General features: G+C 59.7%; 101 protein-coding genes and 1 pseudogene (1 of these 102 running past the window's edge). 51 read left to right on the top strand and 51 right to left on the bottom strand.

Translation table 11 applies throughout. The features are described from left to right. Positions 1–225: 225 nt before the first annotated feature. From pdxJ to lptF, 8 genes are all read right to left on the bottom strand, one after another. On the bottom strand, positions 226–969 hold the full coding sequence (gene pdxJ, locus ACGSLL_RS18025; RefSeq protein WP_394507387.1) for a pyridoxine 5'-phosphate synthase: 744 nt from the start codon (positions 967–969) through the stop codon (positions 226–228). Positions 970–1,008: 39 nt separating this feature from the next. Further along, complete coding sequence (recO, locus tag ACGSLL_RS18030) at positions 1,009–1,698, bottom strand: DNA repair protein RecO (protein WP_394507388.1); 690 nt, start codon at positions 1,696–1,698, stop codon at positions 1,009–1,011. Positions 1,699–1,864: 166 nt separating this feature from the next. Further along, positions 1,865–2,767 carry a GTPase Era gene (era, locus tag ACGSLL_RS18035; protein ID WP_064586098.1) on the bottom strand — a complete coding sequence of 301 codons (903 nt, stop codon included), beginning with the start codon at positions 2,765–2,767 and terminating at the stop codon, positions 1,865–1,867. Next, a complete protein-coding gene (gene rnc, locus ACGSLL_RS18040) occupies positions 2,760–3,449 on the bottom strand; it encodes a ribonuclease III (protein ID WP_024011703.1) in 690 nt (229 codons plus the stop codon). The genes era and rnc overlap by 8 nt, the downstream gene beginning before the upstream one ends. A 169-nt stretch (positions 3,450–3,618) precedes the next feature. After that, complete coding sequence (lepB, locus tag ACGSLL_RS18045; protein ID WP_394507389.1) at positions 3,619–4,473, bottom strand: signal peptidase I; 855 nt, start codon at positions 4,471–4,473, stop codon at positions 3,619–3,621. A gap of 9 nt (positions 4,474–4,482) precedes the next feature. Next, positions 4,483–6,279, bottom strand: a complete 1,797-nt coding sequence (gene lepA / locus ACGSLL_RS18050) for a translation elongation factor 4 (protein ID WP_090281894.1) — start codon at positions 6,277–6,279, stop codon at positions 4,483–4,485. A 173-nt stretch (positions 6,280–6,452) separates the two neighbouring features. After that, the gene (gene lptG / locus ACGSLL_RS18055) at positions 6,453–7,514 is read right to left on the bottom strand and encodes an LPS export ABC transporter permease LptG (protein ID WP_394507390.1); all 1,062 of its coding nucleotides are present in this window, start codon (positions 7,512–7,514) and stop codon (positions 6,453–6,455) included. Continuing rightward, complete coding sequence (gene lptF / locus ACGSLL_RS18060) at positions 7,507–8,628, bottom strand: LPS export ABC transporter permease LptF (RefSeq protein ID WP_332762795.1); 1,122 nt, start codon at positions 8,626–8,628, stop codon at positions 7,507–7,509. Before lptF ends, lptG begins: the two co-directional genes overlap by 8 nt. Before the next feature lie 576 nt (positions 8,629–9,204). On the opposite strand from lptF, the gene ACGSLL_RS18065 reads away from it, so the two are divergent. From ACGSLL_RS18065 to rlmF, 5 genes are all read left to right on the top strand, one after another. Then, a complete protein-coding gene (locus tag ACGSLL_RS18065; protein WP_394507391.1) occupies positions 9,205–10,695 on the top strand; it encodes a leucyl aminopeptidase in 1,491 nt (496 codons plus the stop codon). Between the two features lie 57 nt (positions 10,696–10,752). Then, a complete protein-coding gene (locus tag ACGSLL_RS18070) occupies positions 10,753–11,181 on the top strand; it encodes a DNA polymerase III subunit chi (protein WP_394507392.1) in 429 nt (142 codons plus the stop codon). A gap of 8 nt (positions 11,182–11,189) precedes the next feature. Then, positions 11,190–11,585: a DNA polymerase III subunit chi gene (locus ACGSLL_RS18075; RefSeq protein ID WP_394507393.1), complete on the top strand. Its 396-nt coding sequence runs from the start codon at positions 11,190–11,192 to the stop codon at positions 11,583–11,585. 197 nt (positions 11,586–11,782) lie between these two features. Further along, positions 11,783–14,629: a valine--tRNA ligase gene (locus ACGSLL_RS18080; protein ID WP_394507394.1), complete on the top strand. Its 2,847-nt coding sequence runs from the start codon at positions 11,783–11,785 to the stop codon at positions 14,627–14,629. Positions 14,630–14,861: 232 nt separating this feature from the next. Beyond that, positions 14,862–15,881 carry a 23S rRNA (adenine(1618)-N(6))-methyltransferase RlmF gene (gene rlmF / locus ACGSLL_RS18085; protein ID WP_394507395.1) on the top strand — a complete coding sequence of 340 codons (1,020 nt, stop codon included), beginning with the start codon at positions 14,862–14,864 and terminating at the stop codon, positions 15,879–15,881. A gap of 200 nt (positions 15,882–16,081) precedes the next feature. Here rlmF and ACGSLL_RS18090 read toward each other — a convergent pair whose 3' ends face one another. Further along, positions 16,082–16,363 carry an HU family DNA-binding protein gene (locus ACGSLL_RS18090; RefSeq protein WP_003221909.1) on the bottom strand — a complete coding sequence of 94 codons (282 nt, stop codon included), beginning with the start codon at positions 16,361–16,363 and terminating at the stop codon, positions 16,082–16,084. A gap of 395 nt (positions 16,364–16,758) precedes the next feature. On the opposite strand from ACGSLL_RS18090, the gene yejK reads away from it, so the two are divergent. Continuing rightward, positions 16,759–17,763, top strand: a complete 1,005-nt coding sequence (gene yejK / locus ACGSLL_RS18095; protein ID WP_093104504.1) for a nucleoid-associated protein YejK — start codon at positions 16,759–16,761, stop codon at positions 17,761–17,763. Continuing rightward, entirely contained in the window at positions 17,763–18,113 is a 351-nt protein-coding gene (locus tag ACGSLL_RS18100; protein ID WP_394507396.1) for a glutaredoxin family protein, read from the top strand. Before yejK ends, ACGSLL_RS18100 begins: the two co-directional genes overlap by 1 nt. Before the next feature lie 118 nt (positions 18,114–18,231). On the opposite strand, the gene ACGSLL_RS18105 is transcribed toward ACGSLL_RS18100, so the two are convergent. The 5 genes from ACGSLL_RS18105 to ACGSLL_RS18125 form a co-directional block, all read right to left on the bottom strand. Further along, positions 18,232–19,167, bottom strand: coding sequence for a glutathione S-transferase family protein (locus ACGSLL_RS18105; RefSeq protein ID WP_394507397.1), 936 nt, complete (start codon positions 19,165–19,167; stop codon positions 18,232–18,234). A gap of 84 nt (positions 19,168–19,251) precedes the next feature. After that, the gene (locus ACGSLL_RS18110; protein ID WP_394507398.1) at positions 19,252–19,554 is read right to left on the bottom strand and encodes a GIY-YIG nuclease family protein; all 303 of its coding nucleotides are present in this window, start codon (positions 19,552–19,554) and stop codon (positions 19,252–19,254) included. Positions 19,555–19,593: 39 nt separating this feature from the next. Continuing rightward, on the bottom strand, positions 19,594–20,064 hold the full coding sequence (locus tag ACGSLL_RS18115; protein WP_394507399.1) for a nuclear transport factor 2 family protein: 471 nt from the start codon (positions 20,062–20,064) through the stop codon (positions 19,594–19,596). Between the two features lie 212 nt (positions 20,065–20,276). Further along, positions 20,277–21,581 carry a CynX/NimT family MFS transporter gene (locus tag ACGSLL_RS18120; protein ID WP_394507400.1) on the bottom strand — a complete coding sequence of 435 codons (1,305 nt, stop codon included), beginning with the start codon at positions 21,579–21,581 and terminating at the stop codon, positions 20,277–20,279. Beyond that, on the bottom strand, positions 21,571–22,230 hold the full coding sequence (locus ACGSLL_RS18125) for a FadR/GntR family transcriptional regulator (protein ID WP_258450434.1): 660 nt from the start codon (positions 22,228–22,230) through the stop codon (positions 21,571–21,573). The genes ACGSLL_RS18120 and ACGSLL_RS18125 overlap by 11 nt, the downstream gene beginning before the upstream one ends. A 165-nt stretch (positions 22,231–22,395) precedes the next feature. Here ACGSLL_RS18125 and ACGSLL_RS18130 point away from each other — a divergent pair, with 165 nt between their 5' ends. Next, positions 22,396–22,707 (top strand): type II toxin-antitoxin system MqsR family toxin, encoded by a 312-nt coding sequence (locus ACGSLL_RS18130; protein WP_329515927.1) that lies wholly within the window; start codon positions 22,396–22,398, stop codon positions 22,705–22,707. Beyond that, entirely contained in the window at positions 22,704–23,192 is a 489-nt protein-coding gene (locus ACGSLL_RS18135) for a type II toxin-antitoxin system MqsA family antitoxin (RefSeq protein ID WP_394507401.1), read from the top strand. Before ACGSLL_RS18130 ends, ACGSLL_RS18135 begins: the two co-directional genes overlap by 4 nt. 51 nt (positions 23,193–23,243) lie before the next feature. Here ACGSLL_RS18135 and ACGSLL_RS18140 read toward each other — a convergent pair whose 3' ends face one another. The 4 genes from ACGSLL_RS18140 to ACGSLL_RS18155 all read right to left on the bottom strand — a co-directional run bounded on the left by ACGSLL_RS18140 (position 23,244) and on the right by ACGSLL_RS18155 (position 27,406). Further along, entirely contained in the window at positions 23,244–24,008 is a 765-nt protein-coding gene (locus tag ACGSLL_RS18140) for an amino acid ABC transporter ATP-binding protein (protein ID WP_016771581.1), read from the bottom strand. Between the two features lie 13 nt (positions 24,009–24,021). Then, complete coding sequence (locus tag ACGSLL_RS18145) at positions 24,022–25,116, bottom strand: amino acid ABC transporter permease (protein WP_394507402.1); 1,095 nt, start codon at positions 25,114–25,116, stop codon at positions 24,022–24,024. Positions 25,117–25,126: 10 nt separating this feature from the next. Next, positions 25,127–26,308, bottom strand: coding sequence for an amino acid ABC transporter permease (locus tag ACGSLL_RS18150; RefSeq protein ID WP_394507403.1), 1,182 nt, complete (start codon positions 26,306–26,308; stop codon positions 25,127–25,129). 66 nt (positions 26,309–26,374) lie between these two features. Beyond that, entirely contained in the window at positions 26,375–27,406 is a 1,032-nt protein-coding gene (locus ACGSLL_RS18155) for an amino acid ABC transporter substrate-binding protein (RefSeq protein ID WP_016771583.1), read from the bottom strand. A gap of 468 nt (positions 27,407–27,874) precedes the next feature. Here ACGSLL_RS18155 and ACGSLL_RS18160 point away from each other — a divergent pair, with 468 nt between their 5' ends. The 5 genes from ACGSLL_RS18160 (at position 27,875) to ACGSLL_RS18180 (ending at position 33,159) form a co-directional block, all read left to right on the top strand. Continuing rightward, positions 27,875–28,531, top strand: a complete 657-nt coding sequence (locus ACGSLL_RS18160; protein WP_394507404.1) for an alpha/beta hydrolase — start codon at positions 27,875–27,877, stop codon at positions 28,529–28,531. Between the two features lie 96 nt (positions 28,532–28,627). After that, positions 28,628–30,118 carry an ATP-dependent RNA helicase RhlB gene (gene rhlB / locus ACGSLL_RS18165; RefSeq protein WP_394507405.1) on the top strand — a complete coding sequence of 497 codons (1,491 nt, stop codon included), beginning with the start codon at positions 28,628–28,630 and terminating at the stop codon, positions 30,116–30,118. A gap of 117 nt (positions 30,119–30,235) precedes the next feature. Next, positions 30,236–31,189 carry an ornithine cyclodeaminase family protein gene (locus tag ACGSLL_RS18170; RefSeq protein ID WP_394507406.1) on the top strand — a complete coding sequence of 318 codons (954 nt, stop codon included), beginning with the start codon at positions 30,236–30,238 and terminating at the stop codon, positions 31,187–31,189. 125 nt (positions 31,190–31,314) lie between these two features. Further along, a complete protein-coding gene (locus ACGSLL_RS18175) occupies positions 31,315–32,442 on the top strand; it encodes an NAD(P)/FAD-dependent oxidoreductase (protein ID WP_394507407.1) in 1,128 nt (375 codons plus the stop codon). Positions 32,443–32,532: 90 nt separating this feature from the next. Next, the gene (locus ACGSLL_RS18180; protein WP_394507408.1) at positions 32,533–33,159 is read left to right on the top strand and encodes a helix-turn-helix transcriptional regulator; all 627 of its coding nucleotides are present in this window, start codon (positions 32,533–32,535) and stop codon (positions 33,157–33,159) included. 110 nt (positions 33,160–33,269) lie between these two features. On the opposite strand, the gene ACGSLL_RS18185 is transcribed toward ACGSLL_RS18180, so the two are convergent. The 6 genes from ACGSLL_RS18185 to ACGSLL_RS18210 all read right to left on the bottom strand — a co-directional run bounded on the left by ACGSLL_RS18185 (position 33,270) and on the right by ACGSLL_RS18210 (position 38,580). After that, positions 33,270–34,046: an ABC transporter substrate-binding protein gene (locus tag ACGSLL_RS18185; RefSeq protein WP_394507409.1), complete on the bottom strand. Its 777-nt coding sequence runs from the start codon at positions 34,044–34,046 to the stop codon at positions 33,270–33,272. 263 nt (positions 34,047–34,309) lie between these two features. Next, positions 34,310–34,762: a molybdopterin synthase catalytic subunit MoaE gene (moaE, locus tag ACGSLL_RS18190; RefSeq protein WP_016771590.1), complete on the bottom strand. Its 453-nt coding sequence runs from the start codon at positions 34,760–34,762 to the stop codon at positions 34,310–34,312. Between the two features lie 3 nt (positions 34,763–34,765). Beyond that, entirely contained in the window at positions 34,766–35,008 is a 243-nt protein-coding gene (locus tag ACGSLL_RS18195) for a MoaD/ThiS family protein (RefSeq protein ID WP_394507572.1), read from the bottom strand. Positions 35,009–35,010: 2 nt separating this feature from the next. Further along, complete coding sequence (gene moaC / locus ACGSLL_RS18200) at positions 35,011–35,484, bottom strand: cyclic pyranopterin monophosphate synthase MoaC (RefSeq protein ID WP_394507410.1); 474 nt, start codon at positions 35,482–35,484, stop codon at positions 35,011–35,013. 238 nt (positions 35,485–35,722) lie between these two features. Continuing rightward, complete coding sequence (locus tag ACGSLL_RS18205; RefSeq protein ID WP_394507411.1) at positions 35,723–37,117, bottom strand: PhoH family protein; 1,395 nt, start codon at positions 37,115–37,117, stop codon at positions 35,723–35,725. A gap of 338 nt (positions 37,118–37,455) precedes the next feature. Then, positions 37,456–38,580: a polysaccharide deacetylase family protein gene (locus ACGSLL_RS18210; protein ID WP_394507412.1), complete on the bottom strand. Its 1,125-nt coding sequence runs from the start codon at positions 38,578–38,580 to the stop codon at positions 37,456–37,458. Between the two features lie 272 nt (positions 38,581–38,852). On the opposite strand from ACGSLL_RS18210, the gene yaaA reads away from it, so the two are divergent. From yaaA to ACGSLL_RS18275, 13 genes are all read left to right on the top strand, one after another. Continuing rightward, positions 38,853–39,632: a peroxide stress protein YaaA gene (gene yaaA, locus ACGSLL_RS18215; protein ID WP_394507413.1), complete on the top strand. Its 780-nt coding sequence runs from the start codon at positions 38,853–38,855 to the stop codon at positions 39,630–39,632. An 809-nt stretch (positions 39,633–40,441) separates the two neighbouring features. Continuing rightward, a complete protein-coding gene (locus ACGSLL_RS18220; RefSeq protein ID WP_394507414.1) occupies positions 40,442–41,758 on the top strand; it encodes a nucleotide sugar dehydrogenase in 1,317 nt (438 codons plus the stop codon). A gap of 99 nt (positions 41,759–41,857) precedes the next feature. Next, positions 41,858–43,339 (top strand): glycosyltransferase family 2 protein, encoded by a 1,482-nt coding sequence (gene alg8, locus ACGSLL_RS18225; RefSeq protein WP_208938653.1) that lies wholly within the window; start codon positions 41,858–41,860, stop codon positions 43,337–43,339. Between the two features lie 35 nt (positions 43,340–43,374). Next, positions 43,375–44,544 carry a PilZ domain-containing protein gene (locus ACGSLL_RS18230; protein WP_394507415.1) on the top strand — a complete coding sequence of 390 codons (1,170 nt, stop codon included), beginning with the start codon at positions 43,375–43,377 and terminating at the stop codon, positions 44,542–44,544. Positions 44,545–44,553: 9 nt separating this feature from the next. Next, the gene (gene algK / locus ACGSLL_RS18235; RefSeq protein WP_394507416.1) at positions 44,554–46,065 is read left to right on the top strand and encodes an alginate biosynthesis TPR repeat lipoprotein AlgK; all 1,512 of its coding nucleotides are present in this window, start codon (positions 44,554–44,556) and stop codon (positions 46,063–46,065) included. Beyond that, positions 46,062–47,543: an alginate export family protein gene (locus ACGSLL_RS18240; RefSeq protein WP_394507417.1), complete on the top strand. Its 1,482-nt coding sequence runs from the start codon at positions 46,062–46,064 to the stop codon at positions 47,541–47,543. The genes algK and ACGSLL_RS18240 overlap by 4 nt, the downstream gene beginning before the upstream one ends. A 26-nt stretch (positions 47,544–47,569) precedes the next feature. Beyond that, positions 47,570–49,156 carry a mannuronan 5-epimerase AlgG gene (algG, locus tag ACGSLL_RS18245; RefSeq protein ID WP_394507418.1) on the top strand — a complete coding sequence of 529 codons (1,587 nt, stop codon included), beginning with the start codon at positions 47,570–47,572 and terminating at the stop codon, positions 49,154–49,156. 11 nt (positions 49,157–49,167) lie between these two features. Continuing rightward, on the top strand, positions 49,168–50,634 hold the full coding sequence (locus tag ACGSLL_RS18250) for an alginate O-acetyltransferase (RefSeq protein ID WP_258450447.1): 1,467 nt from the start codon (positions 49,168–49,170) through the stop codon (positions 50,632–50,634). 8 nt (positions 50,635–50,642) lie between these two features. After that, a complete protein-coding gene (locus tag ACGSLL_RS18255; protein ID WP_093104574.1) occupies positions 50,643–51,767 on the top strand; it encodes a mannuronate-specific alginate lyase in 1,125 nt (374 codons plus the stop codon). Between the two features lie 336 nt (positions 51,768–52,103). After that, the gene (locus ACGSLL_RS18260) at positions 52,104–53,669 is read left to right on the top strand and encodes an MBOAT family O-acyltransferase (protein WP_101159309.1); all 1,566 of its coding nucleotides are present in this window, start codon (positions 52,104–52,106) and stop codon (positions 53,667–53,669) included. Positions 53,670–53,679: 10 nt separating this feature from the next. Further along, positions 53,680–54,852 carry an alginate O-acetyltransferase gene (locus tag ACGSLL_RS18265; protein ID WP_394507419.1) on the top strand — a complete coding sequence of 391 codons (1,173 nt, stop codon included), beginning with the start codon at positions 53,680–53,682 and terminating at the stop codon, positions 54,850–54,852. Between the two features lie 14 nt (positions 54,853–54,866). Next, the gene (locus ACGSLL_RS18270) at positions 54,867–55,523 is read left to right on the top strand and encodes an alginate O-acetyltransferase AlgF (RefSeq protein WP_016771605.1); all 657 of its coding nucleotides are present in this window, start codon (positions 54,867–54,869) and stop codon (positions 55,521–55,523) included. Between the two features lie 102 nt (positions 55,524–55,625). Beyond that, entirely contained in the window at positions 55,626–57,077 is a 1,452-nt protein-coding gene (locus ACGSLL_RS18275; RefSeq protein ID WP_394507420.1) for a mannose-1-phosphate guanylyltransferase/mannose-6-phosphate isomerase, read from the top strand. A gap of 78 nt (positions 57,078–57,155) precedes the next feature. On the opposite strand, the gene ACGSLL_RS18280 is transcribed toward ACGSLL_RS18275, so the two are convergent. Next, positions 57,156–59,990, bottom strand: a complete 2,835-nt coding sequence (locus ACGSLL_RS18280; protein ID WP_394507421.1) for an RHS repeat domain-containing protein — start codon at positions 59,988–59,990, stop codon at positions 57,156–57,158. A 168-nt stretch (positions 59,991–60,158) separates the two neighbouring features. Between ACGSLL_RS18280 and ACGSLL_RS18285 the strand changes: the two genes are divergently transcribed. From ACGSLL_RS18285 to ACGSLL_RS18295, 3 genes are all read left to right on the top strand, one after another. Further along, complete coding sequence (locus tag ACGSLL_RS18285; protein WP_394507422.1) at positions 60,159–60,623, top strand: multidrug transporter; 465 nt, start codon at positions 60,159–60,161, stop codon at positions 60,621–60,623. Between the two features lie 34 nt (positions 60,624–60,657). Then, positions 60,658–61,482 (top strand): SDR family oxidoreductase, encoded by an 825-nt coding sequence (locus tag ACGSLL_RS18290; protein WP_394507423.1) that lies wholly within the window; start codon positions 60,658–60,660, stop codon positions 61,480–61,482. Between the two features lie 149 nt (positions 61,483–61,631). Then, the gene (locus ACGSLL_RS18295) at positions 61,632–62,942 is read left to right on the top strand and encodes an NHL repeat-containing protein (RefSeq protein WP_394507424.1); all 1,311 of its coding nucleotides are present in this window, start codon (positions 61,632–61,634) and stop codon (positions 62,940–62,942) included. A gap of 119 nt (positions 62,943–63,061) precedes the next feature. Here ACGSLL_RS18295 and ACGSLL_RS18300 read toward each other — a convergent pair whose 3' ends face one another. The 4 genes from ACGSLL_RS18300 to ACGSLL_RS18315 all read right to left on the bottom strand — a co-directional run bounded on the left by ACGSLL_RS18300 (position 63,062) and on the right by ACGSLL_RS18315 (position 67,974). Further along, positions 63,062–63,928 carry an efflux RND transporter periplasmic adaptor subunit gene (locus ACGSLL_RS18300; RefSeq protein ID WP_394507425.1) on the bottom strand — a complete coding sequence of 289 codons (867 nt, stop codon included), beginning with the start codon at positions 63,926–63,928 and terminating at the stop codon, positions 63,062–63,064. 22 nt (positions 63,929–63,950) lie between these two features. Continuing rightward, positions 63,951–64,151 (bottom strand): DUF1656 domain-containing protein, encoded by a 201-nt coding sequence (locus tag ACGSLL_RS18305; protein ID WP_394507426.1) that lies wholly within the window; start codon positions 64,149–64,151, stop codon positions 63,951–63,953. Beyond that, on the bottom strand, positions 64,141–66,333 hold the full coding sequence (locus ACGSLL_RS18310) for an FUSC family protein (protein ID WP_394507427.1): 2,193 nt from the start codon (positions 66,331–66,333) through the stop codon (positions 64,141–64,143). The genes ACGSLL_RS18305 and ACGSLL_RS18310 overlap by 11 nt, the downstream gene beginning before the upstream one ends. A gap of 141 nt (positions 66,334–66,474) precedes the next feature. Beyond that, entirely contained in the window at positions 66,475–67,974 is a 1,500-nt protein-coding gene (locus ACGSLL_RS18315) for an efflux transporter outer membrane subunit (protein WP_394507428.1), read from the bottom strand. Between the two features lie 261 nt (positions 67,975–68,235). Here ACGSLL_RS18315 and ACGSLL_RS18320 point away from each other — a divergent pair, with 261 nt between their 5' ends. The 3 genes from ACGSLL_RS18320 to ACGSLL_RS18330 all read left to right on the top strand — a co-directional run bounded on the left by ACGSLL_RS18320 (position 68,236) and on the right by ACGSLL_RS18330 (position 71,453). Then, entirely contained in the window at positions 68,236–69,204 is a 969-nt protein-coding gene (locus ACGSLL_RS18320) for a LysR family transcriptional regulator (RefSeq protein ID WP_208938670.1), read from the top strand. A gap of 619 nt (positions 69,205–69,823) precedes the next feature. Then, positions 69,824–70,798, top strand: a complete 975-nt coding sequence (locus tag ACGSLL_RS18325; protein ID WP_394507429.1) for a 2-hydroxyacid dehydrogenase — start codon at positions 69,824–69,826, stop codon at positions 70,796–70,798. A gap of 145 nt (positions 70,799–70,943) precedes the next feature. Further along, positions 70,944–71,453, top strand: coding sequence for a DUF2165 family protein (locus tag ACGSLL_RS18330; protein WP_394507430.1), 510 nt, complete (start codon positions 70,944–70,946; stop codon positions 71,451–71,453). 18 nt (positions 71,454–71,471) lie between these two features. Here the strand turns inward: ACGSLL_RS18330 and ACGSLL_RS18335 are convergent, their stop codons facing one another. Further along, positions 71,472–72,374: a DMT family transporter gene (locus ACGSLL_RS18335; protein ID WP_394507431.1), complete on the bottom strand. Its 903-nt coding sequence runs from the start codon at positions 72,372–72,374 to the stop codon at positions 71,472–71,474. A 139-nt stretch (positions 72,375–72,513) separates the two neighbouring features. Between ACGSLL_RS18335 and ACGSLL_RS18340 the strand changes: the two genes are divergently transcribed. Continuing rightward, positions 72,514–73,389 carry an AraC family transcriptional regulator gene (locus ACGSLL_RS18340; RefSeq protein ID WP_394507432.1) on the top strand — a complete coding sequence of 292 codons (876 nt, stop codon included), beginning with the start codon at positions 72,514–72,516 and terminating at the stop codon, positions 73,387–73,389. A gap of 115 nt (positions 73,390–73,504) precedes the next feature. Here ACGSLL_RS18340 and ACGSLL_RS18345 read toward each other — a convergent pair whose 3' ends face one another. The 4 genes from ACGSLL_RS18345 to ACGSLL_RS18360 form a co-directional block, all read right to left on the bottom strand. Then, positions 73,505–75,934 carry a TonB-dependent siderophore receptor gene (locus ACGSLL_RS18345; protein ID WP_394507433.1) on the bottom strand — a complete coding sequence of 810 codons (2,430 nt, stop codon included), beginning with the start codon at positions 75,932–75,934 and terminating at the stop codon, positions 73,505–73,507. A gap of 194 nt (positions 75,935–76,128) precedes the next feature. Next, positions 76,129–77,118, bottom strand: a complete 990-nt coding sequence (locus ACGSLL_RS18350) for a FecR family protein (RefSeq protein WP_394507434.1) — start codon at positions 77,116–77,118, stop codon at positions 76,129–76,131. After that, on the bottom strand, positions 77,115–77,681 hold the full coding sequence (locus ACGSLL_RS18355) for an RNA polymerase sigma factor (protein ID WP_394507435.1): 567 nt from the start codon (positions 77,679–77,681) through the stop codon (positions 77,115–77,117). Before ACGSLL_RS18355 ends, ACGSLL_RS18350 begins: the two co-directional genes overlap by 4 nt. Positions 77,682–77,735: 54 nt before the next feature. After that, positions 77,736–78,041, bottom strand: a complete 306-nt coding sequence (locus ACGSLL_RS18360; RefSeq protein ID WP_394507436.1) for a DUF3649 domain-containing protein — start codon at positions 78,039–78,041, stop codon at positions 77,736–77,738. 185 nt (positions 78,042–78,226) lie between these two features. Here ACGSLL_RS18360 and ACGSLL_RS18365 point away from each other — a divergent pair, with 185 nt between their 5' ends. The 4 genes from ACGSLL_RS18365 to ACGSLL_RS18380 all read left to right on the top strand — a co-directional run bounded on the left by ACGSLL_RS18365 (position 78,227) and on the right by ACGSLL_RS18380 (position 82,687). Then, positions 78,227–78,715 (top strand): sigma-70 family RNA polymerase sigma factor, encoded by a 489-nt coding sequence (locus ACGSLL_RS18365; protein ID WP_394507437.1) that lies wholly within the window; start codon positions 78,227–78,229, stop codon positions 78,713–78,715. Then, positions 78,712–79,644, top strand: a complete 933-nt coding sequence (locus ACGSLL_RS18370; RefSeq protein WP_394507438.1) for a DUF4880 domain-containing protein — start codon at positions 78,712–78,714, stop codon at positions 79,642–79,644. The genes ACGSLL_RS18365 and ACGSLL_RS18370 overlap by 4 nt, the downstream gene beginning before the upstream one ends. An 89-nt stretch (positions 79,645–79,733) precedes the next feature. After that, complete coding sequence (gene fecA, locus ACGSLL_RS18375) at positions 79,734–82,067, top strand: TonB-dependent Fe(3+) dicitrate receptor FecA (RefSeq protein WP_394507439.1); 2,334 nt, start codon at positions 79,734–79,736, stop codon at positions 82,065–82,067. A 251-nt stretch (positions 82,068–82,318) separates the two neighbouring features. Next, a complete protein-coding gene (locus tag ACGSLL_RS18380) occupies positions 82,319–82,687 on the top strand; it encodes an endonuclease domain-containing protein (protein ID WP_394507440.1) in 369 nt (122 codons plus the stop codon). Positions 82,688–83,065: 378 nt separating this feature from the next. On the opposite strand, the gene ACGSLL_RS18385 is transcribed toward ACGSLL_RS18380, so the two are convergent. Together ACGSLL_RS18385 and ACGSLL_RS18390 are read right to left on the bottom strand one after the other, a co-directional pair. Further along, positions 83,066–83,473, bottom strand: coding sequence for an HPF/RaiA family ribosome-associated protein (locus ACGSLL_RS18385; protein WP_016771629.1), 408 nt, complete (start codon positions 83,471–83,473; stop codon positions 83,066–83,068). Between the two features lie 200 nt (positions 83,474–83,673). Next, positions 83,674–84,621, bottom strand: coding sequence for a LysR substrate-binding domain-containing protein (locus tag ACGSLL_RS18390; protein ID WP_394507441.1), 948 nt, complete (start codon positions 84,619–84,621; stop codon positions 83,674–83,676). 135 nt (positions 84,622–84,756) lie between these two features. Between ACGSLL_RS18390 and ACGSLL_RS18395 the strand changes: the two genes are divergently transcribed. Both ACGSLL_RS18395 and ACGSLL_RS18400 read left to right on the top strand, forming a co-directional pair. Further along, a complete protein-coding gene (locus tag ACGSLL_RS18395; protein WP_394507442.1) occupies positions 84,757–86,133 on the top strand; it encodes an L-serine ammonia-lyase in 1,377 nt (458 codons plus the stop codon). Positions 86,134–86,395: 262 nt separating this feature from the next. Continuing rightward, positions 86,396–86,710, top strand: a complete 315-nt coding sequence (locus ACGSLL_RS18400) for a DUF3509 domain-containing protein (RefSeq protein ID WP_208938684.1) — start codon at positions 86,396–86,398, stop codon at positions 86,708–86,710. On the opposite strand, the gene ACGSLL_RS18405 is transcribed toward ACGSLL_RS18400, so the two are convergent. Next, a complete protein-coding gene (locus ACGSLL_RS18405; protein WP_090281834.1) occupies positions 86,707–87,207 on the bottom strand; it encodes a phosphate-starvation-inducible protein PsiE in 501 nt (166 codons plus the stop codon). The genes ACGSLL_RS18400 and ACGSLL_RS18405 overlap by 4 nt on opposite strands. A gap of 329 nt (positions 87,208–87,536) precedes the next feature. On the opposite strand from ACGSLL_RS18405, the pseudogene ACGSLL_RS18410 reads away from it, so the two are divergent. Continuing rightward, positions 87,537–87,791: pseudogene (locus tag ACGSLL_RS18410) on the top strand (YebG family protein); the annotation flags it as partial. A gap of 154 nt (positions 87,792–87,945) precedes the next feature. Here the strand turns inward: ACGSLL_RS18410 and ACGSLL_RS18415 are convergent. Further along, complete coding sequence (locus ACGSLL_RS18415) at positions 87,946–88,965, bottom strand: Glu/Leu/Phe/Val dehydrogenase family protein (protein ID WP_394507443.1); 1,020 nt, start codon at positions 88,963–88,965, stop codon at positions 87,946–87,948. 186 nt (positions 88,966–89,151) lie between these two features. Here ACGSLL_RS18415 and ACGSLL_RS18420 point away from each other — a divergent pair, with 186 nt between their 5' ends. Next, on the top strand, positions 89,152–89,955 hold the full coding sequence (locus ACGSLL_RS18420) for a SirB1 family protein (RefSeq protein ID WP_394507444.1): 804 nt from the start codon (positions 89,152–89,154) through the stop codon (positions 89,953–89,955). Positions 89,956–90,626: 671 nt separating this feature from the next. Here ACGSLL_RS18420 and ACGSLL_RS18425 read toward each other — a convergent pair. The 4 genes from ACGSLL_RS18425 to hmgA all read right to left on the bottom strand — a co-directional run bounded on the left by ACGSLL_RS18425 (position 90,627) and on the right by hmgA (position 95,407). Continuing rightward, entirely contained in the window at positions 90,627–91,997 is a 1,371-nt protein-coding gene (locus ACGSLL_RS18425) for an MFS transporter (RefSeq protein ID WP_394507445.1), read from the bottom strand. Positions 91,998–92,146: 149 nt separating this feature from the next. After that, positions 92,147–92,782 (bottom strand): maleylacetoacetate isomerase, encoded by a 636-nt coding sequence (maiA, locus tag ACGSLL_RS18430; protein ID WP_394507446.1) that lies wholly within the window; start codon positions 92,780–92,782, stop codon positions 92,147–92,149. A gap of 12 nt (positions 92,783–92,794) precedes the next feature. After that, complete coding sequence (gene fahA, locus ACGSLL_RS18435; RefSeq protein ID WP_394507447.1) at positions 92,795–94,099, bottom strand: fumarylacetoacetase; 1,305 nt, start codon at positions 94,097–94,099, stop codon at positions 92,795–92,797. A 3-nt stretch (positions 94,100–94,102) separates the two neighbouring features. Then, positions 94,103–95,407 carry a homogentisate 1,2-dioxygenase gene (gene hmgA / locus ACGSLL_RS18440; RefSeq protein WP_394507448.1) on the bottom strand — a complete coding sequence of 435 codons (1,305 nt, stop codon included), beginning with the start codon at positions 95,405–95,407 and terminating at the stop codon, positions 94,103–94,105. A 163-nt stretch (positions 95,408–95,570) separates the two neighbouring features. Here hmgA and ACGSLL_RS18445 point away from each other — a divergent pair, with 163 nt between their 5' ends. Further along, positions 95,571–96,362 (top strand): IclR family transcriptional regulator, encoded by a 792-nt coding sequence (locus ACGSLL_RS18445; protein WP_394507449.1) that lies wholly within the window; start codon positions 95,571–95,573, stop codon positions 96,360–96,362. A 40-nt stretch (positions 96,363–96,402) separates the two neighbouring features. On the opposite strand, the gene ACGSLL_RS18450 is transcribed toward ACGSLL_RS18445, so the two are convergent. From ACGSLL_RS18450 to ACGSLL_RS18485, 8 genes are all read right to left on the bottom strand, one after another. Further along, entirely contained in the window at positions 96,403–99,798 is a 3,396-nt protein-coding gene (locus tag ACGSLL_RS18450; RefSeq protein ID WP_394507450.1) for a hypothetical protein, read from the bottom strand. A 136-nt stretch (positions 99,799–99,934) separates the two neighbouring features. Beyond that, complete coding sequence (locus tag ACGSLL_RS18455; RefSeq protein ID WP_394507451.1) at positions 99,935–102,478, bottom strand: LuxR C-terminal-related transcriptional regulator; 2,544 nt, start codon at positions 102,476–102,478, stop codon at positions 99,935–99,937. A gap of 139 nt (positions 102,479–102,617) precedes the next feature. After that, complete coding sequence (locus tag ACGSLL_RS18460) at positions 102,618–103,985, bottom strand: DUF1329 domain-containing protein (protein WP_394507452.1); 1,368 nt, start codon at positions 103,983–103,985, stop codon at positions 102,618–102,620. A 23-nt stretch (positions 103,986–104,008) separates the two neighbouring features. After that, the gene (locus ACGSLL_RS18465) at positions 104,009–105,802 is read right to left on the bottom strand and encodes a DUF1302 domain-containing protein (RefSeq protein ID WP_394507453.1); all 1,794 of its coding nucleotides are present in this window, start codon (positions 105,800–105,802) and stop codon (positions 104,009–104,011) included. Positions 105,803–106,436: 634 nt separating this feature from the next. Beyond that, on the bottom strand, positions 106,437–107,348 hold the full coding sequence (locus ACGSLL_RS18470; protein ID WP_394507454.1) for an SDR family oxidoreductase: 912 nt from the start codon (positions 107,346–107,348) through the stop codon (positions 106,437–106,439). A gap of 156 nt (positions 107,349–107,504) precedes the next feature. Then, positions 107,505–108,407 carry an alpha/beta fold hydrolase gene (locus tag ACGSLL_RS18475; RefSeq protein ID WP_394507455.1) on the bottom strand — a complete coding sequence of 301 codons (903 nt, stop codon included), beginning with the start codon at positions 108,405–108,407 and terminating at the stop codon, positions 107,505–107,507. Next, entirely contained in the window at positions 108,407–109,189 is a 783-nt protein-coding gene (locus ACGSLL_RS18480; RefSeq protein ID WP_394507456.1) for a class II aldolase/adducin family protein, read from the bottom strand. Before ACGSLL_RS18480 ends, ACGSLL_RS18475 begins: the two co-directional genes overlap by 1 nt. Before the next feature lie 130 nt (positions 109,190–109,319). Then, the gene (locus ACGSLL_RS18485) at positions 109,320–109,775 is read right to left on the bottom strand and encodes a flavodoxin (RefSeq protein ID WP_394507457.1); all 456 of its coding nucleotides are present in this window, start codon (positions 109,773–109,775) and stop codon (positions 109,320–109,322) included. 154 nt (positions 109,776–109,929) lie between these two features. Here ACGSLL_RS18485 and ACGSLL_RS18490 point away from each other — a divergent pair, with 154 nt between their 5' ends. Beyond that, positions 109,930–110,388 (top strand): PAS domain-containing protein, encoded by a 459-nt coding sequence (locus ACGSLL_RS18490; RefSeq protein ID WP_394507458.1) that lies wholly within the window; start codon positions 109,930–109,932, stop codon positions 110,386–110,388. Between the two features lie 72 nt (positions 110,389–110,460). Continuing rightward, positions 110,461–111,066, top strand: coding sequence for a hypothetical protein (locus tag ACGSLL_RS18495; RefSeq protein ID WP_394507459.1), 606 nt, complete (start codon positions 110,461–110,463; stop codon positions 111,064–111,066). 1 nt (position 111,067) lies between these two features. On the opposite strand, the gene ACGSLL_RS18500 is transcribed toward ACGSLL_RS18495, so the two are convergent. Further along, a complete protein-coding gene (locus ACGSLL_RS18500) occupies positions 111,068–112,027 on the bottom strand; it encodes a MerR family transcriptional regulator (RefSeq protein WP_394507460.1) in 960 nt (319 codons plus the stop codon). Positions 112,028–112,239: 212 nt separating this feature from the next. Between ACGSLL_RS18500 and ACGSLL_RS18505 the strand changes: the two genes are divergently transcribed. The 6 genes from ACGSLL_RS18505 to ACGSLL_RS18530 all read left to right on the top strand — a co-directional run. After that, positions 112,240–112,809, top strand: coding sequence for an antibiotic biosynthesis monooxygenase (locus ACGSLL_RS18505; RefSeq protein WP_394507461.1), 570 nt, complete (start codon positions 112,240–112,242; stop codon positions 112,807–112,809). Between the two features lie 174 nt (positions 112,810–112,983). Then, positions 112,984–113,694, top strand: a complete 711-nt coding sequence (folM, locus tag ACGSLL_RS18510) for a dihydromonapterin reductase (RefSeq protein WP_394507462.1) — start codon at positions 112,984–112,986, stop codon at positions 113,692–113,694. Between the two features lie 19 nt (positions 113,695–113,713). Continuing rightward, the gene (gene folE / locus ACGSLL_RS18515; protein WP_394507463.1) at positions 113,714–114,274 is read left to right on the top strand and encodes a GTP cyclohydrolase I FolE; all 561 of its coding nucleotides are present in this window, start codon (positions 113,714–113,716) and stop codon (positions 114,272–114,274) included. Beyond that, on the top strand, positions 114,275–114,646 hold the full coding sequence (folX, locus tag ACGSLL_RS18520) for a dihydroneopterin triphosphate 2'-epimerase (protein ID WP_394507464.1): 372 nt from the start codon (positions 114,275–114,277) through the stop codon (positions 114,644–114,646). A gap of 106 nt (positions 114,647–114,752) precedes the next feature. Continuing rightward, on the top strand, positions 114,753–115,049 hold the full coding sequence (locus ACGSLL_RS18525; RefSeq protein WP_394507465.1) for a DUF1244 domain-containing protein: 297 nt from the start codon (positions 114,753–114,755) through the stop codon (positions 115,047–115,049). Then, positions 115,042–115,343: the 5' portion of a HopJ type III effector protein gene (locus ACGSLL_RS18530; RefSeq protein ID WP_394507466.1), read on the top strand. It continues 37 nt past the right edge of the window; the window shows 302 of its 339 coding nt (coding positions 1–302); its start codon is at positions 115,042–115,044; the stop codon falls past the right edge of the window. Before ACGSLL_RS18525 ends, ACGSLL_RS18530 begins: the two co-directional genes overlap by 8 nt.

Below are 115,343 nucleotides of genomic sequence, written 5' to 3' on the forward strand. Positions count from 1 at the left end.
ACGAAGCATTCTTTATCGGCGCTTTGGTGGAAGGGGTGGGGCGATGTCTCCCACGGTCTGTACTGCGGCTAACAGTCAGAAGCCAGCTTGAGGTCCCACCCACCCCTTCGAGTCCTACCATACAAGCGAGCCTGCTCGCGAAAGCGTCGTGTCAGTCGACATTATCTTTGACTGATACATCGTTTTCGCGAGCAGGCTCGCTCCCACAGGGGCTTTGTTAGCTGCTCAGTATTTGGCCGCAGCCAGGATCAGCGCCTTCATCTCGGCAACAGCGGACTTGAACCCGACGAACAACGCATGCGCCACCAGCGCATGGCCGATGTTCAGTTCGTTGATGCCTTTGATCGCCGCCACGGCCTCGACGTTGTGATAATGCAGGCCATGCCCGGCGTTAACGATCAGGCCTTGCGCCAGACCGAACGCCACGCCATCGGCAACACGCTTGAGCTCTTCAGCCACTTCAGTCGGGGTTTCGGCATCGGCATAACGCCCGGTGTGCAACTCGATCGCGGGGGCACCGACGCGTTTGGAGGCTGCAATCTGCCGCTCATCGGCATCGATGAACAGCGAGACTTCGCTGCCGATCTTCGACAGCCGCTCAACCGCTGCCCTGATGCGCTCTTCCTGCCCCGCTACATCCAGGCCACCCTCGGTGGTCAGTTCCTGGCGGGTTTCCGGCACCAGACAGATGTGCGCCGGGCGAATGCGCTCGGCGAACGCCATCATTTCTTCGGTGACACCCATTTCGAAGTTCATCCGCGTCTGCAGTACATCCTTGAGCAGCAGGACGTCGCGCTCCTGAATGTGGCGGCGGTCTTCACGCAGGTGCACGGTGATGCCATCGGCACCCGCCTCTTCCGCGTCCAGCGCTGCCTTGACCGGATCCGGATATCGGGTGCCACGGGCCTGACGCAGGGTGGCCACGTGGTCGATGTTCACGCCGAGAAGAATGCGATTGCTGCTGGTCACGAGTGCGCTCCTGAAGGGAAGAATTCGGCGCACAGCATATCAGGGCTTGCGAAACAGCTCGCGGCTTACCAACGGTCGACCGCCCAGATGCACCGCCAGCGCCTGACGCATCAGGCGTTTGGCTGCTGATAGCGCGCCGGCGGCCGACCAGTCGGCTTCGGCCATCGCCAGCAGTTCAATGCCGTTGAACAGGCCCGGTTGCAACAGGAAAACCCGCTCAAGCCCCGCATCCACTTGCAGACGATAGAGACCGTCTTCGGCGATGGGTTCGCCGTTCACATCGGTATTGAGCGAGAAACCATAGCCAAGATCGTCGAGCAGGCGCCATTCGAAAGATCGCAACAACGGCTCCAGCGGCCGCCCCTCAGCCAGCGCAAGCAATGTCGCGGCGTAGTGATCGAAAACCGCAGGGTGCGGATCTTCGGCCGGCAGCAGACGAATCAACAGCTCGTTCAGGTAGAGGCCGCTGAACAACGCTTCACCGTTGAGCCACGCCGACGTACCGGAGCTTTCCATGCGCCCGACATTCTTCAACTCGCCCTTGCCACGAAACTCGACGTCCAGCGCCACGAACGGCCGCGCCAGCGTGCCGGCCTTGCCGCGCGCACTGCGCAACACCGCCCGCAGCCGACCTTGCGGCGTGAGGAAATCGACCAGCGCACTGGTTTCGCGATAGGCGCGCGAATGCAGGACGTAGGCGGGCTGGGCAGGAGGCGGGTTTTGCGACATTGAGTTCTCGATGAACAAACGCAGTTTTATACACAACCCAAAACTACTGTGGGAGCGAGCCTGCTCGCGAAAGCGGAGTGACAGTCAACATTAATGCTGAATGTCACATCCCCTTCGCAAGCAGGCTCGCTCCCACAGTGGGTATCGGTGTTCTCAGGTTCGGCGCTTACAGATCGCCATAACCCAGCGAACGCAGCGCACGCTCGTCGTCGGACCAGCCGCCCTTCACCTTGACCCACAGGTTGAGCATGATCTTGGAGTCGAACAGCAGCTCCATGTCCTTGCGCGCTTCGGTGCCGATGCGCTTGATGCGCTCGCCCTTGTCGCCAATGATGATTTTCTTCTGGCCGTCACGCTCGACGAGAATCAAGGCATGGATGTGCAGGGTCTTGCCCTGCTGCTTGAATTCTTCGATCTCGACGGTGATCTGGTACGGCAGCTCGGCGCCCATCTGGCGCATGATTTTCTCGCGCACCAGTTCGGCGGCGAGGAAGCGGCTGCTGCGGTCGGTAATCTGGTCTTCCGGGAAGAAGTGATCGTTTTCCGGCAGGTGGTCGGCGATGACCTTTTCCAGCGCTTCGAGGTTGTGTCCGTGCTGTGCGGAAATCGGGATGATCTGCGCGTTCGGCAACTGCTCCTGCAACCAGCTCAGGTGCGGCATCAGCTCGGCCTTGTCTTCGATGCGATCGGTCTTGTTCAGCGCGACGATCAGCGGGCCGGTGACGTATTGCACACGCTCGAGGACCATCTGGTCTTCTTCTGTCCACTTGGTGCGGTCGACCACGAAGATCACCACGTCGACGTCTTTCAACGCCGCCGAAGCGGTTTTGTTCATGTAACGATTGAGGGCCTTTTCGCCACCCTTGTGCATGCCGGGGGTGTCGACGTAGATCGCCTGCACATCGCCTTCGGTCTTGATCCCGAGCATGTTGTGCCGCGTGGTCTGCGGCTTGCGCGAGGTGATCGCGAGCTTTTGGCCGAGGATGTGATTGAGCAGCGTCGACTTGCCGACGTTGGGACGGCCGACGATGGCAACGTAGCCACAGCGAGTTGCGTTTGTATCAGTCATTGCCATTCTCCACGCCCAGGGCAATCAGTGCTGCGGCGGCCGCTACCTGTTCGGCAATACGACGGCTCACACCCTGACCTCGGCTTTTTTCATTCAATAAGACCACTTCGCACTCGACGAAGAAGGTTCGGCAGTGCGGCTCGCCCTGGATATCCACCACTTCGTAGCGCGGCAGTTCGCAACCGCGCGACTGCAGATGTTCCTGCAGACGGGTTTTCGGATCCTTGTTGGTGTCGACCAGCGTCAACCCTTCGAACTCGCCGGCCAGCCAGGCCAGAACACGTTCGCGGGCGACGTCCATGCCGGCATCGAGATAGATCGCACCGATCAACGCTTCGAGGGCATCGGCCAGGATCGACTCGCGACGGAAGCCACCGCTTTTCAACTCACCGGAACCCAGTCGCAGGTAATCGCCAAGGTCGAAACCGCGCGCCAGTACGGCCAGCGTCTCACCTTTTACCAGGCGTGCGCGTAAACGCGACAACTGGCCTTCGCGGGCCAGCGGAAAGCGATCGAACAATGCCTCGCCGGCGACGAAATTGAGGATGGCATCACCGAGGAATTCCAGGCGTTCGTTGTTGCGCCCGGCAAAACTGCGGTGCGTGAGGGCCAGCAGCATCAGCTCCTGATCCTTGAAGGTGTAACCGAGCTGGCGCTCGAGACGGCTTAGAGAAACGCTCACGGTTTACCCACGCTGAGTTCGTGGCTGGATTCCACTGCCATCGCCGGGGTGCGGCGCAGGCCTGGGACAATTAACGCTGTGTTCAAAAATTAAATCCTGGCGATTGTGAAGCCGATTGTGCCGGCTCCAGAAATGCATTCGGCGCTGTGGTCAACAGCGCCGTGTGTGATTACTTGATCAGGCCAACCCGCGACAAATTCGGCAGGTGACTGAGTTTTGGCTCCGGCCAGCTCATCCAGACCGCAAAGGCCTTGCCGACGATATTCTGGTCGGGAACCATGCCCAGCAGGTTCTTGGGAATGTTCGGATCATCCCAGTAACGGCTGTCATTGGAGTTGTCGCGGTTGTCGCCCATCATGAAGTAGTGCCCGGCAGGCACGGTCCACGAGCGGTCCGGCGTGGCGCGATAGCGGCTCATCTCCTTGCGGATCAGGTGCTCGGCGGCGCCCAGTTTCTCTTTGTAGAGTTCAGCGCTGCCCAGCGTGCCCGGCTCGGAGCCGACCATCTGCTCGGCAATCGATTCGCCGTTGACGAAAAGACGCTTGTCAGCGGTGTAGCGCACCGTGTCGCCCGGCAGGCCGACTACACGCTTGATGTAGTTGACGTTCGGGTCGCTCGGGTAACGGAACACCATCACATCGCCGCGCTGCGGGTCACCGACTTCGATGATCTTCTTGTCGATCACCGGCAGGCGGATCCCATAGGAAAACTTGTTCACCAGAATGAAGTCGCCGACGTCCAGGGTCGGTTTCATCGAGCCGGAAGGAATCTGGAACGGCTCCACCAGGAACGAACGCAGCACCAGCACGATGAACAACACCGGGAAGAACGACTTGCCGTATTCAACCAGCAGCGGTTCCTTGTTGAGCTTTTCGACCACCACGACATCTGGCTGGCTGACGCTGCCCTGATAGGACGCGATGGCCGCCCGGCGACGCGGCGCCAGAATCAACAGATCAAGCAACGCCAACAGGCCGCAGACGAACACGGCGATGACCAGCAACAGCGGGAAATTTAGTGACATAGGACCTGACTATTCCAACCTGAGCACGGCAAGGAAGGCTTCTTGTGGAATTTCCACGTTGCCGACCTGCTTCATGCGTTTCTTACCGGCCTTCTGCTTCTCCAGCAGTTTCTTCTTACGGCTGACGTCACCACCGTAGCATTTGGCCAATACGTTCTTTCTGAGCGCCTTGACGGTTGTCCGCGCAACGATCTGCCCGCCAATGGCGGCCTGAATGGCTACGTCGAACATCTGCCGCGGGATCAGCTCTTTCATCTTCTCGGTCAACTGGCGACCTTTGTAGTGCGAGTTGTCACGGTGCACGATCAATGCCAGAGCATCGACCTTGTCGCCGTTGATCAGCACGTCCAGTTTCACCAGATTAGCCGATTGGTAACGATCGAAATGGTAATCCAGCGAAGCATAGCCGCGACTGGTGGACTTGAGACGGTCGAAGAAGTCCAGGACCACTTCGTTCATCGGCAGGTCGTAGGTCACTTGCACCTGATTGCCGAGGAACAGCATGTCGACCTGCACACCCCGTTTCTCGATGCACAGGGTGATGACGTTGCCCAGGTGTTCCTGCGGGACCAGGATGTTGGCCCGCACGATCGGCTCGCGCATGTCTTCGATCGACGACACATCCGGAAGCTTGGAGGGGTTGTCGACGTAAATCGTTTCACCGGTTTTCAGCACCAGCTCGAAGATTACCGTCGGCGCGGTGGTGATCAGGTCCAGGTCGTATTCGCGCTCGAGGCGCTCCTGGATGATTTCCATGTGCAGCATGCCGAGGAAGCCGCAACGGAAGCCGAAGCCCAGGGCGTCGGAGCTTTCCGGGGTGTACTGCAGCGACGAGTCGTTGAGGGTCAGCTTCTGCAGCGCTTCGCGGAAATCCTCGAAGTCGTCGGAGCTGACCGGGAACAGACCGGCGTAAACCTGTGGCTGGATGCGTTTGAAGCCGGGCAGCACTTCAACGTCCGGGGTCGAGGCCAGGGTCAGGGTGTCACCGACCGGGGCACCGTGAATGTCCTTGATGCTGGCGATGATGAAGCCCACTTCGCCGGCTTTCAGGTCGGTGGTGGCGGTGTGTTTCGGGTTGAACACGCCGACGCTGTCGACCAGGTGGATCTTGCCGGTGGACTTGACCAGAATCTTGTCGCCCTTCTTCACCCGGCCGTGACGCACACGTACCAGGGAGACAACGCCCAGGTAGTTGTCGAACCACGAGTCGATGATCAACGCTTGCAGCGGATCTTCGATATTGCCGGTTGGGGCAGGAATGGTGTGGACCAGACGTTCGAGGACTTCATCGACACCCAGGCCGGTCTTGGCGCTACAGGTCACGGCGTCGGTGGCGTCGATGCCGATGATCTTCTCGATCTCGTCCTTGACGCGATCGGGATCGGCCTGCGGCAGGTCGATCTTGTTCAGCACCGGCATGACTTCCAGGCCTTGCTCGATGGCGGTGTAGCAGTTGGCCACGGACTGGGCTTCAACGCCTTGACCGGCATCGACCACCAGCAGCGCACCTTCACACGCGGCCAGGGAGCGGCTGACTTCGTAGGTGAAGTCGACGTGACCCGGGGTGTCAATGAAGTTCAGCTGGTATTTGATGCCGTCTTTGGCGGTGTAATAAAGGGTGACGCTGTGGGCTTTGATGGTGATCCCGCGTTCACGCTCAAGGTCCATGGAATCGAGGACCTGCGCCTCCATTTCACGCTCGGCCAGGCCGCCGCACATCTGGATGAAGCGATCGGCCAGCGTCGACTTGCCATGGTCAATGTGGGCGATGATGGAGAAATTGCGGATATGACTCAAATCACTCACGGATCAACACTCAAAAAGGCTGCAGGCATGGCCCGCCGAAAAATAGCCGGGAATTGTACCTGATAGTCCGCGCAAGCGTCACGTTCGCCTGTCATCCGGTTTGCATGCAAAAACGCCCCGTTCTTGCGAGCGGGGCGTTTTCAGGCTTCAAGCGCTGAATGAAAGCTTGTTCATCAGCCCGCTCGTCTGAGCAACCAGACGCCCGCCAGCGCGCAGACAGCGGCCGGTACCAGCACCGCAAACAGCGGCGAGAAACCGAACACCAGGCTCGACGGACCGAGCAAATCTTGGACGATACGGAAGGTAAAGCCCACCAGCACGCCGGTAAAAACCCGTTGACCCAGGGTCACCGATCGCAGCGGACCGAAGATGAAGGAAATAGCCATCAGCACCAGCGCGGCGGTGACCAGCGGCTGCAACACCTTGACCCAAAATGCCAGCCAGTAACGGCCGTTGCTCAGGCCCTGCTCGGCCAGATAGTGGATGTAGCCCCACAGACCGCTGATCGACAGCGATTCCGGCGCCATGACCACGGTACTGAGCAATTGCGGGCTCAACGCCACGTCCCACTGCTCGCTCGGCGTATTGACGACTTCAGTACTGCGTTCGTGAAACAGCGTGGTGGCAACGTCCGTGAGCTGCCACTTGGTGCCGTCGAACTCGGCCTTTTTGGCGAAGCTGGAGCTAAGCAGGTGGCGCTCTTTGTCGAAGTGATAGCGGGTCACGCCATACAGCAGGCCATTCGGTTGCACGGCGTTGATGTGGATAAATTCCTCACCCTGACGGTGCCACATGCCGTGCTTGGCGCTTTGCGCATCGCCACTGCCCTGAGCCAGCGAACGATTGGCCTGTGCCATGCTTTCGGTGGCCGGGGCGACGTATTCGCCAATCAGCACGCCGGCCAGCATCAGCACCAGCATCGGCTTCATCACCGCCCAGACGATGCGGCCGATCGACACGCCAGCGGCGCGCATCACCGTCAGCTCACTGCTGCTGGCCAGACTGCCGAGACCGATCAGGCAACCGATCAGCGCGGCCATTGGCAGCATTTCATAGAGACGGCGCGGCGCGGTCAGGAGCACGAAGCTCAGCACGTCGACCAGTGTGTAGGTATCGCTGACGTCGCCCATTTCATCGATGAAGGCGAACAGCGTCGCCAGACCGAGAATGATTGCCAGCACGGCAATGATCGCCATGAATACGCTGCTGCCGATGTAGCGGTCGAGTTTAACCACGGGCCACCTCCAGCGCAGCGGAGCGACGGCTGGCCATTTTCAGGCGCAGCGGCTCCCAGTAAAGCAGGCCGAGGCCAATCAGCAGGAAGATCGCGTGCACCCACCACAAACCGAGCGCCGGCGGGATCTTGCCCTTCTCCAGCGCACCGCGGGCGGCAATCAGGATGGTCAGGTAAGCCATATAAAGAAGAATCGCCGGCAGCAGCTTGAGGAAACGCCCCTGACGCGGGTTGACGCGCGACAGCGGCACCGCCATCAGGGTCACGATGAACACCAGCAGCGGCAGCGACAAACGCCATTGCAGTTCGGTTCGGGAACGGATGTCATCGCTGCCCAGCAGCGATGAAGTCGGCATGGCGTCACGGTCGGTGACTTCCTCGCTGACGTCCGGCTTGGGCAGCAGCACGCCGTAGGTTTCGTAGTGAATGGCGCGGTAATCGGCCTGACCCGGACTGCCGTCATAGCGATAGCCGTTGTCGAGAATCAGATAGCGATTGCCGTCAGGGCGGATTTCCTGACGGCCCGATTCGGCCACCAGCACGGAAATGCCGCGATCCTTTTGATCGGCGCCGAGGTTTTTCTGCGAAATGAACACGCTGCCCAGATTGACCCGGTCGTCGCTGAGGGTTTCGGTGTAGGTCACTCGCGTACCGTCGCGCAGCGCCTGAAAACGCCCTGGCTCAAGGGTGTCGAATTCGGTCAACGCATCCTGCTTGTTCAGCAGCAACTGGAACTGGTTGGCACCCTGCGGGGCCAGCCCCAGACTGAGCCACGCCACCACCAGCGCCACCAGGGTCGCCGGGAACAGGGTCATGCGAAACAGCTTCTGCTGACTCATGCCGGTGGCCGAGAGCACGGTCATTTCGCTTTCCAGGTACAGCCGACCGTAGGCCAGCAGGATCCCCAGGAACAGGCCCAGCGGCAGAATCAGTTGCAGGAAACCCGGCAGGCGAAAGCCCATGATCAGGAACAGCGAGCCCGGATCGAGCTGGCCGGCAGCGGCCTGAGCCAGATATTTGATGAAGCGACCGCTCATGATGATGACCAGCAGCACGGCACTTACGGCGCTGAGGGTCAACAAGACTTCGCGGGACAGATAACGGAAGACGATCAAACCAGACACTCCAGGGTTGTCAGGCTAAGGCGGCCAAACAAGCAAGCACATCGACCGGCCCGCAACGCAGAGCGGTCGAAAAAAGATGCGGCATTATCCTGTGATTGGGGGCGCCTGTCACTGCGCACACTCATCCATCTCTGTAATCCTTTGCTGATCGTACAACCCAGGGGGCGTTCTCAATTAGTTTTCACACCGCGCCGAGTCTGCTGTTGTGCAGGGCAAGGCGCGAGAAGCGTGGTTTGGTCATTCCAAATAAGCTTCGAGCAACGCAGCCCTGCACAACAGCAGGCCCGGCCCTTCGGGTTGTGCCTTAAAGCCGGCCAGTCTGCGTTGCAGGCCTTGGAAAGGGAACAACCATTCCCAGCGGCCTGCGCCTTGCCTGGCTGGCTTTAAGGCGACAACGCGGTGTGAAAACTAATTGAGAACGCCCCCTAGGGTTGTCAGGCGCGGGGAGCGAGGTTCAAACTGCGGCCCTTGTCGCAGGCTTTGGCCTGCGCCTCTTCTATCTATAAGCAGGCGACTGCGGACAACGTCGAACGCCTGCATGTTGACCATTCATTCAGGGATCCGGACATGGAACTGGTTGTAAAAAGCGTTAGCCCAGAAACGTTGAAAACCGCCACCCTGGTGGTTGCCGTCGGCGAAGGCCGCAAACTCGGCGTGGCCGCCACCCAGGTCGACGAACTGAGCGGCGGCGCGATCAGCGCAGTCCTCAAGCGTGGCGATATCGTCGGCAAGGTCGGTCAGAGCCTGCTGCTGCACAGCCTGCCGAACCTGAAAGCCGAGCGCGTGCTGCTGGTCGGCGTGGGCAAGGACGAAGAACTGGGCGACCGTCCGTTGCGCAAAATCGTTGCCGGCATCCTCACCACTTTGAAAGGCCTGGGCGGCAGCGACGCCGTGCTGGCGCTCGATGAAGTTATCGTTAAAAACCGTGACAGCTACGGCAAGACCCGTCTGCTCGCGGAAACCCTGATCGACGGCGGCTACATTTTTGACCAGTTCAAAAGCCAGAAAGCCGAACCGCGCGCCCTGAAGAAAATCACCCTGCTGACCATCAAGGCTGCGCAGGCCGAAGTGCAACGTGCCGTGAACCACGCCACCGCAATCGCCAACGGCATGGCCTTCACCCGCGATCTGGGCAATCTGCCGCCGAACATCTGCCACCCGACCTTCATGGGCGAACAGGCCAAGAACCTCGGCAAAGAGTTCAAGGATCTGAAAGTCGAAGTGCTCGACGAGAAGAAGATCAAAGCCCTCGGCATGGGTTCGTTCTACGCCGTTGGCCAGGGCAGCGCCCAGCCGCCGCGTCTGATCGTCATGCAATACAACGGCGGCAAGAAGTCCGAGAAGCCTTACGCACTGGTCGGTAAAGGCATCACCTTCGACACCGGCGGCATCAGCCTGAAGCCGGGCGCCGGCATGGACGAAATGAAATACGACATGGGCGGCGCTGCCAGCGTGTTCGGCACCCTGCGCGCCGTGCTTGAGCTGAAACTGCCGATCAACCTGGTATGCATCCTCGCCTGTGCGGAAAACATGCCGAGCGGCAACGCTTCGCGCCCGGGCGACATCGTTACCACCATGAGCGGCCAGACTGTGGAAATCCTCAACACCGACGCCGAAGGCCGTCTGGTGCTGTGCGATGCGCTGACCTACGCCGAGCGTTTCAAGCCACAAGCGGTCATCGATATCGCCACCCTGACCGGCGCTTGCGTCGTCGCCTTGGGTGCGCACACCTCGGGCTTGCTGGGCAACAACGACGAACTGATCGGCCAACTGCTCAGCGCTGGTCAGGCCGCCGACGACCGCGCCTGGCAACTGCCGCTGTTCGATGAATATCAGGAACAGCTGGACAGCCCGTTCGCCGACATCGCCAACATTGGCGGGCCGAAGGCCGGCACCATCACCGCCGCGTGCTTCCTGTCGCGCTTCACCAAGAACCTCAATTGGGCGCACCTCGACATCGCTGGCACCGCGTGGACCAGCGGCGGCAAGGACAAGGGCGCCACTGGCCGTCCGGTGCCATTGCTGACCCAATACCTGCTGGATCGTGCCAAAGCCTGAACCCGCTGAAAAGTGGCGTCACTCTCGGGTGACGTCGCTTGCTGCCCTGGACCCGAAATGACCAAAGTCGATTTCTATATCCTGCCCAGCGCCGATCCTTCGGCTCGCCTGGACTTCGCCTGCAAACTCACCGAGAAAGCCTGGCGCATGGGCCATCGCATCTACCTGCATTGCAGCGATGCCGCCCAGCGTGACGATCTCGATGCACGCCTGTGGGCGTTCAAGGGTGAAAGTTTCGTTCCGCACGGCCCCGCGGACAGCGAACCGGAAGGTTTGATCGTACTGGGCCTGGGTGACGATTGCGGTCAGCATCAGGATTTGCTGGTCAATCTCGACCTCAAAGTCCCGGCCTTCGCCAACAAATTCGCCCGTGTGGCGGAAATGGTGGTCGAAGACCCGACGATTCGAGCGGCCGCGCGGGAGAGTTTCCGCTTCTACCGCGAACAGGGCTATTCTCTGCAAGACCACCGTTTACAGCGACTCTGAGCACTCCAATGGACACTCCGAAACCGCAACAGAAGTCCGCACACCTGCTGGACGATCTCGAATCGATCCGCCAGTTGCTCGGCGATGACAACCTGCAACCGCCCTTGCTGACCGACACGGTCGACGATGGCGAACAGGAACAGATTCCGATGCTGTTCGACCCGGTCGGCAACGAGCCGCCCGCCGTCGAGCCGCCTGCCGCGCCAGCGCCGACCGCCGCCGCGCAACCGGCTGCACCGGCCGACAAAGGCCCGGACGCCCTGCTGCACCTGGACAGCGAACTGCGCGCCGCCGCGCAATTGATCATGCAAGACGTGATCGACGACTTCGCCCCGCACATCGAAACCGAGATCAAACGCCGTCTCGATGCGCGGATGGAACGGCTGCTGAGCCAGTACGAATAAGCCCCAATCCCCTAAGGGAGCCGGCCTGCTGGCGACAGCATCACTGCGGTAATTTTGAAAAACCGCAGCGCCAGCATGCCAGCAGGCTGGATCCCACATTTAGGTCTTCGCCCGCCCCTCCCCGCTCGCCCTGCGCCCCTTGCCCAGCTATACTTGCCGGCTTTTCCTGAATAAATGCCAATAGGGTCCCGCCGCGCATGGATAAGACCTACCAGCCGCACGCCATTGAAACTTCCTGGTACAAGACCTGGGAGTCCGAGAACTACTTCGCCCCGCAAGGCGCGGGCGAGTCCTACACCATCATGATCCCGCCGCCGAACGTCACCGGTAGCCTGCACATGGGTCACGGTTTCAACAACGCGATCATGGACGCGCTGATCCGTTTCCGCCGCATGCAGGGTCGCGACACTCTGTGGCAGCCGGGCACAGACCACGCCGGTATCGCCACGCAGATGCTGGTGGAACGCCAACTGGAAGCCCAGGGCCAGAATCGCCACGACCTGGGTCGCGAGAAATTCCTCGAGAAGGTCTGGGAGTGGAAGGAGCAGTCCGGCGGCAACATCAGCCGGCAGATCCGCCGCCTCGGTTCGTCCGTCGACTGGAGCCGCGAGCGCTTCACCATGGACGACGGCCTCTCGGAAGCGGTCAAGGAAGCCTTTGTACGCCTGCACGAAGACGGCCTGATCTACCGCGGCAAGCGCTTGGTCAACTGGGACACCAAGCTGCACACGGCGATTTCCGACCTCGAAGTGGAAAACCACGAAGAGAAGGGTTTCCTGTGGAATCTGAAATATCCATTGGCCGACGGCGTAAAAACCGCCGAGGGCAATGACTACCTGATCGTCGCGACCACGCGTCCGGAAACCATGCTTGGCGACTCCGCCGTCGCGGTCAACCCGAACGATGAGCGCTACAAAGCCCTGATCGGCAAATTCGTCGAGCTGCCGTTGGTTGGCCGCCGCATCCCGATCATTGCCGACGATTATTGCGACCCTGAATTCGGCACCGGTTGCGTAAAAATCACCCCGGCCCACGATTTCAACGACTACGAAGTCGGCAAGCGCCACAACCTGCCGCTGCTGAACATCTTCGACAAGAACGCCAACGTGCTGCCCGCCGCACAGGTGTTCAACCTTGATGGCACGCTGAACGAGAGCATCGACGGCAAGATTCCCGCTGAGTTCGCTGGCCTGGAGCGCTTCGAAGCGCGCAAGCAGATCGTCGCCGCGTTCGACGCCGCCGGCCTGCTGGTGAGCATCAACGATCACAATCTGAAGACGCCGAAGGGCGATCGCTCCGGCACCGTCATCGAGCCGTGGCTGACCGACCAGTGGTACGTATCGACCAAGCCGTTGGCCGAACCTGCCATCGCTGCCGTTGAAGACGGGCGCATCCAGTTCGTGCCCAAGCAGTACGAAAACATGTACTTCTCGTGGATGCGCGACATCCAGGACTGGTGCATCAGCCGTCAGCTGTGGTGGGGCCACCGGATTCCGGCCTGGTACGACGAGTCGGGCAAGGTCTACGTCGGTCGCGACGAAGCCGAAGTGCGCGCCAAGCACAACCTCGGCCCGGACGTTGCGCTGCAACAGGACAACGACGTTCTCGATACCTGGTTCAGTTCCGGGCTGTGGACCTTCTCCACCCTGGGCTGGCCTGAGCAGACCGAGTTCCTGAAGAAATTCCACTCCACCGACGTGCTGGTCACCGGTTTCGACATCATCTTCTTCTGGGTTGCCCGGATGATCATGATGACCATGCACCTGATGAAGAACGAAGACGGCACGCCGCAGGTTCCGTTCAAGACCGTTTACGTACACGGTCTGGTGCGCGACGGCCAGGGCCAGAAGATGTCCAAGTCCAAGGGCAACGTTCTGGACCCGCTGGACATCATCGACGGCATTGACCTGGAAACTCTGGTGCAAAAACGCACCTCGGGCCTGATGCAGCCGAAGCTGGCGAAGAAGATCGAGAAAGCCACCCGCGAAGAATTCGCCGACGGCATCGCCAGTTATGGCACCGACGCCCTGCGCTTCACGTTCTGCTCGCTGGCCTCCACCGGTCGCGACATCAAGTTCGACATGGGCCGCGTCGAAGGCTATCGCAACTTCTGCAACAAGATCTGGAACGCCGCACGTTACGTGCTCGACAAGGGCGAAGACTGCGGCCAGAACGGCGAAGCCTACGAATTGTCGCTGGCGGATCGCTGGATCATCTCGCAACTGCAACGCACCGAAGCCGAAGTGACCCGTCAGCTCGATCAGTTCCGTTTCGACCTCGCGGCGCAGGCGTTGTACGAGTTCATCTGGAACCAGTATTGCGACTGGTATCTGGAACTGTCCAAGCCCGTGCTGTGGGACGAGAACGCGCCGGTCGAGCGTCAGCGCGGTACTCGCCGTACGCTGGTTCGCGTGCTGGAAGTTGCGCTGCGTCTGGCGCATCCGTTCATGCCGTTCATCACTGAAGAAATCTGGCAGCGCATCGCGCCGCTGGCCGGTATTCAGGGCAAGACGATCATGCTGCAGCCTTGGCCAGTGGCCAATGAAGAGCGCATCGATCCAGCCGCCGAAGACGACATCGAATGGCTCAAGGAACTGATGCTCGGCACGCGCAACATCCGTGGCGAAATGAACATCGGCCCGGGCAAGCCGCTGCCGATCTTCCTGAAGAACGTCAGCGCTGAAGATCAGCGCCGTCTGAGCGAGAACGAAGCGCTGCTGAAAAAGCTGGCGCGTCTGGAATCGATCACCGTACTCGCCGCTGGCGAAGAAGCGCCGCTGTCCGCCACCGCACTGGTCGGCGAGATGGAAGTGCTGGTGCCGATGGCCGGTCTGATCGACAAGGCTGCAGAACTGGCGCGTCTGGACAAGGAAATCCTGCGTCTGCAGGGCGAAGTCCAGCGTGTCGGCGGCAAACTGGCCAACGCCGGCTTCGTCGACAAGGCCCCGGCCGAAGTCATCGACAAGGAACGCGCCAAACTGGCCGAGGCCGAACAGGCCCTGGGCAAACTGGCCGAGCAACATGCGCGGATTGCCAGTCTGTAACGGCAGATCGCAATGAAAAGGGAGGCCGCAATGGCCTCCCTTTTTTTATTCCCAAACACCACAAATCCCCTGTAGGAGCGAGCCTGCTCGCGAAAGCGGTGTGTCAGTCGACAACTCTGCCGGATGTGAAAGCGCGTTCGCGAGCAGGCTCGCTCCCACAGTTTGAACGGTGTGGCCTTTAGATGTGGGACAATACCCGCCACTTTCAGCCATACCCGAATCGACCAAGCCCATGACCGCCCCCCGCACACCCAAACCTGCGCGCAAGAAGCCCGATGCCGCGACCCCGAGCAATGCCGTCGAGCCGCGCGAGAAGGCCAGCCTGCACCCGCGCAATCGCCATCAGGGTCGTTATGACTTCTCGGCGCTGATCAAAACCACGCCGGAACTGGCGAAGTTTGTGATCATCAACCCGTACGGCAAGGAAAGCATCGACTTCGCCAGCCCGGACGCGGTGCGCGTGTTCAACCGGGCGCTGCTCAAGTCGTTCTATGGCATCCAGCATTGGGACATCCCGGCCGACTACCTCTGCCCGCCCGTGCCGGGCCGCGCCGATTACGTGCACTTTCTCGCCGATTTGCTGGCAAGCATGAACGACGGCAAAGTGCCGCGCGGCGCAATCGTCAACGTGCTGGACATCGGTATGGGCGCCAACTGCGTGTACCCGCTGATCGGCAACAGTGAATACCGCTGGCATTTCCTCGGCTCGGAAATCGACCCGACCGCCGTGGCGGCCGCCCACGCCATCGTGCAGTCCAACGACCTGAGCAAAGTCATCAAGCTGCGTCAGCAGGAAAACCGCAAGCACATCCTCATCGGCTTGCTGGAACCTGGCGAGCGTTTCGACCTGACCATGTGCAACCCGCCATTCCACGCCTCGATGGACGAAGCGACCAAGGGCAGCGAGCGCAAATGGCGCGCATTGGGCAAGGCTGATCCGAAACGCAAACTGCCCGTGCTGAACTTCGGCGGCCAGTCGGCGGAGCTGTGGTGTGAAGGTGGTGAAGCGCGCTTTGTGACGCAACTGATTGCCGAGAGCGCCCACTTCCAGCACAAGGTGCTGTGGTTCAGCACGCTGGTCTCGAAGGCGTCGAACCTGCCAGCCATCGAAACCGCGCTGAAGAAGGCGGGAGTGCTGGAAAGCCAGGTTGTGGAAATGTCCCAGGGGCAGAAGCAGAGCCGCTTCGTGGCCTGGACGTTCCAGACCAAGTCCGAGCAGCAGATCTGGCGGCGTGAGCGCTGGGTTCGCTGACAGACCGCAAAACCCTGCGTTCCCTGTGGGAGCGAGCCTGCTCGCGAATGCGGCCTGTCAGTCGACATCTAAGGTGACTGCCCCACCGCATTCGCGAGCAGGCTCGCTCCCACAAAGATGCTCAGCGCAGCATCAAATTACAGACACAAAAAAACCGTGCCCGGATCGCTCCGGAGCACGGTTTTTTTTATCGCTGCGTCTTACTTGTTCACAGCGTCGGTCAGGCCTTTGGCCACAACCAGCTTGATCACTTTCTTTGCAGGGATTTCGATGGCAGCGCCAGTCGATGGGTTACGGCCGGTGCGGGCAGGACGCTCGGTCACTTTCAGCTTGCCGATACCTGGCAAGGTGATTTCGCCGCCATTTTCCAGCTGATCGGCAACGATTTGGCCCAGTTGGTCCAGAGCGTTACGCGCGGTGGTTTTCGGCGCGTCGATAGCTTCAGCAATGTCGGCGATCAGTTGGTCTTTAGTAAGAGCCATGTAGTGTTCCTTCCCTATCAAATTCATATGGATTGCAGAGTGCAGTGTCAGCCATCGAGCCCGATCTTCTGGATCTGGCACCCTCGGCGATAACCACGACGAGTCGGGTTATAGATGCCGAAATCAGGGTTTGGTTCGACCTGACAAATGCTGAATGCACGCTTAACGCAGTGACTTCGCGTAAGACCGGGCAAAACTAGCACAGCGACAAGGAAATATCCGCCTCTAGCTACCCATTTGGTCAGCTTTATTGCTCTAAATCGGTAAAAAACCGCATAAGGCCGGGCGCACCCCTCGGTTTTGCCCTGCAACCCGCGCCAAAACCAGTGGTTGCGGTACACTGGGCGCTTTTTCGGGGGAGCCCGCCCTCCTCCCTTCCAACAGCCGAGAAGCCCATGCCGATCCGTCATTGCATCGTCCACCTGATCGACAAGAAACCCGACGGCACGCCCGCAGTTCTGCACGCCCGTGACACCGAACTGGCCGAGTCCGCAGCCATCGAAAACATGCTCGCCGACCTCAACGAGAGCTATAACGCCAAACAGGGCAAAGCCTGGGGCCTGTTCCATCCGGAGTCCGGTGCGTTCCCTTTCAGCGGCTGGTTGAAGGAGTACATGGACGGCGGCAAGGACTTCACCGCCTTCAGCAAAGTTGCGGTCGAGCATCTGCAAAAACTGATGGAAGAATCCAACCTGTCGGTCGGCGGCCACGTACTGTTTGCCCACTATCAGCAAGGTATGACCGACTACCTGGCAATCGCCCTGTTGCACCACAGCGAAGGCGTGGCGGTGACCGACGAGCTGGACGTCACCCCGTCGCGCCACCTCGACCTCGGCCAGTTGCACCTGGCGGCGCGGATCAACGTCTCCGAGTGGCAGAACAACAAGCAATCCAAGCAGTACATCTCGTTCATCAAGGGCAAGAACGGCAAGAAGGTCTCGGAATACTTCCGCGACTTCATCGGCTGCCAGGAAGGCGTCGACGGCCCCGGCGAAACCCGCACGCTGCTCAAGGCCTTTAGCGACTTCGTCGAGAGCGAAGACCTGCCGGAAGACTCCGCCCGCGAGAAAACCAAGACGTTGGTGGATTACGCCAGCAGCCAGGCCAAACTCGGCGAACCTATGGGTCTGGAAGAACTCTCGGAGCTGATCGATGAAGAACGCCCGAAAGCCTTCTACGATCACATCCGCAACAAGGACTACGGCCTGTCTCCGGAGATCCCGGCGGACAAGCGCACCCTCAACCAATTCCGCCGTTTCACTGGCCGTGCCGAAGGTCTGTCGATCAGCTTCGAAGCGCATCTGCTGGGCTCGAAGATCGAATACGACGAAGAGAACGGCACCCTAATCATCAAAGGCCTGCCGACTTCGTTGACTGATCAGTTGAAGCGGCGCAACTGATGCTCGGCAATGTGCTGAAGAAGGTTGCCCTGGTTCTACTGGTGGTTGTGGTCTATCAGAACTGGGGCAAGATCGAGCGGGTCTTCAACCCGGCGCAAATGGTCCCCGAGCAGACGCGAGCGCAGGCCCATGTCGTGCTCTACACCACCGACTGGTGCGGCTACTGCAAGCAGACCAAACGCTTTCTCGACAGCAAGGGCATCCCGTTCAAGGAATTCGATATAGAGAAGGATGCCGAGGCGCGCCAGGCGTACGAGGCATTGGGTGGACGCGGGATTCCGCTAATCGATGTGAATGGCACGTTGATTCGCGGGTTTGACCCCGACGAAATCCTCGCCGCCCTGAAATGATCCATTGTGGGAGCGAGCCTGCTCGCGAAGGCGTCTGTTCAGACGAAATCTTCGTTGACTGACACACCGCCTTCGCGAGCTGGCTCGCTCCCACAGGTTCAGCTGGCGATTCCAGAGATCAGCGTGCTTCGATGCGGAAACCAAAGCGCGGGAAGTGCACATGCACCACGCCGCCGCGCTCGTCCTCGCGGCGGATGATCAGTTCCTCGCGACCGGCAAACAGTAACTCACCCACCACTGGGTCGACGCCATAGTCGATTGCCGCGATCGCAACTTGCTGCCCGGCCGTAAAGCCATTCGGATCAACAAACTGCTCATCCGGTAATGGCGCAGGCGTGGCGTTACGCGAGACTTCCAGCGCCTCGGCGGAGGACATCTCGCTCGCCGCACCATGACCAAAGCCCAGCACACGCCCCAGCCACGCGACGACCGCCGGGTACTCATCGACTAGGGGTGCGGTCACGTGAGTGGCCTTGAGGAACCACAGCGGATGCGCAAGGGCAAAGTCGGCAATCGATGGCTCACCGAACAGGAAGTCGCCCTGCTCGCGCTGCAACTGCTGCTCCAGACGCGCCATGATCGTCGGCCATTGATGCTTGGCCAGCTCGGCGCTCAGGCGCGTCGCGCTACCACCGCTGAACAACCCGGCGCGGTCGGCGATAAACGCTTTGATCGCTTCCGGCGGCAACTTGCCGAAGCGCACTGCTACCGATTCCGGCTGGAACACCAGACTCACGGCATGTTGAAACACCACCGAATCGGCCCACGCGGCAAAACTGGCGCTGACCATTTCCTGGCCTTCAGGAAAGAACGCGGGCAGGGCTTTCTCTTGTTCCAGGCGACGGGCGATCAGCGCGGTGTCGCAATAAATATCCGCGCCGATCTGCAGCACCGGGGTTTTGCGATAGCCACCGGTCAGAGCCGTCAGATCCGGTTTCGGCATCACCGGCGAAATGTGCACCGAGCGCCACGACAAGCCTTTGAAACCCAGCAGCAGGCGGGCCTTCTCGGCAAATGGGGAAGTCGGGTAATGATGCAGAATCAACTCGGACATGCTCGGCTCCGCCGCTCAGATAATGAGCCCGCAGCTTAGCGCGCATTTGATTAGCAGCCTACAGATCCGCCTGATGGAAACCTATCAGTCAGATTGATGAGACGCGACCAGACATTCCTTGGCGCTCTTGCGCAGCTTTTTTATCAGCCGTTCCTGACGCAACGCATCGCTTTTGTCGCGACACCGTTCGGTATAGACCAGCGCCATCGCCGGGCTGGAAAGGAAGAACCGCGCGCCTTTGCCACTTTGGTGCTTGGCAAAACGGCGCACGGGATCGTCGCTGATCCCGCAATACAACGAACCGTTGGCGGCGCGAACGAGATAGACGAACCAGGATTTGCACACCGGTTCGGCAACAGCGACAGAATTTTCGCTAAGGCTGGTCACTTCGGGATCAAGGCGTGTAGGAAACAGGCGGCGATTTTATCAGCGACCGGCCTGAAATGCCTTCAATCCCTTGCGCGCCTGCGCGCGGACGGCGTTGCGCACCAGCGGCGTCCAGCCCAGCAGCAAGCCTTTGAAACCCAGCGCCTGTCGCGACCAGCGCCACAGGTCGAAATGATCGTGGTGTTCGCAGATTTTGCCGTCGCGGAAGACAAAACGAGCCTGGATATCGTTGATAACGATATTGCCAGTCTGGCTGAACAGGTAGGTTGCAACCCAGTGCGCACCACCGGTGCGCTCGTCGGCGCGAACGTTGTTGAAGGTCAGCGAGAAATCCTTGGCGCGGGTGGTGAGCATGCGCCACATGTCGCCGGCATCGCGACCGTGCAATTCACCGAAGGCCGGATCGCTGAAGACCACGTCATCGGTGTAGCAGGCGGCCATGGCTTCGGCGTCGAGGCGCTGGAAGGCCTGGTAGAAGCGGGTGATCAGGGCGCTGTGGGCTTCGCTCAAGACAATCTCCAAAGAAAGAGGTACAGATTGCCAGCACCTTAATCCGCAATGCCCATAAACACTATCGGCATTTATCTACCGAATACCAACAACACACAAAACCAATGTGGGAGCGAGCCTGCTCGCGAAAGCGGCTGATCATTCAACACTGTTGTTGACTGATACACCGCCTTCGCGAGCAGGCTCGCTCCCCCACGTTGTCATCAGTGCATTCAGATTATTTCACTTTGCGCCTGCACATACAGCGCACGCCCGGCCCCCAGGCCGGCAATGATCGCTCCGGTGCCAATGATGCCGAAAATCCAGCCCACGGCATTCCAGCCACCGGTCCAGTCATGCACCACGCCCACCGCGAACGGCCCCATTGAGGCCAGTGTGTAGCCAAAGCCCTGAGACATGCTCGACAGGTTCGCCGCGACATGGGAATCGCGCGAGCGCAGCACGATCAGCGTCAGCGCCAGACTGAACGTACCGCCCTGCCCCAGACCGAGCAGGATCGCCCAGCCCCACAGGCCTTCGATCGGTGCGTACAGGCAGCCGAACAGGCCGCCAAGGGTCAGCGCCATGACGACGACGATGGCCAGACGCTGATCCTTGCCGCGAGTGGCCAGCCATGGCGCGGCCAGCGAGCTGGCCAGTTGAATGATTACCGAGCCGGACAGCACCAGACCGGCCTGGGTTGGCGTCAGCCCACGACCGATAAGGATCGACGGCAACCAGCCGAACACGATATAGGCCAGCGACGATTGCAGGCCCATGTACAACGTCACTTGCCAGGCCAGCGGATCACGCAGCAAACCACGCACCCGATAAGCGACGTTGTGCGCGCCGTGTTTCGAGCCGACTTGCGGCAGCCAGAACACCGCGGCCAGCAGCGCCGGAATGACCCAGAAACCCAGCCCCATCGCCCAGCTGTTGCCGAAGTGTTCACTCAACGGCACAGTCGAACCCGCCGCCATCGCCGCGCCCAGACACAGGGCCATGGTGTAGACGCCGGTCATGGTTCCGGCATGTTTGGCAAAGTCGCGCTTGACGATGCCAGGCAGCAAAACGCCGACAATACCAATGCTCGCGCCACCGAGGACGCTGCCGGCGAACAGGCCGATCTCACCGAAGTTGCTGCGCAGGATAATCCCGCCAGCCAGCGTCAGCAGAATCCCCAACACCACCCGCTCAGCACCGAAACGCCGCGCCAGAATCGGTGCCAGCGGGGCGAACAAGCCCAGGCACAGCACCGGCAACGTCGTCAGCAAACCCGCCTGCGCCGCCGACAATCCAAGGCTTCTGGAGACCTCGCTGAGCAGCGGCGCCATGCTCGACAGCGCCGGGCGCAGGTTCAGCGCTACCAGAATCAGCCCAAGCAGCAACAGCCACGGACGCTTCACCAGCGGATGGCTTTGCTGCACTTGCTCGTCATCCGCCTCGGCATCGATCAGCAACTCTTCAAGCTCTGTCGAGCGCTTATTCGCTGTGGCTATCTCGCTGCGGGACATGGTTTTCTCGGTTTCAAGGTTCATTGATCAACTGCCTCGACAAGGCTTTGGCCCGCTCCGGGTCGCGTTGTTCGACCGCATCGAGCAAGTCGATGTGCAGATCGAACACTTCCTGACGGCGCGGGACGATATTCAGGGTCTGGCGCAATTGCGCGCCGACGATGCTGGAGAAATAGCGATACAGCTCGCTGAGGGTCGGATTGTGCGCAGCGTCGACAAGACGCCGGTGAAACACCAGATCGCAGGCGATGTAGGTGTCGAGGTCACCGTGGTAATGGCTGCCGCTGGTGCCGAGCGCTTCGCGCAGTGCCGCCAGATCCTCGTCGGTACGGCGCAACGCGGCCAGGCCGATCGCCTCGACTTCGAGGATGTGCCGGGTTTCCCGCGCCTGATCCAGCGAACACCGCGATAACGCCTTCAGCGTGTCCAGCGGATCGACCACTGCGCGCAGATAACTGCCGTCGCCCTGACGGATTTCGATCAGCCCGGAAAACGCCAGCACACGCATGGCCTCGCGCACCGTGTTGCGGCTGATGCCCAGCTCGGCGCACAGCTCCGGTTCGGTCGGCAGGCGTTCGCCGACCTGCCACGCGCCGCTGTTGATGCGTTGGCGCAACTGATCCAGCGCCTGATCGACCAGTGACCGTTTGATAAGTGGAGAAATGTCTGACATGAACCTCGCCCTTTCATCCAATCATAGGATGAATTTTCCGACATGTTAGTCAGACCCATGTAGGACAGCAACCACCTAGGGTCAATCGAGACACATGGAGCGGCATTTTCGATTGGTCAAAATTACCCTTTAAGGGTAATTTCAGGGACAGGGTTTTGGCTTCTTATGGAAAAGAACACACCCCATTACGACTTGGCGGTGATCAAGTCTGAAGTGAGGCGATTGGGTCAAAATGCTTTCACCAAAACTTCAGTAAGGTCTGCTGAGAAGCTCGGCTTCAATATCAGCGAAATGCAGGAGATTGTTTTCGAGCTACAAACCAGGATGTTGTACAAATCGATGACTACCTATGACGATCATCGAATCTGGCAAGACGTGTATCACATCAATTCACGAGATCAGGAGATTTACATCAAGGTGACATACCGCCCTGGCGGCAGCCCACCGGTAATCTCCTTCAAGGAGAAGAACCCATGACAACCCAGCAATGTGTGAGCTGCGGTGCACGTGAGGGAATGAGGCATTTTCAGGGGCGCGGCGAAACCTTGAGAGTCAAAGGCATGGAGCGTCGTGTCGATGATCTTTCTGGCTGGGAATGCCAGAAGTGCGGCGAGATCGAATGGGACCCCGACACCGATAGTGCGCAACGGTATTGCGACGCGGGTGATGAACTGGTCATCGCCTCCAGGCAAATGATTGGTAACGAGATGAAGCGGATCCGTCGCAAATTGCATCTGACGCAAAAAGAGACGGTGCAACTGCTATCCGGGGGTGGGCATAACGCATTCTCTCGCTATGAGCGCGGCGATGTATTGCCGCCCAAGGCGCTCATTTTGTTGATGCGTTTATTGGATCGCTACCCGTACTTGCTTACCGATGTAAAGACTCTCGGCGAAGGTGCAGATTTGAGAGGTTTCGAGCACATCGTTCACAAAGAACATGAATCCCTTTCGGTTTCCTGACCCCAAAAAAACAACCCGGCACTTGGCCGGGTTGGTTTCACACATCAACCATCAATGCAGAATCTGACTCAGGAACAACTTCGTCCGGTCATTCTGCGGATTGTCAAAGAAGTCGTTCGGCGCGGCCTGCTCAACGATCTCGCCCTTGTCCATGAAGATCACGCGGTTCGCCACGGTGCGGGCGAAGCCCATTTCGTGGGTCACGCAGAGCATGGTCATGCCGTCTTCCGCGAGACCGATCATGGTGTCGAGCACTTCCTTCACCATCTCTGGATCGAGCGCTGAAGTCGGCTCATCGAACAGCATGATTTTCGGCTTCATGCACAGTGCGCGGGCGATCGCCACACGTTGTTGCTGACCGCCGGACAACTGCCCCGGGTATTTATGCGCCTGCTCTGGAATCCGTACGCGTTCCAGGTAGTGCATGGCGATTTCCTCGGCCTTGCGCTTGGGCATCTTGCGTACCCACATTGGCGCCAGGGTGCAGTTCTGCAGAATGGTCAGGTGCGGGAACAGGTTGAAATGCTGGAACACCATGCCGACTTCGCGGCGGATCGCTTCGATCTGCTTGAGGTCGTTGGTCAGTTCCACTCCATCGACAACGATACGGCCCTGCTGGTGTTCTTCAAGACGATTAAGGCAACGAATCGTCGTCGATTTGCCCGAGCCCGACGGCCCGCACAGGACAATACGCTCGCCCTGCTTGACGTTGAGATTGATGTCTTTCAGTACGTGGAACTGGCCGTACCACTTGTTGACGCCCTGCATCTGGATGATGCCTTCAGGGCCCACAGGCTTTTTGATTGCTTCGCTCATTTACAGAGAACTCCTAACGCTTGTGGCCAGTGTCGAGCTTGCGTTCCAGATGCATGGAATAGCGCGACATACCAAAACAGAAAATCCAGAACACCAGGGCGGCGAACACGTAGCCTTCGGTGGCCATGCCCAGCCATTTCGGATCGGCAGCGGCTTGCTTGACGCTGTTGAGCAGGTCGAAGAGGCCGATGATGATCACAAGGCTGGTGTCCTTGAACAGCGCAATGAACGTGTTGACGATGCCGGGAATTACCAGCTTCAGGGCTTGCGGCAGAATCACCAGGCCCATTGAACGCCAGTAACCGAGGCCCATCGCCGCTGCGGCTTCGTATTGGCCTTTAGGGATCGCTTGCAGACCACCGCGCACCACTTCGGCGACATAGGCCGACTGGAACAGGATCACCCCGATCAGTGCCCGCAGCAGCTTGTCGAAGTTCATGCCTTCAGGCAGGAACAGCGGCAGCATCACCGAGGACATGAACAGCACGGTGATCAACGGTACGCCGCGCCAGAACTCGATGAAGGTCACGCAGACCACGCGAATTGCCGGCATGTTCGAGCGCCGCCCCAGCGCCAGTACGATGCCCAACGGCAAAGCCCCGGCGATACCAACCGTGGCAATCACCAGGGTCAGCATCAGGCCGCCCCACTGGCTGGTCGGCACGGTGGTCATGCCAAAACCGCCATGCAGCAAGGTAAAGGCAATGATCGGGTACAGCACCAGGAAACCCAGCCCGTAGACCGCTTTGCGCGGCACCCGCGAGATGAACAGCGGCGCTGCGCCGATGACCGCCAGCCACACGGTCAGGTCCACACGCCAGCGCAGTTCGGTCGGGTAGTAGCCGTACATGAACTGGCCGAAACGCTGCTGAATGAACACCCAGCAGGCGCCGTCCTTGGTGCAGTCCGCGCGCGTTGTGCCAACCCAGTTGGCATCGACGATCGCCCAACTCAGGATCGGTGGCACCACGAGGTAGATCAGGTAAAACGCAAACAGCGTCAGCAGGGTGTTTAGCCAGCTGGAAAACATGTTCGCGCGCATCCATGCGACCACACCAATGCTGCTGTTCGGTGGTGGCATGTCGGGTTTGAAAGTATGAGTACTCATGCGCTTTTCCTTACCGCTCGATCAGCGCAATGCGCTTGTTGTACCAGTTCATCAGCAGGGAAATGCTGATACTGATCGCCAGGTAGACGCTCATGGTGATGGCAATCACTTCGATCGCCTGGCCGGTCTGGTTGAGCACAGTGCCGGCGAACAGCGAAACCATTTCCGGGTAACCGATACCGGCCGCCAGCGAAGAGTTTTTCGCCAGGTTCAGGTATTGGCTGGTCAGCGGCGGGATGATCACGCGAAGGGCTTGCGGGATGATCACCTTGCGCAGGGTCGGGCCATTGCGCAGGCCGAGCGAACGCGCCGCTTCGGTCTGGCCATGGCTGACCGACTTGATCCCGGAACGCACGATTTCGGCGATAAACGCCGCGGTATACACGGTCAGGGCCAGGGTCAACGCCAGCAGTTCCGGGATCAACACCCAGCCGCCGACAAAGTTGAAGCCCTTGAGCTCAGGCATTTCCCAATGCAGCGGAGCGCCGAAAATCAGTGCGCACAAGGTCGGGATCACCAGCAGGATCGCCAGGCCGGCCCAGAACTTGTGGAACGGCACGCCGGTGTCTTCGAAGCGCTTGTTGGCCCAGCGGGTCATCAGCACGATGCCGATGATCGCAACCACGATGCTGATCACGAAGGCCCAGAAGCCATCGGCAGCCAGTGCGGCCGGCATGTTCAGGCCACGGCTGCTGACGAAGAAGGTGTCGCCGAAGTTGTGGCTGTTGCGCGGCCCCGGCATGGTCAGGAACACCGCGAAGTACCAGAACAGGATTTGCAGCAGCGGTGGAATGTTGCGGAACACTTCCACATACACCGTCGCCAGTTTGGCAATGATCCAGTTCTGCGACAGCCGCGCCACGCCGATGATGAAACCGAGGATGGTTGCCAGAACCACACCGATCACGGTCACCAGCAAGGTATTGAGAAGACCGATGACAAAGACGCGGGCATAGCTGTCCGCTTCGGTGTAGTCGATCAGGTGTTGAGCGATGCCGAACCCGGCACTGCGCTCCAGAAAGCTGAAGCCGGAGGTGATGCCCCGGTGCTGAAGGTTGGTTTGCGTATTGTCGAACAGGTACCAGCCAAGCGAGACCACCGCCACAACGGTGATGATCTGGAATAGCCACGCACGCACTCGTGGATCGCTGAGGCTGAGCCTCTGCTTTGGTGCGCCGATTGAATTTTGCATGAAGTGCCCCGCAAGAAATGGAACAAGAACATCACCCGGCGGTTGGCCCGCCGGGCGATAGAACCATTAGCGCACTGGTGGTGCGTACTGAATGCCGCCGTTGTTCCACAGGGCGTTCAAGCCGCGGTCGATTTCCAGCGGCGTGCTCTTGCCGAGGTTTTTCTCGAAGATTTCGCCGTAGTTGCCGACTTGTTTGACGATCTGTACTACCCAGTCCTTAGGCAGTTTCAAGTCTTTGCCGTACTCGCCGTCAGCGCCGAGCATACGGGCCACGTCCGGGTTCTTGGTCGACTTGGCTTCTGCTTCGACGTTCTTCGACGTGATGCCGGCTTCTTCAGCGTTGAGCAGCGCGTAGCCAACCCAACGGACGATGGCCAGCCACTCGTCGTCGCCGTTACGCACGACCGGGCCCAGTGGTTCTTTGGAAATGGTTTCCGGCAGAACCACGTAGTCCTTCGGCGAGGCCAGCTTGCTGCGCTGGGCGAACAGCTGCGACTTGTCGGAGGTCAGCACGTCGCAACGACCGGATTCCAGCGACTTGGCGCTTTCATCGGAGGTGTCGAAAGTGATCGGGGTGTATTTCAGACCGTTGCCGCGGAAGTAGTCGGAAACGTTCAGCTCGGTGGTGGTACCGGCCTGGATGCAGATGGTCGCGCCGTCCAGCTCTTTGGCACTCTTCACGCCCAGCTTGTTGTTAACCAGGAAGCCGATACCGTCGTAGTAGGTAATGAAGCCCGGGAATTTCAGGCCCATGCCCGCATCGCGAGAGCTGGTCATGGTGGTGTTGCGCGAGAGGATGTCGATCTCGCCCGATTGCAGCGCGGTGAAGCGCTCCTTGGCGTTCAACTGACTGAACTTGACCTTGTTCGCGTCACCGAAAACAGCGGCGGCCACAGCCCGGCAGACGTCAGCGTCGATGCCGAGGATCTTGCCGGTTGCATCCGGTACCGAGAAGCCTGGCAGACCGTCGCTCACGCCACACTGCACGAAACCTTTCTTTTGTACCGCATCCAGGGTTGCACCCGCCTGAGCGAACCCGCTGACGCCGAGTACTGCTGCAGCAGTCACGACCGCCAGAGTGGATTTCAACATCTTCATTCAAACCTCCAGTTTTGCTCTTGTTGTGTCGGAGCTTGAGTCCCGTCGCACCCTTTTGAGGCGTTGTTGACCCGTGTTGGCTTTTTTTGGGGTCAACCGACGTAAGACCTTCGCCATGAGTCTAGTAGGAGAAAATCCACATCATGGATCACTCACTTCTCACCAATCGGCCGAACGGGCTGTAGCCCTTTCACGTTCGCTAAGCCCGTAGCGGCCATTGGCGAACATCCATCACCGGATTCGTTGCTGTCCCATCGCGCGACGTAGACTGATAGTGTTACCGCCGCGCGTAGGACGCTTCGTACAGAAACCTCCATAGCAAACGCCGTACCACACCGCTTGCCAAAGTGATTGCGCGACACGTCAATAGCAAAACTTGTAACCTTGCGACATCTTCTTAACGGATCAACCGGGCGCGCACTTCAATCACGCACTCAATGAGAGCGCCCGCACATTTTTGGAGCAGCCATGACCGAGCCCTTGATTCTTCAGCCTGTTAAGCCCGCAGATGCCTGCGTGATCTGGCTGCACGGCCTCGGCGCCGACCGCTACGACTTCCTGCCGGTAGCCGAGGCGTTGCAGGAAAGTCTGCTGAGCACACGTTTTGTGCTGCCACAGGCACCGACCCTTCCAGTGACGATAAATGGCGGATATGCCATGCCCAGCTGGTACGACATCAAAGCCATGAGCCCGGCCCGGGCGATTGACCGTGACCAGCTGGAAGCCTCGGCGGATCGCATCATTGAATTGATCGAAACCGAGCGCGCCAGCGGAATAGACGCCTCGCGGATTTTTCTCGCCGGTTTTTCCCAGGGCGGCGCCGTGGTGCTGCACACCGCTTTTGTGAAATGGCAGGGACCCTTGGGTGGGGTTCTGGCGCTGTCGACCTACGCGCCGACTTTCAGCGATGAACTGGAGTTATCCGCCAGCCAACAACGGATTCCCGCATTGTGCCTGCACGGCCAGTACGATGGCGTGGTGCAGAGTTCGATGGGCCGCAGCGCTTACGAGCATTTGAAGAAGCATGGTGTCACCGTGACATGGCAGGAATACCCAATGGAGCACGAAGTGTTACCCGAAGAAATTCGCGACATCGGTGTCTGGTTGAGCGAACGCCTGCGCTAGGCGTCGGCTTTATTGGCAGCCTTCGCGCCTCCCACTACGCCGCGCCCGTTTCTTGCATTACACTGGCCGGCGTACATTCCTTAACCAATTGATGAGATGACCGTGCTCAAAGCACTCAAGAAGATGTTCGGTAAAAGCGAGGCTGAGCAGCTCGCGCCAGTTCCCAGTGCGCCGTCGCACGCCGCCGGTCATCGCAACGATGCCCCGCAGGCCGACCGCCCCGCTCCCGTAGCGGCACCGAAGCCAGAACCGAAGCAACCGCCGCAACCCGCCACGGCCGCACCAGTCGCCGCCGAGCCCGCACGCAGCGAAGCGCCGAAACCGGCCAGACCACGTCGCGAACCGAAGCCCAAGGCCCCGGTGTTTCCATGGAAACTCGAAGACTTCGTCGTCGAGCCCCAGGAAGGCAAAACCCGCTTCCACGATTTCAAGCTTTCGCCAGAACTGATGCACGCCATCCAGGATCTGGGCTTTCCGTATTGCACGCCGATCCAGGCGCAAGTTCTCGGTTACACCCTCGCCGGCAAAGATGCCATCGGCCGCGCGCAGACCGGTACCGGCAAGACCGCCGCGTTCCTGATCTCAATCATCACTCAGCTGTTGCAGACGCCACCGCCGAAAGAACGCTACATGGGTGAACCCCGTGCGCTGATCATCGCGCCGACCCGTGAGCTGGTGGTGCAGATCGCCAAGGACGCCGCTGACCTGACCAAGTACACCGGTCTCAATGTGATGACCTTTGTCGGCGGCATGGATTTCGACAAGCAGCTCAAGCACCTCGAAGCGCGCCACTGCGACATTCTCGTGGCGACCCCGGGCCGCCTGCTCGATTTCAACCAGCGTGGCGACGTGCACCTGGACATGGTCGAAGTGATGGTGCTGGACGAAGCCGACCGCATGCTCGACATGGGTTTCATCCCGCAAGTCCGGCAGATCATTCGCCAGACCCCGCCGAAGTCCGAGCGCCAGACCCTGCTGTTCTCCGCGACCTTCACCGAAGACGTGATGAACCTCGCCAAGCAATGGACCACCGATCCGGCGATTGTCGAAATCGAAATCACCAACGTCGCCAACGAGAACGTCGAACAGCATATCTACGCCGTGGCCGCTGCCGACAAATACAAACTGCTCTACAACCTGGTCAACGATAACGGCTGGGAGCGGGTCATCGTGTTTGCCAACCGCAAGGACGAAGTGCGCCGTATCGAAGAGCGTCTGGTGCGCGACGGCATCAATGCCGCGCAACTGTCCGGCGATGTGCCGCAGCACAAGCGCATCAAGACCCTGGAAGGTTTCCGCGAAGGCAAGATTCGCGTACTGGTCGCCACCGATGTGGCCGGTCGCGGCATTCACATTGACGGCATCAGCCACGTGATCAACTTCACCCTGCCGGAAGTTCCGGACGATTACGTGCATCGCATCGGCCGTACCGGTCGTGCTGGCGCCGATGGCGTGTCGATCAGCTTTGCTGGCGAGGATGACTCCTACCAGTTGCCGTCCATCGAAGAGAAGCTGGGTCGCAAGATCAGCTGTGAAACGCCGCCGACGCATCTATTGCGCCCGGTTGAGCGCAAGCGTCCGCAGTAAGCGGCGCTCGACAGAAAAGCGCAGCCGGCAACGGACTGCGCTTTTTTTTCGCCCACGTATTGCTCGAAAGAACTAAAAGTCCATAATGGAAAAATAAGTTTAATTTCGGAGCGCAGTATGTCCAGCATGCCGTACGTGATCGACCAGGCCCAGGCCCGCCAACTGCTAGCCCAGATCGATGTGCCGCAGATTTTGCGCAAGCTGTTTCGCGATCTTGCGGCCGGCAGCGCGGTGCAGCCGGCGCAGCAATGCGTTGAGTTCCCGCAAGGCGCAGGCGATTTCATCAACTATCTGGGCGTGCTGGCCGAAGACGGCGTGTACGGCGTGAAGACTTCGCCGTACATCGTCCGCGAGCAGGGTGCGCTGGTGACGGCGTGGACACTGCTGATGTCGATGAAAACCGGCCAGCCACTGCTGCTGTGCGATGCCGGCGAACTGACCACCGTGCGGACTGCAGCGACCACCGCTGTGGCGATCGATGCCCTTGCCCCCGTAAACGCTACGCGGTTGGCGATAATCGGCAGCGGCAAGGTTGCCCGAGCGCATCTGCACTATGTGAAACCGTTGCGCGACTGGCAAACCATCAGCGTGTATTCGCCCTCCTTGCTGGAAGATGCTGAAACTCAGGCCGCATTGAAAGCCATCGCGCCGGGGCTGAAAATCGCCGCCAGCCGCGAAACCGCTGTCGTCGATGCTGATGTCATCATGCTGTGTACGTCGTCCGCCGGGCCGGTGATCGACCCGGTCAAGTTGAGCAAACCGGCACTGATTACCTCGATCAGCACCAACGCCCCGCGCGCTCACGAAGTGCCGCCGCAAAGCCTCAACAACATGCAGGTGCTCTGCGACTATCGTCTGACCACGCCGGGCTCGGCGGGGGAAATGCTGATTGCGGCTGAGCAGCATGGCTGGAGCGAGGATTCAGTTGTGGGTGACCTGGCGGATCTGCTCAGCGAGAAAGTGCAGCGTCCCGACTACCAGCGTCATGTGTTTTTCCGTTCGATCGGCTTGGGGCTGGAGGACATTGCCCTGGCCAACGCCATTTATCACCTGATCAACCAACACCACTAGTCCCTGTGGGAGCGAGCCTGCTCGCGAAGACGGTCTGATATCCAGCGAATGCGTTGACTGACAGACCGCATTCGCGAGCAGGCTCGCTCCCACAAAGGCCAAGTTATGTACAACCGGAGCCCCTTATGAGCCAGGCAGATTTCATCATCATCGGCGGCGGAATTGCCGGCGCTTCCACCGGTTTCTGGCTGTCGCCACACGCCAAAGTGATTGTGCTCGAACGCGAATCCCACCCGGCTTATCACTCCACCGGCCGTTCCGCCGCGCTGTTCACCGCGGCTTACGGCACGCCGCAGGTGCGCGCGCTGACCCAGGCCAGCCGAGCGTTTTTCGACCATCCACCGGCCGGTTTCTGTGAACACCCGCTACTGACGCCACGCGGCGAAATGACTGTGGATTTCACCGGTGACGCCGCCGAATTGAACAACCAATACCTCAGCGCCAAAGCCACGGTGCCAGAGATGCAACTGCTCAGCGCCGACGAAGCCTGCGCACGCCTGCCGATTCTGCGCCGGGAAAAAGTCCACGGCGCGATCTACGATCCGAGCGCCAGCGATATCGATACCGATGCTCTGCATCAGGGTTACCTGCGCGGCATCCGCCGCCACAACGGCGAAGTACACACTGACTGCGAAGTGCTCGGCCTGAGCCGCGACGCCGACGGTTTGTGGCACGTTCAAACCAACGGCCAGACGTACAGCGCGCCGGTGATCATCAACGCCGCTGGCGCCTGGGCCGACAAGATCGGCACTATGGCCGGCGCAACTGCCTTGGGCCTGCAACCGAAACGCCGTGCCGCGTTCATCTTCGCCGGGCCTGAAGGCGTGGATATTCATCGCTGGCCGATGCTGGTCAGCCTCGACGAATCCTTTTACATGAAACCCGATGCCGGGATGTTCCTCGGCTCGCCGGCCAATGCCGATCCGGTCGAGCCTCACGATGTGCAGCCAGAAGAGCTGGACATCGCCATGGGCATCTATCAGATCGAAGAAGCCACCACCCTGACCATTCGCCGCCCGACCCGGACCTGGGCCGGCCTGCGCAGCTTCGTCGCCGACGGCGATTTGCTCAGTGGTTTCGATCCACAGGTACCGGGGTTGTTCTGGGTGGCGGCGCAGGGTGGCTACGGCATTCAGACGTCGCCGGCGATGGGCCAGGCCAGTGCGGCACTGGTGCGTGGCCAGCCACTGCCCGAACACTTGCAGCAATTCGGGCTGAACAGCGCCATGCTCTCCCCTGCTCGCCTGCGCTGAATCCGTGCGGTGACGCGCGCCACGGATTGCGGCACACTCCCTGCGCCTCCTGATCACGGGGGCGTTGACGCTGCCTGGAGCTCCACTGTCATGACCGCCCCCGAATTCGACCCGGCGCTGGATAATTTCCGCGCCATCGCCGATGCCATCGCCACCCTGTTCTTCCCGCACGCCGAAGTGGTGCTGCATGACCTGCGCACGCAAAAGGTCGACTACATCGCCAATAACCTGTCCAAACGCGTGATCGGCGACGATTCGTCACTGGAAGACATGCTCAGCGAGGATGTCAGCGATCGCAACATCGGCCCGTACGAAAAGCTCAACTGGGACGGTCAGAAAATTCGCAGCCTGAGCAGCGTTCTGCGCGACAGCGAAGGCGCGCCGCTCGCGGTGCTGTGCATCAACCTGAATATTTCATTGTTCGAAAATGCCAAGGCAGCGCTCGACCTGTTCCTCTCGCCGAGCAAACTGATCCCGCAACCGGACGCCCTGTTTCGCGATGACTGGCAGGAACGCATCAATACCTTCCTGCATGCCTGGCTGCGCGAACGCCAGTTGAGCCTGAATGTGCTGACCCGCGATCACAAGCGTGAACTGGTGCTGGCGCTGCACGCCGAGGGCGCGTTCAAGGGCAAGAGTGCCTCGAACTATGTGGCCAATGTGCTGAATATGGGGCGGGCGACGGTGTACAAGCATTTGAAGGAAGTGAAGGGCTGAAAATTTGCTTCGAGAGCGCTGGCCTCTTCGTGAGCAGGCTCGCTCCCACAGGGGATCTATGAACGCCACAGATGCAATGTGGGAGCGAGCCTGCTCGCGAAAGCGGTTGATCAATCGCCGTAGATATCGGTGTTGAAATATTTCTCGGAAATCTTCTGATACTCGCCACTCGCACGAATGCCATCGATGGCCCCGTTCAACTGACTGACCAGCTCCGAATTGCCCTTGCGCACCGCAATGCCCGCGCCTTCACCAACATACTTGGGGTCCTTAAGCTCCGGCCCGACAAACGCATAGCCCTTGCCGCGCGGCATCGACAGAAAGTCATTCAGCGGAATGGTATCGGCAAAGATCGCATCGAGCCGCCCTGCCGCGAGATCCATGTAGATCTCTTCGTTGTTGCTGTAACGCTTGACGTTAACGCCCTTGGGCTCGAATACCTCGGTGGCAAACCGGTCAGTAGTGGTCGCGCGCTGGACGCCGACGTTCTTGCCCTTGAGGCTGGCGTACTGATCATCAACGCTGGCGCCTTCCTTCATCACCAGACGCGAGGAAGTGAAGTAATACTTGTGGGTGAAATCCACCGACTTCTTGCGATCTTCGTTGATGGTCATCGACGACAGGGCCATGTCGATTTTCTTCACTTTCAGCGATGGAATCAGCCCGTCGAATTCACCCTCGACCCATACACACTTGACCTTCATCTGCGCGCACAAAGCATTGCCGATGTCGTAGTCGAAACCGACGATTTCACCTTTGTCGGTTTTCGAGGCGAATGGCGGGTAGGCGGCTTCGATGCCGATGCGCAGGGTTTTCTCGGCGGCGAAGGTACTGGCGCAGGCCAGCAGACTGAAGGCCAGGCCGGTGATAAGGGGGAGTTTCTTCATGTTCGTTCTCTCGCGGGGTTGTTGTTGGTTTGGCAAGAAACAGCAGCTACAAGCGGCAAGCTGATAGCTGCAAGACAGAAGCTTTTTTGTACTTGGAAATCCATACTGGACTCCCGGGTACAAATCGTCAACCAGGTAAAGAGGGAAGGATTTTCGGTGTCGCTGATGACGCCTTCGCGAGCAGGCTCGCTCCCACAGGGGAACGCATTTCAACGGTGGGAGCGAGCCTGCTCGCGAAGACTGACTGGAGGGCGATACAGGAACTACTTCTTCCAGCGATCCGCAGCCGCATGATCACTGTCGCGCCCTTCCACCCAGCGCGGGCCATCGCTGGTGTTTTCTTTCTTCCAGAACGGTGCGCGGGTCTTCAGGTAATCCATGACAAAGGCGCAGGCATCGAATGCGGCCTGGCGATGGGCGCTGGCGGCACCGACGAAGACGATGGGCTCGCCCGGTTCCAGCGCGCCGATGCGATGCAACACTTCCAGCTTCAGCAGCGGCCAGCGCTGTTCGGCTTCGACGGCGATCTTGCCCAGGGCTTTTTCAGTCATGCCCGGATAGTGCTCGAGAAACATCCCCGCCACGTCGAGGCCGTCGTTGAAGTCGCGTACATAGCCGACAAAACTCACCACCGCGCCGACACCGACATTGGCCGCGTGCATCGCATTGACTTCAGCACCCGGATCGAACGGCGTGGCCTGCACGCGAATCGCCATGGTTCAGCCTCCGGTCACGGTGGGGAAAAACGCCACTTCGTCGCCGTCGGCTACCGGCTCGTCGAGCTGGCAGAGATCTTCGTTGCGGGCGCACATCAGATTCTGTTCGCGCAACACCTCGGCGCCGTCACGCTGCGCCAACAATGCGCGCACATCGTCAACGGTGATGAAATCGCCTTCAACCTTTACCGAATCGACGCCCAGCGCTTCACGGTAACGAGCGAAAAACTTCACGGTCACGGTCACGTTCATGGCTGCTCCGCCTGAAAGTGGCCGCTCTTGCCACCGACCTTCTCCAGCAGACGCACGCTTTCGATGGTCATGCCACGGTCCACGGCTTTGCACATGTCATAGATGGTCAGGGCGGCGACGCTGGCGGCGGTCAGCGCTTCCATCTCGACGCCAGTCTGTCCGGAGAGTTTGCAGCGGGCGACGATGCGCACGCTATCGTCGTCTTCGGCGCTCAGCTCGACCTTGACGCCGGTGAGCAGCAGCGGATGGCACAGCGGAATCAAATCGCTTGTCTTCTTCGCCGCCTGGATCCCGGCGATGCGCGCCACGGCAAACACATCACCCTTGGGATGGCCGCCGCTGACGATCATCTGCAGCGTTTCAGGAAGCATGCGCACCAGCGCTTGGGCCGTCGCTTCACGGAACGTCACGGCTTTTTCGGTGACGTCGACCATGTTGGCGCGACCTTGGGAATCGAGATGAGTCAGCACGGAATTACTCCTGATCAGGAGCGTGGATTGTAAACCCGTGGGTCAGATATCCGCATCATTGATTATGAAATCACCACTGCACCCTGTGGGAGCGAGCCTGCTCGCGAACGCGATGCATCAAGCAACATTGTTGGCGACTGACACACCGTATTCGCGAGCAGGCTCGCTCCCACAATGGTTCTGCATTCATTCATAAAAAACCGGGCGGCTTGAGGGCCGCCCGGTTTCGTTTGAGGCGTTACAGATGCGATTCGGCGTATTCAGCCAGAATCGAGCGCGGCACCCCTTGCAGGGTGATGTGTACACCGTTGGGGAAATCCTTGAAGCGTTCGGTCAGGTAGGTCAGCCCGGAACTGGTCGCGGACAGGTAAGGGGTGTCGATCTGTGCGAGGTTGCCCAGGCACACCACTTTGGAACCGGCGCCGGCACGGGTGATGATGGTTTTCATCTGGTGCGGCGTGAGGTTCTGGCATTCGTCGATCAGGATCAGGCTCTGCTGGAAGCTGCGACCGCGAATGTAGTTGAGCGATTTGAACTGCAACGGCACTTTGCTGAGGATGTAATCGACACTGCCATGGGTGTTTTCGTCATCCATGTGCAAGGCTTCGAGGTTGTCGGTGATGGCGCCCAGCCAAGGCTCCATTTTTTCCGCTTCGGTGCCGGGCAGGAAGCCGATTTCCTGGTCCAGGCCTTGTACGCTGCGGGTGGCGATGATGCGCCGGTAGCGCTTGCTGACCATGGTCTGCTCGATCGCCGCGGCCAGCGCCAGAATGGTTTTACCGGAACCGGCGGCGCCGGACAGGTTAACCAGGTGAATATCCGGGTCGAGCAGCGCATACAGCGCCAGGCTTTGGTAAATGTCGCGTGGTTTGAGTCCCCAGGCCTCCTGATGCAGCAGCGGTTCCTGATGCAGATCGAGGATCAACAACTTGGCTTCATCGATCTCTTTGATCCAGCCGACGAAACCCTGTTCGTCGATGATGAACTCGTTTATGTGCACCGCCGGCAGGTTGTCGATCAGTTGCACTTGATGCCAGGTGCGGCCGTGATCCTGGCGGGTCTCGACCTTGCTCACGCGGTCCCAGAACGAGCCGGTCATGGTGTGATAGCCGTTGGGTAGCAGGGACACGTCATCGACCAGTTGGTCGGTGCTGTAATCCTCGGCATCGATGCCGCAGGCGCGCGCCTTGAGGCGCATGTTGATGTCTTTGGTGACCAGCACCACCGGCTTTTGCGGGTCGCGGGTGTGCAGGTCGATCAGTTGGTTGATGATTTTGTTGTCGTTCAAGTGCTCTGGCAGAATCAGGTTCGATTCGGCCTGCTTGCTCATCAGAATTGACAGCAAGCCCTTCGGCCCGCCCTTGCCGCGCTGGATCGGCACGCCCAGTTCGACGTCTTCGGGGGACGCATCGCCGAGGGTCTTGTCAATCAGCCGGATCGCCTGACGGCATTCGGCGGCAACGCTGTGGTGCCCGCTCTTGAGCTTGTCCAGTTCTTCGAGCACGGTCATCGGGATGGCGACGTGGTGTTCTTCGAAATTCAGCAGGGCGTTTGGATCGTGAATCAATACGTTGGTATCGAGTACATACAGGATTGGCTGGTTGGAGGAAGGGCTACGTCCGTGATCATCCATACTCGGTCACCTATGTCAGAGCCAGTAGACGCAATACCTGAGCGGTGCTGCGCCTCGAAGTGACTGCCGAAATCTCACCTGCGGAGATTCAAGTGACTGCAAACAAACGGGTCTTGGAAGACGCCACCTGTGTTGCAGGTTTCGGCGGTCTGTCTTCGTAATACTCCAAAACCGATGACATAAAAAAGTACTTTGACGGTTTTTTTAAGTTTATTTTGCAGAGTGACGAAAAGCCCTTGGCGGACTCACCAGACACCGCTAAAGTCGGAAGTCCGCCTGCATCGAACCCCTTCGAAAAATCACCCAAGGCCCAATGTTTACGGGGCTTTTGGCGCTAGTCAGCGAAACGCATCCTGACAGTCTTCCCAGCCGATACCGCTTTGCGCGGTTTGCGTGATCAGCCACGGCAACGAGGTCTTCACCGCATCCTGCTTCATGTTGAAATTGATCACTCCGTGGCGCCATAACAGCATCAGGGTCAGTACTCGCTGTGCGCTCGCCGGGCCCTTGAGCTTGCCGGCACCGTCCTGAGCGTCGATGTCCCACAAGGCAACTTGCAGGCCCTGGGTATTGAAGAAACCTTGCGCATCGCTGCGGCGCTGGCCTTCCGGCGGACGAAACAGCGGCACGTAGTTTTCTGGCAACTTGTTCTTCACCAGATCGGCACTGCGCCGCACCGAATCCTGCCAGTCCTGCCAGTGGCTGTGGGAGCGGAACTCCCAGCCTTGCACGCCGACGCACTGCGTGGAAAAACTCGCTTGCAGACTGCTGACCGAGCGATCGGCCAACCGCGCCTGAATATCCTTGCCCAATACGAAGAACGTGCCTCTCATGTTTGATTTGCGCAGATACTCGGTGAGCCAGTCGGTGTTGTCCGGCTGCACGTTGGCGGCGCTGTCGAAGGTCAGCAGAAACAGGCGATCATGCATGTCGTCGCCGTTGCGCTCGTAATCGCCGAAACGATCGACTTCGCTACTTGTCTGCGGGAACAACGCGGCCTTGCGCAGCAGCTCATCCAGATACTGCAGATGGAAGATCCGGCTCGGCTCGGCCCACTTGGTGTAATAGCTGTCGTCGCTGACCACGAACTTCGCCGCTTGCTCACGCAGGGTCGTCAGGTCTTCGACGAGAAAGCAGAACGAGGCGTCCTGATCGCAGCTTTGCTGGGCGTAGTTGTAATTGGCGAGCAGGCGCTGCCAGAGACGCTGGCGCAATTGATTGACCGCATCGATGTTGATCGTGCGCAGGCCCAGACGCTGAGCCAGCGCGGCCTCGTCGATCGATTCGGTGCCGAGCAGGCCACGGGCGAACATCAGGATTTCTGCGCGTGAAGCGACGTCGAACAGGGTCGGACTGCTGAGCTGCTCCGGCCAGGTCGTGCGATCCAGCGTTGCCGGATCACCTGGCGCCGCGACGGCAGCGACACTCAACAGCCAGGCGGTGAATAAAAGAACAATGCGCAAGGGGACGTCTCCATAACAAAACCCGCGCGGCACTATAGCTGATCCTGCCCCATTCCCCGCAGATGTGGATGATCGTTCCCACGCTCCGCGTGGTAACGCCTCCCCGGGCGCTCTGCGCCCGATCGCTGTGACGCAGAGCGTCACGGGCTGCATTCCCACGCGGAGCGTGGGAACGATCTGGCACAGAGCCATCGATCACCTATGGACTTGATAGCTGGAGTCAACCCCGCCAACCCCCTAGAATCGCCCCCACGATTAAAGGAGACGACTTAATGCTGATGGTGATTTCCCCCGCCAAGACCCTTGATTACGAAACACCGCCGGCGACCCAGCGTTTTACCCAGCCGCAATACCTGGACCATTCCCAGGAGCTGATCCAGCAATTGCGTGAGCTGAGCCCGGCGCAGATCAGCGAGCTGATGCACGTATCGGACAAGATCGGCGGGCTCAACGCCGCGCGTTTCGGCAGCTGGACACCAGCGTTCACCCCCGAAAATGCCAAGCAGGCATTGCTCGCCTTCAAAGGCGACGTTTATACCGGTCTGGACGCGCAATCCTTCAGCGAAGCCGATTTCGATTACGCGCAAAAACACCTGCGCATGCTTTCCGGTCTTTATGGCTTGCTGCGCCCCCTCGACCTGATGCAAGCCTATCGCCTGGAAATGGGCACCAAATTGGTCAACGCCCGGGGCAAAGACCTTTATGCCTTCTGGGGCACGCGCATCAGTGAATGGCTCAACGAAGCGCTGGCCGAGCAAGGCGACGAGGTGCTGCTCAACCTGGCTTCCAATGAGTATTTCTCGGCCGTCAAGCGCACCGTCCTGAACGCGCGAATCATCAATACCGAGTTCAAGGACCAGAAGAACGGGCAGTACAAGATCATCAGTTTCTACGCGAAAAAGGCCCGCGGCCTGATGAGCCGTTTCGTGATCCAGGAACAAATCAACGACCCGGCACAGCTCAAGCACTTCGACTTGCAGGGTTATCGCTACAGTGCCGAGCAGTCGAAACCCGACAACCTGGTGTTCCTGCGCGATCACGCCCCGGAATAAAGCATGCCCAATGCACGACTCTTTTCATCAAGAGTCGTGCACGTCGCACGATGTCAGAAACTCCCCGCCGCATTTCGCCGGTTTAATGGCGCCAAAAAAATACCCCTGTCTTTTCTGAGATTTCTTTCACTCGACACTCGTCAGTTTTTTCAGTAGTGGCACCTAAATTTTTTTACGGTAGTGGCATAAAACTATCTAGCGCGGTTATAGCCCCAGAACTAAAGGGCGAAATCGCAAGTGCTATCAAATTGAAAGCAGTGCCATCTTTGTCGATATTTCAAAAAATTTCAGGCGGCACGATGAGCGGACAGGAACTATGTCCAAATGCGTAGCTCATACCACCGGTAACGATTCTCGGCGAGTTTGTGCGAGATAACTTACGCAGAGCAGATAGCCATGTAACCAAGTTGTCACAGCAACTTGACTAGATGACTAACCGGTCTGAAAACGAAACGATGGACAGGCGATACGCACCATTGATATCCCCTGCAAAGGCCATGGTCGTACCCTTTAAACGTGCTCGCCTGAGCGCATAACCGCTTGATTCAAAGGGATTTCCATCCCCGCATCAAGCGTGAAAGATGATTGCACAAGAGTCTTCAACAAGAAGATCCGCTGCATAACAGGGCAAGTCATAACAATAAGGCCTGGTTGCGCACATCTTGAGTGCACTTATTTAGACACTCGAAACTTAGTATGCCTGCACACGGCATTGTGGCGCCTGTAAGCCGCACTTTCGAGTGCACTAGTGTCCGCTGAACATCATTAACTCCGGCCTCTAAGGCCTGATATATACAGAGGTAATTGCGATGCGCATCAGCATATTTGGTTTGGGTTACGTTGGCGCGGTATGTGCCGGTTGCCTGTCTGCACGGGGCCATGACGTAGTTGGCGTCGATGTTGCCAAAGACAAGATCGACATGATTAACGCCGGCAAATCGCCGATCGTTGAGCCGGGTCTGGGCGAACTACTACAACAGGGAATCCAGACCGGTCGTCTGCGCGGCACGACCAACTTCGCCGAAGCCATTCGCGACACCGACCTGTCGATGATCTGCGTTGGTACACCAAGCAAAAAGAACGGCGACCTCGAACTCAACTACATCGAAGCGGTATGCCGCGAGATCGGTTTTGTTCTGCGTGAAAAAACCACCCGCCACACCATCGTCGTGCGCAGCACCGTGCTGCCAGGCACCGTTGCCAACGTCGTAATCCCGATTCTCGAAGACTGCTCGGGCAAGAAAGCCGGCGTCGACTTCGGCGTTGCGGTCAACCCTGAGTTCCTGCGCGAATCCACTGCGATCGCCGACTACGATCAACCACCGATGACGGTCATCGGCGAGTTCGACACCGCCTCCGGTGACGTTCTGCAATCGCTGTACGAAGAACTCGACGCACCGATCATCCGCAAGGACATCGCCGTTGCCGAAATGATCAAGTACACCTGCAACGTGTGGCATGCGACCAAAGTGACCTTCGCCAACGAGATCGGCAACATCGCCAAAGCGGTCGGCGTCGATGGCCGTGAAGTGATGGAAGTGGTCTGCCAAGACAAGACCCTCAACCTGTCCCAGTACTACATGCGCCCAGGTTTCGCCTTCGGTGGCTCGTGCCTGCCAAAAGACGTCCGCGCCCTGACCTACCGCGCCGGTTCCCTGGATGTCGAAGCGCCGCTGCTCAACTCGCTGATGCGCAGTAACGAATCGCAAGTGCAGAACGCCTTCGACATCGTTGAAAGCCATGAAAAACGCAAAGTCGCCCTGCTCGGCCTGAGCTTCAAGGCCGGCACCGACGACCTGCGCGAAAGCCCGCTGGTCGAGCTGGCTGAAATGCTGATCGGCAAGGGTTACGACCTGAGCATCTACGACAGCAACGTCGAGTACGCCCGTGTTCACGGCGCGAACAAAGACTACATCGAGTCCAGAATCCCGCACGTATCGTCGCTGCTCAATTCGGACTTCGATTCAGTGATCGACAACTCTGACGTGATCATTCTTGGCAACCGTGACGAGAAATTCCGTTCGCTGGCCCAGGAAGCGCCACACGGCAAGCAAGTCATCGACCTGGTGGGCTTCATGTCCAAGGCCACCAGCGCCGGTAGCCGCACCGAAGGCATTTGCTGGTAACGCAGCGCCAAGCGACAAGCTTCGAGCTGCAGGTCAACGCGATTGGCTTGCAGCTTGAAGCTTGCAACTTGCGGCTTCCCTTACCTTCGGACGACGGTTATGACCAAGCTCAAACATTTTTTTCTGCAATCAGCCGGCTGGCTTTTTTATCTCAGTCTGCTGATGGGCCTGGCCTTGATGCTGCCCACGTCCACATTCGACTCCGAGTCGAAGGACTTCATTTTCCTGATTGGCGCTGTGGGTATCTGGCGCTACTCGATGGGTGCAACGCACTTTGTGCGCGGTATGATTTTCCTCTACATCGTCTACCCGCACCTGCGTCGCAAAGTACGCAAGCTGGGTAAAGCGGCCGACCCGTCGCATGTGTTTCTGATGGTCACCAGTTTCCGTATTGACGCGCTGACCACCGCGCAGGTCTACAGCTCGGTGATCCGCGAAGCCATCGATTGCGATCTGCCGACCACCATTGTCTGCTCGATCGTTGAAATGTCCGACGAGCTGCTGGTCAAGGCGCTGTGGGCGCGGATGAATCCGCCGGAGCGGGTCAAGCTCGACTTCGTGCGCATCCCCGGCACCGGCAAGCGCGATGGCCTGGCCTTCGGTTTCCGCGCGATCTCCCGTCACCTGCCGGATGACCGTGCCGTAGTGGCCGTGATCGACGGCGACACCGTGCTCGGCGAAGGCGTCGTGCGCAAGACCGTGCCGTGGTTCCAGCTGTTCGGCAACGTCGGCGGCCTGACCACCAACGAATTCTGCGAAGTGCGCGGCGGCTACATCATGAGCGAATGGCACAAGCTGCGTTTCGCCCAGCGCCACATCAACATGTGCTCGATGGCTTTGTCCAAGCGCGTACTGACCATGACCGGTCGCATGTCGGTGTTCAAAGCGTCCGTGGTCACCAACCCGGAATTCATCGCCGACGTTGAAAGCGACTCGCTGCAACACTGGCGCCTGGGCCGCTTCAAGTTCCTGACCGGCGACGACAAGTCGAGCTGGTTCAGCCTGATGCGCCTGGGTTACGACACCTTTTACGTACCGGACGCGGCGATCAACACCGTTGAACACCCGCCGGAAAAGAGCTTCATCAAGGCCAGCCGCAAGCTGATGTTCCGCTGGTACGGCAACAACCTGCGCCAGAACTCGCGTGCACTGGGCCTGGGTATCCGCCGCCTCGGCGTGTTCACTTCGGTGGTGCTGTTCGACCAGCGTGTGTCGATGTGGACTTCCCTGCTCGGCCTGACCGTGGCGCTGATCGCCAGCTTCAAGTACGGCACTGCGTTCATCCTCGTGTACCTGCTGTGGATCGGCATCACCCGCCTGATCCTGACGCTGTTGCTGTCGTGCTCCGGCCACCGCATCGGCCCGGCTTACCCGGCGATTCTGTATTACAACCAGATCGTTGGCGCGCTGGTGAAGATCTACGTGTTTTTCCGCCTCGACCAACAATCGTGGACTCGCCAGCCCACCTCCCTGACCCGTGACCTCGCCAGCTTTCAACGTTGGTTCAACACCTGGTCGTCTCGGACCATGACCTTCTCCGCCGGCAGCATTTTTGTCGCCGTGCTGCTGATGATGGTCTGACCCGCTCCTATTGAATTAACAAGGAAATCGCCCCTATGAATACCGCCGTCAACGTCAACGTAGTGCATGAATCCGAAGCCCAGCGCCAGCACGCTCGCGTAAAAATCCCGGCCAAGCTGCGTTTCTTTGGCCCGGACCGGACGCCTATCGAAGCTCGCGTGCTGGACCTGTCCGCGGGTGGCCTGGCGTTCAACGCCGGCCAACTGCCGCTGACCATCGGCGAGGTGTACAAGGCGCGTCTGCAATTTGTCATCGACAACCTTGGCCTGGCCATGGACGTTGAACTGCAGGTGCGTTCCTACGACCGTGCCACCGGCCGCGCCGGCTGCCAGTTCCAGAACCTCGAGCCGCAGGACATTTCCACCCTGCGCCACCTGATCACTTCGCACCTGGCCGGCGACATCGTCAGCATCGGCGAAGTGCTGGCGACCCTGCAGCGCGACAACTTCACCAAGGCGCGCAAGAACAAGAGCAACGACACCGGCATGACCGCGTTCGGCCGCCTGAAAGCCGTGACCTTCAGCGCTGGTATCTTCGCCGTCGGTCTGGTCGCCGCGGGCTTCATTTTCAAATCGGTGTACGGCATGTACTTCGTCAGCCACGCCCAGGCTGGTCTGGTCAGCGTGCCGGGAATGAACATCACCATGCCGCGTGACGGCACCGTGCAGAGCCTGGTCAAGTCCGACGGTGTTGCCGCCAAAGGCGCGCCGCTGGCGACCTTCAGCACCAGCATGCTCGACGTACTCAAGGGCCATCTGGCCGAAGACCAATTGGCGCCGGCCAAGGTTGAAGAACTGTTCGGCAAGCAGATGACCGGCACCCTGACCTCGCCATGCGACTGCACCGTGGCCCAGCAACTGGTCGCCGACGGTCAGTACGCGAGCAAGGGCGACGTGATCTTCCAGCTGGTGCCGCGCAACACCCAGGCCACCGTCGATGCGCGCTTCTCCTATCGCCAGTTCGGCGATGTGCGTCCGGGCACCTCGGTGAGCTTCCAGATCGCCGGCGAAGACAAGACCCGCACCGGCAAGATCGTCAGCAGCACCAGCCTGAAGAGCGCCGACCTGTCCTCCGACATCCGCGTGCAGATCCAGCCGGATGAACCGCTCGACAGCAGCTTCGCCGGCCGCCCGGTGGAAGTGAACAGCGACCGTGGCCCGAACCTGAACTGGCTGATCGACAAAGCCATGGCTGCCGGTCTTTAAGTCGAGGACATGCCTGTGACTACTCCACCCATCCTGAAAACACCGCGATCCCTGTGGGAGCTGGCCTGCCAGCGATTGGATCAGCGCGGTACAGCTGAAACACCGCGTCGCCTGAATCGCCAGCAGGCTGGCTACCACAAGGGATTGATGGTGTGCTCGCTGGCGCTGGCAGTCTCTCTGGCCGGTTGTGCTGGCTTGCCCGACCAGCGTCTGGCCAACGAAGCGCTCAAGCGTGGCGACACCGCCACTGCTGCGCAGAATTATCAGCAACTGGCTGACCTGGGTTACAGCGAGGCGCAAGTCGGCCTGGCCGATATCCAGGTCGACAGCCGCGACCCGGCGCAAATGAAACAGGCCGAAGCAACCTACCGCGCAGCGGCCAGCGTGTCGCCGCGTGCCCAGGCGCGTCTCGGTCGTCTGCTGGTGGCCAAACCGGGCTCGACCGAAGCCGAGCACCACGAAGCCGAAACCCTGCTGAAAAAAGCCGCCGCCAATGGCGAAGGCAATACGTTGATTCCGCTGGCGATGCTCTATCTGCAATACCCGCACAGCTTCCCCAACATCAACGCTCAGCAGCAGATCGATCAGTGGCGCAAGGCCGGTTACCCGGAAGCCGGTCTGGCCCAGGTGCTGCTGTATCGCACTCAGGGCACCTACGACCAGCACCTGGATGACGTGGAAAAAATCTGCAAGGCCGCGCTCAACACCACCGACATCTGCTACGTCGAACTGGCCACCGTTTACCAGAAGCGTGGCCAGCCAGAACAGCAGGCCGAGCTGATCAAGCAGATGCAGGCCGGTTACAGCCGTGGCACCGTCACCGCGCAGCGCGTTGATTCGGTCGCCCGCGTACTCGCCGATTCGACCCTGGGCAAGACTGACGAAAAAACCGCGCAGTCGCTGCTTGAGCCGATCGCGCCGGGCTACCCGGCAGCATGGGTCAGCCTCGCGCAGCTGCTCTACGACTTCCCCGAACTGGGCGACGTCGATCAGATGATGAAGTACCTCGACAACGGCCGCGCCGCCGACCAGCCGCGCGCCGAACTGTTGCTGGGCAAGGTCTACTACGAAGGCAAACTGGTTCCGGCCGACGCGAAAGTCGCCGAAGAACATTTCCAGAAAGCCGTCGGCCGTGAAGTCGCCGCCGATTACTACCTCGGCCAGATTTATCGCCGTGGCTATCTGGGCAAGGTCTATCCGCAGAAGGCTCTCGATCATCTGCTGACCGCTGCGCGCAACGGTCAGAACAGTGCCGATTTCGCCATCGCCCAACTGTTTTCCCAAGGCAAGGGCACCAAGCCCGACCCGCTCAACGCATACGTCTTCAGCCAGTTGGCCAAGGCGCAAAACACTCCGCAAGCCGCTGAGCTGGCAGCCACCCTCGAGGCGCAATTGCCGCCGGAGCGTCTGCCCGAAGCTCGCCGCCTGCTGCAACAAGAGCAAGCCAGCCGTGGCTCGCTGAACCCGAACACGCTGCAACTGCACGCCCTGCAAGAAGAAGACGGCGAGGAAAAACTATGAAGCTGAACCCATTCGTGAAGGCCGGCATTGGCCTCACTTTCGCGCTGATCTGGTCTTGCCCGACACTGGCCGCGATGACTGAAAGCAAGAACTTTGGCCTTGAAGTGAAACTCACCGGCCAGTCCGAAGACGACCGTGACCTCGGCACTGCCGGCGGCGGCGACGTCAACGGCATCGGCCTCGACCTGCGTCCGTGGATCTACGGCGAAAGTGGCGCGTGGAGCGCCTACGCCATGGGTCAGGCCGTGACCTCGACCGATATCATCGAGACTGACACCCTGCAGCAATCGGACGGCGAACAGACCACCGATAGCGGTGATCGCGAAACCAAGAAAAACTACCTCGCGATGCGCGAATTCTGGGTCGGCTACAGCGGCTTCACGCCCTACCCTGGCGAGATCCTCAAGTTCGGTCGCCAGCGCCTGCGCAATGACGACGGCCAATGGCGCGACACCAACATCGAAGCGCTGAACTGGACCTTCGACACCACCCTGCTGCGTGCCAACGCCGGTGTTGCCGAGCGCTTCAGCGAATACCGCACCGATTTGAAAGAGTTGGCACCGAAAGACAAGGATCGCCTGCACGCCTACGCCGACGCCGCATATCAGTGGACGCCGGGCCAGTGGGTCGGCATTCGCGGCCACCACACCCACGATGACGGCAAACTCGATTACGCCGAACCGGGCGTGCCGCGTGACTCGCTGGACAAGACCGAGAACGGCGACATCAGCTGGATCGGCCTGACTGCCGACAGCGACGCCTACAACTGGCGCAACACCAACACCGTCAACTACTGGGGCAGCATCACCGGCATGAGCGGCGACCGTGACACGGTCAACGCGCTGAACGCCGACGGCAGCCGTCCTGCACAAGCCAAGCGCAGCGATGACATCAGCGGCTGGGCCACTGACCTCGGCGTGCGTCTGCGCCTCGATCCGCACTGGCAAGTCGGCGGTGCCTATGCCCGCGCCAGCGCCGATTACGAACAGAACGGTCTGGAGAGCAACCGCTCCAACTTCACCGGTACCCGTTCGCGCGTACACCGTTTCGGCGAAGCCTTCCGCGGTGAAATGAACAACATGCAGACCGCGACCCTGTTCGGTTCGTGGATGGTCAACGACGAATACGACGCCAGCCTGATCTACCACAAGTTCTGGCGTGTCGACGGCAACAAGCCAGTGGGCAGCAACGGCATCAACGCGGTGGAAAACAACACCGACGACGTCACCGGCGCGATCCTTTCCAGCACCTCGCTGCCGCTTGAAGACGGCAACAAGGACCTGGGTCAGGAGATGGACCTGGTCGTCACCAAGTACTTCAAGCAAGGCCTGTTGCCGGCGGCGCTGAGCCAGTCGATCGACGAGCCTTCGGCGCTGGTGCGTTTCCGTGGCGGTGTGTTCAAGCCGGGCGATGCCTATGGCAGCCAGGTTGATTCGTACATGCACCGCGCATTCATTGACGTGATCTGGCGCTTCTGATGCAAACCGCCAAGGGAGTGCCCGACATGATCAGCACCAGAACAGGCTCACTCAGCCTGCTGGCCGGCGCGATGCTGCTGGCCAGCGCTGGCGCCTTTGCCAATGTGGAACCGGTCGCGCCCCAGGCGGGCAAGCCGGCCACCGTGGCCAAGGAACTGCAACAGGCCAAGACCTACACCGTCAGCAGCGCGCCAACCGACGCGCTGCAACTGGCCAAGCCGAAACTGCCTGACCTTTCCGGTTTCACCGCCGAAGCCGCTGCGGCGAAGATCGTGCGCAGCAAGCCGGGCAAGATCAGCGTGCGCCGGATGATGCAGGAAAACGCCCTGAAGGACTTCATCGGCGGCGATAACAAGATGGCCGAATGGGTGGTGCGTCAGCACGGCATCCCGCAGGCGATCTTCATCGACGACGGCTACATGAACCTCAAGGATCTGGCGAAGAAACTGCCCAAGCAATACTTCAGCGAGACCGCGCCGGGCGTGTACCTGGCGAAATTGCCGATTGTGGTCGGCGAGAAAGGCATCCTCGAAATCGACGGTCAGACCCAGGAACTGCGTCTGTCCCAGGAGGCCGGTTCGTTCCTGGTCAACGACGGCAAGCTGTTCGTCAGTGACACCAAAGTCACTGGCTGGCGCGAGAAGGACAACGGCCCGGCAACCTTCCGTTCGCCGAAGGAATTCCGTCCGTTCCTGCTCGCCTGGGGCGGCACCGAGACCTACATCGTCAACAGCAAGATGGCCAGCTTCGGCTACGCCAACAGTAAGTCGTACGGGGTGAGTATTTCCCAGTACACGCCGAACATGGCCAAGGTCCTCAAGCGCCCGGAGCCGACCGGCTGGATCGTCGGCTCCGAGTTCTCGGACATGTGGTACGGCTTCTACTGCTACGAAACCAGCGACTTTGTGGTCAAGGGCAACACCTACAAAGACAACATCGTCTACGGCATCGACCCGCACGACCGTTCGCACCGGCTGATCATTGCCGAGAACACCGTGTACGGCACGAAGAAGAAGCACGGGATCATTATTTCCCGTGAGGTCAACGACAGCTTCATCTTCAACAACAAGAGCTACGACAACAAGTTGTCGGGCCTGGTGATCGACCGTAACAGCATCAACAACATCATTGCCTACAACGAGATCTACAAGAACCACACCGACGGCATCACGCTCTATGAGTCTGCCGACAACCTGTTGTGGGGCAACAAGGTCATCAGCAACCGGCGTCACGGTATCCGTATCCGTAACAGCGTGAACATTCGCCTGTACGAAAACGTTGCCATGACCAACGGCCTGACCGGCATTTACGGGCACATCAAGGATCTGACCGACACCGACCGCGACATCAAGCTCGACCCGTTCGATGCCCAGGTCTCGTTGATCGTCGTCGGCGGCGAACTGGCAGCCAATGGCAGCGGCCCGCTGTCGATCGATTCGCCGTTGAGTGTCGAGCTGTATCGCGTATCGATGCTGGCGCCGACCAAATCCAGCGGCATCAGCTTCAGCGGCATCCTCGGCGAGCGCCAGGATGAAATTCTCGACTTGCTGGTGCGCCAGCAGAAAGCCGTGCTGATCGACCCTGTCGAACGCCAGACCGAAATGCGGGACTGAGGATAATTTTTATGCACCCACACATGATCAAACTGCTCAGCCTCTCGGCCCTGACCCTTGGCATTCTCGCCGCCGGCAACGCACGTGCCGACGCTGGCAGTGAAACTGCCGCGCCGCCGAAATTCACCGCTGAGCCATGCTGCAACCTGTGCCCGGCCGCCCATGACGCGAAGAACTACACCACGCGTTATCAGCAGAACTTCACCACGCTGGTGCAAGCCCAGGGCGACTGGTTGTTCCGCACCCAGGAAGACCTGCGTACCGAGTTCAACACCACGCCGGCCGGCTACAAGCGTCTGCAACAATTGCACGATGCGTTCAAGAGCAAAGGCGTCGAGCTGGTCATCGTTTACCAGCCGACCCGTGGCCTGGTGAACCGCAACAAGCTCAACCCGCAGGAAAAAGCCGCGTTCGATTACGAGAAAGCCCTGGGCAACTACAAGACCATGCTCGGCCGTTTTGCCAAAATGGGCTACGTGGTGCCGGACCTGTCGCCGCTGACCAACGAATCGCTGCCGGACACCCTGCCCGCCCACGATTTCTACTTCCGTGGCGACCAGCACTGGACGCCGTACGGTGCCCAGCGCACGGCGAAAATCGTCGCCGAGAAGGTCAAGCAGATCCCGGCTTTCGCCGACATTCCCAAGCGTGAGTTCGAGACCAAGAAGTCCGGACGCATGGGCAAGACCGGCACCCTGCACAACATGGCCGGGCAACTGTGCGGCACCAGCTACGCGATCCAGTACATGGACCAGTTCACCACCGAGCCGAAAGGCGAAGCGGGTGACGGCGACCTGTTCGGCGATTCCGGCAATCCGCAGATCACCCTGGTCGGCACCTCACACAGCGGCAAGAACTACAACTTCGCCGGTTTCCTCGAAGAAGCCATCGGCGCCGACATTCTCAACGTCGCCTTCCCGGGCGGCGGTTTTGAAGGTTCGATGCTGCAGTACCTGGGCAGCGAGGAATTCCAGAAGTCGCCACCGAAGATTCTTATCTGGGAATTCTCGCCGCTGTATCGCCTCGACCAGGAAACCATCTATCGCCAGATGATGGCCTTGCTCGATAACGGCTGCGAAGGCAAAGACGCACAGATGACCGGCAGCGCCACGCTGAAGCCGGGCAGCAAACAGGAACTGATGGTCAACAGCAAGAACCTGAACCTGCAGAACGCCAACCACCAGGTCGACATCCGCTTCGCCGACACCTCGGTGAAAACCCTGCAAGCCACCCTCTGGTACATGAACGGTCGCCACGAGGACATCAAGATCGAGAAACCGGAAACCTCCGACACCGACGGTCGTTTCGCCTTTGAGCTGCGCACGGACGAAGACTGGGCCTCGCAAAACCTGCTGGCCGTTGAAGTCCAGGGCCCTGAAGCCGCACCTGGCGCCGCGCCGCAAAAAGTCGAAGCGAAAATCTGCAAACGCAACGTATTCCCGGGCGTCGGTCAACAGACCGCGCAGCTTGGGCAATGAGGTCTGCTATGCGAAATCGAACGATCAAACACCTGCTCGCGCCTTCCCTGCTGACCCTGGCGATGTTCGCCGGGGCCACCCAGGCCGCCGCGCCACTGCGTCCGCCACAGGGCTACTTCGCCCCGGTGGATAAATTCAAGAGTGGCGACAAGAGCGACGGTTGCGATGCGATGCCGGCGCCGTACACCGGCCCGCTGCAATTTCGCAGCAAGTATGAAGGTTCGGACAAGGCCCGCGCGACGCTGAACGTGCAGTCGGAAAAAGCCTTTCGCGACACCACCAAAGATATCACCACGCTGGAGCGCGGCACCGCCAAGCGCGTCATGCAGTTCATGCGCGATGGTCGCCCGGAACAGCTCGAATGCACGCTGAACTGGCTGACCGCGTGGGCCAAGGCTGATGCATTGATGTCCAAAGACTTCAACCACACCGGCAAGTCGATGCGCAAATGGGCGCTGGGCAGCATGGCGTCTTCGTACATTCGCCTGAAGTTCTCCGACTCGCATCCGCTCGCGCAGCATCAGCAGGAAGCGCAGTTGATCGAGGCATGGTTCAGCAAAATGGCCGATCAGGTGGTCAGCGACTGGGACAACCTGCCGCTGGAAAAAACCAACAACCACTCGTACTGGGCCGCCTGGTCGGTGATGGCCACCGCCGTCGCGACCAACCGCCGCGACCTGTTCGACTGGGCCGTGAAGGAATACAAGGTCGGCGTCAATCAGGTCGATGCCGACGGCTATTTGCCTAATGAGCTCAAGCGTCAGCAACGCGCCCTCGCCTATCACAACTACGCCCTGCCACCGCTGGCGATGATCGCCAGTTTTGCTCAGGTCAACGGTGTCGATCTGCGTCAGGAAAACAACTCGGCGCTCAAGCGTCTCGGTGATCGAGTGTTGTCCGGGGTGAAAGATCCGGATGAGTTCGAAGAGAAGAACGGCAAAGAGCAGGACATGACCGACCTGAAAGAGGACATGAAATTCGCCTGGCTCGAACCGTTCTGCACGCTCTACACCTGCGCGCCGGATGTGATCGAGAAGAAACGCGACATGCAACCGTTCAAAACCTTCCGCCTCGGCGGCGACCTGACCAAGGTCTACGACCCGTCCCACGAAAAGGGCAACAAGGGTTCCTGAAAGGCGAAGAGCAAAAGCCCCTCACCCTAGCCCTCTCCCGGAGGGAGAGGGAACTGACCGGGGTAGCTGTGCGAACTGCGGCAAAAGAAATACCAAGTCGATCTCAGGCTTTGAAAAGAAGTGAGATCAGGCTGCAAGGCAATACCGAGTCGATCTCCTTTTCTGAAAAACATGGAGATCAGGCTCCCTCTCCCTCCGGGAGAGGGCGGGGGGTGAGGGGCGCGGTCTGAAGGCCAGCCCCGACCTCAAGCAAACACTGTGTCACCCCTCCACTACCAGGGGGGGTTTGGGGGGGCTTTTGCCCTTGACTGTTGGTTCAAACATGGAGAGATCGGGATGGTATTTTCATCCAACGTGTTCCTGTTTCTGTTCTTGCCGATCTTTCTCGGCTTGTACTACCTGAGCGGGCAACGCTATCGCAACCTGCTGCTGCTGATCGCCAGCTACGTGTTCTACGCCTGGTGGCGTGTGGACTTCCTCGCGCTGTTCGCAGCGGTCACGCTGTGGAACTACTGGATCGGCCTCAAGGTCGGTGCCGCTGGCGTCCGAACCAAACCGGCCCAGCGCTGGCTGCTGCTCGGTGTGGCCGTCGACCTGTGCATCCTTGGCTACTTCAAGTACGCCAACTTCGGTGTCGACAGCATCAACGCGATGATGACGTCGGTGGGGCTGGAGCCGTTCATCCTCACGCACGTGCTGCTGCCGATCGGTATTTCGTTCTACATCTTCGAATCGATCAGCTACATCATCGACGTGTACCGTGGCGACACCCCGGCGACGCGCAACCTGATCGACTTCGCGGCATTCGTGGCGATCTTCCCGCACCTGATTGCCGGTCCGGTGCTGCGCTTCCGTGATCTGGCCGACCAGTTCAACAACCGCACGCACACCCTCGACAAATTCTCCGAGGGCTGCACCCGGTTCATGCAGGGTTTCATCAAGAAAGTCTTTATCGCCGACACCCTCGCGGTCGTTGCAGACCACTGCTTCGCCCTGCAAAACCCGACCACCGGTGATGCCTGGCTCGGCGCGCTGGCGTACACCGCGCAGTTGTACTTCGACTTCTCCGGTTACAGCGACATGGCCATCGGTCTGGGCTTGATGATGGGTTTCCGCTTCATGGAAAACTTCAAGCAGCCGTACATCAGCCAGTCGATCACCGAGTTCTGGCGCCGCTGGCATATCAGCCTGTCGACCTGGCTGCGTGACTACCTGTACATCACCCTCGGCGGTAACCGTAAAGGCACGCTGATGACCTATCGCAACCTGTTTCTGACCATGCTGCTCGGTGGTCTGTGGCACGGCGCGAACATCACCTACATCGTCTGGGGCGCCTGGCACGGCATGTGGCTGGCGATCGAAAAAGCGCTGGGCCTGAACACCTCGCCGCGCAGCCTCAACCCGATCCGCTGGGCACTGACTTTCCTGCTGGTGGTGATGGGCTGGGTGATCTTCCGTGCCGAGAACCTGCACGTTGCCGGGCGCATGTACGGCGCAATGTTCAGCTTCGGTGACTGGTCGCTGTCGGAACTCAATCAGGCCAGCCTGACCGGTCTGCAAGTGGCAACCCTGGTGGTGGCTTACGTGACCCTGGCGTTCTTCGGACTGCGTGACCTGTACACCAATCAGCCGCCAGCCAAGACCAAACCAGCGGTCAATGTCGAGGCCGATGGCCCGGCTACAGCAACGCCTGGAATGATCAAGGCAGCGCCTGGCGAAAACCCGGCGAGCATCCATGAACCTGGCTACACCGTCGGCGTCGAAGCCCAGGTGCAACCGGCCTACTGGACCGCTGACTGGTCGCGCTACGTGATGCGCGGGCTGATCCTGCTGTTGTTCATTGCCTCGATTCTCAAACTCTCGGCGCAAAGCTTCTCGCCGTTCCTTTACTTCCAGTTCTGAGGGATCTGACATGACCCGCTCATTACGCATCTTCTACATCGCCCTGTTCCTGGTGACGCTGTTGGTCCTCGGTCTATGGTCGGTTCGCAGCTTCTTCGGCTTCAGCACCAACGCCGATGCGACGGTGCTCAACGGCCGCTGGACCAAGGCGGTGGAAACCCACTACGACGATGAATTTCCGATCAAGCGTCTGGGCACCAACCTCTGGGCCGCGCTGGATTTCAAACTGTTCAACGAAGGTCGTCCGGGCGTGGTGCTCGGTCGCGATCAGTGGCTGTACAGCGACGAGGAATTCAACCCGATCGTCAACGAAGAGCTGAACCTGCAAGGCAACTACGCGCTGGTCGAAGGCGTGCGCCAGACCCTGAAAGACAAAGGCGTGAAGCTGGTAATGGCGATCGTTCCGGCCAAGGCACGCCTGTATCCGGAACATCTGGATGAAGTGAAACCTTCGAGCATTCACGAAAACCTCTACCAGGATTTCCACGCTCGCGTTGCCGGCGACAAGATCCTCGCCCCTGACCTGCTCGGCCCGTTGCAACAGGCCAAGCAGAACGGCCAGCAAGTGTTCCTGCGCACCGACACCCACTGGACCCCGGAGGGTGCCGAAATCGCCGCCAACACCCTGGCCAAAACCATCGCCGAGAAATTCCCGCTCAGCGGCGAGCCGCAGCGCTTCGTCACCACGCCGGCGGAGACGGTCACACACAAGGGCGACCTGCGTCTGTTCCTGCCGCTTGATCCGCTGTTCGAAAACATGATGCCGGCGCCGGAGCCATTGCAGAAGCGCAACACCGTGGCCGCCGAGCAGCCTGCCGGTGACGACGCCCTGTTCGCCAACAGCGAAGTACCGGTCGCGCTGATCGGCACCAGCTACAGCGCCAACCCGAACTGGAACTTCGTCGGCGCGCTGAAGCAGGCACTGCACAGCGACGTGGTCAATTACGCCGAAGACGGCCATGGCCCGATTCTGCCGATGCTCAGCTACCTGAAAAGCGATGACTTCAAGAACAGCCCGCCACAGGTGCTGATCTGGGAGTTTCCTGAACGATATCTGCCTGTGAACAACGAAATCGGCGACGCCGACCCACAGTGGGTCGCAGAGCTCAAACAAGCCGGCGCCCGCCAACAAAACGTAGCCATCAACACTAAATCCGAGACGCCCGATCGGGCGCAAAACTGAAAGAGAGGTACACCATGACTTTCACTACTACTCCTCGTCGTCTCGCTAAAAGCTTCGCTCTGGTCGCTGGCCTCAGCGTGCTTTCCGTCCCTGCTTTCGCCGGTGGCGACGCCGCGCTGTACGGCCCGACCGCACCAAAAGGCTCGACCTTCGTGCGCGTCTACAACGCCAGCAACGCTGAAGTCAGCGCCACCGTCGGCAGCACCAACCTGAGCGACATTGCGCCACTGGCCAGCAGCGATTTCAGCTTCATGCCGGGCGGCGACTACAGCGCCAAGGTCGGCAGCCAGACCCTGCCGGTGAAACTCGCTGGTGACCACTACTACACCCTGGTCAACAACGCTTCCGGCGCGCCGCAACTGATCGAAGAGCCACCGTTCAAGAACAAGCAGAAATCCCTGGTGCGCGTGCAGAACCTCAGCGACAAGCCGCTGACCCTGAAGACCGCCGACGGCAAGACCGAAGTGGTGCCGAACGTGGCCGCCAAGGGCCGTGGTGAGCGTGAAATCAACCCGGTGAAAGTCAGCCTGGCGCTGTACGAAGGAGACAAGAAAGTCGGCGACGTCAAACCCGTCGCTCTGGAGCGCGGTGAAGCAGCAGTGCTGTATGTCACCGGTAACGGCAGCAACCTGTCGCCAGTCTGGGTGAAACGCCCAGTGTCGACTCGCTAATCGCTCGAGCTATCAGCTACTGGCTTCAAGCTGCAAGTGCAGTGCTTCTAACTCACCGCTTGCAGCTTGCAGCTCTCAACTGCATTTTATGGAGTAAACATTATGATTCCGGTGATCTTGTCAGGTGGTAGCGGTTCGCGTCTGTGGCCACTGTCGCGTAAGCAGTTCCCTAAACAGTTCCTCGCCCTGACTGGCGAACACACATTGTTCCAGCAAACCCTGGAACGTCTGGTGTTCGAAGGCATGGACACCCCGATCGTGGTCTGCAACAAGGAACACCGTTTCATCGTCAACGAGCAACTGGCTGCGCGCAATCTGGAATGCCAGCGCATCCTGATGGAACCGTTCGGCCGCAACACATCGCCGGCCGTGGCGCTGACCGCGATGATGCTGGTCAATGAAGGTCGTGACGAGTTGATGCTGGTGCTGCCGGCCGACCACGTCCTGGAAGACCAGAAAGCCCTGCAACGCGCCCTGGCCCTGGCCACTGTCGCTGCGGAAAATGGTGAAATGGTGCTGTTCGGCGTGCCGGCGACCAAACCGGAAACCGGTTACGGCTACATCAAGTCCACGGGCGATTCGCTGCTGCCCGAAGGTGTCAGCCGTGTTTCGCACTTCGTCGAAAAACCTGACGTCAAGCGCGCCACCGAATACGTCGAATCCGGCGGTTACTATTGGAACAGCGGCATGTTCCTGTTCCGCGCCAGCCGCTTCCTCGAAGAGCTGAAAAAGCACGATTCGGATATCTATGACACCTGCCTGCTGACCCTTGAGCGCAGCCAGCAGGACGCCGACACCATCACCTTCGACGAAGCCACGTTCGCCTGCTGCCCGGACAACTCCATCGACTACTCGGTGATGGAAAAAACCCAGCGCGCCTGCGTCGTGCCGCTGACTGCGGGCTGGAGCGATGTCGGTTGCTGGTCGTCGCTGTGGGAAGTCAACGAGAAAGACGCCAACGGCAACGTCAGCAAAGGCGACGTGGTGATCCAGGACAGCAAGAACTGCATGATCCACGGCAACGGCAAACTGGTCTCGGTGATCGGTCTGGAAAATATTGTGGTGGTCGAAACCAAAGACGCCATGATGATCGCTCACAAAGACAAGGTTCAGGGCGTCAAGCAGATGGTCAACACGCTCAACGAGCAGGGCCGCAGCGAAACCCAGAACCACTGCGAAGTCTATCGCCCGTGGGGCTCGTACGACTCGGTGGACATGGGCGGCCGCTTCCAGGTCAAGCACATCTCGGTCAAGCCGGGCGCGTGCCTGTCGCTGCAGATGCACCACCACCGCGCCGAACACTGGATCGTGGTCAGCGGCACTGCCGAAGTCACCTGCGACGAAAACGTGTTCCTGCTCACCGAAAACCAATCGACCTACATCCCGATCGCCTCGGTGCATCGCTTGCGTAACCCGGGCAAAATCCCGCTGGAAATCATCGAAGTCCAGTCGGGTTCGTACCTGGGTGAAGACGATATCGAACGCTTTGAAGATATCTATGGCCGCTCCACCCCGATCGAACGCGGCGTGTCGGTGAAAACCATCGCGCAGTGATCGCTCACTGAAACAAGAAGCCCTCGTCCAGCCCGTTGCGTCCCCTATCCGCAGCGGGTTAGGCGGGGGCTTTTTCATTCAGCCACCGACTGACTTTTGCCGCTTCAGAATCGGGCCGGCGCGCTGTCCCAGCGAGTGCGCTCGTCCCGCATACGGTTTGGGTGCTACCAAACCAATGAAGTCCTGCGTACGTTCCAGTGCAAGAACAGTGCTGGATGTCTGGAACGACAGTTCGGAAACCTTTTCGAAAAGCTCGGGATCCGCAACCCCAGAGGTCGCCAGTTCGGTGACGATGGCCTGCGTTCTGAAGGTGGCCATGTCGATGTTTACAGGAATATCTTCCCAGGTCTGGCTCAGCGCCTCGGCATTCAATCCTTGCGCAGCAAGAGCGAACTCCCTTCCCGTCTGAATCAGCCCCGGCGTCTGCGATCCAAGCTTGTCTTCGGCGACCGAGAGCAACTTTTCCTCAGCCTTGTTCCGAACGATTGCGGCCAGCCTCGATCGCCCCTCTGAAGTTCGCGGGTCGTGTGCGAACAATTCCAGTTTCGCTTGGGCAAGACTCAGCTGCTTTTTGGGCTCTACGCTTTCGACGAACGCCTTCGGATTCATCTCTCGCCCGGTGAAATTGATTGGCCGGTTCAATTGATAAGTGTCCACGACGGCGCTGATCGCTGCGTCCGCCAGCTTGCCGCCTGCGGCCGTCCCCAGCTTCGCTCCAAGCACACCTCCCGCCGGTCCGAATGTGCCACCCAATCCACCACCTGCCGCCCCGCCGATCGCTTCAGCTCCGGCCCGCACCACATGGCTGGCCAACTGCGTAACGACACGCCTGGCTAGCGCTTGAAAGCGGTGCCGTGGCTGGGTGTGGTTGAGCAACGAGTTTCTGACATCGGCGGCTACCGAACTCATCGAGCCGAGCAATTGCGATTGCTTCTGTGCGCTCTGTGTCAGCGCTGAAGTATCTTCCCTACCGCCGCCGTCACTGTCCAGATAGCGGATCGGCGAATTGCCGACCATCTGAAAAAGATTCGCCCCATCGACAAACCCTTTGGGATCCGGGTTGAGCCAGCGCTGCAACCACGGCATGTAATAGCGATAGCCATAGTAATAAAGCCCGGTCGCGTCACGCTCTTTGCCTGAATACCGCACTGTCTTGTAGCTGACGTCGGGCTCATCCGCCCACGCCGTCGCACCGAAGGGATAGAAATGCTCGCGGCTGATCAGTTGCCCATCAGCGTCCAGCTCAAGGCTGATCGAACCCAGATGATCGCTGAAACTGTATCGGAAAAGATCGTTGATACCGGTCGGTGGCGGGCTCTTCCAGTGCAGAACGCGAACGCTGTTGAGTCCGGCCTCTACGATGATGACTTGCAGCCTTTCCCCGGTGCCGGTGTCGGCACGCATTTCCAGGCCCGGCAGATAACGGACGTCGGCGAGCAGACTGCGTGCGCCGGCCAGGGATAATCTCGTTTTACGTACACGTTGACCGGTACCGTCGTAGAGATAGCTTTCACGATCATCAACCCTTGATTCGCGTTGCACGGCCACGACCGAGTCCAGCTGATTGCGCAGATTCCACTGCAACTGGCGCCCCTGGTCCAGCAACAGCAAATTGCCCCGCGCATCGAACGCTGCGCCAATCTCTGCCTCATCGGGCGGTACACCATTGCGCCAGGGCAGACAGCGATTGCTATAGCGCGCGGCTTGCAATTGATGTCCGGGACTCTGTGCGCCAACGTGGGTCAGCTCGAGCAAATTGCCGCCGGCGTCATAACGGTAACTTTGAGTGTAATTGGCGACCGCGGTCGGCCCGCCACCGGCGATGCCGGCTTCCCAACCACTGGCCTGGCGGAGTTGCGAAAGACTGTCGTAGCGGTAAAGGCTGACAGGCTCGATGCGCTGGTTGGCGAACCAGCGCACTGGCAATGCCTGATCCTCGATACGCGTTACATTGCCTACCGGGTCATAGTCATAAAGCAGGTGCTGCAACACATTGCCCAGTCGGTCCTGCGCATGACGCGAGCTCAACCGACCGTCTTCGGCACGGTAACCCAGCGTAGTCAGCACCCCGTTGCCCGCCAGTTCCTGTGTGACTTGCCCCTGTGCGTCGTAGCGTATATCGCTGACAACCGGGTAGCCCTCCGTCTGCAACCCGAGCTGCAGATCAACCGCGCGCAAACGACCATCGAGAGTCAACGCGAAGGTCTGCCGATGACCGCCGGCATCCACCTGCTCCAGCACAGCGTCGTGGGGTGCAAAGCGTCGTTGCGTAGACGCGCCCGCGCCGGCTTCCAACAATTTCTGCCGATCCGTGACGGCTTCCGGCCAGTCAGGGGCAACCGGTTCGAGGGTGAAACGCCGAGTGTTTGTGCTGCACTGTCCAGTGATTGAAAACTGCTCGAACAGCACGCTGCCGGCCGGATCGTCATGACGGATCAATTGTCCGAGCTGATTGTGCAGCGGGTCGCCAGCAACGGGCGAGCCATAGGCAAAACGTTCGGCACAGCGCCGCGGCACGCCAGCACCTTCTTCGAACACGGCGAGTGGTCGCAGCAGATCATCGTATTCAACCTCACGGCGGGTCATTCTGCTGTCCCAACCGAGCAGTTGCTCGCCTGCCAGTCCATGCAACTGGACGCTGCCCCCGGCATCGGTACTGACCGAGCGCAGCACGCTGTCGTTCAAGGCGCAGACGCTGACGACACTGGGCGGCGTATCGGGATCGTCCGCCTGCAGAGCCCACATTCTTGCGTCCCATTGTTTGACGGCGCGTCCGGCCGGGTCGCGCAGCGTCCGCTCGATCCGCTTCTCGCTGGGCAGCGCTGCATCGGCCCGCCAGTAATTGATCGTCAGGATTGCCAACCCCCGCGAATCGTTGACGGCAAGTGTTGGCGTTTTGCTGTGGATACCCATGATCTGTCAACGTCCGTGTGTGCCCTGGGCCAGTTAACAGGTGCAGGCCAGGCAGCACCACTGTCAGAAATTACAGTCCCGACCAACGGTGAGCTGGTAACCGACATGAATATCCATCGTGCAACGCCTTCGGTAGGATGGGCTCATTCATCCACGGAGCGTTCAAGCATGTTCATCGGCATTCTGCTGGTCATCACCTGGCTGATCCTGTTGCTGCGCTACCCGGCCAAGGCACTGCCGGTGTCCGTGGCGGCGGCGATTGGCCTGGGCGTGGTCGCGATGTGGGTGGTATGGCTGGACAACCGCGAGATCAAGCAACTGGCGCGGCTGGAATTGCGCATCGCCTACGCGCCTGACCATTGCCCGGCCGATCGCCCGCTGCAACTGAAAATGAATAACGGCAACGACGTACCGCTGACCGAACTGCGCTGGCGCATCGCGGCCTATGCCCCAGGCGACACGGTCAACCTGGCCGACAACCAGTACACTGCCCCGCGCTATCGCGGCCCCGGTGAATTGCAGGCCGGCGGCAACTGGGAAGACTGCCTGCCGCTGCCACCGCTGCGCCCCGGCTATCGCCCGCAGACCCTGGAGTTTCGCGCCGAGCATTTGCAAGGCAGTTTCTCCGATTGATCTCCCCCTCCACTCTTTGCACAAGGAATGCGCCATGCCCGTTGCGTTGATTACTGGTTGCTCCAGCGGCATCGGCCGCGCCCTCGCCGATGCCTTCAAAGCGGCGAGTTACCAGGTCTGGGCCACTGCGCGCAGGACTGAAGACGTGGCGACTTTAGCCAGCGCCGGCTTCACCGCCGTGCAACTCGACGTCAATGACGGCGCCGCGCTGGAGCAACTGGGCGAGCGCATCAACCGCGAGCACGGTGGCCTCGATGTGCTGATCAACAACGCCGGTTACGGCGCCATGGGTCCGTTGCTCGACGGCGGCGTAGCGGCCATGCAGCGGCAGTTCGAGACCAACGTGTTTTCGATTGTCGGCGTCACCCGCGCGCTGTTTCCGGTGCTGCGTCGGGCTAAGGGGCTGGTGGTGAATATCGGTAGTGTGTCCGGCGTACTGGTCACGCCGTTTGCCGGCGCCTATTGCGCGTCGAAAGCCGCAGTGCATGCGCTCAGCGATGCCTTGCGCATGGAATTGGCGCCGTTCGGCATTCGTGTGATGGAGGTCCAGCCCGGCGCGATCCAATCAAGCTTCGCCAAGAATGCCGGCCATGAAGCCGAGCAACTGATCAACGAGCAATCGCCGTGGTTCCCCCTGCGCGAAGGCATTCGCGCACGGGCCAAGGCCTCGCAGGACAAACCGACCCCGGCCGCAGAGTTTGCTGCGGTGCTGTTGAAGGCCGTGCAGCAGAGCAAGCCGCCGCGGTTGATCCGCATTGGTAATGGCAGCCGGGCGTTGCCGTTGCTCGCGACGTTATTGCCAAAAGGTTTGCTGGAGTCGGCGTTGATGAAGCGCTTCGGCCTGCGCAAGCCGTTGTAATCAGCGAAAAGCGACAGGCGGTAGCGGCACCTGTCAGAGTTGACAGTGGGCAACCACGCAAAATATTCATACGTTGATAGCCCTGACCAGATCGCTGGTCGAGGAGATGACCGCTTGGTCAACTCCGGTGACTGAAGACAGGGACCAACATGGAAAGCAGCGACGTTATCCACTACGAAACTTACCTTTTCGGCCATCGCGACGTAACCTGGGGCCCACGACGCAACGGCGTACTGACGCTAACGCAAATTTTCCGCGACGATCCAGCGACGACGCGCCCTTTAACGGGCTCGACGCTGCTGGCAGACGGTTCTCTGATCATCACCAGCTCATTCGAAGATTTTTCACGAACCATCTTTGTTGTTGCGAAGTTGGATCAGCGAGGCGAAGTGGACGCCACCTTTGGTGTGGACGGGCGCGTCACGGGCACGTTTCTGCCTGACGTCGATGCGTACGGAGGCCCAATCACCGAGGACAAAAAACATGGGCGCTTGCTCATGGCCGGTAGCACCTGGACGGCAACTCACGCGGATCCACTGCCCGCGATACTCTGTCTGGACCAAGCGGGAAAGAAAGTTCCTGACTTTGGCAACGATGGACAGTTGATCGTCGATTGCGCGTCTGAACAGCGCTACCCGGTCGACACTCCGACATGGGTGTGTTCGCTGAGCGATGGCAGCTTTTTCGTCGGCGTCAATTATGTCAGGGGTCCCTCGAGAGTCCGGACGGCGACCTTGCTCAAATTCAACGAATTCGGCAAGCCCGCAGGAAACTTTGGCAAGAACGGGCGGAGTGAAATCCGGCTAGAGGACGACTCCACCGCCACCTCGCTAAGCGACGGCTGCATTCTCGATGATGGCCGTATTCTCATCGCCGGCTATGCGCAAGTCGATGGAGGGACAAAAAAAGCCCTTCTGGCGATGCTGAATGCCGACGGGTCAGTTCATGAGCGGTTTGGTGATCGCCAGACACCTGGCGTCGTGCTGGTCGCGCCAGAACCGGTCGATGCGGCTTTCAACGCGGTCAGACAAAGAACAACAAATACGTTCATGGCCGCCGGCTACAGCGACGAAAACACCGAATTTCTGAGGTGCGGGCTGCTGATGGGCTTCGATGCGTCAGGCAGCGCCGATACTGGATTCAACGCGGGTCGCCTGCTGATATCCAACCGCGACGAGGGCCGTATACCGGTGAACTGGGAGGATCTGGTATTCGTCGACGGGCATATTTTAGCCGCGGGCGGAAATCTCGAAGGAAGTTACATCGGCTGTATAAACATGGCAGGAGATTTTGAGGGCGACTTCGTCCCCACTGGCAGCGGTTTCCTTGATGAAACACCCATAGCGCTTGCTGCTCCATCGCTTCATTACAACGCCAGAAACCGGCAACTTGTCTGTGGGGTGAACCTGAACCCGCGGAGCGATCTCGGCGGACTGTATCGTTATCAGATTCACTATTGATCATGGCCTCGAGACCGCGTAGCTCCCATCGCCAGCAAGCTGGCTTCCTCAGGGACCTGCGGTGTGACGCATATCCAATGTGGGAGCGAGCCTGCTCGCGGAGGGTACGACCCGGTCTGTCAGAGGTCCGCGGTGGCTTGCTTAACCACCACCGTGCAGGTAATCCCCGCCGCCAGCAATACCCCATCCGGCACTGCATCAATGTGAATCCGCACCGGCACGCGTTGCGCCAGGCGCACCCAGTTGAAGGTCGGGTTCACATCGGCGATCAGTTCGCGGCTTTCCGGGTTGTCACGGTCGTAGATGCCGCGTGAAATGCTCTCCACATGGCCCTTGAGCACTTCACCACTCATCAACTGCATCTCGGCCTCGTCGCCGACTTTTACGTGCGGCAGTTTGGTCTCCTCGAAAAAGCCGTAGACCCAGAACGAGTTCATGTCGACCACGGCCATTTTCGCCTCGCCGATGCGCGCGTAGTCGCCGCGATGCACGTTGAGGTTGGTCACGTAACCGTCAACCGCCGCGCGCACCTCGGTGCGTTTGAGGTTGAGTTCGGCAGCTTCCAGTTGCGCTTGCGCGTGTTGGTAATCGGCGAGTGCAGCGTCGGCGATGTTGCTGGCGTCGTCGCGGTTTTCTTTCGAGATCACCAGGTTGTCGAGGTCAGCCCGTCGATGGGCGTTGACCTTGCGCATCTCCCACGTCGACTTGCGCGCAGCGAGCAGCGATTGCGCCTGTTTCACCGCGATGCGGTAATGCTCGGGGTCGATGCGCATCAGCAGATCGCCTTTCTTCACCAACTGATTGTCACGCACCGGCACCTCGACCACTTCGCCGGTGACGTCGGCGGCGACGTTGATGATGTCGGCGCGGACGCGGCCATCGCGGGTCCACGGCGTGTTCATGTAGTGCTGCCACAACGTGCGGCCGATCCACAGCGCCAGGGCCAGCACCAGCAGGGTTGCGAGCAGGCTGAAAAACTTTTTCATCAGAGCCTTCTTCTAGAAAGAATCAACGGTAAATAGTCAGCGCCATCGCGCCGAACAGACAGGTAAACAGGCTCAGACGCAGCAGCGCCGGGTGCCAGAAAAAGCGGTACAGATCGAACCCGGAAAGGAAGCGGTCGAGCGCCCAGGCCAGCGCCGCAGCGATGAAAAACATCAGGGTCATGGTCGGCATGTACACGCCGTGGAAAGCAATTTCACGAGGCACGGGCAAGTCCTTCGGGGCGGGCGATGGCGTATTCGGCGAGCGGTGATTGCGGGTCGAGCAGCGTGGTGCGGATGAAGTGCAGATAGCTCTTTACCCGGCGTAACGCCGAGGTATCGAAGTGCGGCGCGAACGGCTCGTCGGTGGCCGCAACGCGACTGATCGCATGGTCGACGGCGACCAGCGCCCGTTCCAGATTGCTCGAGTTGGGTTGCAGAAACAGCCGCACCAGCGCCCGGCCCATCACGCGGATCGCCTGACGCCATGGCTGCGATTCGGCATAGGCCGGATGCACCGGCAGAATCGCCTGCTCTTTGCGCAACTCGATGATCGCGTGACCGACTTCCAGCACCACGAACATCCAGCGGAGCAGGTTCTTCTGCACCTTCGGCTGCCCGGCAGCGAGGCCGTAGGCCTGATGCAGCAGATCGCGGGTGCGGCTTTCGAAACTCGACGCCAGGCCTTTGAGTTTGCCGCTGATCGCATAGACCACTTGCCCGCGCAGATCCTGCTCCAGCCGCTGCCATAACCAGCGGCTGTTCGGCGGCAGAATGATTGCCCCGGCAGCGGCGCAGACGAGCATGCCCATGACCATGGCGATGTAGTCGTTGATGAAGGTGTAGGGGTTGTAGATCGTCAGGTTGTCCGGCACTGATCCGGTGCTGAAAAAGATCAACAAACCGAGGCCGACCCCAGCGTATTGCGGCCGTGACGTAAGGAACGACCCGAGCACGATCACCGGGGCGAGCATCACGCACAGCAGTGGGAAACCGTCGATCAGCGGAAACAGGAAAAACATCTCGACGAAGCCGATCAATGCACCGAGAAATGTCCCGCAGGCCATCTGGAACGCCATGCGTTTGGGGTTCGGCGTGGCAGCGGACAGGCCCACGGTGGCGGCGGCAATCAGGGTCATCGTCGCGCCGCTCGGCCACGCCGTGGCGACCCAATAACTGCCCAGCAACAGCAGAATGAACGAGGCGCGAATCCCGGAGGCGGCGGCCGCCCACCAGTTGGTCTGTGGCGTGAACGGTTCGTCCCAACGCTCGCGTTCGTGGCGATGCTCGGCGAGGGAGGCGTGGGTCTGGGCGTAGCCGTGCAGGTCGTCGACGAAGCGATAAAGCAATTCGTAAGCGGTGTGGAAATCCAGTTGCTCGGCCTCGCTCGGCGCGGTCTCCTGAAACAGCCCGCGCAGGGTGCGCACGCGTGCCGGCAAACCATCCTTGTAGATCGCCAGCGCTGTCGCCAGACGTGCAGCATCAGGACTGGTCAGGGCGCGGCCGCTGAAACCGTCGAGGACTTCGGCAAGGTCCTGCAGACCCGGTTTGATCGCCGCGACAACGTGTTCCTCGCCATTGCCGCGCAGCCGTTCAAGCAACTGATGCAAGGCGTTGAAGCGCGTGGTGATCCCCATGAATTCGCTGTTCAAACGGCTCAGCCGACCATTGCGCCGACGCATGTGCGGGTCTTCGAATACGGTCACGCTGCGCAACCCTTCCAGACCCACAGCTTCGGCGATAAAGCGCACATTGCTGGCCTCGAACGCCTCGGCTTTGCTGCGCCCGCGCAAGCCATCGGTGACGAACAGCGCGAACACGCCGAAGCGCTGATACAAGGCGTTGCGCATGGCGGCGCTGGCGGTCTGCGGCAGGATCGCCGCGCTGATCAGGGTGGCACAGAGAATCCCCAGGGAGATCTCCAGCACACGCCACACCGCCGCCATGAACGCGCCGTCCGGGTGCGCAAGCGCCGGCAAACCGACCATCGCCGCGGTGTAACCGGCAAGCACGAAGCCGTAGGCGCGAAAGTTACGGCAACGCGCCGCGCCGGCCGAGCAGATGCCGACCCAGATCGCCAGCGAGCCGAGGAACAATTCGGTGTTCTGCGCAAATAAAGCGATCAGCGTGACCATCATTGCCGACCCGGCCAGTGTGCCGAGAAAGCGATAAAAACTCTTGGCGAACACCTGACCACTCTGCGGCTGCATGACGATGAACACGGTGATCATCGCCGTACGCGGTTGCGGCAATTCCAGGCGCATCGCCAGCCACAAGGTCAGGAAAGCGGCGATCAACACCTTGAAAATGTAGACCCAGGTCACGCCGTCGCTGCGCGCCCAGTCAAAGAAACCGCGGCGCCATTCCAGGGAGTAAAGCCAGCGTATGGGTGCGGGCAAGGGAGTCATTCAGATGTGCTCAATGAGATTCGGTCTGGTCGTAGAACCTGTGGGAGCGAGCCTGCTCGCGAATGCGTTTTCATATTCAATATTGACGTCGACTGATACACCGCTTTCGCGAGCAGGCTCGCTCCCACATTGGTCATGAGTTCACTTCAGGAGTGCCGGAGTTTCCGGCGCCCGGGTCTGCTCCGCACTCGGCACATCGTTGCCGGCACCGAGGCCGCCACCCAACGCCGTCACCAGTTCGGCATGCGCACTCAACCGCGCCGCCTGCACCTGTTGTTGCACCTGCTGCTGTTTGAACAGCAAGGTCTGCGCGTTGAGCACGTTGAGGTAATCGGTGAGGCCGCGCTGATAAGCGATCATCGCGATGTCGTAAGTCTTCTGCGCCGTGGCCACCGACTCGGCGGCAAAGCCTTGCTGTTTGTCCATCGACTCGCGGCGAATCAACTGGTCGGAAATGTTCTTCAGCGCGTTGATCAGCGTCTGGTTGTAGTGCGCCACGGCAATGTCGTAACCGGCCGCCGCCTCGCCCAACTCGGCACGCAATCGCCCACCATCGAAAATCGGCAACGAAATCGCCGGGCCGACGTTGTAGTTGAGTTTCTTGCCGGTGAGAAACTCCAGCGCGCCGCCACCGGTGGCCATGTAGCCGAGGCTGCCGACCAGATCGACGTTGGGGTAAAAACCGCCATGAACGACGTCGATGCCGCGCGCCTGCGCCGCCACTTGCCAGCGACTGGCGACCACGTCGGGACGCTGGCCGAGCAGTTCGGCGGGCAACGCCGAAGGCAATTTCAACGCGGCACCGAGGGCCAGAGTCGGCCGCTGCAACTGCGCCCCAGCCCCCGGACCCTGGCCGGCGAGCGCGGCGATCTGATTGCGACTCAGGGCGATTTCTTCGTCCAGCGCATCGAGTTGGCGATGGGTTTCCGGCAGCGGCGTTTCAGCCTGGCTGACTTCGAAGTGCGTGCCGATCCCGCCATCAAGACGTTTCTGCGCAAGGTCGAGAATCTGCTGTTGTTGCGCCAGTGTCGCCGCGACGATGTCGCGCTGGGCGTAATGCAGCGACAGCTCGATGTAGGCGCGCACGATGTTGTTCTGCAATTCCAGTTGCGCCAGCCGCGCCTCGGCGACGCTCATGTGTGCCAGATCCACCGCGCGCTCACTGGCATTGCTCTCACGACCCCAGAGATCGAGCGCATAGCTGAAACCCAGCGCGGCGTTGTTGTCCCAGGTTGTGGTGTTGGCCAAGTCGCCAGGGCCATAGAACGGATCGGTCGGCCAGTTGTGCCGTTTGAGCGTCGACTCGCCATTGATCTGCAACGACTCGGCCGCCTCGGCGACACCGGCCAGCGCCTTGGCCTGGCGCACCCGCGCGGCGGCCATGGCCATCGTCGGGCTGCCTTGGACGGCGAGGTCGACCCAGTGGTTGAGTTGCGGGTCGCCGTAGGCTTGCCACCATTGCGCGCTGGGCCAATGGGCGTCACGGGCGGCGTGGGCAATGGCCTCGTCGGTAACCAGTGTATTGGCCGCCAATGCCTCGCTGTGCGGGGCGATTCCTTGCGTTGAGATGCAGCCGCCAAGACCCAAGGTGAAAGCCAGAACACTGAGCGGCAAAAGCGCTCTGTTGATGCGACGCGGCACAGCTGCGAATTCCTGAAAAGAGGACAAACCGGGACTTTGTGGGCGCGAGCCTGCTCGTCAAAGCAGCACCTCGGTTCGGGCTGAACAACCGGCCTGTGCGCCTCGACTCCCACAACGGCGCAATTCTAGGGGGGCGCCATGACGGCGATAAGCTGGGTTTTCTGTGAATCTTTGTTACGGTTAACGCGATAATCCTTAAGTCTGGGGTCTCAGCCCCTGAAACTTCGTGTCACAATTTGCCATCTCCCTTGAGAGCACCCCATGGACACCTTGCAAAACATGCGCGCCTTCAGTTGCGTCGCCGAAGCCGGCAGCTTCACCGCCGCCGCCGTGCAACTCGACACCACCACCGCCAACGTCTCGCGCGCGGTTTCCAACCTCGAAGCCCACCTGCAAACCCGCTTGCTCAACCGCACCACGCGGCGCATCGCCCTCACCGAAGCCGGCAAACGCTACCTGCTGCGCTGCGAACAGATCCTCGCTTACGTCGAGGAAGCCGAGGCCGAAGCCAGCGACGCCCATGCGCGCCCCGCCGGGCAGCTGAAAGTGCACACCATGACCGGCATCGGCCAGCACTTCGTCATCGACGCCATCGCCCGCTATCGCAAGACCCACCCGGACGTGACTTTCGACCTGACCATGGCCAACCGCGTGCCGGATCTGCTAGACGAAGGCTACGACGTGTCCATCGTGCTCGCCAGCGAACTGCCGGACTCGGGTTTCGTCTCACAACGCCTGGGCATCACCTACAGCATCGTCTGCGCATCACCCGCCTACGTGAAAGCCAACGGCGCCGCACAGAAACCCAGCGACCTGCTCAACCACGCCTGCCTGCGCCTGGTCAGCCCGGTCATCCCCCTGGAAAAATGGGCCTTCGACGGCCCGGACGGCCAGGAAATGGTCACCATCAACAGCTCGCCGTTCCTGGTGAACTCCGCCGACGCCATGAAAACCGCGATCACCAGCGGCATGGGCGTGGGCGTACTGCCGGTGTACGCCGCCATCGAAGGCCTGCGCAACGGCACGCTGGTGCGGGTAATGCCGAACTACCGCTCGCAAGAGCTCAATCTGTATGCGATCTACCCGTCGCGGCAGTACCTGGATGCGAAGATCAAGACGTGGGTCGAATACCTGCGCGGCTCGTTGCCGGAAATACTGGCGGCGCATCAGGCGGAACTGGCCGCGTATGAATTGAGCGGGAGTCTGGCCGGGGCGCGGGTTGCGAACTGATTTTTAAACTTATCGCGTTGTAGGGAGTGGGGACTGTTCGTGGTGGATGCGGGAGCTGCGCCGACGGCGGATACCAAGTAGAACTCCGGTTTTGAAAATCAAAAGCCCCTCACCCTAACCCTCTCCCGGAGGGAGAGGGGACTGATCGCACGGAATGTGAGAATTGCATCAAGCTGCATTTCCGCGTCGAACGCAAAACTTGAAACGCATACCAATCGGCTCCCTCTCCCTCGGGAGAGGGCTGGGGTGAGGGGCGAATCCACCCCAAATCCCAAGCCAACCACCCGCTTCTAACCACTCAACAATGAGCGTTAGCTCGCGTGCTCTTGATCTTGCCTAACCAGCGACATCGGAAGGCTGAGCGCAGGGATTGATCCGGGCGTGGGAGCGCAGCGACCCGAGCCTGCGAGGGCCGAACGCAGGAGCAAAGCCTTTTGGTTCCTTTTTGGCGTCTGAAAAAGGGACTCGCCGTAAGGGCGAAACCGCCAGCCGCAACACCAAAAAAAACGGATATACACCCAAAACACCCAGAGCACGGTCGGCCCAGAGGCCGCCAAGACAACCCAGCCCAGAAAATGTTAGCGTGCTTTCAATCAAGCCGCACGACGAGCCCCGAGCAATGAAAAAAACAGTCCTGGCCTTCAGCCGCATCACCCCGCCCATGATCGAACGCCTGCAGCAGGAATTCGACGTCATCGTCCCCAATCCAAAGACCGGTGACATCAATGCGCAATTCAACGAAGCCCTGCCCCACGCCCACGGTCTGATCGGCGTCGGCCGCAAACTCGGCCAGGCACAGCTCGAAAGCGCGACCAAACTCGAAGTGGTCTCCAGCGTCTCCGTCGGCTACGACAACTACGACCTCGACTACTTCAATCAACGCGGGATCATGCTCACCAACACCCCCGACGTGCTCACCGAAAGCACCGCCGACCTCGCCTTCGCCCTGATCATGAGCAGCGCCCGCCGCGTCGCCGAACTCGACGCCTGGACCAAAGCCGGGCAATGGCAAGCCAGCGTCGGCGCGCCCCTGTTCGGCTCAGACGTCCACGGTAAAACCCTCGGCATTGTCGGCATGGGCAACATCGGCGCTGCCGTCGCTCGCCGTGGCCGTTTCGGCTTCAACATGCCGATCATCTACAGCGGCAACAGCCGCAAGACCGACCTGGAAAAGGAACTTGGCGCACAATTTCGCAGCCTCGAGCAGTTGCTCGCCGAAGCCGATTTCGTCTGCCTGGTGGTGCCGCTCAGCGACAAGACCCGCCACCTCATCAGCTATCGCGAACTGGCGCTGATGAAGCCGAGCGCAATTCTCGTCAACATTTCTCGCGGCCCGGTTGTCGATGAACCGGCACTGATCGAAGCCCTGCAAAACCAGCGCATCCGTGGCGCCGGGCTGGACGTCTATGAAAAAGAACCACTGGCCGAGTCGCCACTGTTTCAGTTGAGTAACGCCGTGACCCTGCCGCACATCGGCTCGGCCACCAACGAAACCCGTGAAGCCATGGCCAATCGCGCACTGGCCAACCTGCGCAGCGCCCTGCTCGGCGAACGTCCGCAGGATCTGGTCAACCCGCAAGTCTGGCGCGGCTGAAAAACAACGGGCAAGTGCACATTGCATTTGCCCGTTAGTTATATATACACAACTTGCAATTGAACAACGACCAAACTTCCACAGCCGCACTATAAGCTCTCCGCAACCGTCTATCTAACGACACACGCCATGGAGAGCCCATACCTTGAATACCCTGACCACCGAAAAACTGATCCGTTACAGCAAAGTCATCCTGATGGCCTACATCAGTTTCTTTGGGCTATTAGTGATGATTCACAACTTTACTGACTATGAGTCCAACTACACTTACGTTGCACATATCCTGAGCATGGACACCACCACCGCCAGCGAGAACATCAAGTATCGGGCGATTGAGTCACCGATGGTTCACCACCGGATCTACTGGTTCATCATTACCCTGGAAGTCACCTATACCGTGCTCTGCCTGATCGGCACCTATCAGTTGTATCGGCATATCAACTCCCCCGCCGAGATTTTCCATGAAGCGAAAAAGTTTTCAATCATGGGTATTCTGGCGGCCATTTTTATTTACTACGTTTGCCTGCAAACCGTCGGCGTCGAATGGTTCGATATGGACACTTCGCAATCCTGGAATGCCAAAGACTGGGCCCGGCATATTGTCGACTTCATCTTTCCAGTGATGATTTACATCAGCTTGAAAGTTGAGCACTGAAGTTCATTGTTCAATGACTCAAGCCAATTTTCCGGGCGCGGGGGCTATCGCTATTTTCGGTTTACGAAACACCAGCACATTACCCAGCATCACCAACACCAGACCGATCAACGCCGGTGCTGTCCATTGATAACCTTCGGCAAACGCCGAGACGTTCAACGCCACCACTGGAAACAGCACCGTGCAATACGCCGCGCGCTCCGGGCCCATTCGCCCGACCAGTGTCAGGTAGGCAGTAAAACCAATCACCGAACCCGGAATCACCAGATACAGAAGCGCGCCGACGTAACGCGAACTCCAATCCATGTCGAACGGAATGCCGTTGATCAGGCACCACAGCGTCAGCATCGCCGCGCCATACGCCATGCCCCAGGCATTGGTGGTCAGCGGTCTGAGGCCAGCCTTTTGTTGCAGGCTGGAGAGCATGTTGCCCGCCGAGAAACACAGGGTGCCACACAGCGCCAGACCAAGGCCCAACAGGGTCTGCGGACTGGCCTGATGGCCGGCCAGTTCCGGCCAGAACAACAAGCCCAGGCCGAACAAACCGAGCCCGCCGCCCATCAGCACATTGCGTGCGATGCGCTGGCCGAAAAACACCCGCGCGTTGAGGGCATTCCAGAGTGTCGCGGTGGAAAACACCACCGCCACCAGCCCGCTGGGAATCCATTGGCTGGCGGTGAGAAAACACATGAAATTCACGCAGAACAGACACAACCCCTGCGCCACACAAATCAGATGCCCGCGACGATTCATCGGCTGCAGACGGCGGCTGAGCAGCAACAGCGCAAACAACACCAGCGCAGCGAGGCCGAAGCGGTAGACGATCGACACCGGTATCGCCACCACGCCTAATTGCCATTTCAGGGCGATCCAGGTGGTACCCCAGATCACTACGGTCAACAAATACAACGACAGGTTCATCACGCACTCTCCTCGACAGGCCTTGAGTGTCGGTGTGGTGCCGCTGTGCGCGCTTGCAGATTCTTGCGCTTTTCTCGGATGACGGGCTGGCAGCCGGGTGTCTACGGAGTAGCATGCAAGGCGTCGGAGAAAATCACCCATGGCCGCCATCGATACCCTGCAAGTCTTTCAAGAGCTCAACAGCTCGCCAAACGCCCGCCTGGTGCACAGCGCCGAGCTCGGCGACGGCTTGTCTGCCGCGGTGTGGACCAATCACCACGACGCCCGCGAATATTCAGCGCCGGGCCACCACACCGTGTCCTGCTACATCGCCGGCGGTACCGGCACGTTTCGGCGCGGCCAACCGCAGCAAAAGGGTGCACCGGACAAGCTGTGCATCCTGCCGGCCGAGCATGAGTCGGGCTGGGTGGTCAACGGCGACATTCGCTTGGCGCACCTTTATTTCAGTGCTGAACAATTTGCCCTCGGCTGCGTGACTTTGCTCGACCGCGAGCCGCGCGAGATGCAGTTGCGCGAGCATACCTTTCTCGAAGACCCGCAACAGGCACAGCGTTTTCGCCAATTGCTGGCGCTGAACTGGGACGAACCCGCCGAGCGCTTGCTGACCAGCAGCATCGCCCACGAATTGATCAGCCACACCTTGCTCAGTCAGGTCGGCGCGCGGCAGGGTTTGCGCTTGAAGGGCGGGCTGGCGACGCATCAACGCCGGCAACTGGTGGCGTACATCGACAGCCAGCTGGCAGAGCCGATCAGCCTCGGGCAACTGGCTGGATTGTGTGCGCTGTCGGAATACCATTTTGCGCGGATGTTCCGCACAAGCTTCGGACTGCCACCGCATCAGTATGTGCTGGCGCGTCGTCTGGATCGGGCGCGGCAGATGTTGCGCGGGACCATGCTGCCGCTGGGTGAGATTGCGCTGGCGTGCGGGTTTGCCAGTGCGAGTCATTTCACTAATCGGTTCAAGCAGGTTTTGGGCGGGACGCCGGGTGAGTATCGGCAGGCGTTTTTGCGCTGAAGTTCATATTTTGTCGCCAGTGATGGCCCCTTCGCGAGCAGGCTCGCTCCCACCTTGGAATGCAGTCTCCTGTGGGAGCGAGCCTGCTCGCGAATAACGATGACGCGGTTTCGGATCAAAACTCCAAGGTGCTGGACAACGAAACCTGCCGCGCATCCCCCATCGACACAAAGAACCGGCTCGCCGAAGAGGTGTAATAGGTGCGGTCAAACAGGTTCTTCACATTAAGCTGGAACTTGACCTTCTGCCCTTCCACCCTGGTGTCGTAAGTGGCAAACGCATCAGCCACGGTGTAGCTCGGCAGATCGAAATCATTCACCGCATTTCCCGCACGCTCACCGACATAACGCGCTCCCGCCCCCATGCGTAACTGATCGCCGCCGAACACGCTGCCAAAATCATAAACCGCCGACAACGAGCCGGAATTCTTCGCCACGTTTTGCAGGCGCTTGCCCTTGTAGTCCGGGTCTTCGGTGACTTCGGCATCGGTGTAGGCGTAGCTGCCGATCAGGCTCCAGCGGTCACTGAGCTGACCGCTCAAATCCACCTCGAGGCCGCGCGAGCGTACTTCGCCGGCGGCGCTGTAGATCGTCGTCGGGCCTTCGGCATTGGCCACCAGTACGTTGCGTTTCTTGATGTCGAACAATGCAACGTTGCCGGTGATGCGCCCCGGCAGATCCAGCCGCGCGCCCAGCTCCCACGACTTGGCTTCTTCCGGCGCGATGCTGCCGTCGAGCACGGTGCTGCTGCCGCTCAGCGGGGCAATGGTCGAGTTGGGTTTGAACGATTCGGTGTAGCTGCCGTAGAACGACAAGGCGTCGGTGTAGCGATACACCAGGCCGGCACGCGGCACCCACTTCTGGCCATTGCTGTCGGTGTTGGCCTTGAACGGCACACCTTTGCCGGCGTACTGGTCGTATTCCTGAAAACGCCCGCCGGCCACCAGAATCCATTGATCGGTGAGGTGGATCGAGTCCTGCATAAACACCGAATCGCTGCGCAGCTCATCGGTCTGTGCGCTGTCCGGTGCGCTGACCGTGGTGCCCATCACTTCGCGGCCATACACTGGATTGACGTAGCTGAAGGTGGTCAGGCTTTTCTGCCGGATCAGGTCTTCGCGGTAGATCTTGCGGTACTCGTCGTCCACGCCGAACACCAGATCATGCTGCATGCCCAGCACGTTGAGCTTGCCTTCAAGGCTGGCGGTGGTGAAGCGGTCAGTGCTGATCGCGTTCTGCGTGCCGTCCATGCTGCGGGTCAGCGTGCCTTTTTTCGTGTCGATCGCGGTTACGCGCACTTGGCTGGCGTCGTAGGTTTCACGGTTCCAGCTGTAGCCGAAATGGGCTTTCCAATCGTCGTTGAGCTGGTGATCGGCTTCGAAATGATAAAGATCCGAGCGCCCTTCCATGTCATTGAACGGCTCGTCGAGACGCTGTTTGCGCGAGATGTCCAGCGGGTGATTGGTACGCGGATCGATCAGCGTGCCGCGGTCGAACGGGGTGAGAAATTCGCGGTGTTCGTAGGCAAACAGCAACTGGGTATTTTCACCGAACCAGGCCAGCGAGGGCGCGATCAAGGTTTCGCGGTGAGTGCCGAAGTTGCGCCAGTAATCTTCGTCTTGGTGATCCATCACCATGCGGTAGGCCAGCCCGGAATCACCCAGCGCACCGGTGCTGTCGAAGCTGCCGCCGCTGCCATTCTTGCCTTCGCCGTAGGTCGAGCCGCGCAACGTCAACGCGTTGTACGGCGTCAGTTCCGGCTTCTTGCTGACCAGATTGACCACGCCGCCCGGGTCTTGAATGCCGTAAAGCAAAGAGGCCGGGCCCTTGAGCACTTCGACGCGATCGACAGTGGCGTTCATCCCTCGGCCCTGCACGATCGGCATGCCGTCGCGCATGATCGAGCCGTTGCGGTTGTCGCCAAACCCGCGGGTCATCACCGAATCCTGAGTGCTGCCCAAGGTATTGCCCTGAGTGATGCCGCTGACATTGGCCAGCGCATCGTCAAGATTGCGCGGCGCCTGATCGCGGATCACCTGGGCCGGGATGACGTTGACGGTCTGCGGCACTTCCTGCAACGACGCCGAGGAACGCATCACCGAACTGGTTTGCGGTGGCTGATAACTGGTCGAGTCGTCGCGCGTCGAAGTGATGGTGGTGGCGCCGAGATTCAGTGCGCCTTCGGTTGGCTTGGGCTCAAGCGCCAGCGTGTGACTGTCGGTGCGGCGGAAGTTCAGGCCGCTGCCGCTGAGCAGGCGTTGCAATGCCTGTTCGGCGCTCATCTGGCCGTTGACCGCTGGCGCCGTCAGCCCGTACGGCGCCTCGTCGGTATAGACCACGCTTTGCCCGGTGACGCGGCTGAAGTCGCTCAAGGCTTGCGGCAGCGGTTTGGCGGCCAGGGAAAAACTGTACTGCTTTTGCGCCTGGCTGCTGAGCGTTTCAGCGGCCAATGCGATGCTGACCGGCAACATCGCCAGTGCCGAAAAACTCAACGCCGACCTGCCCAACCACTGTTTGACCGAACCCGATTTTGCCCTGGACTTCATGACTCAATGACCTGTGTAGAACCGCAACGGATGCGAATGACTCGCAGTTTCAGTCACTACACGGATGGGGCGTGGGTTTACCTCACCCTGATCTGAAAATATTTTGTGTTGGTTGCCAGGCCGCCTTCGCGAGCAGGCTCGCTCCCACCTCTGGAACGCGTTTCCCTGTGGGAGCGAGCCTGCTCGCGAAGGCGTTAGCGCAAAATAATCAGCTGCCCCAACACCCGATGCTGCTCAAAACCCAACACCCCCTGCAACGAATTGAGCACCGCCTGCGGGTCCGTGCTGGGGAAGCTGCCGCTCACCTTGCGCGCCGCCAGCTCATCATTGAGCAATACGATCCTGCCCGGGTAATAGCGGCGCAAATCCTCGACCACCTCGGCCAGCGTCGATTTGTAGTAAGTCAGCCAACCCTGACGCCAGGCCAGTTGCGCTTCGCTGTCGACGCCATGAAGCTTTTGCGCCGCACCTTCGCCATAAGCCACCTGCTGCCCGGCGGTGAGAATCTGCTGTTCGCCCTCGCGGCTCGCCGTCACGCCCACACGTCCTGAAAGCACCGTGACCTGCGCGCCCTGGGGCTGCAAGCGCACTTCGAATTGCGTGCCTAGCACCCGCGCCTCGCCGTTCTCGGCCGCAACGACAAACGGCGCGCCGGTGTGGCTGATGCTGAAAAATCCGGCGCCACGACGCAGTTGTACACGCCTCTCGCCGTGGCTGAAGTCGACGGCAATTGCGCTGTCGGCATCCAGGGTCACTTGCGATTGATCGGCCAACGTTACCGTGCGGATCTCGCCGGGTGCCGAGACAAAATCGGCGCCCAGATCATCGAGCCAGCGCTGCGCTTGCCATCCCGTGCCGAGGCTGACCATCAGCAGCAGACACGCCGCCATCGCCAGCGCCCCGGACCAGCGCAAAACCGGCGAACGTCGCGGACGGTCCATCGCTTCGAGATAACCCTGCAATGCCAACGCCTCTTCATCGGCCAGGGTTTGTGCCGGGCCTTCGCTCAGCTCCCACAGCACCTGCGCCTGGGCATACGCCTCGGCGTGGGCCGGGTCGGCACGCAGCCACTGGCTGAAAGTCAGTTGATCGCCGGCGCTGGGCCGGTCATGCAGCAGGCTCAGCCAGGCCAGAGCGGCCTGTTCCTGGGCGGGCGTCGGAACAATGTTATCGGCGGGGTTCACGGTGCTTTCCCTGGCAGACGTGGCGCGGGGTCGCGCAGGCTGGCCTTGCAGGCCTCGAGGGCGCGCATCATATGTTTTTCCACGGCACTTTGGGACAGGCCCATGGCTTTGGCGATGTCTGCGTACTTGCGCCCATGGATGCGGTTGAGCAGGAAAATCTGCCGGGTGCGCTCGGGCAAGGCGCGCAACGCCGCTTCGACATGGCGCAGGTCATTCCCGGCTTCAAGCGCGGCTTGCGGCTCGCTGCCTTGGCTATGCGGCTCATCCGGTTGCCAGCCTTCGTTGGCGCGCGTGCGCGTGCCTTCACTGCGCAGGTGGTCGATGGCAATGTTGCCGGCGCAGCGCAACAGGTAGGTGCTGAGCTCTTCGACCTGCACCAGCGGCCGTCGCCAGAAACGCAGAAACAGATCCTGCACCAGATCCGCCGCCGTCGCGCGGCAACCGACACGACGGCTCACCAGCGCTTCCATCTGCGAGCGCTGTGATAGAAACACCTGAAGAAAATGTGCGCGCGCGCCATGCGGCTCGTCGTCGCGCGACTCCGGTGGCAGGCCGATCAGCATGTCAGCGTTGCGCCCGTGTTCGCAGCCTGGTCAGGACCTGATGAAAGCCTGCTTTCATACCAGCCCCAAGCCCCGTACGACCCCGCAAACGGTCGCCAGAATCACGCTGGGCACCAGCAAGCCGACCCACGCTGACCATGCCGTACGACTGGCAATGCACCAGAGCCCGGCGACCAGATAGACCAGAAACGAGACGGTCATGCCGGTCACCAGCGCGTCGGCACGGCCCAGCGGCAACCACAGGGTCAGCGTCACGCTGGCCAGCGCGGCAACGAGATAGCCACCAAAGACCGCCGCCAGCACCCGTGAGGTGACGGCGAGGCGACAGGACATGGGCGGTGTGGCGAATTTGTCTTTCATGTTTCGACCCTGAAACGAAAAACGTCCGGCAGACGAGCCGGATCAAGCCAGCGATATTAATGATAAATATTCTCATACGCAAAAGGTTCTGATTGCCGGACGATACGCCCGCACCCTACAATGCGAACCGTTCTTGTTCTCTAACGCACGTTCTCGACGCCTGCTTTGCGTCCGGAGTCATTCCGTTGTCGTCCGCCCATCCTGTCGAATCGCTTTATCAGGCTCATCACAGCTGGCTCACCGGCTGGTTGCGGCGCAAGCTCGGCTGCCCGGACAGCGCGGCGGACCTGGCCCAGGACACGTTCATCAAAGTGCTGACTGCGCGCGAGCCGCCGCTGATCATCGAGCCGCGGGCGTTCCTGACCACCCTCGCCAAACGCGTGCTGTTCAATCATTACCGCCGCCAGGACCTCGAGCGCGCCTACCTCGAAACGCTGGCGCAGATGCCGGAGATCGTCGCGCCGTCGGAAGAACACAAAGCGATCATCCTGCAAACCCTGATGGAGCTGGACGAGTTGCTCGACGGCCTGCCGCGTGCGGTCAAACGCGCCTTTTTGCTGGCCCAGGTCGATGGCCTGACCTATCCACAGATCGCCGCAGAACTGGGCATCTCGGTGGCCACGGTCAAACGGCACCTGCACAAAGCGGCGCTGCGCTGCTATTTCGCTTTATGAACGGCGCACCGGACTTTTCCGCGCAAGTGGCCGAGCAGGCCGTGCACTGGTTGCTGGAAATGCAGCAAGGCGCCCTTACGCCGCGCCAGCAACAGGCCTGGCAGCAATGGCTGGACGCGCACAGCGAACATCGCCGCGCCTGGGAGCACATGCAGCGGGTCAATCAGCGCTTGCGCGGGGTGTCGTCGCCGCTGGCCCATGCGGCGCTGAATGGGCCGAAGTCCGCCAGCCGTCGACAGGCGCTGAAACTGCTGCTGATTCTGGGCGCCGGTTCGGCCATGACCTGGGGCCTGCGCGAGCATACGCCGCTGCCGTCGTTGCTCGCCGATTACCGCACGCCACTCGGACAGCGGCGCAAGGTGTCGCTGGGTGGCGACGATCTGTTGCAGCTCAACACGGCGAGCGCCATAGACGTCGATGGCGAGCAGCGCCTGATTCGCCTGCTCGAAGGCGAAATGCTCCTCAGCGCTGCCAACCCGTTCGCGATCCGCACCGCGCAAGGTGTTCTGAACACTCAAGGCGCGCGCCTCAATGTGCGTCAGTTTGCCGACCGAACGCAGATTGCCCTGTTTGCCGGGCGAGTCGAACTGGCTCTCGATCAACGCGCGCCCGTGCTGCTGCCGGTCGCGCGCCAGCTGAGTTTCACCGCCAGTTCCATCAGCGAAGCCAAACCGCTGGATACCAACAGCGGCGCCTGGACTGACGGCATGCTGGTCGCCGCGCACATGCGTCTGGGCGACTTCCTCGATGAGCTGGGCCGCTACCGTCGCGGTCAGCTGCATTGCGACAAGAACGTCGCCGACCTGCTGATCTCCGGGACGTATCCACTGGACGACAGCGAGCGGATCCTCGATCTGCTGCAAATCAGTCTGCCGGTTAAAGTCCGCCGTTTCACCCGCTACTGGGTGAGCGTCGAAGCGCGGGTCTGAAACACCTGAAAAATAAATGAGCCGTTTTTCAGATCTGGCGTGACAGAGAAGGAAAGCCCCTTGATTCAACCTTCTCAGGATCAACCAACATGCAGCCCACCCGCCTCACCCCCTTGGCGCGCACCTTGCGCAACGTCGTCCTAGGCGCCAGCCTGAGCTTCGGCGCCCTGCCCTCGGCGCTCGCCGCCGATGCCAAGGCTTATCACATTGCGCCGTCGTCTCTGGAAAACGCGCTCAATCAATTCGGCCGTGAAGCCGGGGTGCTGATTTCCTTTGGTTCGCAAGTTACCGGTGGCTTGCAAAGCCGTGGCCTGGAAGGCAACTACACCACCGAACAAGGTCTTGACGCCTTACTCGAAGGCACCGGCCTGCAAGCACGCGCCGAAGGTGACAATGCGTTCAGCCTGCAACCGCTGGCAGACGCGGCGCTGGAGCTGGACACCTCGAAAGTCGTCGGCGACTGGCTTGGCGATGCGGCGCAGATCAATGTGTTCGAACATCCCGGCGCTCGCGACGTGATCCGCCGCGAAGAATTCGAACGCCAGGGCGCCACGCAGGCGCGCGACGTGCTCAACCGCATCCCCGGCGTCAACGCCCCGGAAAACAACGGCACCGGCAGCCATGACATGGCGCTGAACTTCGGCATCCGTGGTTTGAATCCGCGTCTGGCCGCGCGCTCGACCGTGTTGATGGACGGCATCCCGGTGCCGTTCGCGCCCTACGGACAACCGCAGTTGTCGTTCGCGCCAATCAGCATGGGCAACATGGACGCAGTAGACGTGGTGCGCGGCGGTGGCGCGGTGCGTTACGGCCCGCAGAACGTCGGCGGCGTGGTCAACTTCGTGACCCGGGCGATTCCCGATCAGCCGACTGTGAAAGGCGGTTTTCAGACCGAAACCAGCCCTTCGTCGAGCCACGACGGCTTCAAGACCAGCGCCAACCTGCTGGCCGGTGGCACCAACGCCAATGGTTTGGGCGGCGCGTTGCTCTACTCCGGCACTCGCGGCGGCGACTGGCGCGAACACAGTGACACTGAAATCGATGACCTGATTCTCAAGGGCAAATACCAGCTCGACGAGGCCAACAGCTTCAACGCCATGGCCCAGTATTACGAAGGCAAGGCCGACATGCCCGGTGGTTTGAATGTCGCTGATTACGACGCCGATCCGTACCAGTCGACGCGACCGAAAGACCAGTTCTGGGGCCGTCGCACGATGTTCAATTTCGGTTATCGCTATCAGGAAGATCGCCGCGAATTCACTGCCAACACCTTCTTCACCAAGACCCTGCGCAGCGGCTATCTGGACCAGGGCACGTTCCTGTCGCTGTCGCCGCGCGAGTACTGGGTGCGCGGTCTGGAAACCCGTTTCGCCCAAGGCTTCGACCTCGGCCCGACCAGCCACGAAGTTGGCGTCGGCTACCGCTACATCAACGAAGCCGGCCACGAACTGCGCTATCGCACGCCGATCGCCAGCAACGAATACCCAACCACCAACAGCCGCAATGACCGCGATACCCGTGGTGGCACCGAGGCCAATGCGTTCTTCGTCGACGATCGCATCGATATCGGCAAATGGACCATCACCCCCGGCGTGCGCTACGAAATGATCGAGTCGCAGCAGACCAACAATCTGACCAACGTCAAGTACAAGGGCGACTACAACACCGCGCTGCCGGCGCTGAATGTGCTTTATCACCTCAACGACAGCTGGAATCTCTACGCCAACACCGAAGGCTCGTTCGGCAGCGTGCAATACAGCCAGATGCCCAACCGCGTCACCAGCGGTGAAGTAAAACCGGAAAAGGCACGCACCTGGGAAGTCGGCACGCGCTACGACAACGGCGCGTTGCGTGCGGAGATCGGCGCGTTCCTGATCAACTTCGACAACCAGTACGAAAGCAATCAGACCAACGATTCGGTGATCGCTCGCGGTGAAACCCGCCATCAGGGCATCGAGACCAGCATCAACTATGCGCTCGACGATTTGAATCCGGCGCTGGCCGGTTTCGATGCTTACGCCTCGTACGCCTATGTTGACGCGACCATCCGCGAAGACGGCCCGAACAAGGGCAACCGCGTACCGTTCTCCTCGAAGCACAAAGGCACGCTGGGCGTCGGCTACACCGAAGGGCCATGGAAACTCAATCTGGACAGCACCTTCCAGAGCGACCAGTTCGCCGACAACGCCAATACCGCAAAGGAAAGCGCCGATGGCAGCACCGGCAAGATCCCCGGCTACATGCTGTTCAGCAGCCGCGCAGGGTATGACTTCGGGCCGCAGCTGTCCGATCTGAACGTGGCCGTGGGGGTGAAGAACATCTTCAACACGCAGTACTTCACGCGCTCGTTCGATGACAACAACAAAGGCAAGTATGTGGGAGAGCCGCGGACGGTTTATGTGCAGACGTCGGTGGCGTTCTGAGACCGAAAAAATCGACGTCAAAAGCCCCTCACCCTAGCCCTCTCCCGGAGGGAGAGGGGACTGATTGTGGGATATTTCAGAAGTGTAGCGACCTGAGAGTACTAATCTGAATCCATGATCGACGCGGTGTGTCAGGCCGGCATAAATCCCGGTGACAACGCGGTCGGCTCCCTCTCTCTCTGGGAGAGGGCTGGGGTGACGGTTCTGGGCTACAGTGAACTATCAAACCCACTTCACAAGGATCGTGAAGCATGCAAAATCGCCCTACCCTCGCCCAGTTCGCCCGCCAGCTACGCGTCAAACAAACCGACTGCGAACACCTGCTCTGGCAAAAGCTTCGCGCCCGGCAAATCGCCAATCTGAAATTTCGTCGGCAATATCCGTGTCCGCCTTATGTGCTGGATTTTTACTGTGCCGAGCTGAAGTTGGCGATCGAGCTGGATGGTGGACAACACTGTGAATCGCAGGGACTGATCCACGACCTACGCCGGACGCGCTATCTGAATCAAAAGGGCATTGAAGTCGTGCGCTTCAGTAATCTTGAGGTGATGCAGCAAATGGACGATGTGCTGGAGCAGATCATAAGAATTGCGGCACATGGAAGAGCGCCCTCACCCTAACCCTCTCCCAAAGGGAGAGGGAACCGACCGAGTTGTTTCAGCGGATTACGCCCGCATGAAATATCGAGCCGAACTTACGTTTTGAAACCAATCGAGATCAGCTCCCTCTCCCTCCGGGAGAGGGCTGGGGTGAGGGGCTGCTTTCTCACGCCATACACCAAATCCAGGAACCGACCGAGTTGTTCAGCGAATGGCGCCGACATGAGATATCGAGCCGAACTCAAGTTTTGAAACCAACAGAGATCGGCCCCCTCTCCCTCCGGGAGAGGGCTGGGGTGAGGGCTGCGTTCTCACGCCCTACACCAAATCAGCCACAAACAAAAACGGGCCTGCATTCGCAGGCCCGTTCTCATTGGGGTGGCTTATGAAATCAGCGCATCAACTGTTGATCGCTGCCTGTTCGTTCTCGTCAAATTCCTCTGCCAGCAACTTGTCATTCGCTTTGCCGGTGAACGGCACTACAGCGGCGCGTGGTTTACCTCGCAGTTTGCCGAACAGGTGATCCAGTTTGTGCTCGAGTTTTTCGGCAGCGCCGTCGATCGCCTGCTCCAGCGAATCGGCTTTATGGGTCACGGAAATCGGTTGGTGGCCTTTTGGCCGCGCTTCCAGTTGGCAGCGCAAGTCATGGGGACCTGGTTTCTCGCCGTTCTCGTCGCTCAGGTGGACTTCGACACGGGTCAGGTCTTCTTCATAACGGTCGAGCGTGCTCTCAATAGTTGTACGTACCCACTCCTCCAGTCGCTTACTACTTTGAATATGGTTATCGCTGTTGACTTGGATTTGCATAGTTCATCCCTTATTTCAGCTAGCTCGCAAGGGGCCTGGAACAGGATTTCGTGACCCCTTGATTACAACAATCGGCCCGAGCGGCGAACATTTCAACCCCTGAAAAAAGATAAATATTCATTCGCAAAAAAAGCCGGACAACCGAGCGAAGCGCTGGTAAGGTCGGGAGTTGGGTCGCCCTGCGCCCCGGCAAAGTTTGCTCACAATTGCTCGTCATTCAGCGGGTGCAGGCTGCGGAAAATCCCCGCCTCCTCGACCAGCCAGTCATGCACTGCACGTACGCCCGGATGGCTCAGCGCTCCCGGCGCATAGAGCAGCACGTAACGTTTGTGATTGGGCACCGACAGGCCGAACGGCACGATCAGTGCCCCGCGCTCCAGTTCGTCGTTGAGCAGCGTGCGCCGGGCAATCGCCACGCCCATGCCGGCAATTGCCGCTTCGATGGTCAGGTGATTGCGATTGAAGGTATGCCCGCGGCGCACATCCGCGCCCTCGAAGCCAATCGCGTTCAGATAAAACTCCCACTCGGCGTACTCATAACTGCCACGCCACGCGGTGATGTCGTGCAGCAGCGGAAAATGCAGCAGATCCGCCGGCCCGTGCAATGGCGGCCGGCCGCGTAGCAGACTCGGCGCACACACTGGAAAAATCTGCTCATCGAGCAAGGCTGTGGATAACAAACCGGGGTAACTGCCGTCGTTCAGATCGATCGCCAGATCGAATTCGCCTTCGTGCAACGGCACGCTGCTGTCCTCGGCAACCAGGCGCAATTGAATGTCCGGGTAGCGCTGTTGCAGGCGTGGCAGACGCGGCGTCAGCCATTTGCTGAGAAACGATGGAATCGAGCGCACACGCAGCGTGCCGCTGATCATCCCGGCATCCAGCCGTCGCAATTCCGCGTCGATGCTGCCGTAAGCCTCGTTGACGGTAATCGCCAGCCGCTGCCCCTCCGCACTCAGTTCCACGCCGCGCGCGCGCCGATGAAACAGACGAAAGCCCAGGCGCTCTTCGAGCTGGCGAATCTGCTGGCTGACCGCCCCGGGCGTGATGTGCAGTTCTTCGGCACAACGGGTGAACGACAGGTGCCGCGCGGCACAGGAAAACACCTGCAGCCAGACATACGTCTGGGCATGCAATTGACGGCTCATCGTTTAGTCCTGCTAAAGGCTTTCTTAGGAAGTTTCGTTGGTCACCCCGGACCAAGGCAGGCAGTATCGCCGACATTGCGCTTGTCCGACAAAAAATGGCAGCGATTCCTACTCCATTGCTTGTAAGGCTTTAGCATGGCTATCAGTGTTTTCGATCTATTCAAAGTTGGCATCGGCCCGTCCAGCTCGCATACCGTGGGTCCGATGCGTGCGGCGGCAACGTTTGCCCAAGCCCTGATGGATCAGGATTTGCTCAATGACGTACGCCGCGTCGAAATCCGTTTGTACGGTTCGCTTTCGGCCACCGGCGTCGGTCACGCCACCGATCGCGCCACGGTCATGGGCCTGATGGGTGAGTGGCCAGACAGCATTGATCCGTCGACCATCGACACACGCATTCAGCAACTGCGCGAAACGGGCCAGCTGCGCCTCGGCGGCCAGCAAACCATTGCTTTCGACTGGCAGGGCGATCTGCTTTTGCTGGATGAGAGCCTGCCCTATCACCCCAACGCCATGTCGCTCACAGCCTTTGGCGCGACCGGTGAGTTGTTCGAGCAAACCTATTATTCGGTTGGCGGCGGTTTCATCATCGAAGCCGCTGAAGCCGAGTCTGGCGTGGCCCCCAGCGGCGACGTCGAATTGCCGTACGATTTTTCCAGTGCCGCGCAATTGCTGTCGCTGTGCAAGCAGCACAACCTGCGCGTGTCCGAGTTGATGATGGCCAACGAGCGCGTCTGGCGCAGCGATGCCGAGATCCGTCAGGGCCTGTTGCACATCTGGGCGGTGATGCGCGAGTGCGTGGAAAAAGGCTTGAGCCACGAAGGCATTCTGCCGGGCGGGCTCAATGTGCCGCGCCGCGCGGCGAAGCTGCATCGCAGCTTGCTGGAAATCGGCAAGCCGAATGTGATCAGTTCAACACTGTCGGCCATGGAGTGGGTCAACCTGTTCGCCCTCGCCGTCAACGAAGAGAACGCCGCCGGCGGGCGCATGGTCACTGCGCCGACCAATGGCGCGGCCGGGATCATTCCGGCGGTGCTGCATTACTACATGAAATTCAACCCGGACGCGTCTGACGATGATGTCGTTGCGTTCTTCCTCGGCGCGGCCGCCGTGGGCATTCTGTGCAAGAAAAACGCCTCAATCTCCGGCGCCGAAGTTGGCTGTCAGGGTGAAGTGGGTTCGGCCTGCGCGATGGCTGCGGCGGGTCTGGCGGAAATCCTCGGCGCTACCCCGGAGCAGTTGGAAAACGCCGCGGAAATCGGCCTCGAACATAACCTGGGCTTGACCTGCGACCCGGTCGGCGGTCTGGTGCAGGTGCCCTGCATTGAGCGCAACGCAATTGCCGCGGTCAAGGCAATCAATGCCACGCAAATGGCTTTGCGCGGCGATGGCAATCACTTCATTTCCCTCGACCGGGTGATCCGCACCATGCGCGATACCGGCGCCGACATGCACGACAAATACAAGGAAACCTCGCGCGGCGGCCTCGCCGTGAACTGGGTGGAATGCTGATCCAGCGGCCTGCACCGTCAGCGACCATCAACGCGTTCCTGCCCTGAAAACGCGCCATAAAAAAAGGCGAGCCGCAGCGCTCGCCTTTTTTGTCACCGTGTTTATTGTTCGACAATTTTTCCGGCATGCCCCTTGCTACACCCCTTATGAGGCAAACGGACTTTGCGAACCTCAGCGAACGAGATGCCAATGGTCTGGGATGGCGAACCAACTCGATCATGGCCGGTCAACAACTGCACGTTCAATCAGGCGGTGACGCATCATGGACAACCCATTTCAGATCATTACCGATGCTTTCGCGCCGGACTATCAGATCAACCTGAGCATTCAAGGGCTGGACGGCAGCATCATGCTGACCCTGTCCAACGGCGGCCGGATTGTCGCCAAACGCATGATCAGCGCCGAGCAGCGCAATGACCCTGCGCGTTTGAAACGTCTGGTGCAGAGCATCCAGTTCGGCATCGCCATCGAACAGGGCCACAGCGCCATGTCGATTCTCGAAGCCATGACCAACGGCGCCGGGCTCACCCCGCCGCCACCAGTCAAGAGCCCGCCGAGCCAGACGGCGGGGCTTTAAAGCTCGCCCTTTTCGACTTCCGGATGCTCGCTCGAACCCGTGCCGATCTTGCGCTGCGGGTTCTCGATCTTCACTGACGGGAACTGCGACGAGGCGTAACGCACCACGAGGATTGCAAACGCCAGCAACAGAATGCCGCCGCACAGGTAGATGATGCCCATGTCCGGCGGATTGTGGTGCGAGACGTTGGAGATCAGCAGACGCGTCAGTGCGGTGATCGCCACATAGATCAGGAAGCGCACCGGCATGTGGTTGGTCTTGAAATAAATCCCGACCATCGCGCCCAGTTCCAGATAGATGAACAACAGCAGAATGTCGTCGATCTTGATGTGCCCGACTTCGAGCATGCCGAGAAACTCCATCACCGCTGCCCACGCCGTCACCGCACCGATGGCGAACAGCGCCAGGTAGTGGAAGGTTTCGACGAACAGGTTGCCCAGGGACTCGGCCAGTTGATGCACGTTCTGCCGCAGTTTCTCGGCCCAGTTGATTTTCACGATGATGTTCCTTAGCCCGATTCGAGCGGATGATGCGTGTTGGACGTTACGGTTTGCGGCATGCGCCCGTTTTCATGCAGAAACGAGGCCACGCCATCATGGCGAAGCGCCGCCAACCCCGCCCCGTGGCGTTTCGTCGCACGGTCGCTGCCTGTGTGGGAGCGAGGCTGCTCGCATATGCAGGCGATACCTGACTCACTGACAAAGCGAAAATCCGGTCTACATTGAAAAGCCACTACCCATGGCGCAGGGATTCGCTTATCCTTTTCGCTGTATATGGATACAGTAGTCGACAAGACAACTTAACGTGAAGGCATGTGAGGTGGTGAATGGCCGTCGAAGTGGTATACCGCAGCAGCCGAGATCTGGAGCGCTTGTTCATGGATAAAGCCGAAGCTGACCGTCATGACAAAATGCTCGAACTGGCCGAATATCTGGCCGAAGTTCTGCAAAAAGCCGTTCCGTCGCTGACTGAGCAGCAAGTGGAAGAAGCCGGGATCTACATGGCGAAGAATCGCGATGTATTCGCCCGGGCGTTCAAGAGCCAGCCCGACGCGCTGGCTGAACTGATCAACGCTCCGGCCGAAACGGTCGAGGCCAGCAGGCCTGCCGAGGACGTGCAAACGTCTGAAGCGCCGGTGAAACCGGCCAAAGCGGCGAAGGCTGCGAAGTGATAAACGCCTGAATTGAACAGGCCCCGAGTCGCAGGACTCGGGGCCTTTTTAATGCCTGTGAAACTCACCGATACAAAACTTTTTCTGCCAGTTGATCAGCCACTCGCGCTGGGGAACGTTTTTCTGCCTGAGCGTGGGCGAAAACTTCGGTCAGCCTTGAACTGATCTTTGCCAGATGCGCGGTGATGGTCGGCAGTTCTTCGCCGCGATGCTTCAGCGAAACGTAGATCAGGCCGCCGGCGTTGATCACGTAATCCGGCGCATAAAGAATGCCGCGCCTTTCCAGTTGATCGGCCATGTCCAGGTGCGTCAGCTGATTGTTCGCCGAGCCGGCCACCGCCGCGCAGCGCAATTGACTGACGGTATGGCTGTTCAATACGCCGCCCAGACCGCACGGCGCGAGAATGTCGCACGGCGTGCTGAGCAAGGCGTCGTTGGCAATCGGGTGGGCGTTGAGCTGCTCCATCGCCAGTTGCACCTTGCCGTGGTCGATATCGCTGACCAGCAGTTCGGCGCCCACCGCATGCAGTTGCTCGGCCAGAGCAAAACCGACATTGCCCAGCCCCTGAATGGCAATGCGCAAGCCTTCGAGGTTGTCGCTGCCCAGCCGCGCCATGGCCGTGGCCCGAATGCCGGCGAACACGCCCATCGCCGCGTGCGGCGCCGGGTCGCCGGCCGAAGTGGTGCTGGTGACATGGCGGGTCTGCTGGGCGATGCAATCCATGTCGGCCACGGAAGTGCCGCTGTCGATGGCAGTGATGTAGCTGCCGTCGAGCTGGTCGATGCAACGGCCGAATGCTTCGAACAGCGCGGCGCGATTTTCGACATGGGCCGGCCGCACGATCACCGCTACCCCACCACCCTGCCCAAGCCCGGCCAGTGCGGCTTTGTAACTCATGCCCTGGGCCAGACGAATAGCGTCTTCGATGGCGGATTCGTCATCGGGATAGGCAAGGTAACGACACCCACCCAGGGCAGGCCCGAGGCGACTGTTATGAATGGCAATGACCGCCTTCAACCCGGTAACCGGGTCGACGCTAAGGTGCAGCGATTCCAGGCGAGTGCTTTGCATGAGAGCGAACATCGACAGGCTCCCGAATCACTTCTTGTAGAACGCCAGTATAGGCTTGCCCATGGAAATTGCTGGAGCGCACCGGAATAAGCAGCCGCGCCGACAAGCGCTTTGCGACATAACTCTCTGCCGGCCATGCGGGGTACTGGACGAATCCCGCAGACCGGGCTAAAAACGAGGCAATGCCCGGAGATTTCGATGAACCCGCGTCAACGTTTTTTCGATTGTCTGCACCGCTCACCGCCCGCACTGCTGGAAGCGGCGTTGTGGATCGCGGCCGAGCACGAAAAAGCCGTCGATCCGCAAGCGCTGTTGCAGGAATTCAAAGAGCTGCAGCAACGCGTCAGTTATGGCTTGCCGATGCTGCCGGTCAGCGAGTTGGCGCAACCGTTGTTACGGCGGATGAACGATCTGGGCTTTGCCAAGGACGACTTTCTGCCACTGCGCCCGCAGGCGGCCTTGCTGCCTGAAGTCTTGCACAACCGTCGCGGGCAACCGTTGGCGCTGGCGCTGATTGCGCTGGAGTTGGCGCGGGGTCTGGAAATTCCGCTGGTCGGCGTCAACTTTCCCGGGCACTTTCTGCTGCGCGTGCCGGGTGCCGATCATTTGCTCGATCCGTGCGGGGGGCGACGGCTGTATCCCAATGATTGCCGTGAGCTTTTGCAGCGCCAGTACGGGCCGAACATGAAGCTCAGTGCCGAGCATTTGCTGACCGCCAGCCCGCAGCAAATGTTGCAGCGCCTGTCGCGCAATCTGCGTCAGTTGCACTTGAGCCATGATGATTTCATCGCTGCGCTGATCGACGCCGAACGGGTGCTGGAATTGGGTAACGCTTCGGCTGCTGATTATCTGGCCCGCGCCAGTCTGTATCAGCGGCTCGACTGTCCGAATGCCGAGCGCTTCGATCTGGAGCATGCACTGTTGCTCAGTGACGACCCGATTCAGCGCCTGCGCCTGACTGAACGGCTCGGGCATTTGCCGCCTAACTCTGTGGTTCACTGAACCGTCGTTTTTTGTAGGAGTGAGCCTGCTCGCGATGGCTTGCTTTCAGGCGCTGAGTTTTGGGTACATATCCGTTGCTGCGGGTGCTGCGGCTGGCGGTTTCGCCCTTACGGCGAGTCCCTTTTTCAAACGCCAAAAAGGAACCAAAAGGCTTTGCTCCTGCGTCCGGCCCTCGCAGGCTCGGGTTCCTTCGCTCCGGGATCGATCCGGGCGCAGCGGCTACGGTTTGCTGCGCTGCACCTCCTTCCGCTGTGTACGACTGCGTCGTACGGTCGCTGCGCTCCCACGCCCGGATCAATCCCTCCACTCAGCCTTCCGATGTCGCTGGTTAGGCAAGATCAACATCAAGAGCACGCGAGCTAACGCTCATTGTTCAGTGGTTAGAAGCGGGGGGTTGGCTTTGGTTTGGTGGTGTGGCTGCCCCTCACCCCAGCCCTCTCCCGAGGGAGAGGGAGCCGATCTATGGTGGCTTCGAAATCGCATACGACTCGATATCCCAGGCCGGCGTATTTCTCGCATTCACCGCAGTCAGTCCCCTCTCCCTCCGGGAGAGGGTTAGGGTGAGGGGCTTTTGATTTGAAGGGCAGGCGAGCTGACACTCGACCTATGGTTATGCGCGATTTCATGTGGGAGCTAGCCCTGCTAGCGATGCAGGCGCCTCGGTCTCTCCGTCAAACCGCGCTATCGCTCTTCGCCAGCAGGCTGGCTTCCGCAGGCTTCTGCGCGGTCGCGGAAGGCGCGCGAACCTGGATGATCAACAGTGCGGCGATGACCGCCGGGATCGCGCAGAAAAAGAAAATTTGCGCCACCGGTATGTGCATTGCCAGCAACAAGCTGCCGAACAACGGCCCGAGGATCGAACCGAAGCGCCCCACGCCCAAGGCCCATCCGGTGCCGGTGGCACGCACGTGCGCCGGGTAGAAGTTGCTGGCAAAGGCATTCAGCGTCAGTTGCCCGCCGATGATGCAGAATCCGGCCGCGAACACGCAGGCCACCAGATAGCGCGGGTTATCGTGATTGAGCCCGAGCAGAATCGTGCACAGCGCCGCGCCGGCCAGCACGCCGGACAACAAACGCACTTTGTGCTGCAAACGGTCAGCGAACCAGGCCATGCAGATCGCGCCAAGCGTGCCAGCGAACAGGAACATTGAAGTCACCAGATTGGCTTCGTTGAGTTTCAGGCCGCTCTCCAGCAGTAAGGACGGGAGCCAACTGATCATGAAATACAACAGAATCAGGCTGACGAAGAACGTTGCCCAGATCAGCACGGTCGGCCGCGCGTAACCATTGCGGAACAACTCGACCACGGTCAGTTTGCTGCCCTGTTCCCGCTCGTTCTGCTCGACGCTGGCCACGGGCGGTTGCCAGTCCGGCAGCATCCGCGCGCTGACTTTGCGCAAACGCGCATAAGGGGGCGCGTCACGCAGCAGACGCGGCAGTGACTCCGGCAGCATCCACCACAAAAACGGAAACAGCAGTAACGGCGTAACGCCTCCAGCGAGAAACACTGCTTGCCAGCCGAACCGGTCGATAAACCCCGCGGCGACAAATCCACCGGCCGCCCCGCCGAAGGAAAAGCCACAGGCCGCCAGCGTCACCATCAAGGTGCGCAAGCGCGGTGGCGAATATTCCGACATCAGCGCCATGGCGCTGGGCATCGCTCCGCCCATGCCGATGCCGCAGATAAAGCGCGCGATCATCAGGCTGTTCAGCGAGTCGGCGAAGACCATCAGCACAGTCAGCGTCGCGTAGATCAGCACGCAGGCGAGCAGTATGCGCCGCACACCAAAGCGGTCCGCCAGTGGCGTCACCGCCAGAGAGCCAAGCGTCAGGCCAAGCAGGTTGGCGCTGAATACAGGCCCGAACGCCGACTTTTCCAGACCCCAGTCCTGCGCCAATGCCGGCACCACATAACCGAGCACCTGGGCGTCATAGCCATCGGTGACCAGCAACAACGCCAGCAGGATCAAAAGCAACCATTGATATCGGGACACAGGGCGGGCGTCGAGTGCCGCGCGAAAGCTGGCAATCTGGTTGTGCATCGCAAGGTACCTGTCTTGTTTTTATGATTTTTTGACGGTTTAGCACTGGTACGTGTGGGAGCGAGCCTGCTCGCGAATGCGGTGTGTCAGCCAACACGTCTGTATTTGGTACTCCGCTTCGCGAGCAGGCTCGCTCCCACAAGGACACCCTATGGGGTGTCGGGCTGGTTGGCCGGGTGCGCCTTGATGAACGCCGGATGTTCCGCCGCCAGCGCCGCAACACGACGGATTTTCGGGTACGCCTCAAGGCTCACATTGAAGCGCTCGGCCGCATACAACTGCGGGATCAGGTAGACATCCGCCACACACGGCCACTCACCGAAACAGAAGCCACTGTCACCGATCAACTGCTCCACCGTCGCCAGGCCCTGGCTGATCCAGTGGCTGATCCACTCGACCACCTGCGGCTCGTCCTGCCCCGACTGGCGCAGGCGATTGAGCACGCTGACGTTGTGCAGCGGGTGTACATCGCAACCGATCACCGCCGCCACGCCACGCACTTGCGCACGGGCAATGAGATCGTCCGGCAGCAACGGCACCTGTGGATAACGTTCCTCGAGATACTCAATGATCGCCGGCGACTGAATCAGCAAAGCGCCGTCATCGGTGCGCAAGGCCGGCACCCGGCCCTGCGGATTGAGCGCCAGATACGCCGCTTGGCGATGCTCGCCACCTCCGGGCGCGATCAGGTTGACCGGCAGCGCCTGACACTCAAGGCCCTTGAGCGCCAGCGCGATGCGCACCCGGTACGACGAGGTCGAACGGTAATAGGTATAGAGATCCATGAACCGCTCCTGTCAGCGCGCCGCCAGCACTTTGCCGCGGCATTCGCCAAAGCCGATCGAGGCAAAACCGTCGCGGGCGCAGCGTGCGCGCAGAATGATTTCGTCACCGTCTTCGAGGAATTTACGCACTTCACCGGAGGCCAGTTCGATCGGCTTTTTACCACCCTCGGTGATTTCCAGCAGGCTGCCGAACTGACCGCTCTCGGGGCCGGACAAGGTGCCCGAACCGAACAGATCACCGGCCTGCAACTGGCAACCGTTGACGCTGTGATGCGCGACCATCTGCGCAACGGTCCAGTACATGTAACGCGTATTGCTGAGAGTCAGGCGATGGGCCGGCAGGTTCTGCTCGCGCATGGCTTCGGTGAGCAGCAACACTTCCAGTTCGATGTCGAAGGCACCGCCGTCCTGATCGCGCTTGTCGAACAGATACGGCAGCGGCTGCGGGTCGCCTGCCGGGCGCGCAGGCTGCGCGGTGCGGAACGGCTCCAGCGCTTCGGCCGTCACCACCCAGGGCGACACGCTGGTGATGAAACTCTTCGACAGGAACGGCCCCAGCGGCTGGTATTCCCAGGCCTGGATATCGCGCGCCGACCAGTCGTTGAGCAGGCAGAAACCGGCAATATGCTGCGCGGCATCGCCGATCGCGATCGAGTCACCCATGTCGTTGCCCTGACCGATCCAGATGCCCAGTTCCAGTTCATAGTCCAGGCGTGCGCAGGGGCCGAACACCGGTTCGGTCTGACCGGCCGGCAGGGTCTGGCCCTTCGGCCGGCGCACGTCGGTGCCGGATACGCGCACGGTCGAGGCGCGACCGTGATAACCGATCGGTACGTGCTTGTAGTTCGGCAGCAACGGGTTGTCGGGACGGAACAGTTTGCCGACGTTTTGTGCATGCTCAATGCCGACGTAGAAGTCGGTGTAGTCGCTGATGCGCGCCGGCAGGTGCATCTGGCAATCGGCAGCCAGAGGGAGCAGTTTTGCGCCGTGCGCTTCAAGGCTGCCGCGTTCGGTACTGTATTCGCTGAAAAGTTCCAGCAGGCGCGAACGCAAGGCCACCCGCGCCTCACTGCCGAGTTCGAAGAACGCATTCAACTGGCCGCCGCGCATGGCTTCGACAGCGCTGCGCGCCGCACCGTCGAACAGCCCGGCTTCCAGCGCCACTTGCAGATCGAAGATGTGCTCGCCAATCGCAACGCCGGCGCGTGGCGCCGAACCGTTGTTGCTGAACACGCCGAGGGGCAGGTTCTGCAACGGGAAATCTGCGTGGCCGTTGGCCGAGGCAACCCAACTACGGGGGGTGGAATTCTGCGTCATGGGTTATCTCCGGGTCGGGTCGAACGTGGCGGGCAGCGTGGCCCAGCAGGCGTCGTAAGAAGGTTGCAATTGCGGGCAGTCGAGGGCGAAGCGGCTTGGGCGCAGCACCTGGCTGGTCTCGAACATGAAGGCCATGGTGTTGTCGATTTTCGCCGGTTTGAGTTCGGCGTTGATCGCTCTGGTGCAGGTTTCGCCATCCGGGCCGTGGGCGCTCATGCAACTGTGCAATGACGCGCCGCCCGGCACGAAGCCCTCGGCCTTGGCGTCATATTCGCCCTGGATCAGGCCCATGAATTCGTTCATCAGGTTGCGGTGGAACCACGGCGGACGGAAGGTTTTTTCGGCGACCATCCAGCGCGGCGGGAAAATCACGAAGTCGAGGTTGGCCAAGCCGTGCACGCTGGTTGGCGAGGTCAGCACGGTGAAGATCGACGGATCGGGATGATCGAAGCTGACCGTGCCGATCGTGTTGAAACGGCGCAAATCGTATTTGTACGGCACGTTGTTGCCGTGCCAGGCGACCACATTGAGTGGCGAGTGATTGAGTTCCGTGCCCCACAACTGGCCAAGGAATTTCTGCACCAGCGTGGTCGGTTGCTGGAGGTTTTCATAAGCGGCGACCGGGCTGAGAAAATCTCGCGGATTGGCCAGGCCATTACTGCCGATCGGCCCCAGGTCCGGCAGGCGCAGCGGCGCGCCGTGATTCTCGGCGATATAGCCACGCGCCTGCGAATCGAGCAATTCGACGCGGAATTTCAAACCGCGCGGCAGCACGGCGATCTCCAGGGGCGCGACTTCCAGCACGCCCAATTCAGTGGCGATACGCAGACGGCCGAGCTGCGGCACCACCAGTAATTCACCGTCAGCATTGAAGAACACGCGCTCCATCGAACGGTTGGCGAGGTAATTGTAGATGCTGATGCCGGTCGGTTTTTCCGCGCTGGCATTGGCGGCCATGCTCACCAGTCCGTCGATGAAATCGGTCGGTTCGGCGGGTATATCCAGCGGGTTCCAGCGCAGGCGATTGGGTGTCACTTCACCCAGCGGGCCGCCGGCGATTTGCCGTTCGAGTTTGACGAAGGCCGGGTGATTGGCCGACGGCTGAATCCGGTACATCCAGGTCCGCCGCGCCTCGCTGCGGGCCATGGTGAACGCGGTGCCGGAAAACAATTCGGTGTAGAGGCCGTACGGGGCTTTTTGCGGGGAGTTCTGGCCAACGGGCAGCGCGCCGGGCAATGCTTCAGAGCTGAATTCGTTGCCGAACCCGGACTGATACGCCAAGGCCTGAGCGGTTGAATCGGAGTTCATGGAGCCTCCTGAACAGGGAGTCGGCAGTGGCCCATCGCTCTGGCACAGAGGTCTCGGCACGCCGGGGTTGTTATTATCGTAATCTGATTACGCATAACGTAATTTGCTCGCTATCCAGCGTCAAGCTATAAAGACGCCCATTCGAACCGGAACCACCAGCCCCATGGAAAGAACCAGCGACAGCAACGGCAAACAGAAAGTCCGCTCCGCCGAGGTCGGCACCGACATCCTCAAGGCGCTGGCCGAGCTGTCACCGTCGACTTCATTGTCGCGGCTGGCCGAGCACGTGCAGATGCCGGCAAGCAAGGTGCATCGTTACCTGCAAGCGTTGATCGCCTCGGGTTTCGCCGAGCAGAACCCTGCGACCAACCATTATGGTCTGGGCCGGGAAGCGTTGCGCGTGGGCCTCGCCGCCCTCAACAGCATGGACGTGCTGAAGGTCGCCGCCCTGCCGCTGGCCGAGTTGCGCGACGAGCTCAACGAAACCTGCTTTCTGGCGGTGTGGGGCAATCAAGGTGCGACCGTGGTGCATATCGAACCGGCGGTGCGCGCGGTAACGGTGGTCACGCAACTGGGCTCGGTGCTGCCACTGCTCAGTTCCTCGACCGGGCTGGTGTTCAGTGCCTATCTGCCGCACCGGGAAACCGATGACTTGCGTGAGAAGGAAGTCGCCACCGCCGCGCATCCGCTCAAGGACGAAAAGACTTATACGACGCTGTGCGAACAGATCCGCGAGCGCGGTTTGCATCATGTGCACGGTTTGTTGATGCCGGGCGTAGACGCACTATCGGCGCCGGTATTCAACGCCGTCGGACAGATCGCCGCAGTGCTGACCATTGTTGGCCCGACCTCACTCTTCCACGCCGACGAAAACGGCCCGGCGGCGCAGCGGTTGCTGGCGGCGACGCGGGCCGTGAGTTGGCGGATGGGGTATGAAACGATCAGTACACCATAACCCCCAACAGCGTCGAACTGCTGCGGGGGCAGTGGTTTATTTAGTGAATAGTCGTACGGCTACTTTCTGCATCCCTGTCATCAAGTACTTGCTGAACGATTTCAAGCAGCCGCTCCTTGCCCAGTGTCTGCCCTGTAACGCTTGCTACCAGGCCGACGACTTTTTCCGCATCGTCGAAAAACTCGATCAACGTCTTTTGCGCTTTGGTCACGGTGGCTTTTGCCGTGGAAGCCTGACTCAGGGTTAAAATACCGATCAATGCGTCCTTCAGATGAGTAAGGGCGGCCTGATTATCGCCATAGCGATACGCCTGCAAGCCCTTGTAAGTACTCTCCGCCAATTCCAGCGCCGTCAGCGCAATGCCTACCGGTGGAACCACGAGAGACACGATTGCAGCACTCAGCTTGACGTTGTCGTAGACGAGACGCCCGATGATTTCGGCAAGACTGGTAGTGCCTTCATCCACATCATTGATAATTTGATTCAAGTGCCTATCGTAGTTGTAACGCAGATCACGAATTCTATTACCAGGCAAAGGCTGGGGCGCACTTATGGTATTAACATACCGTTGCAACTCATCAAAATAACTATTAACTACCGTTCGATCAATGGCTGGCACGCGATTGATGAAATATTCGCGGAAGCCGCTATTACGCAATCGGACCAATGACACAAAGTCTTCTGTCGAACGGAAAGACCGGTCATCCGGCGCATTGGGTGTATAAAGGAAGTCTTCTACGCCTTTACTGGTTACGACTCTCAAAAAAAGCACGCCATCGATACGACGAACATTTTTCACCATGAATTGATATAAGCTATCGGTCATGACGACAGGATCACCGAGCTTGGGTGGGACTTTTGCTTCGAAACTGGAAATCAGATTGAATAACGTGCTGAACTGCTCAGCATTCAGTTGCCCCTGAAAATATTCCGATAGCAAAGCCAGCAACATTTCGTTCTGCAGCTTTTTGAAAAATACACCTCGTTTAAACTGATAGTCGGTGGCGCCGCTTTTGAACTCGCTTACCAAATGCTGAATATATTTTTCACCCGGGCGAAGAGTTTTCGACCAACTAGCGATGTACCGGATATCCAGCGAGTCGAGCGCAGGATGTGCCGTTGACCAATAAAAACGCGGGTAATCACTCGGATCCGGACGCGGGCTCGATGGCGGTTCAAAGCTCTTCTCCTGGATTATCAGGTCGGTAAGCGTAATGGTTTCGCCGGCGGTGATCTGTATAAAAATCTGATCGGGATTGACTTGTACTGAATGACCCAGAGTCTTCAATAATTCCTCAACTCTGCTCTTGATCAAGCGACGAGCGAAAAACTCATACGTTGGGTATCCGGTTGTTCGCGTTTCAACCGTGCACAACGCTTTCAACTCGGTACTGAGTCGCGCATGGGTTCGTGAAAGCCAGGCAGGCGAATTTCGATAGTTGAGCGGAGCGCTCTGCTGGACGCTTTCATACCAGAAGCGATACATCCAGTACGCCGCCGAGCTGAACGGCTCTTTTGCAATGCGCTTGGCATTACTGGTTTTTAAAAGGTAACGCGATTCCTGAGCGCGCTTTTCTGCCGCTCTCGCTTCGTTGGGATACATGATTGATGCGCTATAGCCGGGGTGCTCCTGAATCCAGGCTTTTATCTGTTTCGACAACGCTTCCAGGTTGCTGAACTGTTTGAATTCGAATCGGCCTCCCGGTGTTTTCAGATAGGCCAACTGCGACCCGACATCTCCACGCTCGTCCTGAAAAACCCATGTGTCCTTCAAAGGAAACAGCGAGTCGACGAAAGTTACGTCGTTGATCAGTACCCGCGGATCACCAGCCAACCCTTTTTGGATCTGATCTGCCGATCGCGCATCCAACTGCCCGCTATGCCGAGCGCCCCATAAATCAAACTCGATCATGCTGATGAGCTTGTTATAAATTGCCTCGCGATAGGCATCAGGCATTACCGCCGGGCGAGTTTCAGCAAAACTCTTGCGCAGACTGACGTTTTCCAGCCATTGCTCCAGTTTGGCAACCGTCAGGCCACTGCCCTCATGCCCAGCCAGTGTCAACCGGGGCGCCCTCCCCTGATCGAAACGACCGATAGCTACATAGTCGGTCAGTGTCAGGTTCTCTTCGTGTCGAATGGTTTTCTGCTCGACCTGCAATTCATTGCGCACCAGTACTCGAACGTTGTCAGCGTCGAGCTCTACGCCCAGTGCGCTATCGGTCCAGTCCGCCACATGTTGCTTCACATAGTTTCCGAGCGAAAAGAACCCGTTGTGGACACGCTGGAATTCAGTTTCGTATTTGAGCATGGAGGTTTCCAGCTCGACATACTTCATTTGTGCGTCAGCGCCGGCTGCTCTCAGCCATTCAGGCCACTCCACGCGTTTGATGCCGGCTTTCAGTGAAGCGAGACTGCTGACCCAATCATCCTGAATAACTTTCAATTGCAGCACCGCCTCGCCGGCGGCCAATAGATCAACGGTGCCAGCACGCTGGGAAAACAGCTTGGCCAAATCGACTGTCTGCTGCTTCAACCGCGCCCTGGTCAGATGCGCAAACGCAGGTTCGCGCAGTTGTGTAAATCCGATTGAAGTGCCAGGCAGAGACAGTCGCTGAGTCAATCGTGCGTGCATCTGGTTGCTGCTGTCGAAATATTCAAAACCGATGATCGGCGTGTACAAAACATAACCGTAGGAATGTTCGTTCAAAGGCAACTCAGCCAATCCCAACTGGCTAATGTTAACCACGAAACTGCAGAAATTAACGCTTGCCACCTCGGCAAGTGGATCAATCGACACCCTATATTGCGCAGACAGATTACTGTCGATCAGAATGCTGGCGGTACGCTCGGCAGCATAGGCGTCCAATTGCCCAGCCATGACCGACAGCGAAAGCTCTGCCATCAGGCACTGAGCCAGAACAGCCTGCAGTGCGTCTTTGCGGGTGCGCGTGGCTATCGCGCTGAGCGGTGTATTCCAGTGTCTATCGAGACCCGCGACATGGCGACCGGCAAAGTTGCCGCGCTCTTCTTCGATCAGGCCCTCGGCTTTCAAGATACTTAGCCCTGCGACTAGATAGTCGCGCATGTTGGTGTCAGGACGATTGTAAACGGCATCAATGTTTTGTATGTAGGAAGGCGAAATACCACGCGTCACGCATTCAAGAACAACTTCCAGCAGTGAACCGGCCGGCCGGCTTGCAGCCTCCTCATTCACAGCGCCTCGATTGATATACAGACTACCCGCATCAATGTTTAGACCCAAAGTTGCAAGGCGCTGATTCAGACGAGCCCGCAACATTTCACGAAGTGTGGGAACATCTTTCAAGACCCCGACCAGGCTGTTTGTAATCAACCCAGCCTTGTTAAACTCGGTAACGCTGTCAACTTTATGATTAAAAGTATCAAGCATCAGACTATTGAATATCTTACTCATCAGGACTTCCTTGCGTTGGAGCAACTGTGCAGCTGCTCGATTTGAGATAGCCAACCTTAGATCTCTCAAACCCACTTAGAAAGCGCTCTAATATTTCAACAAGTTTAACATCGCCCGCTAAAGGCTTTTAATCAAGTCAACACAAACCCAACCGCTTGGCGGTCGCAACTGCTTGGGTCCTGCGTTCAACGCCCAGTTTCCCATGAATACGCCGCGCATGTGTTTTCACTGTGTGCACGGAAATATAAAGTTTTTCTGCAATTTGTTGATTCGAATTACCTTGTGCAATGCATTGCAGAACCTCAACCTCTCGTTTGCTGAGCATGCACTCGGAAGTTGGCTCGCTCAGCAAACAATGCTTAGTTAAGGCTGATGAATTGAAATCGGGCTCCCTTAAGTACAATTCGCGTAGTATCTGTTTCAACTCGCAGCGCTCTGCCATCAAGCGCGCTCGCTCGAACAAGTGCAGCGCATTTTCTTTATCACCGACCAAACGGGCAACTTGAGCCAGTGCCAGGGACAACTCGACATGCAGGCTGATCATGCCTTGGCGCAGCGCATAAGCCGCCAACGCCTGGATTCGCGGGGCGGGATCTTTTTCCTGCTTCAACCGCGCTTCAGCCAGGATCAATAAATATTCGATACGAGGCACAAGTTCGAGGGTGGCGGGAGGCGCTTGTACCGCGTTGGCTCCACGAAAGTGGCGCAGAACACGGGAAAGGGCTTCCCTGGCCAGTTCGGTGCGCCCCTGTTGTAACCAAAATTCACTGCTGACTTGCAGCAGCGCCCCGCGATAGACGGAATCGGGGATGCGCCGCTGCTGCATCAAGCGCTCCGCCTCACGCAGATATTCAAAAGCTTGCGCGTAATCCGTGCGATTGGCAGCGAGTCGAGCAAGCCCTAAATAACCGTACAAGACCCGTTTGTCGTGACTGCGCAGACAATTGTCCAGACCATTTTGAAAAAAAATCGAAGCCTGCTCGTCCAGCCCCCTGCTCAGTGCCAATCGACCGCGATGCAACGCGATACGTCCGAGCAAGGGTATCGGCCGTTGCGCGCACTCAGACAATAATTCGCACACCCCGGCCAAAAGATGTTCCGCCCGCGCCGCAGCGCCACGCTGCTCCAGCAATTGCGCGTGATCAAGTTCAAGCAAACCCTCGAACAGGAGAGAACCGTGAGCACGTGCCAGACACAGTGCCTGGCGATTGATTATATGGGCTTGCTCAAGCTCACCGCACAAGAGCGCCTGCTGTGTCTGCCCCGACAGACATAGCAGGCGCGCAAGCCAGACCTCATCGGAAAGCTCGCTCAATGCTTGCTGAAAGTGTTCCCGCGCTGGCTCCATCCGCCCCTGCAGATGCAACAGCCAGCCTTGCTGCGCCTGCCATCGCGCAATCAATTGCCGCTGGAGAGCCGCCGAAGGTTGCGGCAGGAATCGCGAAAGATGCGCAATGCACTCTTCAGCCTGTTCGAACCGGCCAGCGAACAACAACGCTGCCGTGACCAGACCGACCAGATGCGGCGTTGCCAGCGTCAGTTGTTCGCCCTGCCGTTCATGCAGGCGCAACAGCAGTACGACGGTCTGTTCCTCGAACAAATGTTCAAACGTGAAGTGCTGCAGCAGGCTGACCGCCGTTTCATGTTCCTCGGCTAGCAGCGCCTGTTCAAACGCCGAGTGCCAATCTTCACTCGCCGCAAACCACTGACAGGCGCGGCGATGCCATGAGCGGACGGCTGGCCAGTGTTCGTCCTGCATGACCCGCGATAACGGAGGAAAAACCTGCAGCCAGTCGGCCGAGTCCTGCCAGGGCTCGATAAAGCAGCCGAGCGTCTGCAGCAGACGCAAACTCTGCGCGCCTTCTCCCGCACCAAACAAATGCTCACATAGCTGCGCATTGAAACGCGGCAAATTGGCCAGCACACGCCAGACTTCCGCCAACTCGGGGGTCAGATGATTGAATAACTCGTGCTGCAGATAATCGAGCAACGTTTCCAGCCGTTGCTGCGGTTGATTGCTGTTGGCCCAGTCGCATTTTTGCAGCAGCGCCATACGCACGCCCGCGCACCAGCCACCCGATCGCTGGACCATGCGTCGCGCCACACTGGCCGCTTGTTCCGCTGGTAAATGCGCCAACGTCTGGACGATTTCCGCTTCGGTCAGCGCCAGCGTCGAGCTTTCGCATTCATACAGTTCGTCGTCCAGCAGCAATCGTGGCCAGTTGCATTGCGGCCGGCGACGCGTGCTGATCCACCAGATCAGTGCCGGGCTGCTCGACGCCAGCAACCGATCCAGCAACGCATCGAGTGCCGGGTCAGGCCAGCGGCAATAATCGTCGATGAACAGCCAGGTCGGCGCAGGCCACCGAGACAAAGCGGCGATCAACTGCTCTTCGTCCATTTCAGGCAGGCCCAGCGCCTGGCTCAGGCGCTGGCAAAGTTGACCGGCACTCAATGACGCTCCCTGCAACGGCAGCCAGTGCACGGTGCAATTCGCCGGGGCGAGCAACAGACACTCGGTCATCAGCGCCGTTTTGCCACTGCCCGGCGGCGCACAAAGCAAGCGCACCCGCGCCGCCGACCCGCACAGCGGCTCGCTCAGGCGCGCACGCGGTTGATGATGAGAGGAGAGTCTGGGCAAAAATCCGGGTCGATCCAGGCAGGGCGTCATGGCGGTCATCGGCTGAGCCTTTTTATCGTTGTGCGCTCACCCTAGCCCTCTCCCCCGCACTTGTTGATAAATATTCAGCGCGCTGATTGACGACCATAAAAAAGGCGACCGTGCGGTCGCCTTTTGTACTGCCCAGGTATCGGAACCGTTAGCGCACGCCCTCGGCGCGCAAGGCCGATGGCGTGTAATCGGCAGCCTTGGCTTCGAAGCCGAACTCGAAACTGTGCTTCTCTTCGTTTTTCATCCCCAGCGCGATGTAGCGGCCTGCAATGATGTCGTAAAGGGCTTCGAGGGTGTAGGCCTGGGTCTGGTGATCGTAGTAATACTGCGAGTGACCTTCGGCGACACGCCACAATTGCCCGCGCCCGTCGTAGTGATCGACCAGCGCCACTTGCCAGCTGTCTTCGTCGATGTACATGTGGCGTTTGGCGTAGATGTGACGTTCATTTGGCTTGACCGTGCCGATCACTTCCCAGACCCGGTGCAGCTCATAACGGGTGAGGTCCTGATTGATGTGGCCCGCCTTGACGATGTCGTCGTATTTGAGTTTTGGCGAATCGAGTTTGTAGCTGTTGTACGGAATGTACATTTCCTTCTTGCCGACCAGTTTCCAGTCGTAGCGATCCGGCGCGCCGGAGAACATGTCGAAGTTGTCCGAAGTGCGCAGACCGTCGGCGGCGGTGCCCGGGCCGTCGTAGGCCACTTGCGGGGCGCGCCTTACGCGGCGTTGACCGGCGTTGTAGATCCAGGCCAGACGCGGTTCCTTCACCTGATCGAGGGTTTCGTGCACCAGCAGCACGTTACCGGCCAGACGGGCCGGCGCGGTGACAGACTGCTTGAAGAAGGTCAGTACGTTGGCGGCTTTTTCCGGATCGAGCTCCTTCATCAACTGCGGCACCGCCACCTCTTCCTCAAAGCGGATCGGCGTGTAGCTGCCGTTGGTTTGCGGCGTGACTTGCGTGATGATCCGCCGCAGGTTGCCGCCGTGATAACGGGTGATGTGGTTCCACAGCACCTCGACGCCGTTCTTCGGAATCGGGAAGGCGTAGTAGCGATTACCGGTGAAATTCGCCAGGCCGTTGCCGTCGTTGATCGAGGTCACGTTCAACGCGCTGCGTTTGGCCGATTCGTAAATTTCCGCAGGCGCGCCTACCGTGCGATGCGTCGGGTAGACCGGGATCTTGTAGGTTTCCGGGTAGCGCTTGAACATCGCTACCTGACCGTCGGAAAGCTTGCTCTTGTACTGATCGACGTTGGCTGCGGTGATGGTGAACAGCGGCTTTTCATTGGCGAACGGGTCAGCCAGGAAACCCTTGCTGTCCACCGCACCGGCATTCTTTGGAATACCGCCGGTCCAGGCCGGGATCGAACCATCGGCGTTGCCCGCCTTCTCCGCCCCCAACGGCGTCAGGCTGGTGCCGAGCTTGTTGGCTTCGTCCGGCGACACCGCCGCCATCACATTGGCTGCCAGCAGACTCAGGGCCAGCACGCCACACTGCAGAATCATTTTGCGCATTGCATTCATCCTTCTCGGGCAGATCAGAAGTTCACACCGAAGCTCAAGGCGACGAAGTCACGGTCTTCCAGCACGTTGTAGTCACCACCGAAAAAGTCGGTGTAACTGAGGCTCGCGGTGTAGGTGTTGCGGTAGTCGGCATCGACGCCGAAGCTGATCGCTTTTGCGCCTTCGTTGAACAGGCCGTTGGGGCCATAACCGGCGACGTCATGCGACCACGACAGGTTGGGTTTGAAGTTGACCCCACCGATCACGTTGGCGTAATCGAGAATGGCCCGGGCGCGGTAGCCCCACGAAGTCGAGGTGACGAACCCGTCGGTATCACCCCCAAAGCCGTATTGCCCGTACACCGAATCGCGGCCGTAACGCAGCTCACTGCGCGACTCCAGCCCCCCGACATGCACTACTGCAGCTTCGCCGACCACGGTCAGACGTTCGGCGCCCAGCACTTGATCGAAAAAGTGCGTCAGGGTGCTCTGTACTTGCGTGACTTCCTTGCGGCGATAGCCTTTGTTATCGGCGCCCGGCGAAGTCGCGAGTGGCGAAGCGGTGCCGCCGGCAATCGGGTTGACCAGCGCCAGGGTCAGGTCGTTGGTGTTGACCTGCACCGGGGCGTTGGGCCGGTAGCTGATCTCGCCGGTCCATGCCGTACCGGTAGGCAACGTGGTGGAAAAGCTTGCGCCGTAGAGCCGGATGTCTTCGGGGTATTCAAGATAATACTGGCCACGCCCGAGCATCACGCTTTGCGCCAGCCCCGCACCGCTGCCAGGCGCAAGGCTGTTGGCGATGCCCACCATGCCGGGCAATGCCGCCAGCGTCGACAGGCCCGCGGTGGTGGTGCCGACCGTCGGCGTGCGACTGTGATAGTTCATGAAGTACAGGCCATATTCGGTGTCTTCGCCGAGCCAGCGCAACGCCGTGCCCCACTGCCCCGAATCGCGCGCATCGCGATCACCGCCACGGGGAATCACTACGCCCTCACGGGTGACCTGAATGCCTTGACCGAACGCGGTAGTCAGCGGCACCAGTGGCGCCACCGCCGGGCTGCCGACGGTGTAGCCGTTGTTACAGCCGTCTGCCGCGACGTCGACACCGAAGAAGGTGCCGCAATTATCGAGTACGGTCTGGTCCCACTCCAGCTGGTAAAAACCTTCGACCGAGAGTTTGTCGGTCAGGCTTTGCGAGCCGAACAACATGTTCACCGGGATCAAGCCTTCCTTGATCTCTGCACCGGGACGGCGAAACGCCGAAACGTCGATCGGGTTGATGCTGTTGATCGAGTTGCCGATGAAGGTACTTTCGCCCCAACTCACCACCTGCTTGCCCGCCCGCACGGTACCCGGCAGATCGGCAATGGCGTAGTTGTGATAAACGAAGGCATCGAGAATCTGCGCGCCGGAGGATTTGGCGCCTTCCTTGCGACCGCTGTCGCTGATCTGCTTGAACTCGCGGTCTTCATCCTTGAGCTCGAAGTCATACCAGTACTTGCCGCGCACGAACACACCGGTATCGCCGTACTTGAGTTCGAGGTCGTGAATGCCTTTGAAGATCTTCGAGAAGGTCTCGCCTTTCTTGAAGTTCAAGCGCCCGTCATCACCGGTCGAGGATTGCCCGCTGCCGCCATTGACCGTGCCAACCAGCGAGTTGTCGGCATCGCGCAGACCCCAGCTCGCGCCGATCGACAGGGACGAGTCAAAGGTGCCTTCGATTTCGCCGATGTTGAATGCAACCGCTTGCGCCTGGGCGCAGCAACCCATAGCCACCGCGGCAGCCAGCGCCTGCGGTGTGAAGATGGCGCGCATTGTTGTTTTTGTCATGCGTCTTCCCCGGTGAGTGACAGAAGGCCCCACCCTACTGCCGCACCGCCGCGTCGATAAGCGCACCAAGGAGGTATTCGCGTTGTCGCTCGAAAGGATGAATGCCCTTGCACCGCGCGGCGTTGCGCCGTTCATGGACCGGCTGGATGAACGATCATCAGCGCTACGCATGGTGCCTTTCAGGGCACGTAACTGTTACATGCTCCGCAACAGTGCATGTCCGGAATCGGTATTTTTCCTACAGACGCAACGCCGTATTCTGAGCGCGCTCTCACGGGATCCCGTAAAGCATCCAGCACTGGCATTCGAGTAACTCAGGCCATCGCTGAAAGATTTCAGATGAATCGAAGGTTTCGGTTGATCGCCCCGCTGTTCACTGACGTTGATTTGTAGCTCCTTGATCCAACGTCTTACCTTGGCCGCTGCGTTTGCAGCGGCCTTTTTTATGGCTGTGAATTATCCGGGTGGTTTTGAACAGGATGAAATCGCGGGGCTTAGGCTAGGCCGGGGCACGCTGCCGATTTTTGCAGGAATTGTTCGTTTAGAGGTGCGGCGGCGATCTGTCAATTCACCGCGCTGACTGGAAGAATTTGATCAATGGGCAGGCAAATGAAGACTGCCCGCCCCTCCACCGCTACAGCGAATACTTCTGCAAATTCGCCATCATCTCCTTCAGCGCTTCCATATTGTCTTGCGGATGCGCCGCCCCTTCGAAATCGCAAATCTGCTGCCAGTGCGCGGCCACATCTTCCGGCGAAAAGCCCACCCGTGGATCGAACCCGGCGCCCAGGCTGCGCTCCCAGCGCACTTTACCCATCCAGCCGCCACCGACTTCGAACAATCCGGAAGTTTCCTGGCATTGCTCACTGGCCAGGTACACCACCAACGGGCTGACCAGTTCCGGTTTCAGTTGCTCGAATACTTGCGGCGGAATCAGGCCTTCGGTCATGCGCGTGCCGCCAGTGGGAGCAATGGCGTTGACGAGGATGTTGTTCTTGCGCCCTTCAATGGCCAGCGTGCGGGTCAAACCGTAGAGACCCAGTTTGGCCATGCCATAGTTGGACTGGCCGAAGTTGCCGTAGATGCCGGACGTCGAGGCGGTGAAGATCACGCGGCCGTAGTTTTGTTCGCGCAGGTGTGGCCAAGCGGCGCGGGTGACTTTGTAGGCGCCTTCGACGTGGACGCGGTAGACCAGATCCCAGTCGGCGTCGTCCATTTTATGGAAGGTCTTGTCGCGCAGGATGCCGGCGTTGTTGATCACCACATCGACGCGGCCGAAGGCATCGAGAGCGTTCTGCACCAGTTTGTCGCCATCGGTGACCGAGTCGTGGTTGGCTTCGGCGATGCCGCCGGCCGCGCGGATCTCCGCGACAACGCGATCGGCGGCGGAGGCGTTGGCGCCTTCGCCCTGCGTCGAGCCGCCCAGATCGTTGACCAGCACTTTCGCGCCCTGTCTGGCGAACAGCAAGGCGTGGGCGCGACCGAGACCACCGCCGGCTCCGGTGACGATCACGACTTTATCTTCGAAACGCACAGAATCATTCATCGCGGCAACTCCAACAGGGCAATGGGACATTGACCGGGAGTGTCAGGCACAGCGCTTTGAGTCACAACGAACACGACTGCGGCTGAATGGTGCGCGATAAGGCCCAGGGATAATGACAAGGTTGGGACGGCGAGAGGCTCGAGGCCCCCGGCCCGGTCAGGAATAGGCGACCTTGCGCGGCGGTAGCACCAGCCGCTCGCGGAATTCCAGGTAGTGTTTGAGCACGTGCACCGGCGCTTCCGTCTGCGGGTAGTGACCAATCCCCGGCAGCAGCACGGTGTCGGCATTCGGGATCAGTTCGCGGTAACGCGCGACCATGTGCGCTCCGGAGATTGGATCGAACTCGCCATCGATCACCCGTAACGGAATCTCGTCGCGCTGCATCGCAGTGACCCAGCGATCACGCTGCAGACGTCGCTCGGGAATGTAGCCGATCAGCTTGTGCATGATTCGTGGCCCGTGATTGCTCTCGATCAGGCTCCAGAAATCATCCAGCTCACTTTCGCTCGGGCCGGTCTGCGGACCGAAAATCTGCCGAAAGCTCTTCACCAGCGCATCACGACTGAACGCCCGGCCGAGGATCCAGCCCAGCGGGCTGAGGAGCAATTTCTGCATGAGCACCGGACGATGGGTCTCGGGAAACAAGCCACCATTGAGAAACACGCAACTGGCGACGTCGATGCGCCCTTCGTAATGTCGCGCCAGCAATTCCTGGGCAACGCTGTCGCCGTAGTCATGGGCAAAAATGTGCAGCGGTTGCTCCGCCTGTACATGCGCGAGCAGGGCCTGCTGCAGATCGGCCTGCTCCAGCAGGCTGTAGGTGTGCTTGAGCGGTTTGGCCGAATCGCCGAAGCCAAGCATGTCGCAGGCGATCACCCGATAGCGCTGGGCCAAGGGCTGCCAGAGGTAATGCCAGTCCCAACTGGCAGTCGGGAAACCGTGAATCAGCAGTAACAGCTCACCCTGCCCCGCTGTCCAGTAGCGAATCGGCTGACCGCGAAAAACAAAGGTCCGGCTGCGCTTGCGCCAGACACACAGAGGAATCTCGGCGAGTGGCATCAGAGTTTATATCCGGGGTCTTGTTGATCGAGTTTGCGCAGCAACGCCGGCCAGGCCAACGCGCCGCCCATGCCTTGGGCGCTTTTGGTAACGCCGGCGATCATCGCTTTGGCACCCGCCAGAATCTGCGGCTCGATGGCGATCAGGTCAGCGCCGCCGGTTTGCGCCATCACCTGAATGTCGCAGGCACGCTGGAAGGTGAACATCATCAGAAAGGTGTCGGCGATAGTGCCGCCACAGGTCAGCAGGCCGTGGTTGTGCAGCAAGAGAAAATTGTTGTCGCCGAGATCGGCCTGCAAGCGCGCCTTCTCTTCGTGGTTCAGCGCCACGCCTTCATAGGCGTGATAAGCCAGGCTCGACAGCACGAACAGCGATTGCTGGCTGATCGGTAACACGCCCTGCTTTTGTGCCGACACCGCGACGCCGGAGGCGGTGTGGGTGTGCAGCACACAAACCACATCGTGGCGCACTTCATGCACAGCGCTATGGATGGTGTAGCCAGCGGGGTTGATCTCGTAAGGGCTGGCCATGAGCTTGTTGCCGGCCTGATCGACTTTCACCAGGCTCGACGCGGTGATCTCATGAAACATCAGACCGAACGGGTTGATCAGGAAGTCTTCGGTGCCTGGGACTTTGGCCGAGATGTGCGTAAAGATCAGGTCGTCCCAGCCATGCAGAGCGACCAGCCGATAGCAGGCGGCCAGATCGACTCGGGCCTGCCATTCGGCAGCACTGACCTGGCTTTTGACATCAAGGGACGATGGGACGGGGGCTACGCTCACTGTATGCACCTCTGCGTTCTTGTTGTTCTGCACGTATGCGCAGTCTAGTCAGACGCAGGCGATCGCGTAGTTGCATTGGCAGCCAGCTTGATGACTGATCGAGTCAGCCATGCAAGCTGTGAGGATCCGCTCAGCCCTTGAGCGCTTCGATGAACTGCGCCAGCCACGGCTCGGCATCGGTTTCCGGGGTGACACTTTCGCTGGCGTCGATGCGCAACATTTCTTGCACTTCGATAACGCCCAATTCTTCGAACAGCTCGCGAAGCTGTTCTCCGCCGCCACAGAACGTATCGCCATAACTGGCGTCGCCCAAGGCAATCACCGCGCCCGGCAAACCGCGCCAGGCTGCCGGCAACTGATCGCGAAGGGTCGAATACAGCGGTTGCAGGTTGTCGGGCAGCTCACCCATGCCGGTCGTCGAGGTGACGGCGAGAAACGCTTGCGGGCCGAATGCCTGAATATCGCCGAGCGTGGCGCGCGAGTTGTAGAAGGTTTCAAAACCCGCGCCTTTCAACAGGTTCTGGGCATGACGGGCGACTTCTTCGGCGGTGCCGTAGACCGAACCGGAGAGGATGGCGACTTTCATCAATCTGATCCTGAAAATTGAAAATGAGATCGGCGATAGTAACAGTCCGTCGCGCAAGGCTGCGATTGAATCTCAACTGGCGATAATGATCGGTAGACAGCCGCCAAGGTTCTTCTAGAATGCCAATCGCCTATTACTTAACGGGAATTCAGGGATGATCAACGCCAGTCTGCTGCAAATGGTGATCAATGCTTCGAACGATGGAATCGTTGTGGCGGAAAAGGAAGGCGAGCAGGACAACATTCTGATTTACGTCAATCCGGCGTTCGAACGTCTGACGGGCTACACCAGTGAAGAAATCCTCTATCAAGACTGCCGTTTTCTGCAGGCCGGTGATCGTGACCAAGAGAGTCTGAGCCTGATTCGTGAGGTTTTGCGCGACGGTGGATCGTGTCGGGAGATCCTGCGTAACTACCGCAAGGATGGCACACCGTTCTGGAACGAACTGTCGCTGTCGACGGTGAAAAACGCCGACGATGGGCAGACCTACTTCATCGGTGTGCAGAAAGACGTCACCGTTCAGATCAAGGCTCAGCAACGCGTCGCACAACTGGAAGCCCAGGTGGTCGCCCTGCAGGCGGAACTGAATGCTTTGAAAGCGACCAACGGTTAAAACAAAACCGCGAACCGATGGTCATTAACTACAATCACCAATGACTTTGTAATTATATCTTTCGAGTTAGCCATGCAGCGCGACGCCCTCCTCACTCAGGACGAGCTGGATTTTATCCAGAAGATGCAGCACAACCCGCAACTGAACGTGCGGGATGCGACGTCGAGCCTGCTGGTCAACGGCGGCTCACAGATCCGCGATCTGCTCACGCGATTGGCCGCCCATGAGCAAGTGAGCATTCAGGCCAACTTCGAAAACCAGCAAATGACTTTCCCGTTGCATCTGGTGGAAGATGAATTCCACGCGCTGCATCTGCGCCTCGGCGTCCCGAGCATCTACGAAGACGGCCCATCGGTAAGACCATGGCGACTGGTACTCGAAGAGCCGGTCGCGCTGGAGAACGCCAAAGGCCAGCCGGGGACGTTATGGGTGCATGAGGTCTCGCACAAAGGCGTACTGCTGGAAGTGCGCAACAAGACCAAACCACCCAAGCACTTCGCGCTGTGGTTCAGCCCTTCGGGATACGAGCGCATTTCCTTGCGCGGGCATTTCGAACGGGAAACCGAAAATGGTTTTTACGCCTACGATCTGAGCCAGACTGACAGCGATGAAACCGAGCGTTTGCGCCAGTTCATTCTGCAGCAACATCGCCTGACCCACCCGGCGCTGCACACTTGATTCAAGTATCCAGATTCCCCGCAAGAAACTGCATCATGCGCTGACGCATGTTCGTGCCTTCGTTACCCAGACAGGCAACTGACGATCCGGCCAGGCTGTCCTGCGCCAGATCGGCGGCGTCCCCCGCCAGCATCAATTGACAATCGAGCCCCAACGCCAGGCGGTTCAAACGCCGCGGCAAATCGGTACCGGGTGCGTGGTTGGAAAACAACACCAGCGCATCGGGTTTCACTTTTTCGCAGACCAGCGTCAACTCATCGAATGGCTGGCCGGTAGTCAGCACCCGAACACCCGAATTATTGCCGCTGAGAAACAACGCCGCCACCAGCAACTCCAGCTCACGGCATTGGCCGGCCAGCGCGCTGACGATCACCCGTCGCGGTTGTGCCCCGCGCAGCATGACAATCCGCTGTAATACTCGAGCACGAAGGAATCCGTCGTAGAAAAGCCACTCGCTGGTTTGCCCGTACGCGTCCTGACGCTGCAGCATTCGCCGCCACAACGGCATCAGAATGTCCTGAAACACCACGGCCAACGCATAGGAAGAAAAAATCTGCCCGTAGACGCGATCCAGTTGCTGATCGTCGAATGAACTGACGGCCTGCTGGATCTGTTCCTGCCATTGCAGGTAATCAGCTTGCACGAGGTTGTCAGGAATGATGTGCGCCAGGGCTTTCAACGGTTCGGTTTTGGCGAGGATCTTGCCGACCTTGCTGACCGCGACGCCGCGATCAATCCAGTCGACGATGCTGCGCACACGCTCGATCTCGCTCATCGAGTAAAGCCGATGCCCGCTTTCGGTGCGTGTCGGCTGAATCAGACCATAACGCCGCTCCCAGGCGCGCAAGGTCACCGGATTCACTCCGGTAAGCCGCGAGACCTCACGGATAGGAAAAAGCTCAGCGCGTTCGAGCGCTTCTGATACCTGCGAGGCAGGGTTTGCATCCGTGATCACAGGCATAAAACGCTCAACTTCCATGTCAGAAATTTGGATCCCATTCTAACGCTTATCCGCCAATAGCGTTCAAGTAGGCAATTGCGACGAATGTCGCTGGTTTAATCGGTAAAAACCGGAATAATCCTTGCTTGATGAAAAACGCAGCCCTCTACCCCGGCGCTGCGTCAGGCGAAACTCCTACCCGGAGCGAAGCGATTGAAATATGGAGATACAAAATGTCTACCTCCCCCGTCACGCTGATGGTTGCCCGTCGCGTCGCCGACGGCCGCTATGAGGACCTGATGGTCTGGCTGCGCGAAGGCGAACAACTGGCCACGGACTTCCCCGGTTACCTGGGTTCAGGCGTACTTGCTCCGCCGCCCGGCGATAACGAATTCCAGATAATTTTTCGCTTTGTCGATGAGCAAACCCTGCATGCCTGGGAACATTCGGTATCACGCACCGCGTGGCTGAGCCGTGGCAGCGACCTGTTCGCCCACCCCAAAGAGCATCGGGTCAGCGGTATCGAAGGCTGGTTCGGTGCTGCCGGGCAGCGTCCGCCACGCTGGAAGCAGGCCGTGGCGATCTGGCTGGCGTTTTTTCCCGTGTCGCTGATTTTCAACTTTTTGCTTGGCCCACTGCTGGGCGAAATGAGCCTGCTGCCACGTGTACTGATCAGCACCGCGTGCCTGACGCCGCTGATGGTCTACCTGTTCATTCCGCTGTCGACGCGTTTGCTGGCGAACTGGTTGAACAGCACGCCGGCGCGACGACTGTCTGCCGAACCCGCCGCTCAAAACCGTTGATCCCTTGTGGGAGCGAGCCTGCTCGCGAAAGCGGAACATCAGTCAACATCGTAGGTGACTGATACATTGCTTTCGCGAGCAGGCTCGCTCCCACAGGTTTTGGCCATTGCGCCAATAGGTGTAAGGCTGCGCTCGCTGTTATAGTTTTTGCTTTCCCCGCGATGCGAGCCGTTCATGCCTGATTCCGCCGCCCCGATTCTCATTACTGGCGCCGCGCAACGCGTGGGACTGCATTGCGCCCAGCGTTTGCTTGAAGACGGTCATCGGGTCATCTTCACTTACCGCACTGAACGCCCCGGCGTACAAACCTTGCGCAACCTGGGCGCCCTTGGCCTGTTTGCGGATTTCGCCACTGAGGCCGGAATTCTCGCGTTCATCAGTGAACTGAAAAGCCACACCGACAGCCTGCGCGCGATCGTGCACAACGCCTCTGAATGGCTCGCCGAAACGCCAGGCAACGAGACCGAAGCCTTCACTCGCATGGTCAATCTGCACATGCTCGCGCCCTACCTTATCAATCTGCACTGCGCCGATTTGTTGCAGCGCTCTACGCCTGCCGACATCATCCACATCAGCGACGATGTCACGCGCAAGGGCAGCAGCAAGCACATCGGTTATTGCGCAAGTAAAGCCGGGCTCGACAGCCTCACCCTGTCTTTCGCGGCGCGCTATGCGCCGGCCATCAAGGTCAACGGCATTGCCCCGGCCCTGCTATTGTTCAATCCCGACGACAACGCGGCGTACCGCGCCAAGGCGCTGGCCAAATCGGCGCTGGGCTTCGAGCCCGGCAGCGACGTCATTTACCAGAGCCTGCGCTATCTGCTCGACAACCCCTATGTCACCGGTACGACCCTGACCGTCAATGGCGGACGGCACCTTAAGTAGCCGACTCGCGAGGATTTCCATGACCCGCTCACTGCCTGAGAATTACCGTGAAATCCTTCTTGGCCTCGGTGAAGACCCCGACCGCGAAGGTTTGCTCGACACCCCGGTACGCGCGGCCAAGGCAATGCAATACCTGTGTCACGGTTATGCGCAAAGCGTCGAGGAAATTGTCAATGGCGCGCTGTTTGCGTCCGACACGGACGAAATGATCATCGTCGCTGACATCGAGCTGTACTCGTTGTGCGAACATCACCTGCTGCCCTTCATCGGCAAGGCCCATGTGGCTTATATTCCGACGGGCAAGGTGCTGGGTTTGTCGAAGATCGCACGGTTGGTGGACATGTTCGCCCGCCGCCTGCAGATTCAGGAAAACCTCACTCGGCAAATCGCCGATGCGGTGCAACAGGTCACCGGTGCCGCTGGCGTCGCGGTGGTCATTGAGGCCAGACACATGTGCATGATGATGCGCGGTGTCGAGAAACAGAATTCGACCATGAACACCTCTGTCATGCTCGGCGCGTTCCGCGAGTCGAACACGACTCGCCAGGAGTTTCTGCAATTGATTGGACGGAGCAAGTAAATGCCACAACTTCAGCCGGGAATGGCGCGCATCCGGGTCAAGGATCTGCGCCTGCGCACCTTTATCGGGATCAACGAGGACGAAATCCTCAACAAGCAGGATGTGCTGATCAACCTGACCATTCTGTATGCCGCACAGCAAGCAGTGCGTGACAACGACATCGACCACGCGCTGAACTACCGCACCATCACCAAGGCGATCATCGCGCATGTCGAAGGCAACCGCTTTGCCCTGCTCGAACGCCTGACCCAGGAACTGCTCGATCTGGTGATGACCAACGAATCGGTGCTGTACGCCGAAGTCGAAGTCGACAAGCCGCACGCCTTGCGCTTCGCCGAATCGGTATCAATAACGCTCGCGGCGAGCCGCTGAGCTTCAAGCTTCAAGCTTCAAGCTTCAAGCGGTAAGCTAAAGGCCAACCCCGATCCAATCTTGCAGCTAGAAGCTTGCCGCTCAAAGCTGTCTCGCAGAGACCCCCATGACTGATCAACAACGCCTCGAACTCGAAGCCGCCGCTTTTCGCCGGCTGGTCGCCCACCTGGACAGCCGCAAGGATGTGCAGAACATCGATTTGATGAACCTCGCCGGGTTCTGCCGCAATTGCCTGTCCAAGTGGTACAAGGCCGAAGCCGACGAGCGTCAGATCGAGGTCAGCCTCGACGACGCCCGTGAAGTGGTCTACGGCATGCCCTACGCCGAGTGGAAAGCCCAATATCAGCAAGAAGCCAGCACCGAGCAGCAAGCCGCGTTTGCCAAAGGAAAGACCCATGACTGACCTGAACACCCTGCGCGCCAGCCTCAACAGCGGCGAACATGCCTTCGCCGACACAATGGCTTTCATTGCCGCCGGTTACGACTATCAGCCGCAGGCGTTCAACAACGGTGGCGTGGAAAACGCCGCCGGGCAGAACGAAGGGTCCTGCAAGACTCTGGGCCTGGCGCTGCTGGAAGGCCTGAGCGATGACGAAGCGCTGCTGGCATTCGGAGAGCATTACCGCTCGGTGCTGGCAACGCCTGAGGGCAGCGATCACGGCAATATCCGTGCGTTGATCAAGCACGGACTGGCCGG

The sequence above is a fragment of the Pseudomonas retamae genome, assembly GCF_043496865.1.
Classification (GTDB): Bacteria; Pseudomonadota; Gammaproteobacteria; order Pseudomonadales; family Pseudomonadaceae; genus Aquipseudomonas; species Aquipseudomonas retamae.

Excerpts from the sequence above, each read along its gene's own strand:
- ACGSLL_RS18420 (WP_394507444.1), top strand. The coding sequence starts at position 89,152 with ATGAACCCGCGTCAACGTTTTTTCGATTGTCTGCACCGCTCACCGCCC.
- ACGSLL_RS18150 (WP_394507403.1), bottom strand. The coding sequence starts at position 26,308 with ATGCAAAATTCAATCGGCGCACCAAAGCAGAGGCTCAGCCTCAGCGAT.
- ACGSLL_RS18505 (WP_394507461.1), top strand. The coding sequence starts at position 112,240 with ATGTCTACCTCCCCCGTCACGCTGATGGTTGCCCGTCGCGTCGCCGAC.
- ACGSLL_RS18260 (WP_101159309.1), top strand. The coding sequence starts at position 52,104 with ATGGTATTTTCATCCAACGTGTTCCTGTTTCTGTTCTTGCCGATCTTT.
- lepB (WP_394507389.1), bottom strand. The coding sequence starts at position 4,473 with ATGTCACTAAATTTCCCGCTGTTGCTGGTCATCGCCGTGTTCGTCTGC.
- ACGSLL_RS18490 (WP_394507458.1), top strand. The coding sequence starts at position 109,930 with ATGATCAACGCCAGTCTGCTGCAAATGGTGATCAATGCTTCGAACGAT.
- maiA (WP_394507446.1), bottom strand. The coding sequence starts at position 92,782 with ATGGATCTCTATACCTATTACCGTTCGACCTCGTCGTACCGGGTGCGC.
- ACGSLL_RS18340 (WP_394507432.1), top strand. The coding sequence starts at position 72,514 with ATGGCCGCCATCGATACCCTGCAAGTCTTTCAAGAGCTCAACAGCTCG.
- alg8 (WP_208938653.1), top strand. The coding sequence starts at position 41,858 with ATGACCAAGCTCAAACATTTTTTTCTGCAATCAGCCGGCTGGCTTTTT.
- ACGSLL_RS18130 (WP_329515927.1), top strand. The coding sequence starts at position 22,396 with ATGGAAAAGAACACACCCCATTACGACTTGGCGGTGATCAAGTCTGAA.
- ACGSLL_RS18390 (WP_394507441.1), bottom strand. The coding sequence starts at position 84,621 with ATGAGCCGTCAATTGCATGCCCAGACGTATGTCTGGCTGCAGGTGTTT.
- ACGSLL_RS18525 (WP_394507465.1), top strand. The coding sequence starts at position 114,753 with ATGACTGATCAACAACGCCTCGAACTCGAAGCCGCCGCTTTTCGCCGG.
- ACGSLL_RS18220 (WP_394507414.1), top strand. The coding sequence starts at position 40,442 with ATGCGCATCAGCATATTTGGTTTGGGTTACGTTGGCGCGGTATGTGCC.
- ACGSLL_RS18170 (WP_394507406.1), top strand. The coding sequence starts at position 30,236 with ATGTCCAGCATGCCGTACGTGATCGACCAGGCCCAGGCCCGCCAACTG.
- ACGSLL_RS18120 (WP_394507400.1), bottom strand. The coding sequence starts at position 21,581 with ATGAACCTTGAAACCGAGAAAACCATGTCCCGCAGCGAGATAGCCACA.
- ACGSLL_RS18280 (WP_394507421.1), bottom strand. The coding sequence starts at position 59,990 with ATGGGTATCCACAGCAAAACGCCAACACTTGCCGTCAACGATTCGCGG.
- ACGSLL_RS18380 (WP_394507440.1), top strand. The coding sequence starts at position 82,319 with ATGCAAAATCGCCCTACCCTCGCCCAGTTCGCCCGCCAGCTACGCGTC.
- ACGSLL_RS18290 (WP_394507423.1), top strand. The coding sequence starts at position 60,658 with ATGCCCGTTGCGTTGATTACTGGTTGCTCCAGCGGCATCGGCCGCGCC.
- ACGSLL_RS18295 (WP_394507424.1), top strand. The coding sequence starts at position 61,632 with ATGGAAAGCAGCGACGTTATCCACTACGAAACTTACCTTTTCGGCCAT.
- ACGSLL_RS18125 (WP_258450434.1), bottom strand. The coding sequence starts at position 22,230 with ATGTCAGACATTTCTCCACTTATCAAACGGTCACTGGTCGATCAGGCG.
- ACGSLL_RS18155 (WP_016771583.1), bottom strand. The coding sequence starts at position 27,406 with ATGAAGATGTTGAAATCCACTCTGGCGGTCGTGACTGCTGCAGCAGTA.
- ACGSLL_RS18465 (WP_394507453.1), bottom strand. The coding sequence starts at position 105,802 with ATGACAAAAACAACAATGCGCGCCATCTTCACACCGCAGGCGCTGGCT.
- ACGSLL_RS18385 (WP_016771629.1), bottom strand. The coding sequence starts at position 83,473 with ATGCAAATCCAAGTCAACAGCGATAACCATATTCAAAGTAGTAAGCGA.
- ACGSLL_RS18425 (WP_394507445.1), bottom strand. The coding sequence starts at position 91,997 with ATGCACAACCAGATTGCCAGCTTTCGCGCGGCACTCGACGCCCGCCCT.
- ACGSLL_RS18360 (WP_394507436.1), bottom strand. The coding sequence starts at position 78,041 with ATGAAAGACAAATTCGCCACACCGCCCATGTCCTGTCGCCTCGCCGTC.
- ACGSLL_RS18395 (WP_394507442.1), top strand. The coding sequence starts at position 84,757 with ATGGCTATCAGTGTTTTCGATCTATTCAAAGTTGGCATCGGCCCGTCC.
- yejK (WP_093104504.1), top strand. The coding sequence starts at position 16,759 with ATGCCGATCCGTCATTGCATCGTCCACCTGATCGACAAGAAACCCGAC.
- ACGSLL_RS18175 (WP_394507407.1), top strand. The coding sequence starts at position 31,315 with ATGAGCCAGGCAGATTTCATCATCATCGGCGGCGGAATTGCCGGCGCT.
- ACGSLL_RS18285 (WP_394507422.1), top strand. The coding sequence starts at position 60,159 with ATGTTCATCGGCATTCTGCTGGTCATCACCTGGCTGATCCTGTTGCTG.
- algG (WP_394507418.1), top strand. The coding sequence starts at position 47,570 with ATGATCAGCACCAGAACAGGCTCACTCAGCCTGCTGGCCGGCGCGATG.
- ACGSLL_RS18105 (WP_394507397.1), bottom strand. The coding sequence starts at position 19,167 with ATGTCCGAGTTGATTCTGCATCATTACCCGACTTCCCCATTTGCCGAG.
- folX (WP_394507464.1), top strand. The coding sequence starts at position 114,275 with ATGCCACAACTTCAGCCGGGAATGGCGCGCATCCGGGTCAAGGATCTG.
- ACGSLL_RS18475 (WP_394507455.1), bottom strand. The coding sequence starts at position 108,407 with ATGCCACTCGCCGAGATTCCTCTGTGTGTCTGGCGCAAGCGCAGCCGG.
- ACGSLL_RS18325 (WP_394507429.1), top strand. The coding sequence starts at position 69,824 with ATGAAAAAAACAGTCCTGGCCTTCAGCCGCATCACCCCGCCCATGATC.
- ACGSLL_RS18400 (WP_208938684.1), top strand. The coding sequence starts at position 86,396 with ATGGACAACCCATTTCAGATCATTACCGATGCTTTCGCGCCGGACTAT.
- ACGSLL_RS18460 (WP_394507452.1), bottom strand. The coding sequence starts at position 103,985 with ATGCGCAAAATGATTCTGCAGTGTGGCGTGCTGGCCCTGAGTCTGCTG.
- ACGSLL_RS18070 (WP_394507392.1), top strand. The coding sequence starts at position 10,753 with ATGACCAAAGTCGATTTCTATATCCTGCCCAGCGCCGATCCTTCGGCT.
- ACGSLL_RS18455 (WP_394507451.1), bottom strand. The coding sequence starts at position 102,478 with ATGACCGCCATGACGCCCTGCCTGGATCGACCCGGATTTTTGCCCAGA.
- ACGSLL_RS18300 (WP_394507425.1), bottom strand. The coding sequence starts at position 63,928 with ATGAAAAAGTTTTTCAGCCTGCTCGCAACCCTGCTGGTGCTGGCCCTG.
- ACGSLL_RS18370 (WP_394507438.1), top strand. The coding sequence starts at position 78,712 with ATGAACGGCGCACCGGACTTTTCCGCGCAAGTGGCCGAGCAGGCCGTG.
- ACGSLL_RS18415 (WP_394507443.1), bottom strand. The coding sequence starts at position 88,965 with ATGTTCGCTCTCATGCAAAGCACTCGCCTGGAATCGCTGCACCTTAGC.
- ACGSLL_RS18310 (WP_394507427.1), bottom strand. The coding sequence starts at position 66,333 with ATGACTCCCTTGCCCGCACCCATACGCTGGCTTTACTCCCTGGAATGG.
- folE (WP_394507463.1), top strand. The coding sequence starts at position 113,714 with ATGACCCGCTCACTGCCTGAGAATTACCGTGAAATCCTTCTTGGCCTC.
- rhlB (WP_394507405.1), top strand. The coding sequence starts at position 28,628 with ATGACCGTGCTCAAAGCACTCAAGAAGATGTTCGGTAAAAGCGAGGCT.
- hmgA (WP_394507448.1), bottom strand. The coding sequence starts at position 95,407 with ATGAACTCCGATTCAACCGCTCAGGCCTTGGCGTATCAGTCCGGGTTC.
- era (WP_064586098.1), bottom strand. The coding sequence starts at position 2,767 with ATGACTGATACAAACGCAACTCGCTGTGGCTACGTTGCCATCGTCGGC.
- ACGSLL_RS18450 (WP_394507450.1), bottom strand. The coding sequence starts at position 99,798 with ATGAGTAAGATATTCAATAGTCTGATGCTTGATACTTTTAATCATAAA.
- ACGSLL_RS18140 (WP_016771581.1), bottom strand. The coding sequence starts at position 24,008 with ATGAGCGAAGCAATCAAAAAGCCTGTGGGCCCTGAAGGCATCATCCAG.
- ACGSLL_RS18185 (WP_394507409.1), bottom strand. The coding sequence starts at position 34,046 with ATGAAGAAACTCCCCCTTATCACCGGCCTGGCCTTCAGTCTGCTGGCC.
- ACGSLL_RS18205 (WP_394507411.1), bottom strand. The coding sequence starts at position 37,117 with ATGGATGATCACGGACGTAGCCCTTCCTCCAACCAGCCAATCCTGTAT.
- ACGSLL_RS18320 (WP_208938670.1), top strand. The coding sequence starts at position 68,236 with ATGGACACCTTGCAAAACATGCGCGCCTTCAGTTGCGTCGCCGAAGCC.
- ACGSLL_RS18445 (WP_394507449.1), top strand. The coding sequence starts at position 95,571 with ATGGAAAGAACCAGCGACAGCAACGGCAAACAGAAAGTCCGCTCCGCC.
- rlmF (WP_394507395.1), top strand. The coding sequence starts at position 14,862 with ATGACCGCCCCCCGCACACCCAAACCTGCGCGCAAGAAGCCCGATGCC.
- ACGSLL_RS18345 (WP_394507433.1), bottom strand. The coding sequence starts at position 75,934 with ATGAAGTCCAGGGCAAAATCGGGTTCGGTCAAACAGTGGTTGGGCAGG.
- ACGSLL_RS18080 (WP_394507394.1), top strand. The coding sequence starts at position 11,783 with ATGGATAAGACCTACCAGCCGCACGCCATTGAAACTTCCTGGTACAAG.
- ACGSLL_RS18075 (WP_394507393.1), top strand. The coding sequence starts at position 11,190 with ATGGACACTCCGAAACCGCAACAGAAGTCCGCACACCTGCTGGACGAT.
- ACGSLL_RS18485 (WP_394507457.1), bottom strand. The coding sequence starts at position 109,775 with ATGAAAGTCGCCATCCTCTCCGGTTCGGTCTACGGCACCGCCGAAGAA.
- ACGSLL_RS18090 (WP_003221909.1), bottom strand. The coding sequence starts at position 16,363 with ATGGCTCTTACTAAAGACCAACTGATCGCCGACATTGCTGAAGCTATC.
- moaE (WP_016771590.1), bottom strand. The coding sequence starts at position 34,762 with ATGGCGATTCGCGTGCAGGCCACGCCGTTCGATCCGGGTGCTGAAGTC.
- ACGSLL_RS18270 (WP_016771605.1), top strand. The coding sequence starts at position 54,867 with ATGACTTTCACTACTACTCCTCGTCGTCTCGCTAAAAGCTTCGCTCTG.
- ACGSLL_RS18495 (WP_394507459.1), top strand. The coding sequence starts at position 110,461 with ATGCAGCGCGACGCCCTCCTCACTCAGGACGAGCTGGATTTTATCCAG.
- ACGSLL_RS18160 (WP_394507404.1), top strand. The coding sequence starts at position 27,875 with ATGACCGAGCCCTTGATTCTTCAGCCTGTTAAGCCCGCAGATGCCTGC.
- ACGSLL_RS18240 (WP_394507417.1), top strand. The coding sequence starts at position 46,062 with ATGAAGCTGAACCCATTCGTGAAGGCCGGCATTGGCCTCACTTTCGCG.
- ACGSLL_RS18250 (WP_258450447.1), top strand. The coding sequence starts at position 49,168 with ATGCACCCACACATGATCAAACTGCTCAGCCTCTCGGCCCTGACCCTT.
- ACGSLL_RS18500 (WP_394507460.1), bottom strand. The coding sequence starts at position 112,027 with ATGCCTGTGATCACGGATGCAAACCCTGCCTCGCAGGTATCAGAAGCG.
- ACGSLL_RS18145 (WP_394507402.1), bottom strand. The coding sequence starts at position 25,116 with ATGAGTACTCATACTTTCAAACCCGACATGCCACCACCGAACAGCAGC.
- ACGSLL_RS18275 (WP_394507420.1), top strand. The coding sequence starts at position 55,626 with ATGATTCCGGTGATCTTGTCAGGTGGTAGCGGTTCGCGTCTGTGGCCA.
- recO (WP_394507388.1), bottom strand. The coding sequence starts at position 1,698 with ATGTCGCAAAACCCGCCTCCTGCCCAGCCCGCCTACGTCCTGCATTCG.
- ACGSLL_RS18355 (WP_394507435.1), bottom strand. The coding sequence starts at position 77,681 with ATGCTGATCGGCCTGCCACCGGAGTCGCGCGACGACGAGCCGCATGGC.
- ACGSLL_RS18135 (WP_394507401.1), top strand. The coding sequence starts at position 22,704 with ATGACAACCCAGCAATGTGTGAGCTGCGGTGCACGTGAGGGAATGAGG.
- ACGSLL_RS18065 (WP_394507391.1), top strand. The coding sequence starts at position 9,205 with ATGGAACTGGTTGTAAAAAGCGTTAGCCCAGAAACGTTGAAAACCGCC.
- ACGSLL_RS18335 (WP_394507431.1), bottom strand. The coding sequence starts at position 72,374 with ATGAACCTGTCGTTGTATTTGTTGACCGTAGTGATCTGGGGTACCACC.
- ACGSLL_RS18100 (WP_394507396.1), top strand. The coding sequence starts at position 17,763 with ATGCTCGGCAATGTGCTGAAGAAGGTTGCCCTGGTTCTACTGGTGGTT.
- ACGSLL_RS18470 (WP_394507454.1), bottom strand. The coding sequence starts at position 107,348 with ATGAATGATTCTGTGCGTTTCGAAGATAAAGTCGTGATCGTCACCGGA.
- fahA (WP_394507447.1), bottom strand. The coding sequence starts at position 94,099 with ATGACGCAGAATTCCACCCCCCGTAGTTGGGTTGCCTCGGCCAACGGC.
- yaaA (WP_394507413.1), top strand. The coding sequence starts at position 38,853 with ATGCTGATGGTGATTTCCCCCGCCAAGACCCTTGATTACGAAACACCG.
- ACGSLL_RS18180 (WP_394507408.1), top strand. The coding sequence starts at position 32,533 with ATGACCGCCCCCGAATTCGACCCGGCGCTGGATAATTTCCGCGCCATC.
- ACGSLL_RS18255 (WP_093104574.1), top strand. The coding sequence starts at position 50,643 with ATGCGAAATCGAACGATCAAACACCTGCTCGCGCCTTCCCTGCTGACC.
- ACGSLL_RS18265 (WP_394507419.1), top strand. The coding sequence starts at position 53,680 with ATGACCCGCTCATTACGCATCTTCTACATCGCCCTGTTCCTGGTGACG.
- ACGSLL_RS18230 (WP_394507415.1), top strand. The coding sequence starts at position 43,375 with ATGAATACCGCCGTCAACGTCAACGTAGTGCATGAATCCGAAGCCCAG.
- algK (WP_394507416.1), top strand. The coding sequence starts at position 44,554 with ATGCCTGTGACTACTCCACCCATCCTGAAAACACCGCGATCCCTGTGG.
- fecA (WP_394507439.1), top strand. The coding sequence starts at position 79,734 with ATGCAGCCCACCCGCCTCACCCCCTTGGCGCGCACCTTGCGCAACGTC.
- folM (WP_394507462.1), top strand. The coding sequence starts at position 112,984 with ATGCCTGATTCCGCCGCCCCGATTCTCATTACTGGCGCCGCGCAACGC.